We start from the raw sequence: 114927 nt of genomic DNA on the forward strand, positions 1-114927 counted from the left end.
ATATCATTGCGCCGTAGCCCATACCGAACTGACGATCGCCAAGGTCGCCAAACAACGCTTCCAGCCAATCGAAATTGAATCCTCTTATGCCGATGCTGAACCCTTGGGCAATCAACCAACCGAAACCGAGCGCGCCGGACAGGATCAGAATGCGGGCATAAAGTGGATCAGATTTGGTGCGTTTCAACACCAAAAGCGGCAGCGCCAGAGCGATCAAGAGCGGCGCCAGCCAGAGTTTTTCACCCTGCCCAATCAGAAACGCAGCGGGGGCATAATCCTCATTGAAAGGGTAGCCGTCCAAAAGCCACTCGAACGACCACAGGCCGCCGTCGACCATGTACCAGGGCAACAGGCAGAATCCGACCCACCCGGCGATGATCCAGAAGATCAGGACCGGATGGGTCGTTTTTGAGTTCTGGTCAGTCATTTATTGCGGCAGAGTCGAAACCTCTTCGTCCCATTTCTGCAATAGACGCTTCCGTTCGTCTGAGGAGCCATACTTTTTGAAATCGTAGTCAATCAGCTTGATCTGGCTCATGTCAGGCGCACTGTCCGAAGTTTCCGCGCCCTTGTTTGATGGCACCTGAAAGGCGTTGACTTGAAGAGCAAGGTTCTGAGCTTCGGGCGAGAGGGCCCAATCGTAGAACTTTTTCGCCTCATCCTCGTTGCGAGCTCCGTCTATGATTGACATTGAGCCAATTTCATACCCGGTGCCTTCGCATGGTGCGACAACTTTGATCGGGAACCCCGAAACGGCCTGTTTCACAGCATCATGCATGAAGACAATACCAATGGTATTCTCGCCACGACCGGCGGCCTTGATGGGTGCTGAACCAGACTTGGTGTACTGATTGATGTTCGAATGCAGGCCTTTCATGAACTCAAAGCCTTCATCCTCGCCGAAGATCTGCACCATTGAGGCCAGCGTCGTATAAGCCGTGCCGGACGAGTTCGGGTTCGCCATTTGAACATGGCCCTTGTACTCGGGCTTCAGCAAGTCTTTCCAGCAGGCGGGTTCGGGCAGGTTGTTTGCGGTGACAAGGTCGGCATTGTAGCCATACCCAAGCGCACCCGAGTAAATACCGATCGTCTTGTTGCCGGCGCTTTCCGCCTGAGATATCGCCCAATCATGAAGCTGGTCGCGCATTGGCGACATGTATTCCATCGTCAGGCCTTCTTCGGCGGCCTGCAAATGCGGGTCACCCGTGCCACCCCACCAAACGTCACCCTTCGGGTTCGAACTTTCGGCTCGGATTTGTGCAAAGGTTTCGCCTGAGGATTTCCGGGTCATATTGACGTCGATGCCAGTCGCATCTTCAAAGCTTCGCGCCATGAGCTGGCACCAATCTTCTTGCGCCGAACAATAGAGTGTCAGCTTATCGGCCTGTGCCGCCGACAGTGACGCAGCCAGAGCAATCACCGATCCAACCGCAGTGGATGTCAATTTCCTCATTTTTTCCTCCCTTTGAGCTTAGTACGTCCGGGTTTCCCGGTTCTTTCATGCCCTTCCTCATGCAGCATTTCGAAGTTTCTTTATAACAATTTTGACTTCTGGATCGTCCGTTAGATTATGCAGCAAATCTGACAGGTCTCTTTCTTGAACTAACTTTGCGGCCTTTGCCGGTGAGAACCAATGGCGCGTTCGTTCACCTTCTTCCTTCCAGCGTCGCTTCAACTTTTCGACGACCAGAGGATAAAGGGTAACGCGGCAGCGAACGCTGCTTCGCCCCTCGTATCGTTTATCATAGAAAAAATGACCGATTGGCCGTTGCGATATGGTACCGACTGCGCCTGCTTCTTCTTGAGCTTCTATTTCTGCGGCATGCCAAGGTTTTTTGCCGTCCATTGGCCATCCTTTTGGGATAACCCACCGACCGGTATCCCGCGAAGTGACCATAAGAACGCGCAACTTGCCAGTCTTATCCCAGCGCATCGGAAGCGCCGCAATCTGATCTGCCGTTTCGCTGTCGCCCATGCCACCCCTCAATGCCAAACGATCAAGAACCAAAAGGAAGCTGTCTGAATGGCAGGTTGGCCGGTTAACGCTTTGCCTTGGCTCGTATTCTGAATTTGATCAACCTGTGCATCTTCGCTTTGCGCTTCGAATTACTTGTGTTCGCTCGAATTCTCACAACTTTCTGAGGGTTATGCAACAAAAAATATTGCAATATGACCGAAAGCCCACAAAAGTAGGTTGCGAAGCCTAGTCGGGTCGTCGGATGTCCAAAACAAAAACGCGCGGCAAAATGTCTGAAAAGAACCAGAGCCGGGTAAAGAAGTCCGACCGGCGCCAACAGATATTGTTGGAGCTGAAGCTGCGCCCGCACGTTCGCATCACCGAACTGGCACAGCGGTTCAACGTCTCCAACGAAACGGTACGTAGAGATTTCGATGCTCTGTCGAACGACGGGTTGATAGCCCGGGCACACGGGGGGGCATCAGCCGCTGCGCAAGGGCACTATCCGGGTTTGGATGAACGAACAAACGCTCAGGTTGAGGAACGCGAACGGATAGGTGCCATTGCTGCAGAACTGATCCAGAGCGGTGAAACGGTCATGATTGATTCCGGCTCGACCACAATCGAAATGGCACGTGCACTGGCTTATATTGGTACGCCTTGCACGGTAATTACCAATTCCATTCCCGTAGCTATGACCCTTGGCCATGGGGCTGCACAAGTCCTGTTATGCCCAGGGGAATATTTGGCAACTGAGTCTGCAACTATCGGAACCGAGACGCTGGAATTTCTTTCCCGTTTCAACGTCGACAGGTGCATGATCGGTGCCTCTGGGTTGTCGACAGAAGGTCCTTCAGAAACAGTGCGGGGCTTTGCGGCAGTAAAAACGGTGATGCTGACGCGTGCCGAGAAACGGCACCTTCTGGTTGATTCCGGGAAATTCGGCCGGAAAGGCTTGTCTCAAGTAGGAGACCTTAACGACTTGGATTCCATAGTCACCGACAAAAAACCAACAGGAGAATTGCGTAACGCTATTGAGGGCGCCGAGGTCGACGTTCTTGTCGCCGGGTTGACATAAAATGATTGATTAACAGCGGACAAAAAGCACCGCACATGACTGGGAGGAAAACATGAAGATCGATATCAAACTATTGCTTGGGGCATCTGCAATCGCACTCATGTCGATGAGTGGAATAGCGTCGGCGCAGGATTGTCCACGCGGTGACTTGGACGAGCGTTTTTGTGATGCCGACGGGGATTTGATCGCGGATATCCCTACAGACCCTTCCGAGCAAATAGATCCAGACACCTTGATCTTTGCTTACACGCCGGTTGAAGACCCGGCCGTATACAAAACTGCGTGGTCAGACTTTCTCGACCATTTGAAAGCAGAAACGGGCAAGGAAGTTGTCTTTTTCCCAGTCCAGAACAACGCAGCCCAGATCGAGGCGATGCGCTCAGGGCGCCTGCATATTGCGGGATTCAACACCGGCTCCAACCCACTTGCGGTAAACTGCGCAGGGTTCCGTCCATTCACAATAATGGCTTCGAAGGACGGTAATTTTGGTTACGAGATGGAAATCATCACCTATCCGGGTTCGGGTATCGAAAAGGTTGAAGACATCAAGGGAAAGCAACTGGCTTTTACATCCCCTACATCGAACTCGGGATTCAAGGCGCCTTCCGCGATCCTGAAAAGCGACTTTGATCTTCTGCCCGAACGCGATTTTGAGCCTGTCTATTCGGGCAAGCATGACAACTCGATCCTAGGTGTTGCCAACAAAGACTACTTAGCGGCTTCAATTGCGAACTCGGTAAAATCGCGAATGATTTCGCGCGATGTGATCAACGAAGATGACGTCATCACGATCTACAAATCGCAGACTTTCCCAACAACTGGATTTGGCACTGTTTACAATCTGACACCCGAGTTGCAGGAGAAAATCCGCAATGCCTTCTTCAGCTTCGACTGGGAGGGCACGACACTTGAGGCTGAGTTTTCAAAGTCGAACGAAGGCCAATTTCTTGAAATGACCTACCAGGAATTCTGGGACGTCATTCGCAAGATTGATGCAGCAAATGGCGTTTCCTACGCCTGTCAGTGATACTCCAATAATCAGGCGGGCCTCAACGGGCCCGCTGTCCACCCTAATCTGGGGCAATTCATGCTGCGTCTTCAAAAGCTGACGAAAACATACAAGACCGGGGATCAGGCTTTGAAAGCTATTGATCTTGAGGTGCCTAAGGGACAGGTTCTTGCGTTGATTGGGCCCTCGGGCGCGGGCAAATCGACCATGATCCGTTGCATAAACCGCTTGGTTGAACCCACAAGCGGCGGCGTCCTTCTGGATGACGTGGACCTGACCAAGCTCGGCTCAGGTGCGCTGCGGAAAGCACGTCGTGAAATGGGTATGATCTTTCAGGAATATGCCCTGGTCGAACGCCTGACGGTAATGGAAAACGTGTTGTCCGGCAGGTTGGGTTACGTCGGGTTCTGGCGCAGCTTTCTGCGGCGGTATCCCCAGCCAGATGTAGATGAGGCCTTCCGATTGCTTGATCGGGTTGGCCTGTTACACATGGCGGATAAACGGGCAGATGAACTGTCGGGTGGTCAACGCCAAAGGGTTGGTATTTGCCGCGCCTTGATTCAAAACCCGAAACTGTTGCTGGTTGATGAGCCAACTGCGTCGCTGGACCCAAAGACCAGCCGTCAGATAATGCGGCTAATCACTGAGCTGTGTCAGGAGCGCGGATTGGCGGCGATCATCAATATCCATGACGTGGCACTCGCCCAAATGTTTGTTCCTCGCGTCGTCGGTCTCCGCTTTGGCGAAATTGTATATGATGGCCTTCCGACAGGCCTCACCCCCGAGAAGCTGACCGAAATTTATGGGGAGGAAGACTGGGAAGCGACAATCGAAAAAGTGGACGAAGATGAAGATGTCGAGGCTGCAGAATGAGCCATCAAGAATTGGACGACATGTTGGGAAAGGGCTGGCGTAAGCCTGCCTTTGTCAAAAACCCACTGCTCCGGTGGGCATTGTTTCTTGGGTTTTTCGCCTATCTGATAGCGGCTTTCATGACCATCGAAGTTGATTGGGGCCGCGTCTATGAAGGGTTGGACAGGGGTTGGGCGTTTGTGCTTGCATTTACCAGCCCGGACTTCGTTTCGCGGTGGTCAGACATTTGGAGCGGTCTGCTCGAGAGTATCATTATGACCGTGGCTGCGTCGGTCGTGGGTATCGTGATTTCGATCCCAATTGGTCTGGGGGCCGCACGCAATATTGCCCCCTTGCCAATCTACATGATTTGCCGGGGCATTGTCGCGATAAGTAGGGCGTTGCAAGAGATTATCGTGGCGATTTTGCTAGTGGCTATCTTCGGCTTTGGTCCGCTGGCAGGGTTTCTAACACTCTCTTTCGCGACCATTGGGTTTCTCTCAAAACTCTTGGCCGAAGATATCGAGGCGATGGACAAGGTTCAGGCCGAGGCGATCAAGGCCTCCGGCGCACGTTGGCCGCAATGGATCAATTATGGAGTTCAGCCTCAGGTGATGCCGCGACTTGTAGGGCTTTCTATGTACCGGATCGACATAAATTTCCGAGAAAGCGCAATTCTTGGTCTCGTGGGCGCTGGCGGTATTGGTGCGACACTGAACACTGCGTTTGATCGCTATGAATACGACACGGCTGCGGCCATTCTGACCCTTATCATCGGGATCGTCATGGCTCTTGAATACCTTTCGGGAGTTATCCGGGCGAGGGTTCAGTAATGCCGGTACTTGAACGCGACGATACGCAAATCTGGCGCCGGCGGACGACCGGTCAGAGTTTGGTTCGATGGTTCGGTTGGCTGTTGGGGGTAGCGATCTTCGTCTATTGCTGGCAGCTCATCTCGGAGTCGACGACGTGGTTTTTCGTTTGGGACGCACCCCGCATTGCCAACGATATCTGGACCCGTGCAACGCCTCCGAAATGGGACTACATCACTCAGCTGGGCCGCCCGATTTGGGACACCTTGAACATAGCTACACTGGGTACAATCATTGCCTTGTGCCTGGCTGTGCCGGTAGCCTTTCTTGCAGCCCGCAACACCACACCGTCGGCCCTGTTCATACGGCCCGTAGCGCTGCTGGTCATTGTCTCTACCCGCTCAATCAACTCGCTAATCTGGGCGCTGCTTTTGATTGCAATTATTGGACCTGGCGTCTTTGCCGGTGTTGTAGCAATCGCCATCCGTTCAATAGGGTTTTGCGCAAAGCTTCTTTATGAAGCCATAGAAGAAATCGATCGCACGCAGGTCGAGGCGATCACGGCAACCGGTGCGTCGCGCTGGCAGGTCATGGCATACGGGATCGTTCCGCAAATCCTACCAGCTTTCGCAGGCATTGCTGTCTTCCGTTGGGATATCAACATCCGCGAATCCACTGTCTTGGGGCTGGTTGGTGCCGGGGGGATAGGGTTGCAACTTTCAGCTTCGCTAAATGTTCTGGCTTGGCCCCAAGTTAGTCTGATCCTGATTGTAATTCTGGTCGCGGTTATGATAAGCGAATGGGTTTCGGCGAAAGTAAGAGGGGCCATCATTTGACTGGTTTCTCTGCGCAAGAGGCTTTTGAGGCCTACGAGGCTGTAAGACATCGCCTTCCGCAACCCAGATCTACTGAAGTGAGCTATCATCAGGCGGACACGCTGGAGGATATCGCTCACGAGTTTGACGTGTTCCTCCTCGATGCCTTCGGGGTTCTCAATATTGGTGATACGGCAATCCCAGGTACACCAGATCGGGTCAGGTCGCTGACAGCCGCCGGCAAACGTGTTCTGGTCGTATCGAATGCTGCAGGGTTTCCCCACACAACTCTTATCGAGAAATACTATGGGCTTGGCTACAACTTCGCGCCACAAGACGTGATCACCAGTCGGGCCACGTTGTTGTCTGAGCTAAATGGCCAAAATGAGTTACATTGGGGATTGATGGCAACTCCAAGTGCCGGCCTTCGCGATCTGGAGGAGTTGAATCTATCCTACCTGGAGGATGACCCGAAGCCCTACGAAACCGTCGACGGATTTTTGATGATTGGGTCAGCTGTTTGGAATGAAACGCGACAAGCCATGTTAGAGGCCGCTTTGCTGGAGCGTCCCCGCCCGGTATTGGTGGGTAATCCTGACATTGTCGCTCCGCGCGAGTACGGTTTCTCCAAAGAACCCGGTCTTTACGCGCACCGGCTAGCAGACCGGACAGGCGTCACCCCTCAGTTCTTTGGAAAACCTTTCGCCAACATCTATGATCTTGCATTCAGCCGCCTGGGGCACATCGACAAGTCCCGGGTTCTGATGGTTGGCGACAGCCTGCACACCGACATTCTAGGTGCACGAAATGCAGGCATAGCTTCCGCGCTCATCTCTGGATTCGGTTTCTTCGCAGGGCATGATGTTGAAGCAGCGATCATGAAGGCAGGGATAGTACCGAACTTTGTTTTAAACCGGCCTTGATATTAGGGCGTTCCGCTTGGATACGTCTTTCTGTTAACTCGAATGTCGGGTGAACCTGCGCTGCGAACATGCCGACCATGTGAACGAAGCGCCGCGTGTGAACGGCAGCTTTGGAGAACCCTCCGCAACAAATGAATTCTGAACTCATGTCCGGCTTGGGCCGCATTCCGAACTATGCAAAGCCCGCTTTCTGCGCATAGCCGTCGTCGGTTGATCGCGCCGCATCGTTCACTGAGGGCTCCATGCGGTCACAAGATGCCCTTATTTCGATGTCCGCTATGTAGCGGACCGCTGCCGTAAAAGATCTTTTCATCTAAAGAACTGTCACCAAATCTCGCCTTCTAAAGCTACCACTCTTCGGTCTCCAATCGGAACCTTTCCGCGAGAGTAGGATCAATTTCTGCGAGGAATTTCCGTGTCTAGCGCGCCCGGGTGCGCTCTATTTTGCATGTTGCAATTAAAACGCCGCCAATGGTGACTCTTGGTTCGTTGACGACACCATTTGCTTCCGCTATGCAATATGCATAGCTTGTATGAGGCCAATCGGCACCCTCACCTACCCTGAAAATATGGGGGTGCAGTGTGCTGAGATTGTCTGCTCTCCCAAGAGGAGAAGACAATGCCAATACACCCGGACCACCTCTACGCCGACCACGATGTTGCTGCGTTTTGCGGCGTGTCGGTTCATTCCGTCCGGCGCTGGCGCGCAAACCGCACAGGTCCGCTGTACGTCCGCATCGGAGAACGCAAAATCCGGTACCGCGGCGCAGACATTCTGCGTTGGGCGGACGGACTGCCAACCGGCGATGTAGTTGAACATCACGTGGCCTGATCGGAGATGAAGCAGCTACCTAAAGGTCCTGTTTGGGACGCCGCGAAGGTTGAGAAGAACTGGTGCGTAGCGGCCGTCACGACCACGAACAGTAAGGTGCCCGTGAATGCGCAGGTCGGATTGCCAGCGGATCGCGAGCGCGTGGCCATCCTCAACCAAGAGGCCGCCGCAAAGAAGGCCAATGGCCTAAACCGTCGTATCAACGAAATCAACGCCCGCATCGACAGGGTCAACGCCGGGCGGGAGGAGGCGGATCGCTTCGATCCCGTCGTTCGGTTCGGGATCGGCTACCTGCCACGCGAGGACAGCGCCATGGTCGTCATGGACTTCGACAAGGTCCGCGACCCGGAGACTGGCGAGATCACCGCAGACTGGCTCGGGCCGGTGCTGGAGGCGCCTGAAAGCTACAAAGAGGTCAGTTACCTCCGGCACCGGCCTTCACGTCCTCAGCGCCCGCGCAAAGGGTGACAATGGCACCCGGGAGCGGAACGGCGCAGGGCTCTATGGCAGCAATGCCCGCTTCATCCTGTTGACGTTCAACCACGTACCGGGAACGCCCACCTGCATCAACGGCGCGGCCGAGACCCGTAGGGTGGTCTCAAGCCGTGTAGAGGTGAAATCAAACGAGGCGCGACAGGGGTTGCGGATGGCTCTGCCCGAAGACCTGTACGATTTGACGGCGATCCCCGACATTCTGGCGATTTTGCCTAACCCGGCACTGGGACGGGATGAGTGGGTGAGAATGGCGCACGCCTGCTGGGCGGCGGCCGCCGAAGCTGATCCCGCGACCGCAATCAGCATCGAGCAGGCGTTCTACGAATGGTCAGCGCTGGGTCGAGCACATGGAGTTGGCCGCAAGGATGGATCGAGCCCTGCACGGCTCTGGAACAGCATTCACGATGTCCGGGAAATCGGGCCCGGAACCTTCTTCTACATCGCGCGCGAGTTGGGATGGTCGCCGCATCGTAACGCGGTGATCTGCAATCCGCGCGCCGAAATGGTCGCCCTGATGGATGCCGCCTTCGACGGCGACGTAGAGGCCCTGCAAAGGATCGCACGGTTCATCTGCAACGGCTACCGTTACGACACCGCCTTCGTGCTTATCAATGCCATGGCCCAGTTCGGCGGGATTGATGCCCGCGAAATGCTCCACTACGAAACCGACCGTGCCCATAAGATCGCGGCCGACACGTTCCGGGAGGTGCAATTTGGGCTTTGAGGATCGTAACGACAGAACAAAACAGGCAGATTTCAAGCGAACCGCGAAGAAAATTGTCACTTCAGCCAAGGGCGTTGCATCCGTCATACAGGACAAGGCTGCCGAGTACGGCTACACGGTCGTGCGCAAGAACGGGCATTGGGTGTTCGGGGCCAAGGGGCTGGAGGATGTAAGTATCGTCGTAGAGGATGAGCCGGTGCAGGTCGCGCCCGAGGACTGGAAAGTGGCCGCCTTGGTGACCGCCGCCGAAGGCGTAATCGATCTGTCCAACCTTTTCGTTACCAAACGCGACCTACTGCTCGGTAACATCATCGCCCGCCAGAAACTCTGCATCATGGGAGCGGTCTCCGGCATCGGCAAGAGCACGATCTGCATCGCGCTTGCCATGGCTACCGCAGCCGGTCGGAAGAGGTTCGGGATCGAGTTACATGAGGGCGCGCTCCACGTCGGATACATCAGCACCGAGGATGAGACCGAAGAGGTCAGGCGTCTCGTCGCGGCAACGTCGAAAGCCCACAATTGGCGCAAGGCTGACATCGAGGATCGGCTCAGCGTCTTCGGGTATGACAAGCTCCCCAACTGGTTCAAGCTTATCGGGGTGGACTCGAAAACGCGCCAACCCGAAATCGACGAAGACGCAATTTCGTGGATCAAGGAAGTCGTCCGCGCCAATCAGATGGACCTCCTCATGATAGATCCTCTCTTCGGCTTGTCAGGTGGTTTCGAACTCTCGCCTCAGATGATGAACATGATCGCCAACGCTCTGAAGTCCGTCGCGCAAGAACTAAACATGGCCATTTTGCTTGTGCACCACATGCGAAAGGGATCGAACTCCGCAGCACCCAATCCCGAGGATATCAGCGGCGGCCTGCCGCTCGTAAATGCATCCCGAGCAACCGTCACCCTCCGACGCCTGACGAACGACGAGGCTCAGAAGTGGCATGTGGAAGAGAAGGATCGGAAGGTGATCCGCGTTCTGGATACCGGAAAGGTCAGCCTCGGACCGGATGGCGGGCGGTTTTTCTTCCGGATCGAACCAGTGCAACTTACGGACCACAAGACCGGGGAATCCTTCGAGATACAGGCCGCAGCCGAATGGTGGCCGCCGCAGACCACTTCAGGCTTCCACATGTCGCTCTGGCCCGGCGTCGTCGAGAGGATCGATGCCGAGGAAATCGTACTGTTCGCGGAAACGACAAAGAAGAATACCACAGCACCGACACTCTCGCAGATCGTGCAGGAGGTCTGCAATGAGGCGTTCGCCGAAGACGGCGGGGTGAAACACGATGCCAAAAGCTTCGAGAAGGCCATCCGGGAGCGGGGTTTGGTCATCATGGAAAAGAAGCCAAACCCCAGAGCACAGAACAAGATCCGGAAGGTTCAAGCTGCCGTTGTTTCGGATGCTGGAAGAGAACAAATCAGCCTGTGAGAGGGAGCAGAAATTGGCGATACTACCATCGTCCTACCCCTATAGAAAAATGATGATGGTAGTTCGTCGATCAGCTCTACGGCCTATACAAGGGTGGAGGTGTGCCTTCAGCGCACACCACACCCCGCTCGCCCTCGGTTCCGTACCATCAGTTCCACCAATGTACGATCATTGATGGGCATGATGGTAAAGGGGCAGAAACCATCGAAGGAGAGCCAACTCACGCCGAGGCGCAGATTGAGCCTCTTTTGGCGAATACGCACATAAACTATCAAAAAGTCAGGCTTCATCTGCTTTAATGCACCTACAATGGGTGATTTTGACGAAGTAAAAGATAGGCAAGCCCCTAATATTTCTTGTGAAGCAGCGACGAGAGGAGAAGCATGGCGCTGGCGACCAATCCCCAGGTTCGGGCACGACAACTGGCCAATTTGCGCCCAGTCAGCCGCGATCCGGAACTGGCTCGTGAGATGGCCCGCAGGCACGGTTTCGGGAGCGGAAAGCACAAGCGATGCGGCGCCACTAAAATGGACGGCACCCCCTGCCGGGGCTGGGCCATGTACGGCACGTCGAGGTGCATCAAGCACGGGGCACGGAGACTGGCGGGAAAGCCAAGCCCCAACCGTGCAGCGCGCGCAGCCCGCGAGTGGCTTATTGGGAATCGACCACCGCCGGACCTAGTGCGAACGCCCGAATGGCTGGCCACCGATACGATGGGCGTTACGAACGGCCTTATCCGAAAGGCCGCCCTAGTGGCTGCTTGGGCCAAGGCTCAGGAGGGTGATTGGACGGCGTGGCGGAAACTAACGCGAGCGTATATCTAGCTTGGCAGCGGACCTGTAGCCGCGCTTAACAAGGCAAAGCGACACAGGTGGGAGCCCCTATCAGACGGCTCCAAGGTAACCGATCTTCGCGGATCATCTCAGCTTCAGCACAAAACGCCAATGTGCTCTTCCCAAATTCCCTGCGCTTCAACACGGCGGTCGAGGATTGAGGATTTGTCATATGTGCCCGCTAGACCGGGGCGTTTGTGTCCGATCATGCGTTCGGCAGTATCAAAGTCGATCCCAAGTTCAGTTAAGCCAGTGCGATATGTGCGCCGCAAACCGTGGATACTGAGGCGGTCGTCGCCGTATGCCATACGGATCGGGATAATCCGCTTAGACCAGCCAGACATAGCAGAATTTGGCTTGCGAGCGCTGGGAAAGATTAGTGTGTCGGTCTTGCCTGGTTTTGCCCCAGTCAGTTTGGCGAGATCTATCAGCAATGCCCTAGACAGGTGGGCGAGAGGAGCAGCGTGTGCATTGCCTGTCTTGGTTCGCCCTGCGGGCAGGTTCCACACTGAAATTTCTTTGTCGAGCTCTGCCCAGCGCATGTATGCGATTTCGTTGCGGCGTTGACCCGTCAAAAGGGCGAAACGCAGAAATGCTTGGAAGACCGGGTCGCGGGAGGCGCTGAGGGCTTTTAGGAAACGGTGAATTTGGTCCGGCTCATTCATGGTCCATTGATCATATGTCAGGCGTTGCGCACGCGTTGGACGGGGTCTGCGGTATCCTGCAAGGGGGGAGGCTAGGAGGTGTCCCTTATCCGCGGCGAAATTAAGGAAGCCGGTGGTGTTCTTGCGGAAGTACCCGGCAGCGCCGGGTCGACCGGAATGCTCGATGCGGTCGATGATCGTGGTCAGTTCGAGCCGTGTCAGATCACCGATGGGCCGGGTGCGGTGCGGGTGAAGGTTCGCACGCAGCGACTGCATCATGTCTTTGGTGCGGACAATCTGGCGTGTAACTAGGTCCTGTTCGTAAAGGTCCAGAAGCTCAGCCGTGAGGATCGCACCAATTTGTGGAACGCGCGGGTCGATTCCTTTGCGCAAATCAAGGGTGTGGGCGCGCGCTAAGTCGCGCGCTCGTCTGAGCGTGATCGCACGGCTGTCGCCAATCTTGATCTGGACACGCTTGGCTGCGCGACCGGTCCCAAGGCGCGAGCGTAAGATGTAAACCTTGGCTTCAGCCCCTACGCGCAATGCAAGGCCAGGGACGTCAGTGTCGTTAATCTCGTATCGTTGATTGCGGGGTGTTGCCGCGCGAACCTTAGCTTCGGTTAGGGTCTGGCGTCGGCTGCGTGGTTTTGGGGCGATCTGGACGATCTTGGGTGTAGAACGGGACATAAGCCAGCTTCCTTAATGGCGACCACATGGCGACCACAACACTAGACAATCATCGCAACATAGCGCAATTCTCTTTAGTAAAAATATATATAATATATATAGTTCTATATATTCAACGCGATCCAGCGTCACTAAGAGCACTCCCTTGGTAAGGGAGAGGTCGAGAGTTCAATTCTCTCCAGCAGCACCATCCAATCTCCACTGCTAAACGCAAGCGCTGCTTTGTTATGAATGTGGAATCTGGTTGTCGCGCTGGTTGCGCCACAAATGCCCGAAACCAGGGCTGTGCGGTTCACGCCCGAAAGCCCGTTTTAGAAATCACCCAGTTTGCGACGGTACCGTTGAATGCGTCAAATGCGCCGTTCCGACGCCGACAATGCACCAGCTAGTGAGCTTTTGATCTCAGACGGGATGTTCCGGCCTTGCTGTTTCATCTTTGCGGCGATCCAGCCCGCAGAATGTCCGCGGCATCCTATTTTGTTCGTGCGCGCAGCGGCCAGAGTTGTCGCCTTATCGCGAGCCAAGGCCATGGAAACCTCAACCTCGGACTCCGGCAGGGCCATTCGAACTGCGCTGAATACATCCATCGAGACCTGCAAAGTCTGACGCTCTAGGCGATGGGCGGCGTTGGTCAGCAGTCGCGTGCAATAAGCCGACAAGAAAAACCAACGGAACACCTGAAAAACCTGACCGTTGGACGCCGCCATATCCGGCGCGCGGTCTGCAACAGCGGTGAGTTCGGAAAAGGCAGCTTCGGCCAATTTGGCCGCATCGCAAATCTGACGCTCGCGACTGGCACGAGAAACCGCGCCGTTGGCGAAGCGGGAGTCAGATTTACCGATTTCCAAGTGCATTGATATCCTCCACCGTCAATTTGTGATGAAGATATAAAATCTGACGGCATCGCCGGCATGGGAATTGCGGTCAGAATTTCCCGATTTGTCGTCTTTTTTGGCCAACTTCAGAGTCTGTCTATACATTTCACCCTATAAGTTGGCCTGTTTTGAGCCATTTGGTCAACTGGTGAACACCGCAAACGTTAATGTTTTAAACAAAAAGCACACATATCTGACACGATCTTGTAATAGTTATGCCCACTTCGATATGTATGAATACTCAATCCTGCTGACCAGTTTACCAGTAAAGTTTTAACGAGGGGGTACGAAGCAGGATCAGGGGGTGAGCGCCTGTTCAGCCAGGCTCGCCTTAGGACAGAGACGCTCCCCCCGTCCTTATCACTTAGTCTATCTTGTTCTTTTGGGCATGTGGCGTCACACCAAAACTCGACCGGTAAACGCGCGAAAAATGTCCCGGATTTTCGAACCCGCAGGCCATTGCCACTTCGGTCACGGATGCTTCGGTCTGCAATAGCAGCTTCTGCGCGCGCTCCAGCCGAAGCTCCATAAAGTACTTCTTGGGCGACGTGTTGAGGTATTTGCCGAACAACCGTTCCAACTGGCGCGTTGAAATCCCCAGACCCCCGGCAATATCAGATGGGGAAACCGGTGCCTCAATGCAGTCCTGCATGATATGAATTGCCTTGGCGAGATGCGCGTTACGCATCCCGTTGCGCGATTGAAGAGACACACGCTGTTTAGCCGTAGCATTGCGCACGGCGTTGTAGACCATCTGGTCAGCAACCGCGATGGACAACTCTTGGCCGTGGTCCCGTTCAATCAGGTGCAACATAAGGTCGGCGGTCGCCGTGCCACCCGAGGCAGTGATGTGCTTTTCATCGGCGACAAAGACGCTGCGCACCAAGTTCACCTCGGGAAAGGCTTCCATAAAGGCATCGTGGTACTCCCAGTGAATGGCGGCCTGCATCCCATCCAGAAACCCTGCCTCGGCAAGCAACCACGCGCCCGAACACAAGGCGCCGATGGCGGTTCCCCGTGCCCGTTCGCGCCGCAGGGTTGCAAGCAAAGGGCGCGAGACATGGTTGCGCATATGAATACCCGACAGCACGAACAGCTGGTTTGTTTTTGGCAGCGCATCCAGTCCACCATGAACCAATGTCACCGACCCGTTGGAACAGACGGCCTGCTTGCTGTGTTCAGACACAAAAGACCACTCATACAGATTTTCACCACTGACGAGGTTGGCAATGCGCAGCGGCTCGACCGCGCAGGAAAAGGCGAGGTGTGAGAATTCCTCGATCAGGATGAAAGTGATGTGACGGGGTTGGCGCATAGACGTCCGATTCAGTTTGACGTGGTCGACGGCCTATGCTGCACGATTCTTTTCTGTATACAACTTGTATTTTATTGGAATACAGAGAATGAACGAAATGGCCGGCACGATTCGCGCAGCGACTGTTGGAGGAACGGATGAAAGACGACGCCAAGTCCCGTAAGGCAGAGTTGATGGAGCACCTGAAGGTGTCGATCCTGACGCTGCGCCTGCAACCAGGCACAGATCTGGACGAGGCGCATCTTTCCGACGCTTTCGGCTTGTCCCGGACACCGTTGCGCGAAGTGTTCCGGCAACTGGCGGGCGAAGGCTATCTGGACTTGCGCACCAACCGCAGTGCCCGGGTGTCCGAGATGTCTTATACCACCCTGCGTGACTTCTTTCTGGCGGCACCCATGGTCTATGGCGCAGTTTTGCGACTTGCCGCGCAGAACGCCACGCGGACGCAGATCAACGACCTGAAAGACGCGCAACAGGCGTTCAAGGCCGCTTTGCAATCCGGATCCGCCGAAGATCGGGCATTGGCCAATAACCGCTTTCATGATGTGACCGGAGAGATGTCAGACAATGTCTACTTGCGGCCATCATTCAACCGGTTGCTGATCGACCATGCCCGGATCGGGATGACCTTCTATAGACCCCAATCCGCGCACAAGACCGAAAACCTGTCCGAGGCAAGTCGCCAGCATGACGCCATCATCGCCGCCATCGAGGCGGGCGATGAGGCGGCTGCTGCGCAGCTGGCCGAGGACCACTGGAACCTGTCACGCGACCAAATCGAACTGTTCGTGATGCCTGCTGCGCTGGATATCCCGATGGGTATCCCGCCCCTTTCGAAACCTGCATGAGGACGGAATGAACCCGATTTTCAGATTTGAGGGGATCTATACCCCGGTGGTCACGCCCTATCACCAAGATGGCCGCGTGAACTGGGATGCCCTGTCCCACGTGATCGAATACCTGATCGAGAATGGTGTGCACGGGCTGATCTCGGGCGGGTCAACGGGTGAAAACTATGCCCAGACCGTCGAAGAACGGCTGGAACTGGCGTCGTTCACGCATAAGCAGTTGAAAGGCCGGTTGCCTCTGGTTGTCGGAACTGGAGCGATGCTGACGCCGGATTCCATCGCGCTGGCCTCGGGCGCGCGTGAGATTGGCGCAGACGCGATCCTGCTGGCCAGCCCACCCTATTCTGTGCCGACCGATCGGGAAAACGCCCTGAACGCGCTGGCTATCGACAAGGCCGCTGACTTGCCGGTGATGTTGTACAACTACCCGCACCGCACCGGTACAATGATGGGGGAAGAATTCCTTGACCGCGTGGGGCGCAGCCGAAACTTCTGCGGCATCAAGGAAAGCTCAGGGGATATCAACCGGGTGCATTTGTTGGCGCGGGATTACCCGCATATCCAGCTTGGCTGCGGCATGGATGATCAGGCGCTGGAATTCTTCGCCTGGGGCGCACCGTTCTGGGTCTGCGGTGGGTCGAACTTCCTGCCAGCCGAACATGTGGCACTATATCAAGCCTGCGTTGTCGAAGGGAACTTCGCAAAGGGCCGCCGCATCATGTCCGCCATGATGCCGTTGATGCGGGTGCTGGAACAGGGCGGCAAGTTCATCCAGACCATCAAGCATGGCGTCACCATGAACGGGATCAACGCAGGCTCGATGCGGCCCCCGCTTAAGGGGCTGAACAAGGATGACAAACGCGCTTTGGAACAGGTGACGCGCGTGCTGAAGAAAACAATCGCAGATATCGTGGCGGAGGGCTAAGGCATGGAATTGCTGACACAGGACGAATACAAATCCATCGCTGCGGGCCTGACCTTGCCCACCGGGGCCTTCATCGACGGCGCTTACCGCCCGGCTATCTCAGGCAAGACCTTTGCGACGGTGAACCCCGCTACAGGTGAGAATCTGGCCGATATTGCCGCTTGCGACGCGGCGGATGTGGATTTTGCCGTCGAAAAAGCGCGCGAGGCGTTTGACGATGGACGCTGGTCCAGAATGCACCCCTCGGATCGCAAGGACATACTGATCCGACTGGCCAAGTTGATGACTCGCAATGCCCGTGAATTGGCAGTGATGGAGAGTATCGACAGCGGCAAGACCATCTATGACTGCGAAACCGTGGATATCCCCGAAACGATACACTGCCTGAAATGGCATGCCGAGGCGATCGACAAGATCTATGATCAGGTCTCGCCCGCCAGCGACGACCACATCGCCATGGTGGTGCGCGAACCCATCGGAGTTGTGGGGTTGGTGCTGCCGTGGAACTTCCCGCTGCTGATGCTGGCGTGGAAGATCGGGCCAGCGCTGGCGGCGGGCTGTTCCGTCGTGGTGAAACCGGCGACCGAAACCACGCTGACCGCCCTGCGCCTCGCGGAACTGGCGATGGAGGCGGGCCTGCCGCGCGGCGTTTTGAACATCGTGCCCGGTGGCGGCGCTGATGTCGGTGAGCCGATTGGTCGACACATGGATATCGACATGGTCTCTTTCACCGGCTCGACCGTCACTGGCAAACGGTTCCTGACCTATTCGGCGGAAAGCAACGCCAAAGAGGTTGTGTTGGAGATGGGCGGCAAGAACCCGGCCATCGTGATGGATGATGCCGAGAACCTTGACCGCGTGGCGGCCCATGTCGTGAATGGCGCGTTCTGGAATATGGGTGAGAACTGTTCCGCCTCGTCCCGTCTGATCGTGCACAAGGACGTAAAGGCCGAGTTGCTGGAGCGGATCGCCCATCACGCGAAGCAGTGGAACATCGGTGATCCGCTGGACCCGGAAACCCGAATGGGTGCGTTGGTCAGCGAAGGCCACTACAACAAGGTCTGCGGCTACTTAGAACAAGCCGAAAACGTGGTGATTGGTGGCAATGCCAACAAGGGTTTTGTCGAAGCGACCGTGGTCGAAGTGCCCGGCAATCACAGCACTCTGGCGCGCGAAGAGATCTTTGGTCCCGTTCTGTCGGTGATCGAAGTGTCTGGCTTTGACGAGGCCATCAAGATTGCCAATGACACCGACTATGGCCTGTGTGCTTCGATCTTTACGGCTAACGCCAAGCGAGCCATCCGCGGCGCGCGGGCGATCCGCGCCGGAACCGTGACGGTGAACAGCTTTGGCGAGGGTGACATCACCACCCCCTTCGGCGGCTACAAACAATCCGGTTTTGGTGGCCGCGACAACTCGGTCCACGCCCACGACCAGTACACCCAGTTGAAAACCATCTGGATTGATCTGGCCGATGACGCGGACGAGGCGATCGATTGACGGCCTATACTGCAAAACGGCTGCCACGACAGACTGGGCCGGCGGGGTGGAACGCCATTCTGCCGCCCCAAACATCGCTCCCCCGACTTGAACAGAACATCTCAGCCGACGTCACAATTGTCGGTGGCGGGTTTGCCGGGCTGAGCGCTGCGCGCCGGCTGCATCAGGTTGACCCAGCGCTCAAGGTTGTTCTGCTAGAGGCCGGTCGTTTTGCCGAAGGTTCCGCTGGTCGCAATTCGGGCTTCATGATCGATCTGCCTCATGATCTGGCCTCGGACAATTACGCCGGAAACGGGCTGGAAGCGGACCGCGCAACCATAGCCCTAAACCGCCGCGCAATAAGATTTGCAACGAACGTGGCTGAAGAATGCGAGCTGCCGCAGGAAATGTTCGACCCATGTGGCAAGTTCAACGCCGCTGCCACACGAGCCGGGGACAGGCACAACCGCGAATTCGCCGCACATCTGGATCGGTTGGGAGAGCCCAGCACGCTTTTTGACCGCCAACAGATGCAAGAGATCACGGGCAGCCCGCACTACAGCTCGGGCCTTTATGCGCCTGGCACGGTGATGATTCAGCCCGCCGGTTACATTCGGGCTCTGTCCTCCCACTTATCGTCACAAGTTGATCTGTTCGAAAACTCTCCCGTTACCGCCTTGGAAAAACAAGGCGCGGGGTGGCTGGTAAAAACACCCGATGCGCAAGTTTCAACAGGTCGGATCATTCTGGCCAATAACGGCCATTTGGAAAGCTTCGGGTTCTACGAGCGCCGACTGATGCACATCTGCCTTTACGCGTCGATCACCGAGCGTTTGACGCCTGAACAGGTCACGACATTGGGCGGTCAATCCCGCTGGTCGGTCACTCCGGCTGATCCGATGGGCACCTCGGTCCGGCGGGTCTCGGGCAGCTATGGCGACCGGATCCTGATCCGGTCTTGTTCAACATTTCACCCGACAATCGAAACCAGCCCAATGCGCCTGCGTAATGCAGGGTGGGTGCACGACCGCAAGTTCCGCGAACGATTCCCGCATCTGCCCAATGTGCAAATGGAGCATCGTTGGGCTGGAATGCTTTGCCTTAGCCGAAACGGATCAGCGGCGTTCCGAGAGTTGGACACGGGCGTCTTCTCGGCCTGTTGTCAGAACGGTTTGGGAATTGCCCGAGGGACATTGCAGGGCATGGCGGTGGCGGAATTGGTCACGCAGGGCGGATCATACATTGCGGATCATTTCCTGACCCAGCCGATGCCGCCGCGCCTACCACCCGAGCCGTTCGCATCTTTGGGTGCAAACAGCTATCTGATTTGGAAAGAGTGGCGTTCCGGAAAGGAATGACCTGTCAGGGCAGGCTGAGCTTGGACATGCGACCCCCATCCACCGTATAAATCTGACCGGTGACAAAGCTGGCCTCTTCAGACGCAAGAAACGCCACCACTGCCGCGACCTCCTCTGGTCGGCCAGTCCGGGCGACGGGATGGATGCGGCCAATGTCGCGGCGAAATGCATCCGGGTCCGGCTGAGCGTCGATGAAACCCATGTTCAGTTCAGTGTCGATCCAGCCGGGCGCCACCGCGTTGCAGCGGACCCCCTCCGTCCCGTGATCCACGGCGACGGCACGGGTCAAGCCGTGCAACCCGGCCTTGGTCGCACAATAGGCCGCATGGCCCGGATTACAGCCCAATCCTTCGATCGAGCCGATGTTGACGATGTTCCCTTGCGTCTGCCGCAGATGGGGCAATGCCGCCTTGATCAGCAAAAAAGGGGCCGTCAGGTTGACTGTCAGGTTGCGCTGCCAATCCTCCAGGCTCATATCTTCGACAAGGGCTTCCTGCATCATGCCCGCGTTGTTGACGAGGATATCCAGACGCCCTGCCCGCTCAACGACTTGATTTACCACAGATTGCGGGCTGCTCGGATCACCAAAATTTGCCTCGATCCCTTCGAACCTGGGATCTTGCCCGCGTTGTGCGGTAAACACCTGCGCCCCGTCCTGACGCAGTCGATCAGCAATGGCCCGACCGATCCCGCTGCGTCCTCCGGTGACAAGGGCGATTTTGCCATTAAATCGGGTCATGATACCGGCTTGCCTCCATTCACTTCCAGTAACGCACCGCACACATACCGCGACGCATCCGAGGCCAAAAACAGGATCACGTCGGCAATATCTTCAGGTTCGGCAATTCTGCCCAGGGGAACAGTCTGCCCCAGTTCGGCCACCGCGGTATCCGGATCGAACCCGCGCTTGGCGAACCCGGACCGCAGCATAGGCGTGTTCACCTCGTTTGGGCAAACGGCGTTGATGCGGATGCCCTGATGGGCGTGGTCCATCCCCATGCATTGGGTCAGAGAGGCGATCGCTGCCTTGGTCATGCAGTAGACCGCATGGTTTGGGCCAGGACGCAGACCCCAACAGGATGCGGTGTTTACGATCGCCCCGCCTCCGTTCGCAGCCATTATCGGTATCGCAGCGCGGCAAATTCGAAAGGGGGCTTCGACGTTCACGCCCAGAGACAGAGACCAATCCTGATCCGAGGTTTCAGTGACGGCACCCCGCGTAATGACACCTGCGTTGTTAACAACAATGTCCAACCCGCCCAGCGCATCTGCCGCCCGTTTCGGCAGCGCATCGGCATAGACCGGGTCCAGCAGATCGCCGGGCAGATGGGCATCAGCCTCGATCCCGTCGGTCAGGCGGTCAGCAACGGCAACCTGCGCGCCGGCAGCACGTAGGCGGCGCACCAGAGAGGTTCCGATCCCCCCAGCAGCGCCCGTGACCAAAGCCGATTTTCCTGCAAACTCCATGATATGCTCCATCAGAAAGATGCGACGGGCGCGCCAAAGCGGGTTTCGTCGGGAACGACGCCCAACCCCGGCCCGGTTGGAACTTGGATATACCCACCCTCTATGCTGATTCCATTCTCGGCATCGTAATTTCCTTCGATGTATGGTGCAGCCAGCCAAACACCTTCCAGCAGATCGGGTCGGACCGTCGCGCCAATATGCACGCAGGCCGCGGCGATAATGTCCCCGCCCCAACTGTCGTCGCAGGTATGAGGCAGATTGCGCGCCTCGCAGAGGTCTCGAAACGCGCGCATTGGCTGCAGGCCACCAATCCGTGTGACTTTCATACCAAACCCATCCACCAGGCCAGTGCCGGCCGCTGAGATAACCGTGTTCAGATCGGTGGAGTTCTCGTCCATGTATATCGGATGGCCAATTTGTGGCCGTATCTTTTGCAGGTCCTCAATCGTGTTGCAGGGTTGTTCCATGACAAAAGGGATATCCGGGCATTCGCGACTGACGCGTAACGCATCACGGGTTGTCCAACCTCGGTTTCCGTCCACGGCCAAGCGCATTCCGGACCCGCCAATGACCTCCCACACTTTGCGGATGGTTTCGATGTCAACCTCAACCGGACGACCGCCAACCTTGATTTGCAGTCGCGGATAGCCTTCGGTCAATTTTCCTGCTGCCAGTGTGGCGATATCATCCGGCGCCCCAACACCAGTCGCGTAATACGACGGAACCTTGTCCACTTCGGCACCGCCGAGCAGTTCCGATACGCTGACCCCAAATTGCTTGCCCAGCAGGTCATGCGCTGCAATGTCGATGGCCGCTTTGGCATAGTTGTGGCCGTTTAGAAGACCATCCATCCGACGGTGCAGCCCCAGCAGCGAAACCTTGGCGCCCAGCAACCCATTTGCCATTTGGGCCAGAGCGGCACGCGCACCAGCAGCGTGTGCCTCGGCATACGTGGGGCCAACCGGGCAAGTCTCTCCCCATCCGACCAATCCGTTGTCGGTCACCAACTTGACCAGTGTGGCGTCCAACGCCCAGACCTCGGCATTGGCCATTGTATAGGGGCCGTTCTTGACCGGCAGATCGTGGCTATAGATGTGAATTTCGGTAATTTTCACTGCAGATATTCCATCGTGTCTTGAAAGGAAAAAACCCGCCCTGGTGTCGGGCGGGCAAGTCTCGGGGGCGATAATCCTAGTAACTCTGGTTCAGCTCGTCAGCCGCCGGGATCTCGCGCTCGCGCCGGGCGATGTAATCCAGCAGGGCTTCGTTTTTCGCCTCGTCCAGTTTGGGTTCCTCATATTCGGCCAGCAACGCGCGTGCGCGGTTCAGGGCGCGTTCCGTGATTTCGACACTACCTTCGGCCTGCCATTGTTCGATCGAGTTGTTGTCGAACAGTTCAGGCATGAAGAAGGCGCTCTGGAAATTGTCCTGCGTGTGCGGATGTCCCAGATAGTGCCCGCCGGGCCCGACATCGGGCACTGCTGCAAGAGCTTGATCAAAATCATCCCATCTCGGCCCCTCAGCCATGCGATAGGCCATCGCGCATTGTTCGGCGTCGACGATAAACTTGGCCACGGAACAGTGCATCCCGGCCTCATTCCATCCGGCTGAATGCCAGATGTAGTTAGCGCCCGCATGCATGACTGCCTGCAAGGTGGTGGCAGATTCATATCCGGCCTGGGCGTCAAAGGTTTTGGCACCACCCAGCGTGTTCGAAGTACGCCAAGGGACGTCATAATACCGGGCCATCTGGCCAATCATGAAATTCATTAGGTTAATTTCGGGTGTACCCGCCATCGGCGCACCGGATTTCATCGACACGGTCGACAGGTAGTGCCCATAGATCGCCGGCGCACCCTTGCGAATGACCTGTGTGTAGGCCAGCGCGCTAAGCGCCTCGGCATTCAGCTGCGCCACAGTGGCCGGAACAGATGCAGGCGTGTTGGCCCCCCCCAGAACGAAGGGTGAGCAGAGCACTGGTTGATTGCGACGGCAAAAGGCCCGCAATGCACCCAGCATGGTTTCGTCCCACACCAACGGCGAGTTGCCGTTGCAGTTACCGGTGGTCACCGGGTGATCTTCAAGAAATTCCTCGCCAAACAAGATCCCGCACATGTCCATGACGTCTTCGGCATTCTTGGGTGAAGTGGTCATGCCCATGAACGTCTTGTCCGAATGCTTCATCGACGAATAGGTGATGCGCAGGTGCCGTTGACTGATCGGATGGTCGTAGGGTTCCACGATGTGATGGGCCGAGGAATGCAGCGCGGGCATCATGTGACTGAGTTTGTGGAACATCGCCAGATCTTCCAACAACGGATTTCGGCGCACGTCGTCCAGATCGCGCAGAAATGGGGCGCCGGTCATAGGCACAAAGATCGAGTGCTTACCGCCCAGCCGCACATTCTTTTTCGGATCCCGCGCGTGATATGTGAAGTCGCTGGGTATGGTGGCGATCAACTCGCGCACCAACCCGCGGTCGAGGTAAACCAGTTCGCCATCGACTTTGGCACCGGCCTTCTTCCAATCTTCCAGCGCGATGGGGTCTCGGAACTGAACGCCAACGTTCTCAAGGATGTCCATCGAGGCACTGTCTATGCGTTCGACTTGAGCGCTATCCATCACTTCACACAAGGGGATGCCTCTGGTCAGGCCAGGCAGCATTTCAAAGTTCGGGGCAGTGCGCAGGGCGCGGCGGGCAGAGCGTCCGCCCGAGCGTGTCGCAGTACGAATGTTCACGGGGCAATCCTCCAATCTTGCTAATCAGACTGACGGATTCGGCGCCGGCGCACCTCACTGATTGCGATATCTGTTTGCAGGAAACGACATAGACACCCGGAACGAAAAACACCGCCCCAAATGGGGCGGCGTCTGTTTTGGCATTAAGACCTGCGCTTATTCTGCGGCCTGCGTGCTAGCATCGGTGTGCTTGTCGCGCCGACCATCACGATAGAGCGCCTTGGTCAGCGAAACCATCATCAGCCCCATGACAACAGTAAAGGGCAGAGCACCAATGATCATCGCATTGCGCAACGCGTCCATCGGGTTGTTTTCGCCAGCGGCCAAGATCAGCGCACCGATCACAGCTGTCAGGATAACACCCCAGATGATACGGTGCTTAACGCCGGTTTCTTGGCTGCCACCGGACATGATGGTGTTCATAACCAGAATGCCCGAGTCCGCAGAAGTCACCAGGAAGGTCATGATCAGGATCACGCACATGACGTTCAGCATGGACAGAAGCCCACCGTCGATCATGTAAGACAGCGTCACGAACAGCTTGTTGGTGTTCGACGCACCGATGATCGCGCCTTCTGCTGCACCAGCCAATTCCAGATCAATCGCGGTACCACCCAGAACAGTCATCCAGGCAAAGCAAACCAGCGCCGGCGCCAGTACGCAGCCCAGAATGAACTCACGCACAGACCGACCCTTGGAGATGCGCGCCAGGAACAGGCCCACGAACGGCGAGAACGCAATCCACCAAGCCCAGTAGAAGGTGGTCCAGCCCGACTGCCAGCCAAACTGACGGCCTTGCTCGCCTGCGGCGTAAACAGCCGCCAGCGTGTCGTCACTCAACTCCGCCGCAGCACCTTCAAGACCGCTCTTAAAGCCGTCAAAGCTGCCCCATGCGTTGGTTGCGCCACCCACCAGATCAGCAGCATGCGCCTGCGCTTCTGCAGGCAGAGCCGCTGCAAACGCTTCGGTCGACAACGGACCGTATGCACCAAAGCTCAGCGAGAGGAAGTGCAGAAGGTAGTCAAACAGTGCTGTGCCATAGGTTGTCATGGCGAATACGAACGAGCCGAAGATCACAAAGGTGCCCAGCAGGATGATCGACAGAACAAGGTTCAGGTTCGACAAGTATTTAACACCGCGACCAACACCCGAGACCGCCGAAATGATCGACAGACCCATGATGACAACCAGACCTGCGATCAGACCAACTTTGCTTGGCGTAGGTACTTCACCACCAAAATCCATGATCCATTCCATGCCGGTGATTGCATACAGACCGTCGATGAACTGGCTGACACCAAACCCGATCGTAACAGACACACCCAGGATCGTTGCAACAACACCCAGAACGTCAACGACGTGGCCGAGAAAACCGTTCATCAGACGACCGAAAAGCGGGGTAAGAGCCGCGCGAATGGTCAGAGGCATGTCACGAGTATAGGCGTAGTAGGCCAGCGACAGGCCGGTCACCACGTAAATTGCCCAGGCATGAAAGCCATAATGCAGGAAAGTATACCGATACGCGGATTGAACGGACTCTGGATCATTGCCTGCAACTGCACCGGCCACGACTTCGGGGTTCGATCCCCACAGGCCCAAAGGTTCAGCGGTGGCAAAAACCATCAGGCCGACACCCAGACCCGCTCCGAACATCATCGAGAACCAGGAGAAGTTCGAAAACTCGGGTTTTTCGCCCGCTGTTCCCATAACCCGCTTTCCGGTCGTTGGAAGGATGGCAACAATGACGAGGAAGATGACAAACAGGCCGACAATGACCACGTAGAAGCTGTTGAAGACTTCCAGCAACTTTCCGTTCCAGCTGCCAAGTGTGCTATTGGCATTGGCCGGAAAGACAAGTGCCCATAGCACAAGGGCAACCATGATGCCCTTACTGATTAGGGCGATTGGGACGCTGTAATTTTCATAGAATCCGGCATCGGCCGTTTCTATCTCTAGATCCGTAAAGGGTTCGGGTATCGACATGTTGCTCCTCCGTGGTGCTGTATCAATTGCGATACTGTCTCTGCACTTCACGCAATTCGCCCAATCGCCTCGAACGATGGGGAAGGTGCTGCAGCAGACGTATCGGCTCTTTCTTGTCTCGTTTCTGTGTTTCAGAAATGCGGCACCGCCGCATGGTCTTACGCCTTCTGAGTTGCATTGAATTCAACACACCGTGCAATCAGGCGATACTCGGTCTTACCAACTGGGAATGGGTTCGCGCCTCCTTCACGTCCCCTTTCGACCTTTCCCGTTTGTCAGTTCGGGACATCATTGTGTCGCAGTACCGTCTTGCGACGCCCGGAAAATTCTCTCGAAAAGCCCGAAAAACACAAAGTTTGTTGGTAGAACTGACTATAGTGGCGCTCCGTTCAAAATTCGGCCAGAACCGACGCATTGACGAAAAATGCGACATCCGCCTTTAACTTGAGCCAGAAAAACATCAAATCATCAAAAGCGCTATAGCTTTCACCTTCAAAAAAACTAAAACTGAGTTGATAAAAATTAAACTAACCCGAAAAACGATTCACCAGCTTCCATGTCCAGACGACACTACAACCTGCCGCCGCTGACAACCTTGTCAGCTTTTGAGGCCGCCGCCCGCCACCTGAGCTTTAAGAACGCCGCCGTTGAACTGTCCGTTACACCCGGTGCGGTCAGCCACCAGATCAAGGCGCTAGAAGGCGATCTGGACACACCGTTGTTTCAACGCAAGCATCGCGGCGTTGATCTGACCGAGGATGGCAAGGCGCTTTATGACGCGCTGTCCACGTCCTTCGGCCGCATTTCGAAAACGCTGAGCATGATCCGCGACCGATCGACAGCCGGAAAGGTGACCGTAGGATCGACAACCGCGGTTGCCGCGTTGTGGTTGTCTCCGGCTGTCATTCGGTTCTGGCGGGACATGCCCGAAGTCAATGTTGATCAACTGTCACAGGATCGCCCCTTTCGCGATCGGCCTGACGTCGACTTTTTCATTCGCTATGGGCGGGACAGCGATCCCAACCTGTCACACACTCCGCTGTTTCGCGACCAGCTAGTCCCGGTCGGAAGCCCAGAGATGGCAGAAAGGCTTGCGGATGCCGGTCTTGAGGATCTGACCTCTGAACGGCTGATCCATTTGGAGTCAGAAGACCGCACCTGGACCACCTGGCCCGAATGGTTCCAGCAGTTGGGATATAATGGCACAGTGCCCATTGAATCCCGCGTCAACAGCTATTCCGTCGCGCTGCAGCTTGCGCGCAAGGGTGCCGGGCTGGCGCTGGGTTGGCAGCGGCTGATCCAACCCATGCTGCAATCAGGCAAACTGGTGCCGATTGGCACGCATCAAGTGCCCGCGCCGAACCAGTTTTATTTGGTCGGGCGACCGGACGAAGAGCTCTCAGAAAGTGCCCGCGCCCTTAAGAACTGGATCGTTCAAGAGGTTCAGGAAGGTTCGGTTTAGGTGAAATCACTCTCTGATGAGCTTTTCTGATATTGAGACCAACAGGTTCAATCCGCCAATAGGGATTAATGGCATCCAGCAAAACCTCAGGAGAGCCCGATGAACAAGCATAGCGCGCTGTCTTCCGTTCTGGCCGATGTAAACGTCGCAAATGGCCTGCCGAACGAACATTACATCGATCCGACCGTTTTTGACGAAGAAAAGCGTTCTGTGCTGTATGCCAACTGGTCCGGGATCGGCTTCGGCAAGGATGTTCCGGAAGAAGGCGATGCAAAACCAGTCGATTTTCTGGGCATGCCGCTGCTGATTGTCCGGGACAAAGACGGCGAGGTTGGCGTTTTCCAAAACACCTGCCGCCACCGCGGGATGATTCTGGTAGACACGCCGCGCAAAATCGGCGGCGCAATCCGCTGCCCCTATCACAGCTGGTGCTACAGCCTGAAAGGTGAGCTGCGCGCAACCCCGCATGTGGGTGGTCCCGGCCAGAACAAGCACGAAGACGTCAATCGCGAAGACCTGGGTCTGATCCGCGTGCGGTCCTACGTCTGGCGGGATGTGATCTTTGTGAATGTTGACGGCACAGCACCGGAATTCGAAGAGGTACACGGCCCCCTGCTGGAACGTTGGAAGGAATTTGAGAAACCCGTCTTCCACGGCGGTGAAACGTCCTCATTCAAGCTTGAGGTCAAGACCAACTGGAAGCTTGCGGTCGAGAACTATTGCGAAAGCTATCACCTGCCATGGGTGCATCCCGGTCTGAACAGTTATTCGCGGCTGGAGGATCACTACAACATCGAAGAGCGCGATCAGTATTCGGGCCAAGGAACCCTGGTTTACCGCCAACTGACAGATCAGGACGGCGCAACCTTCCCGGATTTTGACGGGCTGAGCGACAAGTGGAACGAAGGCGCTGAGTATATTGCGGTTTATCCAAACGTTCTGCTGGGTGTGCAACGCGATCACGCATTTGCCATTGTGCTGGAGGCAGTCGATCAGGAAAACACCGTCGAACATATCGAGCTGTACTACGCCAAAAGCACTGATGACACTCCGCAGCATGATGGACTGCGTGCTTCGAACGCGCAGCTGTGGAAGACGGTATTCGAAGAGGATGTCTTTGTCGTCGAAGGCATGCAGAAAGGCCGACATGGTATGTTATTCGACGGCGGTCGGTTTTCGCCCGCCATGGACGGGCCGACGCATAACTTCCACCATTGGGTCGCGACGCAAGTCGAAAACGGCCGCGCAGGCTAACCTTATCGGATCGGCCAGCCAGTCAGAGGTTGGCCGGTCGACGACAAATAGGGACACCTATGGACAAACAGGAACTGGATCGACTTCTGCTGGACGCTCATGATCGCAACGATCCTGCCGACCTGATCCGGTACTATACGCTGGCCGCGGATGAGCGCGAAACGGCGCGGGACATCGACGCCGCCTGTTTCTACCTGACCCATGCCTTCATTTTCGCACTGGAATCCGGCGCGCCTGAAGCCGATGCGCTGAACCAGCGGCTGGTCGCGCATGGCCGCACGCATAAGCTGGAGTTCTGAGTTTAGCTTCAGATTAAATTCACTCAACCCAACTTGAAATTAATGTCCGTTGCCGGTGCCATTGCGATGATGACACATGGCGGCGGGACCAACTTTGATACGGCAGGCTCATGAAAACGAATGCACAGGCGGTGGTGATTGGCGGCGGGGTGATCGGGTGTTCGATCCTCTATCATTTGACCAAACTGGGATGGTCGGATGTGGTTCTGCTGGAACGGGATGAACTGACATCCGGGTCCACTTGGCACGCCGCGGCGAACATCCACGGGCTGCACGACAGCACCAATATCAGCCGCATTCAGCACTACACGATGAACCTGTACAAAGAACTTGAAGCCGAAACCGGCCAGAGCTGCGGCGTGTTCCAGCCTGGTTCGCTGTATCTGGCGCAGACCAAAGAACGCGAACATCAGCTGAAGTTGCAGGCCGCTAAGGCCAAGCTTTACGGCATGAACTTTTATAAGATCAGCATCGAAGAGGCCCAAAGACTGAACCCGCTGGTCAACTACGATGGCATCCGCTGCGTGATGTACGAACCTGACGGCGGCAATGTGGACCCTTCGGGTGTCACAAATGCCTATGCGGTGGGCGCCCGGCAGCGCGGGGCCGAGATTCATCGCTTCACCCCAGTCACCGCGACCGACCAGCAAGAAGATGGCACTTGGATTGTTCGGACTCCCAAAGGCGATATCCACACCCCTTGGGTCGTCAATGCCGCCGGTCTGTGGGGGCGCGAAGTCGCCAGATTGGCTGGCATCGAGCTGCCCCTGCAACCGACCGAGCATCAGTACTTCGTGACCGAAACCATGGCGGACGTAGCCGCGCACGGCACGCGCCTGCCTTCGGTCAGTGATCGCGACGGCGAATACTACCTGCGGCAGGAAGGTCAGGGCCTGCTGGTTGGCGCCTATGAAAAAGACATGAAATTCTGGGCCGAGGATGGCACGCCACTCGACTTCGCGCATGATCTCTTCCCCGACGATCTGGAACGGATCGAAGAGAATATGATGAACGCCATCGAACGTCTGCCCGCCGTGGGTGAAGCCGGAATCAAGCGGGTTATCAACGGGCCGATGATCTGGTCGCCCGACAGCAACGTGCTGATGGGACCAGTGCCCGAGGTCGACGGCTATTTCTGCTGCAATGGCATCATCCCCGGCTTTTCACAATCCGGCGGCATGGGCCTGATGGCGGCGCAATGGATCATCGAGGGTGAAACGCAGTACGATATGTTCGCCTGGGATATGGCTCGGTTCGATGACTGGGCGACGAAAGAGTTCACAATGGCCCGCGTTCAGGACCAGTACGCCCACCGGTTCGCCATTCACTTCCCCAACGAAGAGCGCAGCGCAGGTCGTCCGGCGCGTACGCGCCCTGTCTACGACACGCAGGCTCAAATGGGTGCGGTCTTCGGCCTGAATGCTGGTTGGGAACATCCGCTATGGTTCGCAGACACTCCGGGTGCCAAAGACACCAATGGTTTTACGCGTCAGAACTGGTGGGGACCGGTTGGCGAGGAATGCCGTATGCTGCGTGACCGCGCAGGGATCATCGACATCTCGAACTTTGCCAAATATGTCTGCAAAGGCCCCGGGGCCAAGGGTTGGCTCAACGCAGTTTTCGCCAACACGATGCCTAAAGCGGTAGGTCGGTCCTGCCTGACGCCGCTGATCTCGAAACGCGGAGGAATCGCTGGGGACTTCACCGTTACCCGCGTGGCCGAGGACGAATTCTGGATCATCGGTTCAGGCATGGCGGAGCGCTATCACAAGCGGTTCTTCAAGCAGGTTCCTCTGCCCAAGGGCACCACTTTCGAAAGCAAGACCCAAGCTGTGTGCGGGTTCAACGTCGCGGGCCCAAAATCGCGCGAGATTTTGCAACGACTCACTAATACCTCACTCGCCACCGAGGATTTTCCATTCATGCGGTCAGCGAAAATCGAACTGGCCGGGATTGAGGTGCTGGCCCTGCGGGTCTCGTTCACGGGTGACCTGGGGTGGGAGGTGCACTGCGCCACCGAAGATCAGGCCGGTCTGTATGACGCGCTGCTTCAAGCCGGTCAGGAATTCGGCGCGGGTCCAGTTGGCAGCCGGGCGTTGATGTCTTTGCGCGTCGAAAAGGGGTATGGATCGTGGAGCCGCGAATACAGCCCCGAATACTGGCCGCATGAGGTAGGTCTGGATCGGTTGTGCAAGTTCAGCAAAGACTTTCTGAACAAGAACGCAGCCGAGACCGTTATAGCCAACCCTGCCCGCGAACAGCTTGTCCTTTTGCAACTGGATGAGGCTGACACCAGCGCGTCGAACGCCGACGCGACTGGCGGTGAGCCAATCTTCAAAAATGGTCAGGGTATCGGCCGCGTGACCTCTGGCGCTTATGGTTATTCCGTCAGCATGTCTCTGGCGCTTGGCTTTGTAACCGATGCCAAAGCAGGGGATGAGGTCGAGGTGATGGTATTGGGACATCCGCACAAGGCGACCATTCTGTCCGAGCCGCCTTTTGATCCAAATGGTGAAATCCTACGCGGCTGAATAAACCGTGAACGGCTCCTGACCCTACGGGAAGCTGTTCTCACGCATTCCAACGCCTATAGTCTGACCCAAACAGATCGGTCGTTTTGGGAGGGACGGGCGCATGGAATATCAAACCGATATGCTAATCGTCGGCGCCGGGTTTTCCGGCCTTACGATGGCGATTGAGGCCCGCAAACGCGGCATCAAGGATATTGCGATCCTTGAAAAAGCGAATGAGATTGGCGGGACGTGGCGTGAGAACACCTATCCCGGTGTCGCATGTGATATCCCATCGCACCTCTATTCCATGGCAACGCATCTGAACCCGGACTGGAGCCGGGCTTATGCGGGCGGTGCTGAAATTCAGGCCTACTTGAAAAAGGTCTGCCTTGATGAGGGGATTTACGAGCTGTGCCATTTCGATCAACAGCTGAAATCTGCCCGCTGGGACGGCATGCGCTGGCAAGTGGAAACCGAAAGTGGGCAGCGCTGGTCGGCGCGGTTTCTGGTCTCGGCCATAGGGGCGCTGCATCTGCCCAGCATCCCCGATTTACCCGGTGCGGACAGTTTTCCCGGGCCTTGTTTTCACTCAGCCGAGTGGGATCACGACACGCCGCTTGAGGAAAAACGCGTCGCAGTTGTCGGAACCGGCGCTTCCGCTGTCCAGTTTGTTCCAGAGATTGCGAAAACTGCTGCACACGTTACAATCTTTCAACGCAGCGCGCCCTATGTCCTGCCCCGCCCGGATGGCCCAATCGCGCCCTGGTTACGCCGCCTTTATCGCAGCATCCCGGTGTTACCTTGGGCACGCCGGAAACTGGTTTACATGGTCTTCGAGTATCGCCATCGCGTGTTCCGCGGCGAAAAACGGATGGTAAATTTTGCCATGAAGATGTGGCGCAAATCGTTGGCAAGCGCGATCGCAGACCCGGGTCTGCGCAAACAGCTGACGCCGGACTATCGTATCGGCTGCAAACGCATCCTCAGCTCAAACGATTGGTACCCGACACTGGCGCGTGAAAACGTGACGTTGCTCCCGTACGGTGTGGCATCAATTGAGGGCGATCAGATCAATTCATCTGACGGAAGCCGTACAAAGGCCGACGTTCTGATCTGGGGCACCGGGTTTCATGTCACAGATGTGGTCGAGCGCCTCGACATAACTGGATCCGATGGACTGACATTGCGCCAGGCATGGTCGGACGGAATGAAAGCGCATCTGGGTACTGCCATCGCAGGTTTCCCCAATTTCTTCATCTTACTCGGCCCACATACCGGCCTCGGTCACAACTCGGTTGTGCTGATGATCGAAGCACAGGTTCGCCACATCGGCCGAGTGCTGGACCAGATGAACCGCGACGGACTACTAATCATAACACCCCGCCCGGACTACCAGGAAGCCTTCGAACAGGAAATGCGCGAACGGCACGAAGGCAGCGTATGGCAGGTGGGTGGCTGCGCCTCATGGTATCAGGATGCACAGGGCCGGAACACGACGCTTTGGCCCGGGACCGTTTCAGAGTATGAAAAGCGCATGGCGCAATCGGGGCTGGAACAATACCAACCTGCCCCTTCCTCAGGCGGAAAGTGATGAGATGACCACAATTCTAGTTATCGCCCTTCTGGTCGGCGGCTTCTTTGTCGGCATGAACCTGTGGACCCGGCGACTGACCCGGCAGGGGTTGCAGCGCGTCCCGCAACTTGGACAGATTGTCCCGGTGCGCGGCGGCAGCATTCATTACGTGGAAAAGGGCGACCCCACTAAACAGACAGTCATCATGATCCACGGGCTTGCGGGGCAGTTGCAGCATTTCACCTATTCTCTGATGGACCTGTTGGCGGATGACTATCACGTCATCGCAGTCGACCGCCCTGGCTGCGGATACTCAACCCGCGATAGCGCCGATCTTGGGCGCCTGCCCGAACAGGCCCGCATGATTCAAGAGTTTCTGGACACCAAAGGCATTTCCAACGCCGTTCTGGTCGGACACTCATTGGGCGGGGCCGTATCGCTGGCCATGGCGTTGGAACACCCGGAGAAAACCAAAGCGCTCGCTTTGCTCGCCCCGTTGACGCAAAAGCTGTCGAACACGCCGCAAGTTTTCAAACCGCTGGAAATACGTACCGAGTGGTTGCGCAACTTTATCGGCAACACGATCGCCGTCCCCATTTCGGCTAAGACCGCCCCGCATACATTGGGAGCCGTTTTCTATCCGGAACCCGCGCCAGATGACTTTCTGGACCGCGCCGGCGGTGCGCTGGGGTTGCGCCCTTCGGCCTTCATTACCGCGTCGCAGGATGTTGTAGGGGTGGATGAAAGTATCGGAGCCCAGGTAGACCGCTATACCGACTTGTCCGTACCCGGCGGCATTCTGTACGGCGCACAAGACACCATACTTTCACCCACCGCCAACGGTGCCCCCATGACCCGGTTCGGGCTGAGCGACGAAAAGATCGAAGGGTTGGGCCATATGATCCCGATCACCGCACCCGACGCCTGCGCGGCCTTCATTCGTAGAATTGCTGATACTGCTGGGGTCGCCGCACCACAGGCAACCAAAGCAGATTGATCGGGGCAAAAATAATCTCCGTAAGTCGGTGTTTCCCCCTTGACCCTTTCCGGCCCCTCGCTTAAATCGCCTCTCACTCATGGCGGAGTAGCTCAGTTGGTTAGAGCAGCGGAATCATAATCCGCGTGTCGGGGGTTCAAGTCCCTCCTCCGCTACCACTAAATCCTTGAAAATATGGTTATTGATGATGTCGTTGGTTCGCGCACATTCTCTAGACAGCCGTCCGTACCATATCTGTACCATTTAATCTCACATTCACAATTGTATCGTCAGAGCCGAAACCGATTACGTTCAGAATCTATTGCAATGTCGACGGCCGAGAATCATATCGGAGAACTGGCATGGTTCAAGCTGGCATCTAGGCTCCAGACTCATTGATTTACAGCCAGAATAGAACGGTAGCCGCGAGCGCGATGGCTGATAGGAAGACCTTCGGGCATCTGTCGTATCGGGTTGCAACGCGCCGCCAGTCTTTCAGGCGTCCGAACATGATCTCGATGCGGTTTCTGCGGCTGTAGCGGCGTTTATCGTAACGGACAGGCTTGTCGCGTGATTTTCGACCTGGGATGCAGGGCTTAATTCCCCTGTCACTAAGGGCTTCGCGAAACCAGTCTGCGTCATAGCCTCGATCTCCCAGTAGCCAGTCAGCTGATGGCAGATTGTTCACCAGAGCCTTTGCCCCGTGTAGTCGCTGACTTGGCCTGCGGAAATGAAGAAGCGGATGGGGCGTCCGAGGCTGTCGGTAACAGCGTGCAGTTTCGTATTCATGCCACCCTTGGTGCGCCCGATCAGCCTGCCGCGCCCCCTTTTTTCAACCGCAGGCTGGAGGCCGTGCGGTGCGCTTTGAGATATGTTGCGTCAATCATGATCGTCTTGTGATCCGTGCCTTCAGCAGCCAGTCCGTTCATGATCCGAGCGAACACGCCCATATCGCTCCATCGTTTCCAGCGATTGTACAGCGTCTTTGGTGGCCCATATTCACGAGGCGCATCAGACCACCGCAACCCACTGCGATTGATGAAAATAATCCCACTTAGAACACGCCGGTCGTCAACCCTCGGCTTGCCATGGCTCTTCGGAAAATAGGGCTGAAGGCGCTCCATCTGTTCGTCAGTCAGCCAGAATAGATTGCTCATGATACACCTCTGAAACTCAGGGGCTTGAATCATGCAACCGAGACAGCAGCAACAAATTTAATGGGTCCAGAACCTAGCCACCTATTCCATCAGTGTGAAATCGATTGGAATAGACTTGGCCTGTTCCTCTTCATCGCGATAAAAGATTGACATTTCGAGGTCGTATTCGCGGAGTTTTTCGAGTTCGACACCAGTAATCTTTAGTTGCAGTTTGTCAGCTGTTCGGGTCACCTCGACGATTGCTGCATCTATCTTGGGGTCATGGTTTTCGGGCGGTACCAACCGAGCACCAAACTCACGATCTCCAAAGGGGTCAGAGGGGTTAACCATGACCACACCAGTAAATCCACCATCTTGTAAAGGTTTGAGATTGAGAACTTGTGATTTGACCGACCATTCAAGACTGTCGGTTTCATCAACGGCTACGTCGCCCATTGAATCGCTTTGTTTTTCCTCTTGGCCCTCGGGTTCTTCCTTGTTGTCGGAAGTTTCGTCAGCCGCCTCTCGCGTGCGGGAACCAAAGTAGAAACCGATGATGGTGCTGGAAATTCCCAGCAATGCGACCAAAATGCGGTCAAAATACTCCATCGCCGTGCTTTTACCTTCGACCAGGAAGGTAACCTGCGTCTGTTGTTGGCCTGGCTCGCCTATCACCTCATAGCCGGTAACTTGCCCCACTATTCCAAGGGCCGAAATTGTCTTTTGCAATTCATCTGCCTGAACAAATGGAATTATTGCGATTCCCTCAGAGCTTTGGCTTGAAACGACCTGTGTCGAGTAAAAAATAAAAGCCATAAGGATTAGAAATACGAGGAATGTAAGGAGGCTGCGAATAGAATTGCGAGGCAATCCTAAAGATTGCTGTTTGTCGTGCATGTTGAATACGCGAAACAACACCGCTGCTGAAAACAATGACACGACCAGAAATGCAAAGCCACCAAAGATCACGAGAACCCAGCTAAGGTTGATTAGTGCGTTCAGGACGTGTTCCGGGGCGCCGAGAGTAGTAGCGATCCCTGGCGTCATGATGGCGACAAACGGCACTGCGAGTCCAATAAGGCTTAGCTTCGAAAGATTTCTCAATATCTCAAGTTTGTTTGGCGGCAGCAGCTCAGTTCCAGCTTCGTCCTTGACGCCTGTCATCTCAATCTCCAACAACTTCTTCGAAATACCGCATAGCGCGGCGTACGATTTCGTGGCCAATCAAAAATTGTTTGTCCTTTAAAAGACCAGCGTCGTTTGAATTGCTTCCAAATGCTGGTTCAGTGATGATGGCGGGCGGTGTACCCGACACAAGGCTAAGCCAGCCCCGCTCCTTGTTCGTTCTATTGCGAATCTTGATTCCGCGTGACAGGCCCGGCCGCTCAAGAAGGAGGCAGAGCCCACCCTGCACCCGTTCCGAAAGAGCCATGCTGCCAGCGGAACCGGAACTCAGTGTTTCCGTACCAGAAGCCGAAGGGGACGCGGCGTTGTAGTGCAATTCAACGGTTGCTGCACGCGACGCATTTGCTCCTACCCAGTCGTTTACTTGGCCATAAGCCCCCGACACTCCAATACCGTCTCGAAAAAATGCTCTCGCCTCAAGCGCGCTATGATCGAATTCGGATTGTGCAAACGCGAGCATGTCCGTCGCCATTGCTTTATGAAAATCATATTCCCTTGGAAGATTGATGCCTACTGCACCACCGGCTGCGTCGGTATGGCCTACCACAATTCCGAGTTTAAAAGTCATTCTAAGAACACTCAAGATTCAAAAAAATTGGCAATAGCGTAGCATATTCTGTCACAATCTCCAAACGTTGATGATGTGACCGATGAAGACCACTTCTAGCTAAAACATTTCTCGTTACAATTCATCTCAAAATGGAAATATTGATTTTTTTACAAAACATGGTAAGGTTGATCTTTAGATTCTAAGGCTTCTTTTGATTCACCACTTTGCATTAAAAAAGTGACGTGTGGTGTTTGGAATATTTTTTGCGGGGGCGTTGATTTGATTACATTCGGTGTTTTGCGTGCCTATGGAGCAAGTTTAACTTTCGTATTACTAGTTGGATGTGTCTCATACATTACGGGATACAATGAGAAATCCGTTGAGAGAATTACGGCGATTTCCAAAGAAGTCATTTCTTACTATCAAGCGCTCAGTTCCACACCTGCCTCCCAGCGCAAGCAAAAAATCTCATCCCTATCGTCCGACTACGACGAAATCACCGCAAACATGAGAGTCCATCTACTCTCGGAGCAGGCGCGGCCCAAAAACAGTGATAGCATTGAAGCAGCGCAAAACCTGCTAACATCATGGGAAAATTTCCATAGCCGAAACCGTACCGGCTCTGCTTCTGATCTCTCAGACGCATCTCTGACCGCACAGCGTCAAATTTTGGAGAGACATTTGAAATCAGCTTTAACTGCGGAAAATGCGAAGGCGATTGGGTTGTAGTTGTTTTTCTATCTTTCCAAATGGAGGGCTGAAATGAGTTTTGACTTTGACGAAAGTTTCCAAGATGCATTGGATGGCGCAGTGAAAATCGCCAAGAAAGGCGGAAAGTCTGCAAAGTCTTGGGTAAAAGAGAGTTTCAAAGCAAATGAGGAAACGCTTCGCACTATAGCAATAGGTGTGGCGAGTGGGGAAATTTCTCGGGAAACTGCTGAGTTTCTACTAACGGAAAACGAGAGGGCTCTTCGGTCAGAGGCCGCAGCGCTTTCTGCAATTGTTCAAGCCACCGTTCAAGCGGCTATAAATTCTTTCTTTGAATCTCTGTATTCAGCGTTTCGATCATCGCTAAATCTTTCATTGTAGTTTGAGGGAGAATTTTGATGAATAGTGGACAAGATCTTGTGAGTCTCGCGGAGTCACATCGTGGAGAAAGCTATATGCTGGGTGTGAAGGTTCCTAAAGACAATCAAAATTGGAGCGGCCCCTGGGATTGTGCTGAATTCGCTTCTTGGCTGGCTTTCCAGATGGCGGGTTTAGTTGTTGGGTGCACCGACAATTCGGATAATCCATCCTATGCAGACGCGTATTCCGGGGCCTGGGCAAGAGATGCTAAGTCAAGCCCGCGAAGAGTTAGCATCGGAAAAGCGAAATCCGTTCCGGGTGCTGTGTTGATTAGACGCCCAGCGAAGTCAGGAATTGGTCATGTGGCATTGTCGCGTGGTGACGGCTCTACTATTGAAGCGCACTCCAAAGCAAGAGGGGTGACTGTGGACAAGATCGACGGTCGTCGGTGGGATCTGGCTATGCTAGTTCCGCTTTTGGAGTATGAAATTGAAGATTCAGGATCAGTTTATTCTCCTCCTGCGTCATTGATCTTCAGACTGACCTATCCACCTATGCGTGGCGAAAAGGTGCGGCAGATTCAATCAGCTTTGAAAATGCAAGGTTACGACCCAGGCGATGTCGATGGTATTTTTGGACCGCACACAGAAGCCGCTGTAAGGGCGTTTCAAATTGCAAGCGGCTTAGTGGCAGATGGCGAGGTTGGCCAATTAACTATGGGCGCACTAGGACTATGACATTGATACCAGTGAACTGGGGCTCTGTTGCGTAAATCACCTGGCGGGATTCATATCATGAACCCAGTATGGTAGCTGGTGTCCATGAGCAGACCAATACCACAAACCTATAAGACCAAGAACTGGCCGGACTACAACGCAGCACTCAAGCAGCGTGGCTCCCTGACAATCTGGTTCGATCCCGAGATGAATTGGGCGGCGGAACCGTCCGGCAAACGAGGTCGACAGCAAACCTACAGCGATGCTGCGATCCAAGCCTGCCTGACGATGAATGTGTTGTTCGGGATGGCGCTGCGGCAGACGACCGGGTTCGTTGAAAGTTTGCTTCGGCTGATCGGTCTGGATTGGACGGTATTGGATTTCAGCACCTTGTGCCGGCGACAAAAGACGTTGGTTGTGAACATCCCATATCGCGGATCACAAGGCCCGCTGCATCTCCTGATCGACAGCACAGGTATCAAGGCCGAAGGTGAAGGCGAGTAGCATCGCGCAAGCACGGTGGCCCCAAACGCCGCCTGTGGCGCAAGATACACCTCGGGATCGATGAGCAAACGTTGGAAGTTCGGGCTATCGAGATCACCGGCAGCAGCATTGGTGACGCACCCATGCTGCCCGAACTGCTCAGGCAGATACCGCCTGACCAAGAGATCGGCTCAGTGACCGCGGACGGAGCCTATGATACCCGCAAGTGCCACGAAGCCATCGCGGATCGAGGGGCTACCGCTGTCATCCCACCGCGCAGAAACGCTAAGCTCTGGAAGCCCAGCAGCGCTGGTGCTGTGGCGCGCAACGAGGCACTCCGGGCTTCAAAATACTTGGGCCGCGCACTCTGGCGACGATGGGCCGGATACCACCGCCGGAGCCGCGTCGAAACAAAGATGCACTGTGTGAAACTGCTGGGCCAAAGCCTCATGGCACGGGACTTCGACCGCCAGGTCGCGGGACTCCATGTCCGCGTCGCCGTCCTCAACCGCTATACCGCACTTGGCATTCCAGTTACCGAGGTTGTAGGATAAGTCCGCCCAGGGAAAGGGGAACTGCGACCCTCAACCGATTTGCGCAACAGAGTCACGCCATGTACTCAAGTACGAATTCGTTCGAGGTACTATTCTTCCCAAGGAGCATTTGTCCTTGGTAGCGCCAAGGTTCCGCGCTAAGCTTTTATTCGTACTCTAAGTTATTTTCAGACATTAGTTGAGAGGCTGGGATATGAGCGAACTCTCTTTGAGCCCCAATGTATTCAGAGTGTCTCGTCGCGGAAACGCTTCTCTCGATAATGCGTTTTTTGCTGCCCTGGAAAACGAAATATCCGATGCTCTAGTTGGTGATGACCGCCCATTGATTGACCAAAGCGGATCGCACTACGTGTGTAACCGCGTAACGTCGGCGGACCAATCGGTAATCAGCGCGCTGACTGCCAATCTGCCGAAAGACGTGGTGGACGTTTTGCGAGACTTTGTGGTCGGTGACGATCTACGACCAGCCTTCTATGAGATTGATCTGATTAACTTTCTAATCAATTCCAGATCAAACCGGGTACTCTCCATAATCGGTCCAGTTGGGATTGGAAAATCCACGTTCATGCAGTTTGTCTTTGGCGAGTTAAGAGACAAATGCCCATCGCTTCAGAAGTTTATGCCGATCATCATTAATGGCTTGCACATCGGGGACGATGATCCGGTCTACTCAGAACTGTTTCAGAGATTGCATACGGACTGCTATGAGGCACTCAACAACAATCTGGACGAGAAGCCACCATCCGGAATCCTCGCCCAGATCGAGGCCTACTATGAGAGAGAGCAATACTCGGAACGTGGTATCCAACCAAGTTCAACCACCATTGTCGAGTACTTCGCGCTTCTAAGAGATATTCTGCCCGAATACGTGGAGCCGGTCGTCATTTTCGACAATCTCGATCAAATGGCGTCCTCAGCGGTTGCAAAGATTTCGCATCTCTCGCGAGGGATTTACCTAAAAACCCGCACAACCATGATCCTGTGCATGCGCCCGCCGACCTTTGCCACGCATATAGAAGTGGATGCAAACAAGGGTGCGTTCTACACTTTCCAGATTGCGCTGCCCTCGCCCAACATCCGTGAGGTCATTAACAACCGTTTGCGGCGGGTCATGCGGGGGCGCGGCCGTTCGTTCACGATACATGACCCGAATTCGGGTTTTCGGTTGCAAATTCCCAACACGATGCGCGCGTTGGAAAATCTGAATCGAAACGTTCTGACAGAGTGGAACCAAGACCTACTTATCCGAGGGATTGCCTGCAATAACGTGCGCAAGGCGCTCGCCGCCTTTTATCGCTTTCTGAGGTTCTCCGAACTGGACTACCGGTCGCTCTTTGATGTCGTAGTAACAGACAATAGAGAACAGGCGGTGGAAAGGCGGCAGCACGATTGGAACGAGCACTTTTTGAAAGGGTTGCTCACCGGTGGGAAACGGTACTTTGAGTCGCGAGTGAATTCGCCGATTTTCAACCTGTATTTCTTCGATTCCGTAGAGCATACGATAGACTACTGCGTGATTTACAGAGTCCTATCGGCATTTTATTTTTCTCGCGGGTTGACAGAACGCCGGCAAGTCCAGACTTGGCTTGCCAGTGTCGGATATGATCGTGCGCTGGTCGATCATGCCATCGGCACCATGTTGAAAGCCCGACTTCTGACCTCGCCAGAACATGAAACCGATGTGCGTTTCGTATCCCATCTATCAATAACTGAATCGGGCAAGTACTACTGCGAACAGCTTGTGAACGACCGGACGTATCTATACGAGCTAATTTTTGACATTCCACTCAGTCACATTGGATGGGAGCCGGAAACGACCCGCGAGTTTGAGTCGCGCGTGCGATCTATTGTGGAATATCTGGGCCGGGTGCTGCGGCAGGAAAAAGCTGAAATCGACCGGATCGAGCAATCACGGAACGTCGCACAAATCAGTGGGATTGTGCTGCACGCTGGTCTGCTGAGCAGGCACGTTGTCGAAGCAGCGAAGGAGACGGCAAGAATTGGCCTTTATGCAAAAAGTGAGCATGTCGAAGCGGTGGCCAGGAGTCTGGATGCTGAGTTGGACAAAATCGTAGGTCAAGTATTCGCGCTGGAGCAAAAGCTGCGCGATGTGTTGATTGACAAGTCATATATTTCCGGCGGCACCGTCGAGGAACAGGAGAAGTCTTGGCAGCTTGGCCAATTTGGTGAGTTCTCCGTTAGGTTCCCAGAAACGTTGGAGCCTGCGGGAGAGAATTATTTTCAGGCTAAGCTTGATCTTCAGTTTGATGAAGAGCCTGACGTTTTGATGGCGTGGATCAAACCTGAGGGCGGCATTGACGAAGTTGAACGAGTATGGCCGTTAGAGAAAGCCCCGGACCGGGACTTCTACTTGGGTGAAGTGGTGTTCGAGGACGTGACCTTCAAAAGGCCCTTCCCTGAAGCGTCCCTGACCGTTTTTGCCGACAGCCGTCCGTTGTTTACGAGGAAGATTTAGTCATGAAGCGAAAGATCGTTGCCTATTGTCGCGCGCAGTATGAAGAAGACACGCAAAAGCTTCGCATAGAGGTAAGCGGGGGCGTAAACCCCGCAGCTCAGTATCCGATCATGGACAGATCTGTGTCGTTCGAGGAAATGGAGGGAATAAGGAAGGAAATTGTCTCCTATTGGGAGTATGTCGATCAGAACATCCAGAAGGGTACCGTTGATGACGGAACCGACCGGGACCGGAAGATTTTTTTTGATGATCTGAAAACGAGAGGCGGAGTAATTTCGCGTAAGTTATTCTCGGATGAAGAGCGCAATGATCTTTGGATGCATGCTGCGCAATCGGACATGTTTCTAATCTGGACGAATCTGCACTGGATACCATGGGAAGCGCTTTACAATCCTGACTCAGGGGAGGGAGAGTTTCTGTCCGACAATTGTGTCATTTCGCGCATTCCGACCAAGACAAATGTCGACAATCTTGAAAAAGCGCCCGAACCTGAAGGACGCATTGTCTGCGTTGATCCTGTCTTGGACAGTGACTTTGAGCGTATTGAAAAAAAGAAAGTGTCGGAAATCTTCAAAGGCATGGGAGAAGAGGTTTATTTCACTGATTTGGTGAGCGATTTGACCAGCGCCGTCTCAAACAAAAGAATTATTAGCTGGATTTGTGAGCACGAAACGACAAAGGGTTTGCGTCTTTGTTCCGATGTGCATTTTTCGCTTGATGATTGCTTCAACCACCGGTTCCCGGCGGGTTCCTTGCTGTTTATCATTTCCTGTGCTGGCGGTCGCTCGGTAAATGGAGATGTGGGCATGAGCGCATCAATTGTTGAATCGAGCGACTGTACGGTCGTGTCGCCATCCTCTATCATCGCCGCCCGTGCTGGTGTGGATTTTGCTAAACGGCTGGTCAATCTGGTCCAGCGTGAAGAATGCGAATACTTGCACGAGCTTTGGGCAGTTCTAAAAAGGCCTTTTGCCGGTGAGATGCACAAACCGGATCAGATTACTGCGGAGCGCTGTTACGCTTTGTGGTTCAGCATCTTCGGAAACTGCGAAGTGAAGCTGGGGGCAGTCAAATGAGCAAGTTTGAAATCACGTTGGTCGAATCAGATTTCGAAGAAGTTGCGGAGGAAAGTGCGCCCGGCATTCTGATCCTAGGCGGAAAGAGCGATCCTGCCGATAAGCCACCCAGTGCAATCATTCAGGAAATAACGCCCAAGGTAATTTCGCGGAAACTTGAAAAACTGATTCCACCAGACTACCAGCTCACTCAAGTCCGTATGGATGTGCAATTAAAAGGCTCTGTCTTCGGCCAAGAGATATCAGGTACGGTTCAGGTCACTTTCTCTCCAAAAGGAGACTGATCAAGGAACTCGCGGTATCACTGTGTCTTTTGGGGGATTGATGGAAAAACTTGAATTTTATGGGCCTTGGCGGTGAACAACGGCTTTGTTGCACAAATGGCATGAGGGATTCACTGTTTGAATCCAGCATGATAGCTGGGGTGCATGAGTAGTTGGGCACGAACGAAGTATGAGACCAGGAACTGGTCATCCTACAACACCGCATTGAAGCAGCGCGGGTCGCTGTCCGTCTGGTTTGACCCGGATATGGACTGGAGGCCTCGGCCAAACGGCAAACGGGGTCGGCAGCAGCGTTTCAGCGATGCCGCGATCCAGACCTGTCTGACGATAAAGGTATTGTTTGGTTTGCCACTTCGACAAACGACCGGGTTCGTCGAAAGTTTGTTACGTCTGGCAGGACTGGATTGGGCGGTGCCGGACTTCAGCACTCTTTGCCGCCGCCAGAAGACACTGAACGTGAGCTTGCCATATCGTGGCGGCGGCGGACCATTGAACCTCCTTATCGACAGCACGGGCATCAAGGCGGAGGGCGAAGGCGAGTGGAATGCTCGCAAACATGGCGGCCCGAAACGCCGGATATGGCGTAAGATACATATTGGGGTCGACGAGGAAACGCTGGAAGTACGGGCGGTGGAAGTCACGACAAGTAATGTCGGCGATGCTCCCATGCTGCCCGAGTTACTGAACCAAATCCCACCAGATCAGGACATCAGCAACGTCACAGCTGATGGCGCCTATGACACCCGGAAGTGCCATGACGCAATTGCCGCCCGCGATGCCCATGCCGTCATACCACCTCGTAAGAACGCCAAACCTTGGAAGCCTACGAGCGCGGGAGCCACCGCTCAAAACGAAGCAGTGCGAGCGTCACAATACCTGGGCAAGGCGTTGTGGCGGCGGCTGACAGGATACCACCGCCGGAGCCGCGTTGAAAGTAAGATGCATTGTGTGAAACTGATGGGCTAGAGCCTCATGGCACGCGACTTTGACCGGCAGGTCGCAGAGATCCAAATCCGCATCGCCGTTCTCAACCGTTACACCGCTCTTGGCATACCTGTAACAGGGGCCGTAGCATAGGTCCGTATGGGGTAAGACGCCTTTCTCACTCCATTGTTTCCACCGGCTGTACAGCGTTTTACGCGGTCCGTATTCCTTGGGAGCGTCGCGCCAGCGCAACCCGTTGCGATTGATGAAGATAATCCCGCTCAGCACTCTCTTGTCATCGACCCGTGGCTTGCCGTGCGACTTCGGGAAGAAAGGGGAAAGATTGGCCATCTGCTCGTCGGTCAGCCAGTAAAGGTCGCTCATGTCACCACTCCATTTTAGAAGCCGTGAACCACGCAGCGCGTTGAAAATCAATGCGTCCTGACCCTAAGGCGATCTCTCCGGCACCGACCGCGATCCGGGACAGATCAGCAACGCACTATGCTGAAACCATGCGCAACCTGGTCGAAAGCCGCTTCAAAAAGCTGAAGAATGCTCTCAGTGCCACCATCCGGTACGATAAGACGGAGGAGAGCTCTCTCGGCGTTATCAACATCACGCAGATACGCCTCTGGTTGCACCATTTGTCAACGCGACCTAAATCGCCTAAGCGTTGCGTTGCGACCGCCTTGCGTCGAGTAATAGTTGAATTAGGCATGACCAATTGCATGGAGCTCAAATGGATCTCAAGGAAGCACGAAAGCTCATTAAACGCGAGCATATCGATGAAGCTATCCATTTAGTGCAGAAGAATAGCAGCGATGGCTTTGAATGGTTGTTCGAGCGCACCGGAAGGGAAGAGCCAGATCATAGATATATTGTGTTTGATGGAATTCGCTATCCGACGAAAGCCTTTGGATTTCTAGTTGCTCAAATAGCAGGAAACACGTCTAGAAAATCAAACGATATGAATGTAAATCAGGCGGCCGCTCCGCTTCGAAGACTAGGTGGTTTGGAAGTCCGACTGGAAAAAGCTTCAGAGGACACCGACGACGAGAAAAGACGTTTGGAAAGCTATCATAGCGCGCTGACCCGACCTGAACAAACTCAGTTCCGCGCCGCACTTCTCTGTGCATACAAAGCATGCGCGGTTAGCGGTACATCTGTGCAGCCCGCTTTGGAGGCGGCCCACGTAGTTGAGTTTGCCCGAAAGGGACGCAATACTCTCGCGAATGGCATCCTACTCCGCTCCGATCTACACAATCTATTCGACGCGGGGGAAATGGCTATCGAACCAAGCACAATGACAGCCCGTTTTTCCGAGCGAGCGCGTGCCGACTATGCGGATTTGCACAAAGAAAAAGTGGCGATTCCCGCCGGCGGGCCACCATCTTTGTTATTTTCAGAGAGGTGGAAAATGTTCCTGAAGACACATTAGGCTGAACACTGAATTACTTGGACGTCCTTCAGTCATGTTTACAAATGGCCGAGCCAGAGGCGGATCGATGTTATGTCGATGGAGCCCAGAAAACTTTCGGCGGTCTTGTCGTCGCGGGTGGCGACACGGCGAGCATTTCCTCTTACCGCCGTATGATAGTGGATGGTATTGAACTCGTGGTTCCCCATCACCGCATCAGCCTTGCTGCTGCCGACAAGGGATCTGACGGTGTCCAATACGCGGGCACTCTCGGGACCACGATCAACGAAGTCTCCGAGAAACATGATCCGCTGCTCCGGTGTTGGCCCCCGGCCACCCCGAAGGCATATGCTGCAACCCAAGATATGCGAGCAAACCATCCAGCTTGTCGGCATCACCATGAATGTCGGGAATAATATGATACATTTTTCCTCTTTGGGCGCTCCTGCTTTTCCTGGCAAGTGGCTGATGTGATCGCTCGATGCCGCCACCCCGCTACCAACGCTGGCACCATTTTCGAGCTGTATTAGGCCGATGGTTGAGGTTCGTGCTCGCGCTGCGCCCTATTGTGAGGACCCATCCTAATCCACCCAGTTGACACAACGATACCTTGGGAGGCCGCAGAATAGTCGTGCTGTACTGGGCTAGTGGCCAACAATCGAAGCGCCGTAGCTAACAGATTGACTGTTGACTATTACGTGCCCACGCCGTTGCAACTCCGTTACCAAAGTGTCCTGTTCAGCCTCATCCAGAGTCTTCATGAACAGGGCGTTGATCGTGCTTGCCAAGGTTTTGATTTTTCTTGGGCGCGAAGAACCGCGAGATCTCAGGCTGGCAACAATTGCATCGATTTTTTCGTCGGGTGATTTGGCGTTCGATATCCTGACAAAGGGGATTTCTGACAGGTCCTTGTGGCGGAGCGCGTAAATCCTGCGTTCACGCAAGTGAGCGATGAGCGGATCGAAGCCCTTGCCACGTGAGATGATATGGAATTAGGCGTTCTCGTCCCTGGCCGAGAGTTCACCAATGTAGAAGGCGATGTGGAAATCCAGCGCGTTAACGCCATTGCCCGAGATCTTCTGATAGGTGGCCTTTTCGCCCAGGTTTTGCAGCGCTCGCGCGAAGTCATAGGGAACATTTTTCTGGTTGGCGCCGACAAAGACGATCAATCTGAAGTCGTGACCATTGAGGGCTCCAAGGTTCACTGGCTGAAGATTCTCGAAATCGATCAAAATGTAGTTGTTTTTCAATTGGCGTTCTCCACTTGGCTTCTGGTAGAGCAGGATCTTTTCTCTACTTGCTGCATTCAGGTCCGAGTTTCGTTTTGACATGACGAAGGAATGGCAGGGCTGGTCAACTACCAGAAAAGCACAGTTTCATGGCAACAAGCGATGCACCAACCCCTGTCTGGCCATCGGCGTTGAACAATCTTCAACCAACTAGATACCCAGATTTCGAAATGCCGCCTCAACTTCAGGTTTGAGCTCCCAAGTAGCGTTTTGGTTGTCAAAGTTTGCGAGAATGCCGCTGTAGAAGCTTGCATCACGAATATTCGAAGCGTCCGCCGGCCACAAATCTGCTTCCCGCCGTTTACACATAGTACCAAAGTGCAAATGCCAGGTTTGTGCGTCCCAACCAAGAGCGCGGCTGAGCTCAGTTGATGTGGATCCGGGGCGGTCCATCAAAACACGGATTAGTCCAATTTCGGTTTCGCTAGGCGGTACGCAGGTGAACGCATGGATTACCCTTTCGGCCGGCTTCATTCCTGATAGTTTTTGATTCAAGGTTTCGCGCTCCTGCTCCTCCAGCTCATCCAACGCAGAGATCAGTTGCGTTGCCGCATTGCGTTGTTCATCGGCACCGTCAATCATGAGCTTCTCGGCATTTCGGCGCATGATTTGCCGCTGGGCAATACTTTTCTGGGGCAAACTATGGATGATCTTTTCTATGTCCATTTCGACCTCGTCTACTTTCTGTTCGAATTCCCGTGCCGCTGCCCAAGCCTTTTGTGAATAACAATGGCTGCGTAACTTCTCACGAGTTTCGAGAAGCGTAGCGCTAGCGCCGCTCCATTCCCCCCGTGAAATCGGCCCACGATTGAGTAGCGCCGTTCGAACGGCATCCCAAGGCACTGTACGCCGTATCAATGCGCTATGGCTCGCCATCGCGGCATTCGGATCTGCCAGTATGGATTTGACAAGAGCTTGCGCAGCAGTTCGCTCGATAGACGCAGACTGAACGACCAACCAAAACAGTGCCGGTGTACAAACTATCCGACGATATACGTTTTCAACGGCAACATTTACCTTGGGTGCTTTTACATAAGCTCCGGGCCCTTCGTAGTCTGCCAGCCAACCGATCCAATGTTCTTTCTGGTTGGCATACCACGCACGCCCGAATCCAGGTCCGACTTGCATTGCTTGCTCGACACGGCAAACCGCCACGTGCTCGGTAGGCAATAAACAAACCAAAATCGAAATCTCACGCATGGAAAGATCTTGGGACATGCCATCACCTAGCTAACTCAGCCCGTGTCTCACTTCGGAACTTGTTCATTTTGCGGCAGATTTTAGCCCAGCCCACGGCGGGGGGTGCTTTGACTTAAGGTAAGTTTACATGCAACTGTTTCGAGCGGACGCAGATTTCCATCGCGACCCGAGCAACCAACTTTCGAGAGCAAGGGAAATCAGAACACTCGCCCCGAATTGCCCGGATCAGAGATTTTGGCCACACACATTTGCTAACTCAAAAGAGATGGAGCTTACTTGGTGTGGCCATTCAAAATCCTAGTCCGAATTGACTTCAAACAAATACTCAGGGAAAGGATCTGGGCCATCTAAAGGATCAGATTCTGCCAAACGCTGATCGTAATACTCCTCTGCAACAGATTGCAGGCTTTGATCCTGTAGCAAATATCGAATTGTAGCGTTTGAACTGTTTTTTATGTCAGCCGCGCGCTCTGCATGCTGCGCGGTTCTTCTAAGAACCAGAGCCCCATGCCCATCGCCACGCTTGTAGATGCCTTCACTTTCCCCTTGAACAGCCACATCGAATGCGCCCAAGGGGTCGTTGGCCTCAAATTTCATTCGAAGTTGGTCATCGTAGATAGCTAACAATGCATCGTCGCGGTCTTTCTCAATATCAGCAATCCATGCCGTATGGAGTTCCCGCACGAGTTCCCGTTGTTCATGCCGGCTCATCACGGCGTCAAGATGTTCATGCAGAGTGTTTCTCCAACCGGTTATCCAATCGGGGTCAGAAAAATACCCGAAATATCGGCATGAATTCGCCGGTATTCCACGCTTTATATCCTCGACAAATTGCTCAACTTCATCGTGATAGACCGGCTTTGGTGCCAAGAGGCGGAAGAAGTTCAGCGAGTTCAGCCGAAGGGCGGTCCTATCAAAATGCCCCCAATGCGACTTGTTCATGAGTTCGTCGTAGGCAGAAAGTACAAGTGCATCCGTGTCCGCAGAAAACAGCGCCAATGCAGACAATTCTGCAATTTTGTCCAAGTCGGGTGTGAATTCTCCAGTTTTGGGATCGTATTTTTTAAGACGCCCTAACCGAGCCCGGACGCGTTCAAAAACCGGACTGCTATACGCATTGGGATCACATCTTTTTGCTGCCATGGATACGATAAAGAGCAACATCCTGTGGCGGAGTTCACGAAGCGTTCCATAGTCTCGCGACCATTTGATGGCCGATTGTTCATAAGTCTTGTTGTCTGGCAACAGCTTGTAAGCCCTGATACAGGTTTCAAATGCCTGATCCTCCAGACTCCTTGAAGCATCGGCTTCATCATAGGCCAATTCTTCGTAATGCCGTTCTGCTGCGCTAAGGACATCCGCATCTTCGCTCATAACCTTGTAGCGCGTCGCTTTTCGTGCGGCCTGCTTGGATTTCTCAAGTAGGAGCCGGCTCTTCTGAAACCAGCCACCTGGATGTTCGGAATGCACGTCCAAGACTTCCTGGATTAAAGGTTCAGCAATTTCCATCGCACCAGCCGCCAGGTAGTGCTCGGCCGCAAGACAAATGGCATCGGGGTTCCCTTCTTGGTACTCCTCGCTCCATCGAACCTTTTCGAGTGCCCGAACGATATGAAGTGGGGCCGCAGGTGCGCTTGTATTTGACGCCTGCCGGGTATGCGGCGATGACATCATTTGTTTCAGGCTCATCTCATGAAAAGCCTTACCGGATTGCAGCGCTTGCCTTAGTTTGGGGAACTGAGACTTGGCGTGTTGATACGCGTTGGCCAGAAATGTGATTTCTGCCTCCCGCGCTTTCAATTTCCCTTCAACTACCGACGTGTTTCCGGAGGCAACGTCTTTAACGCCCGTATTATTGAAGCCAAAGGCAATTTTAAGGATCGCGATGTTTTCAAAAACATTCATCGGTACACGGTTCGGAAAAAGGTCCTTGTTCTTGTCTACTGGACTTCTGACCGATTCAATGAATGACTTTCTTGTCGCGTCGTCCTCAGGCCAAAGACCGACATTTGTCAGCGATTGAATGACGCGGGCACGAATCGAGCTGGCAGTTGGATTGTCATTTTTCATGTTCATTTCTCATCACTGCTGCACTTACCGGCGTTCTGCACAGAAGGGGATGCATATTGAACCCTTTCCGAACAGGCCAGGCGAATATCTCGCCGAAAGTTCTGGTAAGATCGAAAGTCACTTGGAGTTGTCGACACGGTTACCCTCCGCCCATTGGGGGCAGTCAGTACACCATGCTTCTTTCCTCTTCTGTAACGCCATCCCAATCGCCGAAGATCTCTGGCGAGGGCGTTGATCATCTTGTCTTTGCTGTAGAGTGTCATCAGTTTGGGCTTCTTTTCGGGTGAACAAGCGGGCCTATTAAAGGCCCGCCCAGTACTGTCACGGTTTCATAGTCTTGATGGGTTTGCTGGATGCGCGCTGAGCGCGAGCAGCAAAACTCTTGGCTGGCACTGTCCCGTCGCGCGACTTGGCTGTTGCCGACTGAATTCTCGCGGCGGCTGCGCTCGTCATTTTGGCTTTTGCTGGGACTTGTTTCGAGGTTCTATTCATTGTGAGATCCAGAAGTTTGTTGTTGCGTTCCGGCGGGCCGACTTGGATGTCGGATTAGACCACCGGAATCCTTTCTGGTTGTGTGACTCTCACATCAAAGCATTTTTTGTCTTTTTCTTGAACGCTTCCGTACTGGGTTTTAGCGCGCCTGGATGGAGCACCGAATTTTCGCACATCTTGCGGCCGATGACCGTTAGCAGTCACTCCCACGGCCGAACTCGGTTCAAGACAAACACTCCTCCGCGCTCAAGAGCCACCTCGGCAGGCGACCGATCCCCAAGCATCCTGTTCGCGGTGAACATCAACAGATCAGCGAAATCAGCTGCGGTACAAGAATGTGAGATCCGACTCGCGCCTTCAAATAGACGGGCATCCGAATAGTCATTCCTGCTCAGATGCCCGAGGATTTTGCTGTAGATGACCTTCTGCTCTGGTGTCATTCTGATTGCTTTACCGTGAAGTGAGTTTGTTCGTCGGCTTGGCAGAGAAAATTGGCCTCCAAGAGAAATCAAGACAAGGCTGTTTCCTCCGGCGCGGGAATGCGCCAGAGGATCATTTCACAGTTCGAACTCTTTTCCATACGCTTTCAAGAACGCAATCAAGGACAGTTCCAGAGCCCGGACGACCGTAAGCTCCTTGGCCTCGCGCAGGTCATCCCAAGCCGCATAGAGCTCCGGGTTCACATCTGCTGTGAACGTTTTTGTCCTGAGCGCAGCCCTCCGCCGGCTGGGACTCATCTGTGCCAGCTTTAGCTGCGACGGCGACACCGGTGTTTTACGCTCAAACTGCATGTCCGGAGTTGCATCTTCCAGAATGCTACCTACAGCCGGAATTTTTGCTTCATTTGTCATTTGCGTCCCCTCATGCCGCTTCGTGATTTTTGGTGAACGCTGTCAGAAGCAATTCATTCGTCAAAGCCGATGCGTTGGCTTGTGCGGTCTTCGGAGATGACCCTTGAAACTCGCGGGGCAGATTGAGGTAGTCCCCTCCCAAGCTCATCATTGCCTGGAAAATTGGTCGTGCCGCCAGCTGTGTTTTCAGGATCGGCGCGCCAGCTTCCTCAAGAATTGTTTTGACGGCCCCAGTAATTCTGAACTCAACCGCGCCTGGCTCCGTTTGATTGAGCAGAACGCTTGCGGGAATATTGCGCCGGAGGACTTGGCTTTTCTGACGCACTTGCTTGAGAACCTGCACCGCACCCAGCGCGTCCATCCGGCATGCGCGGCAAGGAACAACCACGAAATCTGATACCAACACGGCGTCGATCAGGCTCGCATCGTTTGAACCCTCGACGTCAACCAGCACAAAGCTTGCCTTCAGCTCGGTTGCTCCCGCATTGGTCAAGGAGCCATTCTATCCGGCACCGGTGCTTTCTAGGGAAGATGCCATTTCGAGGCACGCCAGGGTCTTGGAAAACTGGGGAATACAAGCTTTGGCTTTCCATGGAAAAGCTTGGAAAGGCTGGGATCACCCACGTAACGAGACGGCGCCCCGTGCTTTGGTCGCCGGTGCCCAAGCTTTGTTCGGAACAGGTAGTACAAAGCGCTTCTTACCTTTGACCTGGTTGTCATCCCAAGATGCCAGTAGCCAATCGCGCCCGCTCCCATCTGGTTCAGGTTCCCTTAGCAAGTCATCTTTTGACAAAGACAGTGCCGCGCCCGACCTTTGACAAGTTAGAACCACCCACCAAAGACCACCTAGTGTGAGCGAGTCGACACCTTTGGCACGGATACTTCGACCAGGAAGAGGTTTGTCCAAATACTCCTCCGCCAAAACCAAGGTTCTCACAATATCCCTGATGTATGGGCTTCTCACCTTTGGCTTTACAATTGCTGGCGTCGACAGCAGGCGCCACCAAAGGTTTTGCCCTGAGAGGCCACTGGCTCCTGAATGATGTTTGGCGCACCAATTCAGCACTGATCTTGTATACGCAATAACCTTGTTGGACGTAGAAAGGCCATTGTTTTTTCTCACGACATCACGGACGGATTCGACATCACCTTGCTCCAATTCTGTTACCGGCATCCTGATAAACTTGCCCCACGCATCCAACGAAAAGATGTACTCCATGTCTTTCCTGGTCGTCGCAGCAATAGGCCTTTTGGCATGCGATGAGCTTTTTTCGTCAATAGCGACTTCGTAGCACTCAGCCAAAGTCCAGCTTTTCTTCGGTTCGACTAAACGCTCAAGAGCGTCCGAATGACTAAAGTTCTGGTGTCTAAACTTTACGTATTTGTCTACCTGCTCCGGCTGAGCTTTCATTACGGATCGAACGTCCGCTGCCAGTTGCCTTGCGTCCCGAATGCTTCTCAAAGACATATCCGAAGGATCTGGATAAAGCTGTCCGATTGTCTTTGTTTTTTGTTGGAACTTAACCAACCAGACGGCGCGCTTCCCTCGAACCCGCAGGTGCAATCCTCGTCCGCCAGCGTCTTTGAACGTATGGAGTTGGGTGGCGCCCTCCTCAGCCATTCTCACAGCATCCGCCACAATTCGCCTATCAATTTCGCATACTTCTGTCGGCATGTTGTTCGCCTCAAATTCTGTACCATTTCTGTACCATCCTCAAAAATGTTGACGTGGTCCCAGACGGTCGTTGGTTTCTGTGGTGAACATCACAGAAAAACGGAGTGCCGTTGTTAAAAACTCTTTAAAGAGCAGCATGATAGCTGCGCACACCCCATATTTCCAAGCACTTAACAGGCATACCTGAAAGCAGCAGAAAACAGGCATGAAGCGGAATCATAATCCGCGTGTCGGGGGTTCAAGTCCCTCCTCCGCTATCAAATCCCCCAAATAACCATCTGAATAAAAAAATATTTTTTTGATAGCCGATGCTAGCTAGCATCATTGTTCCATACTTTGTGCGGAAATTCCCTTCCAAACTCCGGAAAAAATTTGGCACTATGTGTAGCGCGGCGGCAGCTTTCAGACAATTTGGTGGGATTTTCCAGGCAAACTATAACTGACGTGTCCATAACGAAATAGCCGAGCGGTCGGTAGGCTTCCGAGGCGTCTCGCCAGCGCAACCCATTGCGTCTGACGAAGATAATCCCGCTCAACACCCGCTTGTCATATAACCGAGGCTTGCCGTGCGGCTTTGGGAAAAAGGCGGGAGCTTGGCCATCTGCTCGTCGGTCAGTCAATAAAGGTAGCTCATGTTACCGCTCAGTTTTCCGAACCGTGAATCATCCAGCGCAGCAAAAATCAATGCATCCTGACCCTAGGTGTAAATCATCGGATCCACCCCATCGGCATTCATAATCTCAGTCTCATACAATCAGACCCTGGCTTTTTCGAAAGCCGCCCAAGCGGTCTCAAAAGCATCAAAATCAAACTCCGGTTGGCGGGCTGCATCCAAGACGATGCGTTCTGTCACCAATAGTTTTTGGATTGCGGCTTCTAGCTGATCAACGACATCACCGGGTACGACCAACGCGCCATGACGGTCGGCGTGCACCAATTCGCCAGGATTAACCGTCAGGCCAAAAACGGAAACCGGTGTATCGATCTCGCGGACGTGGACGAAACCGTGGCTTGGCCCGACGGAACCTGCCACGACCGGGAACCCCTTGGGTAAGTCGCCCAGATCCCTCATGACGCCATTGGTTACGACTCCGGACATACCAAAACCCTTGTGGACGGATGTATTGATTTCACCCCAATAGGCTCCGATGCAATCCGGAAAATCCATATCCTCGATCACAGCGACGCACGGGTTGGGGGCTTCGGCCATGTATTTGTAATAAGCCATGCGCCGGGCCTTGATGACTTCAGGCGGCTCAGTCGGCGGATTGACCGCCGCGATCTTGGCCGTACGGGCATAGCCGACGATCGCGGGCTCTTCGGGCGCTGAACACAGCATGGTACCGCGCGTAAAATCGTCGAACCCGCGCTTGCCCTGTGCCACTTCGATGGCATTGCAGACCGTGGGGGTGTCGACCTTGCGAAGCAGGGACAAAAGGGATGGCGTCATGTGTCCTCCAACCAGCGGATCAAGGCCGCTGTGGTTTTTTGGGGTTGTTCCAATGTCGGCAGATGCCCGGCGCCTTCGATGATCTCCAGCGCGCTGTCTGGCAATAGATCGTGCATCAACTGGTGGCGTTCAATGGGGCACAGCCGATCTTCTTGCCCACACAGGACCAAAGCCTTTCCCGTGTAAGCTGTCAGCGTCGCGCTTTGGTCCGGGCGATCCATCAGCGCCTGCGATTGGCGCAAGAACACGTCAGGGCCCAAGTCGGTGGCCATTGCCATGCACAGATCCAGGATAGCCCCCCGGTTAGGCCCGTCGGACAGGTAACTGGGCTTCATCTCGTCCCGCATTACCGACCTCAGATTGCCGTCGCGAACGGCTGCAATCTGGGGCGCGCGGCGGGCTTTGACCTCTGGCTTTTCGGCCAGTGGATTTGTGTCGAGCAATGCCAGGCGCGAAACACGTTCCGGGGCCTGACGCAATACTTCCATTGCCACGATACCGCCCATCGACAAGCCAGCCAGCGCGAATTCAGCCGGCGCATTTTTCAGAATATCATCTGCCATGGCTTGCACGCTGTCGTGTCGCGACAAAGGGAATGTCATCACCGGCATCTTGCCTGACAGTGCGTCGATTTGCGGGCCGAAAAGGCGGGCGTCACACATCATGCCCGGCAAGAAAATCACGGGTATCATGCCGAGGCCAGCTTGGCCCCCTCAGATAGCGCGGCCAACTTGGCGTAGGCGATCTGAGGGTCAACCGCGCCGAAGCCCGCAAAGGTGCCAAAGCCGCAATCGCTGCCTGCTATCACCCGGTCCGCGCCGACGATTCCCGTAAAACGTTCGATCCGTTGGGCCACAAGCTCGGGATGCTCGACGAAATTGGTGGTGGTGTCGACCACCCCGGGGACCAGAACCTTGTCATCTGGTATCTCAGATTTTCGGTCACGGAACACGGTCCACTCGTGGGCGTGACGCGGGTTCGAGGTCTCAAAGAGGGCATAGCGCGATTTGGTCGCCATCAGGGTGTTGAACACCTTGTCCATCGCAATGTCGCAGCAATGCGGACCCTCATAGTTGCCCCAGCAGATATGCACCCGCACGCGATCCTGCGGGACGTTCTGAAGCGCGTGGTTCAGCGCCTCGACATGCATATCGGCAATTTTGACGAACGCGTCGTCCGAAAGGTCAGTGAACAGCATATGGCGCGATAAGGCCAGATCGGGACAATCCAGTTGCAGATCCAGACCAGCGGCCACGATGGTCTCGTATTCCTCTTTCATGGCATCGGCCAGCGCCGCCAGATATGCCTCACGCGTGGTGTAGAAATCGTTCTGCAAAAACAGCGAGATCACGCCCGGGGACGCGGCATTCATGAAACCGCGCTCGACCCCATGCTGCGCCATAGCCGCCTTGAGGTTGGCGATGTCCTTCTCTAACTCACCCTGCCCTTTTGATCGCACCTCGCCGGTGCACATTGGTCGGGCGTATTGCGGCGTGCCGCCGTCATTGGCCAGCCGCTGCAGAAAGCCGGGGAACATCTTCAAATCAGCAGGCGCATTTCGAGGGCTGTCACCGGAAAACCCGGTGTAGCGGTCCTTGACATAGGTCGCGTAAGAAATCTTCGAAGTCTCACCGTCGCTGACTATATCAACGCCGGCTTCGACCTGTTTGCGCACCGTTTCAGAGACTGCGGCGGTCATGCACGCGTCAAACGCGGCTGCTTCATAAGGTTCGCCGTTTTCCCTGACAAAGATAAGATCCACGACGTCCTGTGTTCGGGGCAAAGACCCAACATGTGTGGTTTTTACGGCCATAAAGACCTCCTTACAGTTTTCGTGCCATCAGCACAGTATGGCTTTGGGTTTCGGGGTCTTCGGCCAAAAAACCGGTCAATTGCAGCCCGTTCTCTTCAAGGCACGCTGCATAGCCGGCCGGGGACAACGAGGCGTGGTAGACAAGCTCTGATCCCACCGTACCGCTGACTTCCCCGGCGCGTGGACCTACGGTCAGCATCAGCATTCCACCGTTATGTAAATGGCGTGCCATGCGGGTGATGCAGCCCGTCTGCTCATCTGCCGTCAGGTGAAAAAAGCTGTTCCAGGCGATGATCCCATCGAATTGCTGATCCAGCTCAAAATCCCGCATGTCAGCTTTCCGCCAATCCCCGTCCGGCCAGCGTTCTTTGGCGATGTTCAGCATGGCTGCGGAAAAATCGACACCCGTGACGTCGAACCCTTCGGCCATAAACCAGCGCGCAATGGGATCGCCTGTGCCACAGCCCAGATCCAGTACGTGGTCACCCGGTTTGAGGCTGGCCGTGAAGCGCGCCAACCAGCGCGCCTCGAAAAGGGCTTTTGAGCGGCGCTTGTCATACTCTGTGGCTTGCCGTTCATATATGGCTTGGGTGTCGTTCGGGTCTGCGCTCATCCTGTCCAGGTCGCTCCTGCCGGTTCATCGGTTGCAGTGATCCGGTACAGGCCCGCCTGCCCGGTCATTGATGGCTGAACGCTATAGGATTCACCGGGCAAAACCAGAGCCGTGTCACCTGTCGAAATTGTGGTTTCGTGCTCGTCGATCGAGATATGCCAGTGACCGCTGGCTGGCATCAGAACCACAGGTTTATCCGCCGCAATCGGTTCGGTCACAGAGGACCCCCGGCCAAGGAAGTCTACCGCAAACCCCGGCTTATCCTTGATCAACCCGCTCTCACCAATCACCTGCGCAGGCTTATTGGCCGACAACGCCATCAGATCCCAATACCGTGCAACATATTTGCCGACGACATCCTCAACCGGAACCTCAGGGTAGCCCTTCAACTGCTCTTCGGTCAGCAAGGGCATTGGGTGCACATTATGAGGCAGCTCCTGACCTTTCTTGGTGTCGTACAGAACGCCATTGTCGCCCAGCATCAGACCATGCGCCTGCGCATCTTCGATGACCTGAGGAGCCCAAGTGACGCCTCCGCCCGCGTCGTCACCGCCCAGGATTGCCATGATCATACCGTAGTCCTGGCCAACGTTTTCGAAACCACGGAAGATGCCGGTCGGGATGTTGAAAATATCGCCCTCCTCGGCGATGAACTCACCAGCGGTGCCATAACGGCCCCAGAAAAAGCGCCAGCGTCCTTTGGCAACAAAGAAAACCTCGGCCGTTGTGTGGCTGTGCAATGAGTTCCGGCATTTCGGCGGCTGACCTGCGGCACCGATGTTGAAGCCGATCTTGTCGGTGATGTGCACATGCTGATCTGGCGATTCCGAGACGCCACCGCCGATGATCGTGAAATTCTCTTTCTGATCGCTGCCCGGCGTATGGGCATCGATAAATGCGGTTTTACAGGGTTGGAGCTCGCCGTAGCGGACAATGCGGGAAGTGATGGCTGATTTGGTCATGACGTATGATCCGATTTTTTGTTTTCTGGAATGCAAGCTCGTGTGCTCTGGCGGCACAGGCGCTCACTCCCCTGGAGGGCGCAGATTCAGTCGCCGCGCCCGCAGGCTTTGACGGAACATATGGAAACGTCGACGGGCTCCGGTTTCACGCAGACCACCTGCAAGGATACGATATACGACCGGACGGGCCACTCAGACCTCTCCGCTCTGCAACAGGATCTGCTTCCAGACCGAGGTTTCATCGAACAGAGTATATTCACGGCGCAACTGCGGTTGCCCCGCAATCAGTGCGCCAAACTCGGCATGGCTGATCCCGAGGACATAAACCTGTGCCCCTGACGGCGCCCCGAACATGCCCCAGCCGTCATGCTTGCCCCAAAGGCTCCAGCGAATTGCTGATCGCGGCGGCATATCCGGGTCGTCGCGCCCGATCTGGTGTTCAATCTTGAATTCAGCATTCGGGAAACTCGCCCGCAGCCCCATCCAGAACCGGTCGACGGCATCCCAGCCATGCCCCGTGACGCCGCCCACATACTCAGACTGCACCGCACGGTCATATTCAGCCGCGATTGTGCCCATATCGGCACTCATGATCCGGGTCAGGATATCAGCATATCGCTGCCCCCACGCATTATCATTTCCGCGACCCTTGTAGGGGCCGGGCTGGTCGATTTCGGGGGTCAGAGGCTTGGTGCAGCTGTCCTTACCGCCCTCGCGCGCAATCAGATCAGCGGCGTATTCCTTTGGGTCCCAGCCCATCTGCCGCACAATCGCGCCCTGATCGCGGATCAACCATTCGTCGTTGATCTGGTTGTCGATGGCGTGGCAGTCGGCCAGAATTCGATAGCATAGTTTTGTACCGGTAGGCTTGCCGTAAACCCCCTCGGCCAGATGCGTGGCAGTAGACAGGATGCGGTGAGAGCTGAGCATGCCCTCTTCCGGCGTGCCCGACCAGATCACATCTTCACCCATCAACTGCCGATTCGGAAACTCGGCCAGGGTCGCCATCGTGGCGCCGATCACATTCTGATTTCCCACAACCACCGAACCGGGTGAACGAACGACGATATCTTCGCTGTAATATTCGTGCAGGGTTGCGATGCCCCGGTCTTCCCAGATCTCTTTGGTAATTCCGATGATATAGTCGGGAAAATCCCGGAACTTGGGATCAAAGCCTTTCATGTTTTCATCCTTTGCGGGGTCCAGCCTTTGGGCAGCCGTGCCGAAGTACGCACGATCAACGGCCCATCAATCGCGACCTTGCGGGCTGCGGCAACTGCCGGGTTTTCAATATGGTCCAACAAGGCATCAACGGTTTCCGCCACCATCAGGTTGGCGCGCTGACGAATGGTGGTGAGATTATAGGCAAGCCATCCGGCCTGCGGAACATCATCGTATCCAACGACAGAAACATCTTCTGGTATACGCATTCCAAGTTCAAACCGAATGACGTCCATCACGGCAAGCGCCATATGGTCATTGGCGACGAACACCGCATCGGGTCGTTTTTGCGGTTCAACATCAAACATGCGGCGCGCGGCCAATCGCGCATTCTCGGTCAGGAACTCTCCTATTTCATAGGCGTACAGATCCTGACCTGCATCACCGAGAGCGGCGCGAAACCCGGCCTCGCGGTCTCGCTGGGTTGAGGCACCCTGCCAACCGGCAATGTAAGCGATGCGACCGTGGCCTGCGGCAATAAAGAATTCAGCGACCTTGCGGCCGCCGGAATAATTGTCAGAGGTCACCGAGGTGATCCCGTCGATATCCTGACTACGGTTGAACAGTACGACCGGCACACCCGCTTGTTGGCACCGTGTTGCGATATCGGACGACATCGCGACCGAGGCCAGGATCACGCCATCAACTTGATAATCAAGAATTTCCTCCATAACGTCGTCAATGTTTCCGGCGGTTCTGGAGGCCATGAAGATCAGGACATGATACCCCTGCTCCTGCAACTCGTTCGACAACTTCTCAAGCGCTTCGGGATAGAAATAGTTGTCCAGATAGGCGACGACCAAACCAATGATGCGGCTTTTGCCCGACACCATCGCGCGCGCCAACACATTGGGGCGATAGCCAAGTTCGGTCGCGGCTTTGCGCACTTTCTCTTCCGTCTTCTTGCTGACCGAGGCACCGGGCGTGAAGACGCGGCTGACGGCGGATTGGCTGACACCGGCAAGCTGGGCGACCTGGAGTGATGTTACTTTCTCGGCCATCAATCTGCTGTCCAACCTCCGTCAATCAACATCGAGGTGCCTGTAACCAGCGCTGAGGCATCCGAGGCGAGGTAGCGTACCGCACCCATGATATCCTCGACCTCGCCCACGCGACCCAACTTGATCTTGTCCATGATCCACGCGGCGCGTTCTGGGTTGTCAAAGGTGGATTGGGTCAGAGGCGTTCGAATGAACGTCGGGCAGACCGTGTTGATCCGGATGCCCTGCTTGCCCCACTCGATGGCCATTGATTTTACCATCCCCTCAAGCCCGTGCTTGGTCGCACAATAGAGCGCCCGTTCGACCCCTCCAACATGCCCCATTTGGCTGGAGATGTGGATGATCGAACCTGGCCTGTCTGCCTCGATCAAGGCACGAGCGGCATAGGCCGACAGGAAGTAAGCCGAACGCAGATTGACGCCCGTGACAACATCGAAATCCTCAGGCGTCGTCTCAATAGCAGCACTGTGCCGTGCAACCCCGGCCGAATTCACCACGACATCAAAGCTGCGCGTTTCAAAAAGCTGCTTTAGCGCATCCAGATCGCCCTGATCCAGAACCAGCGCCTCGGCCGACCATCCCTCTGCCTGCAGAGCAGCGACAGTTGCATTCAACCGATCTTCGCCTCTGGCCGCACAGACGACATGCGCGCCCGCCTCGGCCAGCGCTACGGCACAGCCCTGCCCGATGCCTGAAGAGGCACCTGTCACCAGGGCGGTCTTTCCAGTCAGGGAAAACGAGGGGGTGCGCGGCAGTTCAGTCATCAGCTCATTCCATCCGGTATATCAATGCGCCCCATGTTTCGGGCCTTGTTGAATTCCCGCAGACGGGCAAAGACGTCAACGCCTAGCTGGCGATAAGCATCCAAAAGATCGACCAGCACCCAGTTTTCACGAATGCGCCCGTTTTCCAGCCGCCAAAAATCGAGGCTGCGCATGGTGATCTTCTTGCCCGAGGGCGCGATGCCCAACCATCCATCATGGGTGACAGTCTGGATCATATTGGGCCAGCCGGTCACGGCCGCATATTCGCCATCGCCGAAGAAGTGGTAGGTGATGTCGTCCACGAACTGCCCACGATCCGGCATTCCGCTCAGGAACGGGATCTGGTGCCAATTGCGAAAGCCCGCATAGCCACGCCCGGTGCCAATGCCCGACGGCCCGTACCAGTTCATGCGCGGATGCCAGAACCGTTCCATCTCCATCACCTCGGGGCCACCCTGTTTGGGATGCTTTTTGAGATGTTCCAACATATCGATGATGTGCTGACAGGTCTCTTTGCCCTTTGCCTCATCATACGGACCGGGAACGAACCCGTCCTGCGTGGCCGGGCCCGGCACATGCCATTCGCGTCCAAGGCTGGGTGCCATCGGCCAGGCATTTGCCTGCATCATCACCTCGGGGATATCCCAAAGGGCTTGTATTTCCGTGATTTTGCCATTTTCGAAACGGTAAAATTCGTGGAACCGCATAGTAATCTGATTACCAGTCGGTGGGATGTCCAGCCATGGGCCGGTGAATGTGCCCGTGTAGTAGCCGCCGCACCCTACCCAGTCCGAACCATGTTCATCCGGGCCGGCCATGACAATGTAGTCGCGGCGTTCCAGATCGGGCCAGGCCGTCAACAGGTCTTTATAGGCGCGGTCATAGAAAGCGTCGCTGCCAATGCTGTCGCCAAAGGGATGGCATAGGTGGAAAACGGCGTCCGAGGCCGTTACCTCGGCCAGTGCCGCGCGAACACCGGCCTCGGAAAAATCATACATCGCGGCCCTGAGCGGAGCGATCAGGGCCTTATGCTGTGTATGCTTGTCACTCATTCAGCAGCATCCCGATACGGCGCGGGTTCGCCATAGGGCACATTGATGCCACCATAGCGACGCACGCGGACGTTGCACTGTTCTGCGTGGCCTACAAAACCTTCCAACATGCACAGACGCGAGCCGTATTCGCCGATTAGTGTCGCCGCCTCGTTGGTCAGAACTTTCTGATAACTGTGCGTTTTCAGGTACTTCCCGACCCAAAGCCCACCGGTGTAGCGCCCGGCCTTCTTCGTTGGCAGGGTGTGGTTCGTACCAATCACCTTGTCCCCGTTTGACACGTTGGTGCGCGGACCAAGGAACAACGCGCCGTAGCAGGTCATATTCTCAAGGAACCAGTCGTCACGATCCGTCATCACCTGCACATGTTCCGAGGCGATATCATCGGCAACCTGCAGCATCTCGTCATACGTGTCGCAGACAATCACCTCGCCATATTCCTCCCAGGACACTTTCGCGGTGTCTGCAGTCGGCAGGATGCCCAAAAGGCGGTCCACCTCGGAGAGCGTCTCATTGGCAAGCTTTTCAGAGTTTGTCAGCAACACGCAGGGGCTGTTGTATCCGTGTTCGGCCTGTCCCAGCAGATCGGTTGCGCATAGCTCGGCATCTGCCGCGGTCTCGTCCGCGATCACCATGGTTTCGGTGGGACCTGCAAACAGATCAATGCCGACGCGCCCGAACAACTGGCGCTTGGCTTCGGCAACAAAGGCGTTGCCGGGACCAACCAGCATGTGAACGGGATCAATCGTCTCGGTGCCCAAAGCCATCGCACCAATGGCCTGTATGCCACCCATAACGTAGATCTCATGAGCGCCACCCAAATGCATCGCCGCAATCACTGCTGGGTTCGGCTTGCCTTTGAACGGAGGCGTACAGGCGATGATACGAGGGACACCCGCAACCGAAGCCGTGGCCACGGACATGTGGGCCGAAGCCACCATTGGAAACTTGCCACCGGGGACGTAGCATCCGACCGATTGCACAGGAATATTCTTATGGCCAAGGATCACGCCCGGCAGGGTTTCGACCTCAATGTCCAGCATTGAATCCCGCTGAGCTTGCGCAAAGTTGCGCACCTGTTCCTGTGCGAATTTTATGTCGGCCAGTTCCCTATCGGTCAGTTGACCGATCAAGTCATCGATTTCCTTCTGGCTCAGGCGGAACGAGGCTGGCGAGTAGTTGTCGAACTTCTCACTCAACTCACGCACCGCAGCATCACCGCGGGTTTCAATGTCTTTCAGCGTCGCCTCAACCACGGCGCGGGTCTTGGCATCATCTTCAGCCCGGTCCGCATCGGATTTGCCGCGTTTAAGATACTCGATTGCCATGTTTCCAATCCTCAGTTTTCGGGCCGGGGTGGACATTTCTCACCCCGGTCAAATGCTTCCCAGCCTTCGCCGTTGAACAGGTCGACGCCCAGTTGCGCCGCGACATGTGCGAAATCGACATTCACCCAGTTGTCGACGATCTTGCCGTCAACGACTTTCCAGAAATCCATATAGCGGATCTCGACCCGCTTGCCGGTGGGGGCGATGCCCAGAAACTCACCCGTATGGGTTGCTTCCTGACGACCAAAGGCTGCCGCCCATTCGCCCATGTAAAGACGGGCCTCATCGATGCAGGTCTTGTCCGAAAACGCCGCCTGAAACGGGCGCTGCCAGTTTTCCTGAAACTCTTTCAGGCCGGTTTTGGTGCCGCAGCCTTGATTACCCATCCAGCGGAAGCCTTGGGTGAAGAATTCTCCGATGTCATCAATGCGGTGATCGTTCAGACCATCCACCATGGTTTCGATCACGCGGCGCGTGTCTTCGGTTTTGCTCATGTCCGTGTCGCGGGTCAGGACCGCTTGTTCGGGACGGGAACCTTTCATGTCTATGTCCTTTCAGGTTGCCAGAGTGAGAGTTTGGGGATCGCAGCCCCAATACTCAGAAAGTCCCTCGGCATCCTGTTCAGCGCCGGGTGGCGCGACATGGCGTTATGGCGTGCATGGTTGCTCATCAGCCTTTGACCGCGCCGGCTGTCAGACCGCTGACGATCTGGCGCTGGAAGATCAGCACAAGGAAGATCAGCGGCGCAGTGATCGACACGGCCGCGGCAACCGCGACCACTTGGTCGGTTGTAGTCGTCTCGCGGTTGAACATGCCGACAATGGCGGGAACCATGGTCTGGTTCTGCGCGTCCAGCAGCAACGCGGTGACAAGAAAGTCGTTATAGGCCAGCAGGAAACTGAACAGGCCTGTGGTGATCACCCCCGGCCACATCACCGGCATGATGACACGACGGAAGGCTTGGAAATGGCTGCACCCATCGACACGGGCGGCCTCATCCAGTTCAGCCGGGATATTCTGGAAGAACGAACGCAGCATCCAGATCGTGAATGGCTGATTGATTGCAACCAGAACAGCAATCACCGCAAATGGCTTGCCGTAAAGTGTCGGTGCATTTTCACCCAGGATCGGGGCCAGCCATTCAGCTGAGTTGATGAACACCGGCAGATAACCGGCAACCAGTACCGAATGCGGCAGGGCCCGGAACACCAAGGCGACAATCAGGATCCAGAACGCCAGGGTCGAACCCGAGCGCGCCAGACCATAGCCCGCCAGCGTGCCTACGGTCAGCGAGACAGTCACCACGCCTGTTGTCACAATCAGCGAATTCTTGAAGTTGTTCGAAAAGCCCCGGTCAATCCAAACGGTCTTGTAGTGTTCGGTGGTCAGGCCAAGCACGTCCCGACCCAAGGGTCCGAACCAAGGGTTCAGCACGTTTAGAACGGCGGGCAGGACGACAAAGAACGCAAGCAGAAAGCCAACAAGAACAACAAGGACACCAATCACCCAGCCAAACCATTCTTGCTCGGGTTTCGTGTAAGACTTCACCATCGACGGGAGTGTTTTTGTGGCGATCACAATCGTCGCCCAAATCACCGCGATGCCCAAAATGATGTCCAGCAGCGAAAGACCTTTGCCAACGCCCAGAGTGGCAGGACCGAAGATCACGTTCAACGCGTTGCTGTCGAAGGCATCCACTGGCGACTTAAAGCTCATCACCACGATCCAGAAGATCGGGAAGGCCGCGATCAGGCACCACAGCGCCAGAAAGATGTTCGAGGTTAGCCGCAGGCTGAGCGGTTGGCGAAGCGCGCGCGAGGACATGTCAGTGGCCTCCTTTATGATCGCGCCATGTGCGGCGCAGCGGAAGGATAAGCAGGATGACAACACCAATCATGGTCAGCATTGAGTTGGCTGAGGCCCGGCTGATCGACCGGTTGCCCGCCTGATCCGGCGTCAGGTAGTCAAACGTCAGCCACTGCAGTGAGATAACGTAGCCTTGGCTTGAGAAACCGACGATCTCTTCAAATACACGGTAGCTGTCCATCAGGTGGATCATCGATACAAAGATGATCAGCGGCATCAGATGCGGGATGACGATATATTTCAACCGTTGCCAGCGGGTTGCCCCGTCAATAACCGCGCTTTCCAAACTGTCTTGATTAACCGTTTGGAGACCGGCGTAAAAGATGATGGCCGCAAAGGGCGCCACGTGCCAGACGCGGTAGATCATCATCAGGACTTCAATCGTCCAAGCCTGGGCAAACAGGGCTATGTCACGGTTCAGCCACCATTCCATCATCGCAGTCAGGATACCGTCGCCGCGAAACAGCCAATTGATTGACAGAACTCCGATCACCGGAGTGATGATAAAAGGTAGCAGAGAGACGAATATCACCGGGCCACGGATAGAACGCGCGGCATTGTTTATCAGAATGGCAATCCCAAGCCCGCAACCGACCACCAACGGCAGAGTGATCAAAGTAAACGTCAGAGTGAACCGCAGGGCCTTCCAGAAATTGATCGTCGACAGCACATGCCAGCTGCCATCACTTATGGCGCGCCATGCACGGTCAGGTTCCAGAACATTGCGATAGCTTTGCAACCCCACGTACTGGGTTTGCGTGATTATCTCACCATGCTCATCCAGCTTTGGCTGCGACACCTTTTCAGTCACACAGGTCTGGGTCAGGAAACCGGGGGTACAGGTTTCTTTTTCAACCGTCTCATAGATCGGCTGAGTGACATAGAAACTCTGCTTAAACACGCTGACCAGCGGGAACGCGATGAAGAGAAGCATCATAAAGACAGAGGGACCGACAAAAGCAGCAAATGTCCGGAAGTTCATGGCTCTGCCTTTCTAATGGTTCTCGGGGGAAAGGGATGGGAGGGCCGGAGCCCTCCCAAGGGAGGATCAGTTGCTGATCAGACCCGCTTCTTTCGCGGCAGTGACGTAGTCTGCCTCGATATCGGCCAGAGTCGTCTGCGCGTCTTTGGCACCGGTCAGGTAGTCGGCCAGTCCGTTACCCAACGAGGTGTGCATGATGCCCATAGGACCGGAAGCCGGGTAAGCCTTGGCACCGCCTTCAGCGGACGCTGCAGCACCTGCAGCCAAAGGCCCTGCCGAATAGGCCGTGCTCAGCCATACGGCGACATCGTTGTTCGCACTGACCGTATCGGTGTCCATGCCCTCAAGTGCGACGCGGAAGGCAGCATCCGCTTCTTCGTCGCTCATGTTCGAAGCCAGAACAATACCGTCCCACCAGATTGTGGTCGCCGGAACCGCCGATCCCATTGGAGCCGCGGCCATGGTCACCTTGCCAACGACCTGGCTTTCGGCCTCATCGTTCATCGCAGCGGCACGGCTGGCCCACAGGTTCGCCATTGCAATCTTGCCCTGCTGGAACTGCTGTTGCACATAGGTCGAGTCAGAGACCAGGTATTCCGGGTCCATATACTCGGTCATGGCCTTCAATGTCTCAAGCGCTGCTACGCCTTGCTCGTTATTGATGGCAGGCATGTTGCCGTCACCAAAGAACGAACCGCCCTCGCCCAAATACATGTTGACGAACTCCTGACCAAGGTTCCAACCGGTCTTGAACGTCCCACCAATGGGATAGTCCATGACGCCGGCTTCCTTGATCTTGGCAGCTGCGGAAAGAACATCGCCATAAGTCTTGGGCTCTTCGATGCCCAGTTCAGCCAGAACATCGTCGCGATACATCAGGTGCTGAGCGTTCACCATCATCGCGATCGCCATGGTTTGTCCGTCCACCTTGATCAACTGGTTGGGCAGCAAATCCTGTCCGTACTTCTCGACCAGATCGTCCAGCGGACGGATCGTACCGGCGTTGAGCAAAGGCACCAGAGTTGCATTCGAAACACCGCCGATCTGATAAAGCGCTGGATCGGCCGCAAATGCCTCAGGTTGCTTTTCGCGGAATTCCTGGTCCAGCGAAGCGCTGAAGTTGCCGCATTCCGCCATTGCATCGGTGACCGCTTTCCAGGCTTCAAACCCGGCGGACAGCGACTTCAGTGGCACGTCGTTTTCGAAGGCGCATTCCGCCCATGCGCCGGTGGCGGCGATGGACATGGCACCTGCCATAAGGATCGTCTTGAGTTTCATGCGTTTCTCCCTGTCAGGATCGGTCCGTCGTCGACGTCCGGACCGGTGTTAAGCCCGTTTGGGCTGTTTGTGGGGGTGGTCCCCAATCCGAGCACCGCTTTCAGCTTCAAAGAGGTGACAGATTTCTTTCGGCACCGAGAACGAGACAGCCTCGCCAATCTCGGCGCGGTAGGCTTTATCGGCTTTGACCGATACCAGAGCACCGCCGACCCGGACCGAGATCATGGTCGCGTCGCCCAGCAATTCCAGCGTGTAGATCGGCGCTGTGATCTGGCCCTGCCCTTCGGCAAGGCTGGCATCCTCGGCGCGGAAGCCCAGCGTCATAGGACCGTCTGGGGCATCCACTGGGATTTCGACGTGTTCGGCACGGAACATTCCACCTGATACGTTGCCATCCATTAAATTCATCGCGGGTGAACCAATGAAGCTGGCCACAAACGTGTTCGCCGGCATGTCGTAGATTTCCGTGGGGCTACCCACTTGCTGAACCACGCCTTGTTTCATCACCACAACGCGGTCGGCCAAGGTCATGGCCTCAATCTGGTCATGGGTTACATAGATGGTGGTGACGGCCAGCTCATGACTTAGATTTTTGATCTGCGCCCGGGTGGAAACCCGCAGTTTAGCATCCAAATTTGAAAGAGGCTCGTCCATCAGGAACACGTTGGGTTCGCGCACAATGGCACGGGCGAGTGCCACACGCTGCCTTTGACCACCTGACAATTCGGCAGGCTTACGATGCAGAAAATCGTCCAGCTCAACCATCGCGCTGGCGCGGCGCACTTTCTCGTCATGGGTCGACGGGTCGATGCCGCGCACTTTCAGCGGAAAGCGGATGTTTTCATATACGTTCATGTTCGGGTAAAGCGCATAGCTCTGGAACACCATCGCAACGTCGCGGTCCTTCGGCTCCAGATCGTTGATTACATTGCCGTCGACCAGGATTTCGCCCTCGGTCACGTCCTCAAGACCTGCGATCATCCGCATCGTCGTTGTCTTGCCGCAGCCCGAGGGGCCGAGCAATACCAGAAACTCGCGATCAGCAATGGTCAGGTCGAAATTGTGAACCCCAACGAATGAGCCCCATCGCTTGCCGACGTTCCGCAATTGAATTTCCGCCATGGTGCCCCCTGCAAGGAATCATTTTGCATACGTTTGCAAAACTGTAATTCGCATACGTCAATTCAGGCAAGACTTTTTTGCATACGTATGCAAAACTGACGCAAATACCCGACTCAACCCGGCTTCGTGCCTCTCGTAAAACTTTGATCACAATGGCAAATACCGTGACCTTTCAGACAGAAAAAAAACTCGTCTCTGCGTTTCACACCGCGTTGGATTCCGCGACAGAACAAGAAATCCCGAAGGTAATGAGCCAATACTGCGCCCCGGATCTGAAGTGGCGCGGCTTTCACCCATTCAACGAAATCAATGGCGCCGAACAGGTTGCCGGGCAGTTCTGGCAACCACTAAAGAGCAGCCTGACCCGCCAGCAGAACCGTGTAGATATCCTGTTTGCGGGGCAAAACTCGCTGCGGGACGAGGCCGACGCCTGGGTCGTGTCCATGGGGCATTTGATGGGGCTGTTCGGCCGTCCGTGGCTGGGCATTCGCCCAACTGGCAAGCTGGCATTCCTGCGCTATTGCGCGTTCTACAAGGTCGCCGGTGACAGGATTGTCGAAACAGCGATGTATTTCGACATACCGCACCTGATGGTGCAAGCCGGGCAGAATCCGTTCCCTCCGCAAACCGCGGCGCATTTGGTGCAACCCGGACCAAGACCCCATGACGGCCTGCTGCTGAACGCACAACCTGCTGAAGAAGGTGAAAAGACCCTGGCGATCATCAATGCGATGATCTCGGATCTCGGCCAATGGGACAGTGGATTGTCGCTTGAGGATGAATTGGCCCAAACCTGGCACCAAGACATGATCTGGTGGGGACCCGAAGGGATCGGCGCGACCTACACGATAGAACGCTATGCCAAACAACACTCTGGACCGTTCCGGGCCGCCTTCTCGGACCGATCTAAAACCAATCATGTCTGCCGCATGGCCGAGGGGCATTATGGCGGGTTCTTTGGCTGGCCCAATTTCACGGCCACTCCGTCCGGCGGGTTCATGGGAATGCCCGCCACCGGGAAACCCGGCGAATTCAGGGTGATCGATGTTTATCGCCGCGCGGGTGACAAACTGGCGGAAAACTGGGTCTTCATCGACTTGCTGCACTTCTGGAATGGGCAAGGCGTCGACATTCTGGCCCGAACGACAGAGGTCGAAACGCCATGAGGATAGATGCGCATCACCACCTGTGGGACCTGTCTGCCGTGACCTACCCCTGGCTCATGGAAAAGGGCGTCGCTCGTTTCTTTGGCGACCCCTCCCCCATCCAACGAAACTATTTGCTGCCGGAATTTCGCGCAGACGCCGAAGCCGAGGGTTTCGGCGCTTCGGTACATATTCAGGTGGGCGCGGCTGACCCCTGGGCCGAAGCGCAATGGGTGCAATCAGTGGCCGACCAGTTCCCGGACTGGCCCTTGGTGCAAGTGGCGTTCTGCGATCTGACCGCTGATGATCTGGACAAACAACTCGACCGCCTTCAAACCCTGCCGTCTGTACGCGGCGTTCGTCAGATCATCGGCCGCGCTCCGGGCGAAGATGCCTCAACTGGAACGAACTCGCTGCTAAAAAACCCAGAGTTTTTGGCTGGGCTGAAGCAACTGGGCCGCCGCGGTCTTTCCTTTGACCTTCAACTACTGCCTGAACTTATGGGTCAAGCTGCAGATGTCCTTGCGCAAGCTCCGGAAACCCAGACGGCGTTGTGCCACGCAGGTTCACCGTATGACCGGACTCCGCCAGGTTTGCGAAAGTGGGCTGACGAATTGACCGCATTGTCAAGCCTTCCGCAGGTCTATTGCAAACTCTCCGGCCTTGGAATGTTCGATCACAACTGGAGCGCAGAAAGTGTCGCGCCTATCGTTTCAAATTGCTTGTCTCAATTTGGCAGCGATCGCTGCATGTTCGGATCGAATTTCCCAGTTGATAGCCTAACATCAACTTTCAAAGATCTTGTTTCCTGTCACCAACAGAACATCTCAAAATCGGACCATGACGACGTGTTTCATATCACCGCAAAACGCTTTTATCGTTTTGAAGAATGAAAAAACGCATAAACCGAAGTTTTTGGCACCACTTTCTGATGGCTTCTTTGCAAATGCGGCGGATGTCTACTGTCCGCCGTAAGTTCTGAATGCAACGAACAACTTTCGGCTGCCCTTCCAAATGGGTTTTAGCATGTTGCAAAGTACACAATATATGACGCGAGTTGAGTGTACGTAGAATTCGAGAACGAGTGCTGTTGGCCCGCCGCAATGCAACAGTTTTGCCTATCACGTACAAATCTCTTGACGGTAGGCTACTGGCGCGGCTTGCCGCGCTCAGTGCCATTAGGTTGCGACGAGAGATACTTCGTTGTCCGGCGAGTAAGTGTCCCAGATGTTCCAGTGTCCGGTCGTTGGTGTCGGGTTGTTGATTATTGGAACATCGAGCACGGTGGGCTTGCACCGTCCACAAACCAATATACCGCAGGTAAATCTGACCGTTCCGTTTAACCCTCGAGGGTATTGGGGCTTATATATTATAAGGTCTATTGTGTGAGGTTCTCATCCAAATCGGGCGTCCGAACCAGTCCTCGCAAAATTCTGTTACTCTTCGCGGGCAATGATCATTGGTTCCCTTGCCACTAATCTTCCCGCAACAGCTCAACTATTTCATCAAGTTCCGCGCGTCGCCTCGATGAATGCGGAAGGGTTATCATCAGCGACCGGCCTGTTTCGCAGGCCTGCGCCGATACACGCACCAAATGCCCGGCCTTCAGCGCAGGCTCGATCAAGCATCCATGCGCCATCAAGGCACCGGCCCCGGACTTGGCCTCTTCGACTGCAAGACCGTAAAGCGAATATTTCGGCCCTTTGGTAGGATCGCTGATAATTGTCCCCGTCTCCTCGGACCACCGCCGCCAATCGTCCTGCCATGTCTGATCGTGCAGCAGCGGGGTGGTTTCAAAGTCGAAACGCTCGACCAGTTCTGGCGCGCAAACCGGGAAAATGACATCCTTCGCGACTACAATTTGATCAGCCGCCCCATCAGGATCGGCAATGAAGACCGAAAGATCAAACAGATCACGCGATAGGCGAGGCGGTGTTTCCATGGCCGTTACCGAGAACTTCATGTCCGGCCAAGTGTTTCGGATGCGCCCCAAACGCGCCGGCAGCCAAAGTTGCGCGACCGAAGGCAGGGCGGCGATGTGGATCTCAACGCTCGGGCTCAGGTTCCGCAGGTTCTGCGTTGCGGCGGCAAGCTGATCGAAGGCCAGGGTGAAATCACTGGCCAAGTGGCGCCCAGGCGCGGTCAGCTCAACCCCTTGCGCGTTTCGCCGGAACAGCGTCACGTCCGCCCAAGCCTCAATCGTTTTGATGTGTTGCGAAATCGCACCGGGAGTGACGCTCAGCTCTTCGGCAGCAGCTACGAAACTGCCCAGCCTTGCTGCAGCTTCAAAAGCGCGGAGTGCGTTGAGAGGTGGCCCTTTCGGGCGTCTTGGTAGAACAGCCATTGTCTTAGACTCAGTTTTTCTACGCCAAGAAATAGCAATTCTGATTTGCGATGTCGCCCCATTTGTTCAATCTGGTGACAAGCAGGAGGTCACAGACATGACAATCACACACCGAAACTGGGTCCCGGATCAGTGCGAAACCCGTGTTCAGCAAATCGCCGCCAAGGCGTCTCAGGCCGCGTCTGATGAGCTGATCAAACGGATCGGCGATCTTGCGACGCGGAACCGCGAGATCCACGAGCAAGAGTGTTTCAACCTTAACCCGGCAACAAATGTGATGAATCCAAGGGCCGAGGCCCTGTTGTCATCCGGCATCGGGTCCCGACCATCGCTGGGCTATCCCGGCGACAAGTACGAGATGGGGCTGGAAGCTATTGAAGAGATTGAAGTGATTGCCGCCGAGCTTTGCGCCGAGATCTTTGAAGCCAAATTCGCCGAAATCAGGGTGCCGTCAGGCGCGATTGCCAACCTCTATGGGTTTATGGCGACCTGCAAGCCGGGCGATACAATCATTGCACCGCCAGCCTCGATTGGTGGGCACGTGACTCATCACCTTGGGGGGTGTGCTGGGTTGTTTGGTCTGCGCACGATTGAGGCGCCAACGGATGGTGACGGCTATACGGTCGATCTGGATCAGCTACGCGCGTTGGCGCTGAAAGAACGGCCCAAGCTGATCACTATCGGGGGCAGCCTCAATCTGTTCGAACATCCCGTAAAAGAGGTCCGGCAGATCGCTGACGAGATCGGGGCCAAGGTCATGTTCGACGCCGCCCATCAATGCGGGATCATCGCAGGCAAAGCGTGGTGCAATCCTTTGGCCGAGGGCGCGCATTTCATGACGATGAGCACTTACAAAAGCCTGGGCGGCCCCGCCGGAGGTTTGATCGTCTCAAATGACGCGGAGATTGCGCAAAGGCTCGACGCGATTGCCTTTCCGGGCATGACGGCAAACTTCGACGCGGCCAAGTCTGCAGCATTGGCCGTAACAATGCTGGACTGGCGCGACTTCGGCAAACAATACGCGGCCGAAATGATCTCGATGGCGCAAGCGCTCGCAGAACGATTGGACACTCGTGGCGTTCCCGTCTTTGCGGGTCGGGAAGGATTTACCAACTCGCACCAGTTTGCTGTGTTGGCAGACTCTTTTGGCGGCGGGCAAGCGGCGTCCAAAACGCTGCGCCGCGCTGGGTTTCTTGCTTGCGGAATTGGGCTGCCTGCACCCGAAGTGAAAGGGGACATGAACGGCCTTCGGTTCGGGACGCCTGAACTGGTCAGATGGGGGATGACGTCTCAGGACGCTGATCGGTTGGCGGCATTGATCACCTCTGGATTGGCAGGAGCGGATATCGCTGCCGAGGTTGCAGAGTGGCGGCAGAGTTTTTCGGAACTGCATTTCGTACACTGACGGCACGATGGGTGCTGTCCATGGCGCTTTCGTCGCGCCCGTGTGATTACGCCCTTCGCATCGTATATGGACGCGGGCCGACCGTATGGCCCGCGTTTTGGTATTTCACATTGCCAGATCCGGTTGGTTCCGAGTTATCTCATACGTTCTGGTTTGACCGGATCGGGTCACCTGCAAGATCAACTTCTGGGCATTTTCGAACCGTTCGAAATACGCAAACCGGATATTAGCCAGCGCTGTAATATCCTGGCACTGAATAAGGTAGTCGGCCAGAAAGTCGCTATGTTGATCTTGATCAGCAGACTCGTTGGTATTGTCCTGCCCCAATCCTTCACCCGTAAGTGTGACATTGGCCGACGCGGTAACGCATCCGGCCTCTTCCGGCAGCACAAACAAGCCCAAAGGTTTGGACAGGTCTGATACCGCAACCGCCACCTGCGCGCGATCGTCATCGGTTTCGGCCGGGCCTTCAAAACCGATAATGTCTGCAGAAGGCACATTGAGGGATAAAGAAAATGCCTGATCAGAAAAGGCGATATTCACATATCCCGTACCATGTTTATGGGCAGGGCCTTGCACTTGCGATAGAACAATCGCCGGTGTCAGCATCAAAGCAATGGCTGCACATTTCATAAACAAAGTACCACCCAACAAGGAATCACACAGTCCATTCTAATGTGATTAAAACCCCGTGCAATCGCGGCTTCGGCTCACCTACCCCGCTAATTATGGGGAAAGGGTGCGACATATATTTCCGACAATAAGACTCAGGTTGACTTACCTTACTAATTCACTCAGTTTTTGGCGCGTGCGCGTCGCTGAAGCGGCGCTAGTGAGTTTTTTCTGACAGGAAAGTGTCACCTCCATGACCAAATTTTTTGCCGCCACCAGCGTATTGACCCTTGGGATCGCGACAGCAGCATTTGCCGAAACCCCCGCGAAGATCGACGTTCTGACCACCTACGCGAACATCGCCGAAGCCAAATATGACGACAGCCTGATCACGGCAAAGTCGCTGCAGGCCGCAGTAAACGCGCTGATCGCTGATCCGTCAGACGCCACACTAAACGCAGCACGCGCTGCATGGATTGCTGCACGTGTTCCGTACCAGCAGACCGAGGTTTACCGTTTTGGCAACGCGATCGTCGACGACTGGGAAGGCAAGGTAAACGCATGGCCGCTGGACGAAGGGCTAATCGACTATGTGGACGCAGCCTATGGTGGTCCAACTGACGAGAACGAATTCGCCGCACTGAACGTCATCGCCAACCCGACGTTCGAGCTGTCAGGCAAAACCATCGACGCCAGCGAAATCACCCCGGAACTGCTGGGCGAGCCCCTGCACGAAGCCGACGGAATCGAAGCGAATGTTGCCACAGGCTACCACGCGATCGAGTTCCTGTTGTGGGGCCAGGATCTGAACGGCCATGGCGCGGGCGCAGGCGACCGTCCGTACACCGATTACGTTCAGGGTGACGACTGCACAAACAGCAATTGCGACCGCCGTGCACAATACCTGAGCGCTGCGACTGACCTGCTGGTCAGCGATCTGGAATGGATGGCGGCGCAATGGGCCGAAGGTGGCGAAGCACGCGCAGTCCTGACTGCCGACGAAATCGCAGGCGTCAGCGCCATTCTGACCGGCATGGGTTCACTGTCTTATGGTGAGCAGGCCGGTGAACGCATGCGCCTTGGCCTGATGCTGAACGACCCCGAGGAAGAACATGATTGCTTCTCGGACAACACACATAACAGCCATTACTACGATGGTCTCGGCGTTCAGAACGTCTATCTGGGCAGCTACACCCGCATCGACGGCACTCCGGTTTCAGGCGCATCGCTGTCGGATCTGGTGATCGCCAGCGACCCATCTCTGGACGCGGAGATGAAGGTGAAACTGGCCAACACCATGCAGGCTCTGGGACGTCTGAAATCAACCGCGGAAGCCGGATTTGCCTATGACCAGATGCTGGAACGCGGCAACGAAGGCGGCGAAGTGCTGATCATGGGCGGCGTTAACGGCCTGGTCGATCAGACAAAGACGATCGAGCGCATTGTGACCACGTTGGAACTTGACCAGATCGTGTTCGAAGGTTCGGACAGCCTGGACAACCCAGACGCGGTCTTCCAGTAAAATACAAGGTTCGCGCCAAACGGAGGCGGCAGTTTCACACCGCCTCCAAATCTTGTGAGGTACCTTTGATCTGTTGCCTCTGGACGTTTCTAAATTAACTTACTAATACAGTAAGAAATACAACTCAGAGCCCTGATTGCTATGATCGTATGCCACTGCACAAACATCTCGGATCACGATATCCGCGCAGCTATCGACTGGATGCGCACGTCTGATCCTTACGCGGTCATTACAACTGGTAAAATCTACCATGCCCTTGGAAAATCAGCAGATTGTGGCGGGTGCATGCCGCTTTTTCTAGACTCGATGCGCTCCAGCGATAAGTTGGAGGTCCCGATGCAGCTTCGCGCACTTCGCAGCGAGGTAACACAGGACAATGCAGATGAAGGGCGACCCCAAGGTCATAGAATATCTCAACAAATCTCTGCGGCATGAACTGACGGCGGTCAGCCAGTATTGGCTGCATTACCGCCTGCAAGAGGATTGGGGCCTCGGTCACATGGCCAAGAAAAGCCGCGAAGAATCCATCGAAGAAATGGAGCACGCGGACAAACTGATCGAGCGAATTATTTTCCTGGGCGGTCACCCGAATTTGCAACAACTTGACCCGTTGCGCATCGGCCAGACCCCAAAAGAGACGTTGGAATGTGATCTGGCCGCAGAGGTCGACGCCCGGGCCTTGTACAAGGAAGCGCGCGAATACTGTCAGAGCGCTGGCGACTACGTCACTATGTCTCTGTTTGAAGGATTGCTGGCGGATGAGGAAGGCCATATCGATTTCCTCGAAACGCAGCTGGACCTGTACGAAAGGATTGGCGAAGCCAATTATGTGCGACTCAACGCATCGAAAATGGACGAAGGCGAGTAAGCTTGCCCTTTTGCCGGTGGCCGCGCTTGCGGCTACCCAATCCCTGTCGGCAGAGCTGCGGGATCTTCACCTCAACTACCTTCCCAGAACTGAAGACGAACAAGCAAGGATTGCGCGGGTTACCGCCGCGCCTGTCGAATTCAGCGCGCCTCAGCGCTTTGAAGAGCTGCCAGGTGGGGCCGCAACTGTCCGCGCGCGCATCGACGCAGATGCGTTCTCGCAGCCCTCAGGCAACCTGAGTTTCGAGCAGGAGCTGGACTTCAAAGTCGGCAACGGCCTGTTCAAGAAGATCTGGGTGTCTTCCCCGTCTTCCACGTTGGCCTCAGATGGGTTGGGGCCGCTATATAACGCACGATCCTGTCAACGCTGTCACATCAAAGACGGGCGTGGGCATACTCCCAACGGCCCCGATGACAACGCAATTTCGATGTTCCTGCGCGTGTCTATCCCTGGAACTCCCGAGGACGGATACGCAGAGATCGAAGACTACTTCGCCACCCGTCCCGAACCGAATTACGGCAGGCAAATGCAGGATCTGGCCCTTCCCGGCCACCCGGCAGAGTACCGGCTTGATATCACTTACGAAGACGTTCCCGTCACTTTGTCGGATGGGGAAACCGTCACTTTGCGGCGTCCTACCTACAAAGCTGCCGATCTGGGTTATGGCCCTTTGCACCCTGACGCGATGATCAGCCCCCGCGTGGCTCCGCAAATGATCGGCCTAGGCTTGCTCGAGGCGATCCCGGTAGAAGACCTGCTGGCGAATGCGGACCCGGAAGATGAGGATGGCGACGGAATATCCGGCCGGCCTAACATCGTATGGGCAATTGAATATGGCGCGCCGATGATGGGCCGGTTTGGTCATAAGGCGGGCATGCCCACGATCATGGAGCAATCCGCTGCAGCCTTTGCCGGTGATATCGGTATTTCCAGCCCCCTCTACCCGGCAGCGCACGGCGATTGCACCACTTCGCAGGTCGATTGCGTGAACGCGCCGCATGGTGATGGCGACGACCGGACCTTTGAAATTGATCAGGTTGGCATGGATCTGGTCGCCTTCTATAGCCGCAATCTGGGTGTACCGGCCCGTCGGAATATGGACGATCCTCAGGTGTTGCGCGGAAAGCAGGTGTTCCACGACACCGGGTGTGCATCGTGCCACACGCCCTCATTCGTGACGCATCGTATGGAAGACCGTCCAGAGCATAGCTTTCAGCTGATCTGGCCCTATTCGGACCTGCTGCTGCACGATATGGGCGAAGCGCTTGCCGATAACCGGCCCGAGGCCCGCGCCACGGGTCGTGAATGGCGCACACCGCCACTTTGGGGGATCGGACTGACCCAACAGGTATCGGGCCATACGCAGTTTCTGCATGATGGGCGGGCGCAATCGTTGCTCGAGGCGATCCTGTGGCACGGCGGTGAGGCGCAGACAGCGCGTGACACGGTCGTCGGGATGCCTAAGCCTGACCGCGATGCCCTTATCCGTTTTTTGGAAAGCCTTTGACCCATGCGCGCCTTAGCACTTGCTCTTTCCCTGACATTGCCTCTGGGCGCCAACGCACAAGATCGCGGGCCGATCCTGTCCGACGCCATCGAGGCTCATATCCTACCCGGCTATTCCGCCCTGTCAGAATCCACCAACGCTTTGGCCGATGCTGCGCAGGCGGATTGTGACCCGAACTCGACCCAGCTTCGCAATGCATACAACGACGCGTTTGACGATTGGATTTCGGTTAGTCATCTGCGCTTTGGCCCATCCGAAGTCGAGGACCGCGCCTTTGCATTAGCGTTTTGGCCCGATACCAAGGGATTCACCCCTAAAGCACTGTCCAGCCTGATTTCTGCTGAGGATACAGCCATTCAATCCCCGGATGCCTTTGCGGAAACCTCCGTGGCCGGCCGCGGTTTTTTCGCGCTGGAACTGATGCTCTACGATCCGCGCTTCACCGATCTGGGCAGAGCCGAGTATCGCTGCGCGCTGATGCAGGCCATAACCGCAGACATCAACTGCAATGCCGGGGCAATTGATGCAGATTGGGCGGACTACGCACGCGCATTGGCAAACCCGGGTGAGAACAGTCCGTACCGGTCTGAAGACGAAGCCATGCAAGAGCTTTACAAGGCCCTGACGACCGGTCTGGAATTCACCGCCGAAACCCGCCTTGGTCGCCCATTGGGAAGTTTCGACCGTCCCCGCCCCAAACGCGCCGAGGCGCGGCGTTCCGAACGTTCGTTGCGCCATGTGGAGTTGTCATTGATCGCTTTGCGTGACCTGGCCGCGCGTCTGTCGGCAGATCACCCGGAAATCGCCGCCGATCTGGATGACGCATTCGCCGCCGCCATCGATCGGGCGCAGTCGCTGGACGATCCGGCATTTGCCGGGGTGGCAACCCCACAGGGAAGATTCCGCGTTGAGGCGCTACAACAATCCATCAACGATATCCGCGCCATTGCCTCGACCGAGCTTAGCCCCACGCTGGGCATCAATGCCGGGTTCAACTCATTGGACGGGGATTGAACCGTGACGAGCCGACGAAGTTTTCTTGCTGGGTTGGCTGCTGCCAGCCTTGCGCCCTTGCGTGGATGGTCAGCTGTCGGCGCACCGGATTATCTGGCCGCCGCACTGTTCCCGGATGGGACTTTTCGGCTGGCCGGGTTGGATACGGGCGGCGACATCCTGTTTTCTCTGCCGTTGCCCGCGCGCGGGCACGCGGCGGCGGCGCATCCCCACCACGCGCAGGCGGTGGCCTTTGCACGCCGTCCGGGAACATTTGCAATCATCATCGACTGCGCGACCGGCACACAGACCGCTGTGTTAGAAGCCCCGAAAGGCCGCCATTTCTATGGGCATGGCGTGTTCTCAACCGATGGAACGCGGCTGTTCACCACCGAAAACGATTTTGAGACCGGTCAGGGTGTGATTGGTGTCTGGAACATGGATGACTACACACGAATTGGGGAGTTCGCTTCGGGCGGTGTCGGTCCCCATGATATGCGTCTGATGCCAGATGGTCGCACATTGGTTGTGGCAAATGGCGGGATCGAAACCCATCCAGAAACAGGAAGAACCAAACTCAACCTGCCTGTGATGCAACCGCGCCTGACCTATCTGGATCAAAATGGCGGGGTTCTTGAGCAGGTGGAACTGCCACAAAAGCTGCACAAAAACTCGATCCGCCATCTGGCGGTGCGACCTGACGGTTTGATCGGTTTCGCGATGCAATGGCAGGGCGACTCATCGCAACACCCTCCCCTCTTGGGTTTGCATCGCCGTGGCGAAAAACCCCTACTACTCAGCGCGCCCGACGCTGACCAAAGTACGTTGCAGGGATATGCGGGCAGCATCGCCTTTTCCGGTGCAGGCGAAACAGTCGCTATCACCTGTCCCCGCGGCAATGCCCTGCACCGTTTTCGGGTCACGGATGGACAGCTTGATGGCGTCTTCCTGCACGAGGATGTTTGCGGCCTTGGCACCGCATCAAACGGGTTTGTGTTCACAACCGGGACTGGTGTGATCGGGCAATTGTCCACAAACAAAGCCCAAATATCCAACCGGTCTGAATGCCAATGGGACAATCATCTGATCCCAATTCGTGCTACCGCATAAATTCGGAAAACTCCGCCCCATAGATTACACTTGGAAGAATCATATAGCTGCCGTATTGGCGGGCGCGAAACTGGCACCCCGGCTTACAAGGACTGACTTGATTGAAACACACGCCCGACGCACCGCATTCCATCTACGGAGTTGAGAAATGGGGCAAAGATCTCATTGAGGTGACGGAGCAGGGCGAAATCGGTCTGCGCAATCCCATGGCACCCGAGGCTAAAGCAATCAGCCTACCGGGTATTCTCAGTGATCTGGATGAACGCGGCATCAAAGCGCCGATGATCCTGCGCGTCAGTTCCTATCTGGAACACGAGATTGTCCACATTAACGAGAGCTTTTGCGATGCGATTGCGCGCACCGGTTACAAGGGCAGCTATCGCGGCGTGTTCCCGATCAAGGTGAACCAGCAGGCGCAAGTGGTCGACCGGATCGTCGAGTTCGGCAAGAAATACAACTACGGGCTCGAGGCCGGATCCAAACCCGAACTGGTGGTGGCGCTGGCGCACCGTCTAGCCCCCGAGGCGTTGATTGTCTGCAATGGCGTCAAGGATGCCGAATTCATTCAGTTGGCCATCCTCAGCCGCAAGATTGGATTCAACACGGTCATTGTGTTGGAAAGCCCGAAAGAGGCTGACACGGTGATCGAAGTCTACAACGAGCTGGGCATCGAACCCCTGATCGGCGTGCGGGTCAAACTGACCAACCAGATCAGCGGCAAGTGGGAAGAAAGCTCGGGTGATCGATCAGCCTTTGGCATGAATACCGATCAGTTGGTCGCCACGGTGGACAAGCTGAAGGCGGCGGGCCTGCTGCATTGCCTGAAGCTACAGCACTCACACCTTGGCTCGCAGGTGCAGGACGTCAATGATGTGCGCCGCGCAGTGGGCGAGGCCTGCCGGTATTACACTGAACTGACACGCGAAGGCGTGCCGCTAACCCATCTGGACCTCGGCGGCGGTATGGGCGTGGACTATACGGGTGAGAAGAAGGCTGCCGAGAACTCGATCAACTACACGGTCGAGGAATACTGTGCCAACGTGGTCGAAACTGTGGCCTATGCCATGGACGAGGCCGAGGTGGATCACCCTACACTGGTCACCGAAAGCGGCCGCGCCGTGGTGGCAACATCGTCGATGCTGGTGTTCAACGTGCTGGAAAGCACGCTTTACGATGCGCCCAACGGCCCAGAGGTCGAAGCGGACGATCACCATCTGGTCTCAGATCTTGCGGCGATCAACGGCTATCTCAGCAGCGACCGACTGCAGGAATGCTGGAACGACGCGAATTTCTACCGCAACGAACTGCGCGCGCTGTTCCGCCGCGGCTATGTGGACCTGCGCCAGATGGCCCGCGCCGAACGGATCTACCTGTCGCTGATGGCCCGTCTCAAGGCGCTGGCCGCAAGCGACGATCTGGACACGGATGTGGATGATCAGCTTGAGAAAGTGGCCGATATCTACCACTGCAACTTCTCACTGTTCCAGTCGCTGCCTGATGTCTGGGCGATCGACCAGCTACACCCAATTGTGCCCCTGCAGGGCCTGAACCAAACGCCTGATCGTCGCGCGGTACTGTCCGACATCACTTGCGACAGCGATGGCAAGATTGATCGGTTCATACTGGCCGACGGTGTCTCGCCCAGCCTGCCTGTGCACTCCCTGCCCGAAGATCGGGAATACCTTATGGGTGTTTTCTTTGTCGGTGCCTATCAGGAAACGCTGGGCGATTTGCACAACCTGTTCGGCGACACGAACGTCGTTACCATCGACCTGCGCGCGGACGGCGGCTTTGACCTACTGCACGAGCAAGAGGGCGACACGATCAGCCAGGTTCTGTCGTATGTCGAGTTCGACCCCAACGATTGTGTCGCCGCGTTCCGCAAAATGGTGGACGAGGCGATCTCGACCGGTACTCTGATGGCCAAGGACCGCAAAACCCTGATGAGCGCCTATCGCGACTCCATCAACGGCTACACCTATTACGAATAACTCCAGAGAGGAGATGACCCCCATGGGAACTTTGAGTGGCAAAACACTGGTTGTCGGCGCAGGCGGCGTATCGCACGCGGCTGTGCACAAGATGGCAATGAATTCGGATATCTTCACCGAAATCACTCTGGCCAGCCGCACGAGATCAAAATGCGATGCCATCGCGAAGGCAGTGAAAGATCGCGTGGGCGTTGACATCGCCACCGCCGAACTTGATGCCTACAAGGTCGAAGACACGGTCAAGCTGATCAAGGAAACCGGGGCCGAACTGCTGGTGAACCTCGCCCTGCCCTATCAGGATCTGGTGCTGATGGATGCGTGTCTTGAGGCGGGCATTCATTATCTCGACACTGCGAACTATGAACCCGAAGATGTGGCCAAGTTCGAATACCACTGGCAATGGGCTTATCAGGACCGGTTCAAAGAGGCAGGCCTGACCGCCATCCTCGGCTCGGGCTTCGATCCGGGTGTAACCAGCGTGTTCGCCAAATGGCTGAAGAAACACAAGCTGGACACCATTCGCCAGATCGACGTTCTGGATGCCAATGGCGGTTCGAACGATCAGGAATTCGCCACCAACTTCAACCCGGAAATCAACCTGCGCGAAGTGCTGGCCGAAGTGCGCCACTGGGAAAACGGCGCATGGCATACCAGCCCGGCGATGACCACAAAGGTCGAATACGATTTCCCCGCCATCGGCCAAAAAAACATGTACCAGATGTATCACGAGGAATTGGAGTCGCTTACAACCCACTTCCCCGAGATTGAGCGTGCCCGCTTCTGGATGACATTCGGCGACGCCTACATCACCCATGCCAAGGTGCTGGAAAATGTCGGCATGACTCGCATCGACCCGGTGATGCATGACGGCAAGGAAATCATCCCGATCCAGTTCCTGAAAACCCTGCTGCCCGACCCCGGCGATCTGGGTGCCGAAACCAAGGGCAAAGCCTGCATCGGCGATATCGCCACGGGTCAGGCCAAGGACGGCTCAGGCGAGAAGACCTACTACATCTACAACATCTGCGATCACGAGGAATGCTATGCAGAAGTTGGCAGCCAGGCCGTCAGCTACACCACCGGCGTCCCCGCCATGATCGGTGCGGCGCAGGTGCTGAAAGGCAACTGGTCCGAGCCCGGCGTGTGGAACATGGAACAGCTCGACCCGGATGACTTCATGGACATGCTGAACGAGCACGGCCTGCCGTGGCAGGTCCACGAACTCGACGGTCCGGTCGAGTTCTAATTTTATCGTTTCCAAAATACTCCGGGGGTCCGGGGGCAGAGCCCCCGACCTCTCCACAATTGGGAGTTGCCGGACATGTCCGACATGATGACCACACAGGCCGGAGACGCCGGAGCCTTTCGCAGCTTTGACCTGAGCCGCGTGCCAAGCCCATGCTTCGTGGTTGATGAAAAAGCCGTCGAGCGGAACCTGACCATTCTCGCCGATATTGGAACCCGATCCGGCGCACATGTGCTGAGCGCGCTCAAGGCATTCTCGATGTTCTCGCTCGCCCCACTTGTCCGCCAACATCTAGGCGGCACATGCGCGTCCGGCATTTTCGAAGCACGGTTGGGTCGCGAAGAATATGGTGGCGAGGTCGCGACCTTCTGCGCCGGGTACAAGGACGCGGACGTCGATGAAATTCTGTCGTTATCCGATCACATCATATTCAACTCACCAGCGCAAAAAGAACGGTTTCTTGCCAAAGCTCGGAACGCTGGCGTTCAGGTCGGTCTGCGCATCAACCCGGAGCATTCCGAAGGCGAGATCCCAAAATATGACCCCTGTGCGCCCTGCTCTCGCCTTGGCACCCCAATCAGTCAGTTGACGACCGACGAACTGACCGGGGTTGATGGCCTGCACATGCACACGCTCTGCGAACAAGGGTTCGCGCCATTGCAACGCACTTGGGAAGCCGTCCTGCCAAGACTCAAGCCCTTCCTCGGCCAACTCAAATGGCTGAACTTTGGAGGCGGCCATCATATCACGCGCGACGACTATGACCGCGACGGGCTGGTGGCGTTCATCAGGGACATCCGCGAGACATACGGCATCGAAGTCTATCTCGAACCCGGTGAGGCGGTCGCGCTGGACGCAGGTATCTTGGTCGGCGAAATCCTCGACCTGCCAACCAATAACATGAACCTTGCAATCACCGATATCTCGGCCACCTGCCACATGCCTGACGTGATCGAAGCCCCCTATCGTCCCGCCCTGATGGATGAGGCCGAAGCAGGCCATACTTACCGTCTGGGCGGCCCCTCCTGTCTGGCCGGTGACGTGATCGGGGATTATACGTGGGATCAGCCACTGGAATTCGGCCAACGCTTTGCCTTCCTGGATCAGGCCCACTATTCGATGGTCAAGACCAACACATTCAATGGCGTACCGCTGCCCACCATTGCCCTGTGGAATAGCGAAACGGACGAGCTGAAGATCATCAAGCAGTTCGGCTATGACGACTTTAAGGACAGACTCTCATGAGCATTTTCCTCGACAGTGAACTGACCGCGTTTGAGCGCACCGAAGATGCCCGTTTTCGCGTGATCCCGGTGCCGCTGGAGCGCACGGTCTCTTACGGCTCGGGCACGGCCAAAGGCCCTGATGCCATCATCGAGGCCAGCAATGAGCTGGAACGCATTACCGGACATGCCGAGCCATGCGTCGAGGGGATTTTCACAGAAGAACCAGTGGATTGCGACGCCGCCCTGTCCGAGATCATGGAGCGCCTTGCCCAGCGCACCGAAGCCGCTGTTCGTGCTGGCAGGGTTCCAGTGACTTTGGGCGGAGAGCATTCCCTCAGTTACGGCGCCGTCATGGGCGTGACCCGCGCGCTAGGTCAACCCATCGGCATAGTTCAGATCGACGCCCATGCCGACCTGCGCAACGCCTATCAGGGGGAAAAACACTCCCATGCTTCGGTCATGCACCTGCTGGCCGAAGAAGGCGTTCGATTGGCTCAGTTCGGTGTCCGTGCCTTTTCGACTGAAGAGGCACAGAGCCGCCTGAAAAACCACATCTTCCACGTGGATGCAGAAGATCTGGTCACAGGCAATATCCACGCTGTCGACCTGCCAGAGGATTTTCCCGAGCTGGTCTATGTCAGTTTCGATGTCGACGGGCTGGACCCTGCGATCATGCCCGCCACAGGAACTCCGGTGCCCGGTGGCCTTGGATATTATCAGGCGCTACGGCTGGTAGAACACACCCTGAAAGGCCGCAAATGCGTAGGCTTCGACGTGGTGGAACTGGCCCCGAACGGCAATGCCGCCTGGGACTTCACCGCTGCGCAGATCGTTTATCGCCTGATGGCTGCCTGTTAACCCTCGGACGTTTCGTTCAGTTCCATATGGCCTTCGCCCTTGTTCAGGACGCGGCGCAGCATGGGTTCAAAGAACTCAAGCGGTTTGGTCGGATACTCGGGATCAAACGCCTTCTGATCGTATTCATGGCAGAAGTAACGGCAGTCCTCCCAATAGGGGCTGTCGCGGTACTTGTCGCGGGCGTTACGATCGCCTCCCAGGTGGTGATTGTAGTAATAGCCTTGGAATACGCAGTGGTGTTTTAATATCCAGTGGGTTTTCTCGCTGACATAAGGTTTCATCATCGCTGCCGACAGCTCACCGTGGTTATACGGTGACAGAATATCTCCGGTGTCATGGATCAGTGCCGCGACCACCAGTTCTTCATCTGCACCATCCTCATAGGCACGCGTCGCGGCCTGAAGGCTGTGCTGGTAACGATTGACCGGGTATGGCGTCCACGCCTCGTCCAGGGAACGGATCGCGTCCAGGATTCGGTCTGGAAGGGCGGCGTTGAACGCCTCTTCATACTCCATGACGGCGTCCCAATCGGCTTTGGTCGCCTCCTCAAAACTGGTCCAGGTGGGTTTGTGGCTTTTGTCCAGCATGATATTTCCTCTGGCTGATCTGCTATGGCCAGCATATCCGAAGACAGCAGCTGAAAAAAATGAATTGATTTTATCACTTCGATCAAAAAATACTTTCAGCATGCAAATCAAAGCCCTTGAGACATTTCTGTGCGTTGCAGACACCGGTGGCTTCCATGCCGCTGCACGACACCTCAACATCACACAGACAGCGGTCAGCGCCCGTATCAAACTGATCGAAGAGGAAACCGGAAAGCCCTTGTTCACTCGGGGCGCAGGCGGCACCAACCTGACAGAATTCGGACGGCAGTTTCGACCCTATGCCGAGCAGATGTTGTCATTGTGGTCCTTTGCCTCTCGTGACCTACCGGGGCAGACACCGCACCGGATTGCCCTGCGCCTTGGTGCACAGCTCAGCGTTTGGGATCCATTGCTGGTCGATCTGGCCGTTCGTTACGAACAGCGCCATGGCCAGCTGTTGCTAACCCTGAACTACGATCATGACCTCAACATGGTCGAGGCCGTGGCGACGCATGTATTGGATGCGGCACTGACCCACGAAAAACCATCTGATCGGCGCGTTCTATATCACGAACTGGCGCCTGAACGTTTGTTGTTGGTCGAAACCCCCGACGCCGGCAAAGACCCGGTTTTCGTCAATCTCGAATTGGGCGAAGTCTATCAGGACCACGTGCGGTCAGCAGCGCGCAAAGCGGCAGGTCAGACACTTTTTTTGGGCAATTGCATGATGGGTCTGCGCTATGTTTTACGGCGCGGCGGTACGGGTTACTTTCCCGAATATGTAATTCGAGATCAGTTGAGCGACGGCACTTTGGTATCGGTTACCGAAGCGATGGATCTGATGTTGCCGCTTTACTTGGTGACCAGACGGGATAGCGAGGCGTTTGACTACGTGGTGGCCTGCCTGACTGAACTGCGCGCGGCGAATTAAGCCTGCGACAAGGTTCCATTCGCCCCCCGCGATCGGGTGCGCAGCAATGGTCGCCCGGCGATCAACAGGAACACGCACGAAATAAGGACGCCGATAATCGCTGGCAGGTATAGCAATATCCACAGGTTCGGATCATCGATCACAACCGGCGCCACAAAGCCCCGGACACCCTCCAACAGGACCAAAATCGTGAAAGCTCCGAATATCTGTGGCCACAGCCCAAAGCGCGAAAAACTGCCCAGCATCAGCGTTGAAAAACCAGCCATCGCCACCGCGATACAAATGGCGATCCATGAAAAACGCTGATGCAGCTCTTCGATCAGTTCCCCTTCCGAGAACTGCTCGGTCGCAAGAATACTTTCCCGGCCCTGCAACAACTCGAGCGTTGGGATCGCCTCAAGACTGCGCATGGCGTTGGTGTCTGAATTTGTGAGTTCCGAGATGTCATAAGAGGCATCCGCAAAAAGTGTCGAAGACAGCGTCCTGCCTTCTGGATTCAGGCGCAATGCGATCCCGTCCACCATCACCAGATGAATGCCAGTGCCATTGTTGACCAGATAAGCCGTCTTGCTGGAATAGCTTACCGGGTCCTCTTCATTCCGACGATCCGACACGAAAACCTCGGACAGCGTGCCATCCAAATCAATTTTCCCAATGTAGACCGTAACGCCTTGCGCGGGGTGCAGAAATTCACCCTCATTTAAAAGCTGGGCAGTGACGTCTCCGGCAACCTCGGCCTGGCGCTGCTCTAGCTGCTCCACCGATGCAGGGCGCAGAAAGACACTGATCGCGGCCATCATCAGACCGGTCAGGATGCCGAATACGAACACTGGGCGCGCCAATCTCCAAGGGCTGGTCCCTGTGGCCAGCATCACCGTCATCTCGCTTTCGCGGCTCAGGCGGTTGGTGGCATAGACAGCGGCGGCAAAAACCGCCATTGGCATCACGGTGCGGATAAGGGTCGGCAACGTCAGTGCGGTGAATTCCAGAAACACCATCGCGGGTTGGCCGCCGCTGATCACCCGGTCAAATAGGCTGACGGAACGGGTAATCCAGAACACACCCACCAGAACCAGGGTAAAAAAGCCGAACAGAATCAGCAGCTGCCGCAGGAAGTAACCATCAAAACGCGACATGAACCCTCTTCCGCCTGTCTGTTGTGGGCAGGACCATAGGCCATTCCAAAGGCGCAGGAAACCGGATTGATCGAATTGCGCGGCACCTGGCTAAACCAATGTTAACCCCATCTAAACCCCAGGTTCAACACAGCCGCCAATCTGAGTGGAATGAACAACCGAACACGCGATGGAGGAGAATATGATGGCCCACGCAGACTTCATCACCGAAATGGGCGTCTTTTGAAGCCTCGTACATTCGCATGCGGCGTAAAGCCGGTTGGTTGTAGAAAATGGATCGGTCAGATTCAGCCGCCTTTAGACCCCCCCGGGTCTCAAAATTCCCGTATGCAACACCGGCAAAGTTTTCAACGCCACATATTTGCCATATTTCCTTTCAGTTGATACGGTCGCAAAAAAGGCGAATGCCGGTGGCCAAGATAGAGCAGCAGTCAAAATATTCTAAGAGCGTCGCAGCGCTCACCGTGCCAGAGTCCCTAAAGGGCAAACGCGGAGGGCTGTTCTATTTGCTTTGCGAAATGGAGCGAGCTCGGCTTATGAGACTGTACGGACCGAACTTCGAAGACATCATCACAAAGTCGCCCTCGGACCAGGGCTCAAACAACGGTCGATTGGTCAGTATGCTCTCGGTCGACGAGTTCATATTTTTCTAGCAATCAATGCCTGGCAGTTGCGTTGTTCGAAAAGTTAAGAATCGCGTCTTGTGACCGGGTCCCTGCAGCCTCAGATTACACCCCAAATAATTGCAGGATACCTAGCTTGGGTTTCGTTCTTTACGATGAAACGGCCGCAGATCAATGAGGAAATGGCAGGGGCAGCAGGGTTCGAACCCGCGACCTACGGTTTTGGAGACCGTCGCTCTACCAACTGAGCTATACCCCTAAGGTGCGCTTCAAATATGCCAGCCGCGCAGCGGACTCAAGAGGCTTTTTTAGATTCCGCGCGACTAATGCATCCGACAAACAAGTTGCGTGCAGCGTTTAGTTCTATAAGACACGGTTTGGTCAGTACGAGGGACCCAATCCGTGAGTATCCGCAAAAAGATCGCCGACAGCGAAGCCGTTTTGAACTGGGCCGCGCGCCGCATCGCAAGTTATATCCGGATGGTCAATCGCAACACCAAATGGAAGCGCATCGGATACGAAGAACTGGACCAACTGGCCGAACAAGGTGAGCCGGTGATCGTGGTGCTGTGGCACCAAAGGCTGGCGCAGTCGCCGTATTTCTTCCCGCTGGACAAAGGGCGCATCTGTTCAATCACTTCGTCTGCGCGGGCCGGCAGCATGGTAGGTCGGGTACAGAAACTATTCGGCATGGACACCATCGCCATGGCCAGCAAACACAAGAGCAACGTCGCCGTTTCGCGAGAAGTGATCGGCAAGATAAAACAAGGGGTTTCCATCGGCATCGCAGCTGACGGGCCACGTGGACCCGAGCGTGTGCTTTCCACGGTGCCATTGGTTTGGGCGCGCACGTCTGGCAAACGAATCTTCGGGATCACCTTTTCTGCACAATATGGCAGCGAAGCGGGTACATGGGATCGTCTGCTGATGCCCCGCCCCTGGCGGAACACGGGAGTCTTTCTATGCCGCGAGTGGACTGAGACCGTGCCGCGCAAAGCATCCGAAGAGCAAATCGAAGAGCTGCGCCAAAGCCTTGAGCAGCATATGAACGATATCACTGCCGAGGCCGACCGCATGGTCGGGCGCGAACCGTGGTCGCAAGAGGCCTAACCGCCCCTTAACCGCTGCATCAGGTAAACTTCGCTGCCTTCAGGGATTGGCTCGGTCAACCCTGTGGCGATAACGCGGCCATCAATTGCGATAGACACCCCGGCATCAATAGGACCTTGAAGCTGTGGATGGGCCAGCACCAATGCGCGTAACAGTTCTCCGGTCGTCTTGGCTTCAACCTCGACGACCTGCTGGCCCCCGGTCAATGACCGGAGGCCGGACCAGAGATGAACCTCAACCATCGTCCTTGAGCGCGGCCAGAATGCGCGGCGGCGACATCGGTAGTTGACGCATGCGCACGCCAGCCGCATGGGACACGGCGTTGGCAATGGCGGCCAGAGGCGGCACGATGCCGGTCTCGCCGACGCCCCGCACACCGAAAGGATGACCGGGGTTGGGCACTTCGACAATCACCGTGTCGATCATCGGCAGGTCACTGGCGACGGGGATGCGATAGTCGAGGAAGATCGAGTTCTGCAGGCGACCGTCATCGCCGTAGATATACTCTTCGTTCAGCGCCCAGCCGATGCCTTGCGCGGCACCGCCCTGATACTGCCCTTCCACATAGGTCGGGTGGATCGCCTTCCCGGCATCCTGGATGACCGTGTAGCGGGTGATCGAGGTCTTGCCGGTTTCCGGATCAACCTCGGCATCAACGATATGAGTGCCAAACGACACGCCTGCGCCTTCCGGGGTCGCCTCAAAGTGGCCTGAGATCGGACCGCCGGTCGAACCCATATGCGCCGTGATATCGGCCAACGGCCGCGGATCGAAATCACCGGCATTGGGGCCCGAGGGCACCGCACAGCCGTTTTCCCATTTGACTGCGTCCGTCGGAATTCCCCAGCTGGCCGCCGCACGTTCGCACAGTTTTTCGACTGCGTGTTTGGCTGCTTTGATGGTCGCCAGACCGGAGGCGTACGTCACGCGAGAGCCGTGGCTGACGTCGTTGTACCCAAGCGTCGCTGTATCGGCGATGGTCACCCGGATGTTTTCGTAGGGAATGCCCAGCACCTCAGCCGCCATCAGCGCCATTGAAGCGCGCGAGCCGCCGATGTCCGGCGTACCGACCATCAACTGGGCCGAACCGTCCTCGGACAGAGATAGCGAGACCGAAGTTTCACCACCGTGGTTAAACCAGAACCCGCAAGAGATGCCGCGCCCCTGCCCTGGCTTCAGCGGGGCTGAGTAATGCGGATGCGCCTTTGCGGCTTCCAGCGTCTCAACCAGACCGATGCGCTCATAGCGCGGGCCATAGCTGGCTTTGGTGCCCTCGTGTGCCGCGTTTTTCAGGCGCACATCAACCGGGTCGAGGCCCAGCTTCTTACACAGCTCGTCAATCACCGACTCAACCGCAAAAGCCCCCATCGGCGCACCGGGTGCACGATAGGCAGCCTGTTTCGGCCGGTTGGCCATCACGTCATAGCCAATCTGCTTGACATTGGTCAGGTTGTAGGGCGCAAAGGCGCACATGGCGGTCATATCGCCGGGCGCGCCCGGAAATGCACCGCCTTGTAGGCGGAACACGCCCTGCGCGGCCGAGATGGTACCGTCCTTCTTCATGCCGATCTTGATGTCCATCGACGCCGACGACGTGGGACCAGTTGCCCGGAACACTTCGGACCGGTTCATCACAACCTTGACCGGGCGGTTGGCCTTGCGGCTCAGCGCCAGGGCAACGGGTTCGATAAAGACGGTCGTCTTACCGCCGAAGCCACCACCAATCTCGGATGCCGTGACGCGCAGTTGCGAGGTTTCGATACCCAGCAGCGCTGCACAGGTTTTCTGCGCGATCCAGTGGCCTTGGGTCGTGCACCACAGCTCACCCTTGCCATCGTTACCCAACATACCCAAACAGGCATGCGGTTCGATGTAACCCTGATGGGTCGCCTCAGTGACAAAGCTGTCTTCGATGACCAGATCGGCCTCAGCAAAACCGGCTTCGACATCACCGTGCCCACTTTCATGGTAGCGAACGACGTTCGGGTGCATGCCTTCCGGAACCGAATAGTCTGCGGCACCTTCGCGAATGACAGGCGCATCAGAGGCCATCGCCTTGTCCACATCGGTGACGTGGGGCAACACCTCGTATTCGACCTCGATCAGCTTGAGCGCATCGCGCGCTGCCAGTGCCGAAGTGGCCGCAATGGCTGCTACAGCGTGGCCGTCATACAGAGCCTTTTCGCCTGCCATGACGTTTTCCAGAACATTCCAGAATTCGCCCTCCAGTCCCGGTTTGAACGGGACGTCTGCAAAATCCGCGCGGGTCACGACGGCTTTAACGTCCTTATGCGCCTCGGCCTTCGAGGTGTCGATTTTCACGATCCGCGCATGGGCATGGGGCGAGCGTAGGATTGCGCCGTGCATCATACCAGGTGCCGACATATCGGCCCCGAACTTGGCGCGGCCCGTGACCTTGTCCAACCCATCAGGGCGGTTCGGGCGGGTGCCAACAAAAGTGAATTCAGATTTGCGATCGTCGAGTGCCATTACGAAGCCTCCCGCAGTTCTTCTGCCGTTTCCATGACGGCGCGAATGATTTTGTCATAACCGGTGCAGCGGCAAAGGTTGCCCGCCAGCCAGTACCGGGTTTCTTCTTCGGTCGGGTTGGGGTTCTTTTCCAACAGAGACTTGGCCGCGACCAGAATACCCGGAGTGCAGATACCGCACTGCAGCGCTGCATGTTCGATGAACTTCTGCTGCAGCGGGTGCAGATCGTCACCATCCGCGATGCCTTCGACGGTCTCGATAGTCTTACCATCTGCTTCAACCCCCAGCATCAGGCATGAGCAGACCAGCCGGCCATCAACTGAGACCGAGCACGCACCGCAGTCACCGGTCCCGCAGCCCTCTTTCGCGCCGGTCAGGTTCAGTTTGTCGCGCAAACAGTCCAGCAGGGTCTCCCGCGGATCGCACAGGTATTCGACAGTGTCGCCATTTACAGTGGTAGATACGTGGAACTTGCTCATGCTTGTTCTCCCTTCGCACGGGCATAGGCGATTTTCGCGGCGCGCTTGGCAAGAACGCCAGCGACCTCGGTGCGGAACGCGATGGTGCCGCGCTTGTCGTCAATCGGGTTGCATGCAGCGGATGCCGCAGCAGCCAGCGCATCAAGCGCGGCATCGTTCAACGTACTGCCGATGATGGCCTTCGCGCAGTCTTCAACCAGTAGAACGGTCGGGGCGACAGCACCCAGCGACACGCGGGCTTCGGTAACAGTGTCGCCGTCCAAACGCAGGTTCACCCCTACGCCGACAACAGCAATATCCATCTCGGTGCGTGGTATGAACCGCAGATAGGCGTCGCCGCCATCCTCACCCCGTGCGGGAATGTGCACGGCCGAGACCAGCTCACCCTTGGCCAGCGATGTCTTGCCAGGGCCGGTCGGGATATCTTCGACAGCAACTTCGCGATCGCCACCCGGGCCTGTCACGGTAACGGTAACTCCGGCGGCGACCATGGCAGGCACGGAATCCGCCGCAGGAGAGCCATTACACAGGTTCCCGGTCAGCGTTGCGCGCCCCTGCACTTGGGTTGATCCGATCAGGTCCATCGCCTCGACCACACCGGGCCAATCCCGGCCCAGTTCGGGGTGCTCGCTCATTTCTGCACCGGTGGCAGCGACTCCCAGCGTCCAGCTGCCATCGGCATTGCTGTTGATGTCGCTCACGCCATCAATCTTTTTGATGTCGATCAGCGTGTCGGGTGTCACCAGTTCCGAGCGCAGCTGCACCAGTACATCGGTGCCTCCTGCAAGAAATCGGGTAATGCCCGTCGCATTCGCGGCCAGAGCCGACGCCTCGGCAAAGCTGGCGGGGCTGTGATAATCCATGAAAATACCTCGCACCTGTTGATCAGGATTCACTGGGGTTCGCAGGGGACGTTAGTGCAGCTACCCCACGGCGTCCATGGCTGGAACGACCAATTTTTGTGTTTATCGAAGTCGTTTTCAGACCTCAGATCAGAGGTCGAGTTCGATCACACCGTCAGGTTCAGCCGCACGGCTTTGACACAAGATGATCGCGCCCTCGCGCTGTTTGTTGGACAGAACGAAATCACGGTGCTCAATATCGCCGGAAACCACGCCGCATTTGCAGACGCCACATATACCGTCGGCGCATTTAACATCCACGTGAATGCCCGCCTCGTTCAATACCTGAGCGGCATCTTTGCCTTCCGGGACGGTCAGTTCCCTGCCCGACTTTGCCAGCTTCAACGTGAAGGGATGGTTTTCATATTCCGGCTGTTCCGGAACTGAGAAATACTCCAGGTGCCGCGCCTCTTCGGGAAATCCCTGCCTGTCGGCCGCTTGTATGACACCGTCCATGTAGCGATCCGGTCCGCAGGTATAGACGTGCCACCCTTCCTGATACCCCGACAAGACGGCATCCAGATCGGCGCGTGTTCCTTCATCTGAGAAATGAAAATGCACATGGTCGGCCCAGGGCATCGCCGCCAGATCGTCCAGGTACCCAGCCCCAGCGCGGGTGCTGGCGGAATAGTGTAACGCGAACGGCTTGCCCAAGCTGTGCAACCGATGAGCAAATGCAATCATCGGGGTGATGCCGATCCCGCCGCCCATCAAAAAAGTCTTTGTTGCGCTCTCATCCAGTTCGAAATGGTTGATCGGTTTCGAGATGAAGACCTTGCGCCCCTCACTGAAGATTCGATGCAACAGGGCCGAACCACCACGACCTTCATCCTCGCGCAGAACGCCGATCTGATAGACTGACCCGTCCGATGGGTCCCCCGACATAGAATACTGACGCAGAAACTCAGGCGCGACCAGCACATCCAGATGCGCCCCGGCAGTCCAATCCGGTAAAGGCGCACCATTCAGGGCCGAGAATTCATACTTAGTCACATCCGCCGTCATCTTGTCGACCTTGGTCAGCGCAACCCGCATCACCGGCGCATCGCCCGCGATCGAGTAACGATGCACGATCGATGTATCCCCTGCTGCCTTGCGGTTTTTGTATTCTTCGGCTGACACCATCGCCTGATAGGCCGCAATCCCGGCCTCGCGGTCCATCGCAAAGGGATATGGCCACGGATGGGGGGCCAGATAGGCAGGGTAGACGGCTAATGTCTGATCGTCGTACTTCAGGTCCAGATCCGTTTGCAGGTCACGCCGGTTCAGCGGATGTTTCGTCGGACGATAGGCTCCGTCCGTTTGCAATTCGATATCCCACCACCATTTCTTGGTGTCGTTCAATCCGCCATTACCCACGGCATCGTCCAGTTTCGCCAATGCCGGCGCGGCTTTCGGGATGTTTATCGCGGCCCAGCGGAACGGGCGTTCCTTGAAGATACCCTCAAGGTTCCACGGGCACGTCTTCATGCAACGCCCGCACATCGCTCCGCCGGGGGTGGTCACGCGATAGGTCGCACATTTCTGACTGTCGGATTTCCAGATCTCATAGCCGTTGAACATGAGTTTTGGCCCTGCGGTGATTGCCCCTGAAGGGCATTCGCGCGCGCATTTGTTGCAGCTTTCGCAGAAAGTCTGCAGGCCAAAATCAATCGGTTTGTCGTGCTCTATCGGCATGTCGGTCGTCACCGCGCCAGACTTGAGCCGGGGCCCGAGATAGGGGTTCAGGATGACCTCACCAATCCGGCTGACCTCGCCCAATCCGGACAGAAGCAAAAGCGGCGGCTGAAGCACCTCGCCATCCATGACCGTATGCGCCTTGGCTTTGTAACCCAGGTTGCGGATCTGCTGCGCGATTACACCGCCCAACAGCGAAAACCGCAGATAGGCGCGCATCGACTGGGCAACTGCGATCCAGTCGTCGCCACTGGACCCCTCCATGGTTTCATAGCCTTGATCGATGATCACGCTGATGGCTTGATCATGGGGCGGGTTGATCTCTTCTCCGGTCGCGTCGTGAGAGTACCACGCCCATTCCGGGCAACGGCTGAGGCCCACGGCATCGCCTCCAATGAAATAGGTCGCGGCCTTGATATTCGCGGCATTTCGGGCGGCATCGGTCGGGCGCGAGCCATCTGCGCTGTCGCCATCCTGCAATAGCACAAATGCGCCCAATGAGCGGCGCTGGGCGAAACTGGGGGCGGCCTTGCGCACATAGTGCCCCCCCCTGGCTGCATCCTGCAGCGGTTTGCCCATATCCCCGAATTGTGCGCGGGCAAACATGTCGGCGCGTTTGGGAACGCGGGCCACGTTTTCTTCGTCGATGTAGGTCGTTGGGTCTTCGACGCGCTTAAGTTTCTCGAACGGATGCGCCCCGTCCACGTAGCGTCGTTTGGCGTAAGCATCCCTGTTCAGCGCGTTCTTGGCGAACCCCGTTCCCAGCCACCACGCCGGACCTTGTGTACGAAACCAGGGTTGCTGCGCCATGGGTTGCAGCGGTTGATCATGCGCAATCTCCATCTCTGTCGTAACAGCTGCCAGACCAAACCGCTTGCCCAGCCACGGCACGACAACATCGCCATCCTCGACCGAGGCCAACCCAGCCGCCACCGCCAGTTTTCCTAGATCAACTTCAGAGGACATCGCGGTATGTGCCCGCGCATCGAACCCCAACAACCGGATATAGTTGGCAATCACCACCGCATTTTCGGTCGCCAGCAAACAGGAACGGTGGTCCTGCGCGTCCATGATCCAATCTGAACCAGGCTCGTCCGAGTCTGGATCACGGTTGTGTTCATAGACAAAGACGATGGCGTGGCGGTGGGTGTCCATCGGCTTGGGCGCGGCCTCCATGCTTTCCTTCAGGTCGGCCATGATGACGTCGATGCCCGACGCCAGCGTTTTAGTCTGCCGGGTCTTCAGCGCATGGGCCAGACGATCAATGTCGGGGTTATGACGCGGCTGGGGCAGCATCGCCTCGGCAGGCAAAGGCCCGCACCCCATCATCGACGCGTCATTGAAATAGCCAAAAGCCTTAAAGTGATGGGCGCGCGTGGTCGGATCGGCCGGGATTTCAGAGGGCACAGCATTCGCGAATCCATCACGAATAGCGTCCATCATCGCCTGAAACTCACCCATGGCGTTGATGATGCTTTCAGGCTGTTCCGGCCGGTGAAAACTGAGTTCAGGCATCGGCGGCACGGCAGACAGGTCCGGCACAACGCTCTGACGTGCCAACCGCTCCAACGGATAAGGCCCCATGTGGACCGGCCGGTTCTTGTCCGAGAAAAAGCGGATCCCCATCGTGCGCCTCCTGATGTCTAGGTCTCACCTAATGCGGCGTGGACAGTAAATCCATTCATGAATAATCATAAGCGGTATGAGCAAAATAGATTTCATGGATCTGGATGGAAAAGTCCTGAGGGTCTTTCTGACCATTCTCGAAGAAAACTCGGTGTCCAAGGCCGCAGATCGGCTTGGCGTGACACAATCGGCCATCAGCCACACCCTGTCCAAACTTCGGGTGGTTCTGGGCGATCCGTTATTCATCAGATCAGGGCAGGGTCTGACCCCTACTGAGCGCGCCTTGTCCCTGAAAGATCCTGTTCAGCAGGTTCTGGACAATATGCGGGCGCTGACCGAGGATCGCCCGTTCGACCCGCTGTCCGAAGAGATGGTCTTTCACATCGCCACAAACGACATGCCGAGGGAATTGATTTTCCCGCAATTGCTGCAAAAGGTTCGGACCGAAGGCGTGCGGCTGGGGTTGGGGTTTATCCCATCAGGTGTTCCAGACCCTGAGCTGCTGCGCAGCGATCGGTGTCAATTGATGCTGACGCCTTTGCCGCCGGATGGACCGGACATCTTTCAAAAACGCATCCTCAGCAGCCCGCTGATGATCTATTACGATGGCGCGCGACGATCTCCTCCGGACAGTTGGGAAACCTATTGTGAAACCGAACATGTCGAAGTTCGTTTTGCGGATGGCCGCAGCTCGCGCGCTGTTATGCGGGGTGTCGATCAAAACCAGATCAGGCCACCGACGGTTACCCTGCCGCATTTCAATGCCATTACCTCATTTGTGAAAGGCGGCGACCTGATTTCAACTGATACGGCGTTGATGAAACACGGGCCGCTACATGCGTTGGATTGTGCACCTCTGCCCTTCGCGTGCGACCCTGTCTCTATCTACATGGTCTGGCACCAAAGATCTTCCAACGACCCGGCACATCGCTGGTTGCGTGACAGGATCGAAGCCATCGCAGCGACGCTTCAGGATTGAGACAGCAACCAGTCTTTCATCACTGCGACCAGCGCGGGTTGGCGTGGCTGTTTGGGTGTTACGATGTAAAAGCCCAAGTCCTCGACCAGCTCGTCCGGGATCGGGCGCACCAACTGACCGGCGGCCAACTGGGCAGAAACAAGCGGTTCGTTAGCAAGCGCAACACCCTGGCCCGACACGGCTGCGTCGATGGCAAGGCTGGTCTGGCTGAAACTCATCATCTTCGGCTTGCCCGTGATCCCTGCACGCTGCAGAAACAATGGCCACAGCCCATGGGTGTCGTTCAGCAGAGTGTGCTTTGTCAGGTGAGCAGGATGCGCAATTCTGGCCGCCATCTCAGGACCGCAAACCGGAATGAAAGTTGTGGAAAACAGAGGCACTGCGACCACCCCGGATCCAAACGGCGCACGCCCTTGCCGAACAGCAATGTCGACACCGTCCCCCTGGAAATCCGCCAGCCGTTCCCGCGCGTCGACCTGCACGGCAATATCAGGGTGGTGCCGCGTAAAGTCCGGGAGTCGTGGAACCAGCCATTTCGAGGCAAAGCTGGGCGTGACAGATATAGTAATTTGTCTGTCCCCAGAAAGATCCTCGACGGCCTCTTCGATCAGACGGAAGGCCCGGCGCAAGGGCGCATGGAGTCTGCGCCCAGCCTCGGTCAGCGCAAGGCCACGCGGCAGGCGGTCAAAGAGCGTCACAGCCAATCGTGCCTCAAGCCCGCGTACCTGCTGGGCGACGGCACCTTGAGTGACGCCCAGGTCCTCGGCAGCCAAGCGAAAGTTCAGATGCCGCGCCGAAGCTTCGAAAGCCCGCAAGGCGTTCAGAGGGGGAAGAGCCACCATCGTAGCACCCTGTAGTTTTTCTACATCATAAGGCCAGCAGAACTGATTGGTCAATCAGATCGCCAAAGCGCATCTTCATGCCATCAATGAATGGAGAAATCACATGACCAAAGTGGCGCTGATAACAGCGGGCGGCAGCGGAATGGGCGCAGATTCAGCCCGACGTCTGGCCGCAGATGGATTTAAGGTCGGCATCCTGTCGTCTTCGGGCAAGGGTGAGGCACTGGCGCACGAATTGGGTGGTGTTGGCGTGACCGGGTCAAACCAGTCGACGGATGATCTGCAAAAACTGGTCGATACCGCGATGTCCCATTGGGGGCGCATCGACGTGCTGGTCAACTCGGCCGGTCACGGACCGCGCGCGCCAGTGCTGGAGCTGACGGACGAGGATTGGCACACCGGTATGGACGTCTATTTCCTAAACGCCGTCAAACCAACCCGGCTGGTGACGCCGATCATGCAGAAACAAGGTGGCGGGTCGATCATCAACATCTCTACTTTTGCGGCGTTCGAGCCCGACCCTGTCTTCCCAACCTCGGGCGTGTTCCGCGCAGGTTTGGCCGCTTTCACCAAGCTGTTCTCGGATCATTACGCGGCCGACAACATCCGGATGAACAACGTCCTGCCAGGGTTCATCGACAGCCTGCCAGAGAAAGAGGAGTTCCGCGCACGCATCCCGATGGGCCGCTATGGACGCAGCTATGACGAGATCGCCTCGGTCGTGGCAATGCTTGCGTCAGAAGGCGGCGGCTATATCACCGGTCAGAACATCCGGGTGGATGGCGGCATCACCCGTGCGGTCTGAGGTCAGAACCGCGCTTTGACAAAATGGGTCAGCGCCGCGCCGGTTTCAAAATAGGCGCGGCGTAGCCCTTTCCACTTTTCCTGATACTCGGGGACTGCGGGCACCGGCAAAATACTTGGGTCGTCCTGCAACAGACTTTGGGCAATAAGGCGGCCAAAGACGGTGCCTGGTCCGATCCCACGCCCCGAAAATCCATGAACGGACAGAGCGTTGGGACCGATCTGCGTAATCTTCGGGATGTGGTCCGACGTCATAGCGATGCGGCCATGCCACCCTTCGACCAATGGCTGATCGGCCAGTTGCGGATACAGCTGTGCCAGTTTGCGCTTGATCCAGCTCTTGTGAATCCCGCCGCCTGCCTGATCCAGATCACCCATGGCACCGATGATAAACCGCCCCTCTTGATCCATTCGGAACGAGGTCATGATCAGGTCTGTGTCCCAGCACCCCTCATCCCCCGGCAAAACGCTAGCGCGCAGATTGTCGGACAATGGGGCCGTGGCATATTGGAAATAATAGACCGGCACATAGGCGGGGGCCGATGCGGTCAGATCACAGTGATAGGCATTGGTCGCCTGAATGACCCATTTGGCGCGCACTGTGCGCCGAGCAGTCTTCACCTCCCAGATTCCATCCATCTGCTGCATGGACAGAACCGGATCTTGCGTGGAAACTGACGCGCCAGCCTCGACCCCGGCACGGGCCAATCCACGCACATATGCCAATGGCTGGATGGTTCCGGCGCGCGGATCGAATAGGGCGCCACCAAAGGCCGCGCTGCCGGTGCGCTGCGCTGTCAGTTCTGCAGACAGCAACTCAACCGGTGCGCCAGCAGCGCTGAGTTGCGCATGGCGCGCCTGCAGATCCCGAAGACCCGCAGCCGAATGCGCACAGTGCAAAGTTCCGTTGCGCACAGGTTCGCAGTCTATCCCAAGTTGGTCGATCAGGCTGAACACCTCTGATGGAGCAGCAGCCAGAAGGTCAACCAGCCGATCCCCAACCATGTCACCCAGATGCGCGCGAATCTCAACGGGCGGCAACCAAAGTCCCGCATTCGCCAGCCCGACATTGCGGCCCGATCCGCCGTGACCGATGTCATGCGCCTCAAGCAGACAGACCGAGGCACCAGCCTTGGCTGCAGTCAGGGCCGCAGAACAGCCGGTGTACCCACCACCGATCACCGCCAGATCAACAGTGATATCACCGGTCGAAACACCGGGTTCGACATGTTCACGGCATGTGTTCAGCCAAAGGGACTGGTTGTGGTCGCTCACTTCGCGCTCCTTGAAATTGCGCGGATCATCAGGGCAGCGTCAGCCGGTTGCAAGCGCTCTTTGATCCTCGCGCCCCATGGCGATCAGGAAGGGTTGCGCATCCTGTTTCGCTTGAAAATCAGCCTTGTTACCCATGCCACGCCAGTTCGCCAGAACAAGGGATTGCGCCACTGCGCCACCTAAGGTTGCGCCGGGGCCGGTAACAATGAACATATCGGGCGCGAACTCTTGCGCGGCGGTCTGGATCGCACGGGTAAAGTCATAGGGTTCGGTCACTTGGTGACCCAGGGTATAATCCCAAAGCGCCAGCGTATCCGTGGCACCCGGCCACCAGATCTTTCCACGGCCGTCGATTAGGGGGCGTTCAGGCTGTCCGAACAAATTCGCGCCCAAGCGCGCACGCCCTTCGGCAGCGACCGGTGCCTGCAAGGATGTGTGAAACGCGGCATGGTTTGGCAGGCGCATCGGGAAACGGTCCTGCACCGTGGGTTGCGACGCCTCGAACGCCTTCAGCCCCATTTCATTGCCTGCCAGAACCAGCATTCCGCCCAGATCAATGGACAAAGCAAGGTCGTGACCGTCCATCGCATTGATGCGTTTCACATCCGCCAGCAGCTCTGCCTTGCGAACAGCGTCGTTCGCCCAACCGTCGTCGGCAAAGGGATAAACCAGTTGGCCACCGATCAGGTGATCCTGCATCAGTGTTCCCATCGTGTTCACTAAGCGAAACCCGCGGTCAGGCGACAACGCCCCGGCAGCGGCCAGCGCAATATACCACCCCATCGAGTTCCCGGTGACCGCGACCACCTCGATATCATCGGCCAGCGATTGCGCGTCCGCCAGCGAAGCTGCGTAGATGAGCGGTGAGGCAATATCGCCTTTTGAATACTTGGAAACTGTGAACCGCGCCGCGCCATCCAATGCGGTAACGGCCTCTTGCCCTGCTTCCGCACGTATCGCGTCGAAGCCCCGAAACATCGCATTCTGCTGCGCGTGATGGCGATGCAGATAGCCAAGCTCGGGCTTGTTGTATGTACCCCGACCAGGGCAGATGACGACTGCTGTGCGGGTCATGAGCGGCCCCCCGTCAGTTTTAGCGCAGCGGCGACAATCCCCTCTTTCGACGGCAGCGGAGCAGCATAAGCGGGGCCAGTGGCGATAAAACAATCTTCGGCCACGACGCGCGCGCTAGGGGTAGAGGGACTGTTTTCGGTGAAAAAGGTCATCAGCGCCTCGGACTGGCTGCCGGTCCGGCGACACTCGTCGACGATAAGGACGTGTTTGCAACCCTTTGTGGCCTGACGCAGAGCCTCAATCGGGAGAGGTGCCAGCCAGCGCATGTCGATGATACGGGTTTTCACGCCTGCGGCCTCCAACTCGGGCCGAGCCTGTTTCGACAGATAATGCCCGTTGCCATAAGTGACGATGGCCAGATCTTTACCCTCGCCATGCACGCCAACCTTACCCAGCGCGATACTCTGGCCAGGCGACGGATACGTCGTCATCCAGCCTGCGTCCTGTGCATCGTGCAGATCGCGCATCGGATAGAGGGCAATCGGTTCCAGAAAGACCACCACCCGCTGTTCTTCGCGCGCCAAACGAACGCATTCGCGCAGCATCTTAGCCGCATCTGCGCCTGTCGACGGGCAGGCAATGATCACGCCCGGAATGTCGCGCAGGACAGCCAGCGAGTTGTCATTGTGGAAATGGCCGCCGAACCCTTTCTGATACCCAAGCCCCGCGATGCGTAGAACCATCGGGTTGGTGTACTGCCCGTTCGAGAAAAAGGGCAGGGTCGCGGCCTCGCCCCTGATCTGGTCCTCGGCATTGTGCAGATAGGCCAGAAACTGGATTTCGGGGATCGGAATGAACCCGTTATGCCCCATGCCGATGGCCAGTCCCAGAATGGACTGCTCATCCAACAGCGTGTCGATCACCCGGTCCGGGCCAAAGCGTTGCTGCAGTTTCTGGGTCACGCCATAGACGCCGCCCTTGCGGCCGACATCTTCGCCCATGCAGACGATCTCGCCGTGCTCCAGCATCAGATCGGTCAGCGCCCAGTTGATCAGACGGCTCATGGATTGCGGATCATCCATTGCCCGCATGTCGCCGCCAAAGGCCTTGGCACGCGCTTCGGTACTGGGACCGTAAGTGGGCTTACAGATCCGTTTTGGCGGGATCAGGCTGGCCATGACCTCGGACGCCGTAGTCAGGTGCGGACGGGTTGCGGCCTCCGCCGCGATGCGGTCCGTGCGGGCGCAGGTATCTTCGTAGATTTTCAACGCCTGTTCCGGCGCCAACGCCCCGGCCTGTTCCAGCAAGCGCACCGAGTGCAGCAGGGGATCGTTGGCCTCGTCCGCCTCCACTTCGGATTTTGGTAGGTATGTAGTCGGCACATCTGCGCCTGCGTGTCCGTAAAGGCGGACGGTTTTCAGGTGCAGGAAGGCTGGTTTGCGGCGGGAGCGGACATACTCGGCGGCTTCCTTGGACACTGCGTAGGTCTCGTAGATATCCAGACCGTTGGCCTGAAAGTACTTGATCCCGGGGCGATGCTCCATCGACGCCTGTATCCAACCCTTGGGCGTTTTGACCGAGATTCCGATCCCGTTATCCTCACACACAAACAACAGCGGCAAAGGCGTCGACTGCACGCTGGTCCAGCCTGCGGTGTTGATCGCGCCCTGCGCTGTAGAATGATTGGCCGAGGCATCTCCGAAGGAACACATCGCAATCCCGTCCAAGGGCAGGTCACGGTGTTCAGGATCGTGTCTCCGCGCGGCACCTAGCGAATACGCAGCGCCCACCGCCTTGGGCAAGTGGCTAGCGATAGTCGAGGTCTGCGGTGGGATCGTCAACGCTTTGGACCCCAGTACCTTATGCCTCCCGCCCGAGGTCGGATCCTCTTTCGAACAGGCAAAACTCAGCAGCATGTCCCACGCGATCTGCTGGCCCGACACCTGCTCAGCCCGCGCGATCTGGAACGCCGCGTCCCGGTAGTGAAGAAAGGCGATATCGGTCGGGCGCAAGGCATGCGCCACGGCGGCCATCCCTTCGTGGCCGGATGATCCGATGGTGTAAAACCCCTGCCCCGCCTTCTGCATGGCCCGGCTGGTCCTGTCCAACGCTCGGCTAAGGACCTGTGACCGGAAAAGCGACACCGCATCGGTATTGCTCAGACCCTGCCGCGGCTTTGCTCCGTCGGGAAAGTCGCGATTGGCGACCCGGGTCAGGAAATTCTCGTGAACGATCTGGGCGCGGTCCATTGGGTGTCTTCCGGTCTTATTGGTTACAACTTGTCGGTAGCGTCCGCGATACGGCGCATACCTTCTTGCAGGCTTTCAGTGGCATAGGCAAAAGAAAGCCGCAAATGCCCCGGCATCCCAAACGCACGCCCTGGCACCAGCGCCACACCCGCCTCATCCAGCAGAAAGCGACAGAATTCATGGTCTGTGGCCATTTTCGCATGAGTTTTGGGAAAGACGTAAAACGCGCCATCCGGCACGGCACATTCCAGACCAGCGGCGTTTAGCCCTTCGGCGACGAGATCGCGGCGCGCTCGCATTGCCCGACGGCGTTCTGCCAGCAAGCCTTGCGGCCCGGTGATGGCCTCCAATGCTGCAGCCTGGGCAATCGAACACGCCCCCGACGTGATTTGCCCCTGCACAGCCACCATCGCCTTGATCAACTCAGCAGGGCCAATTCCCCACCCGATGCGCCAGCCTGTCATGGAATAGGCCTTGGACACGCCGTTTACGATCAACGTTCGTTCCGCTAATTCGGGAACGGCCTGCACAAAGGGCGTGAAAGGCACAAAAGACAGGTGTTGATAAATCTCGTCAGAAATCACCCAGACTTGAGGATAGTTTTGCAATACCGCGCCCAGCGCCTGCAATTCCGCCTTGGAATAGACCGCGCCAGTTGGATTGGACGGGGAATTCAGCAGCAGCCAACGCGAGCGCGGGGTGATCGCGGCTTCCAACTGATCCGGCGTCAGTTTGAATTTCTGCGTCGCCGGACAGCTGACGACTACGGGGACACCGCCAGCCAAACTGACCATATCCGCATAGCTTGTCCAGAATGGCGCAGCCATAATCACTTCATCGCCGGGGTTCAGAGTTGCCATCATTGCGCAGGACAAAACCTGCTTGGCACCCGTCGAAACGACTACGTTCTCGGGATGCGCGCCAGCCTCAGTCGCGATCGCTGATCGCAAAGTGGGCGTTCCTGCCGTTGCGGGGTATCGCGTCTGCCCGTCAATAGCTGCGCGGTGGGCCGCCTCAACAACATGCGACGGCGTTGGGAAATCAGGCTCGCCAGTGCTGAGCGCAATCACGTCGACACCCTGCGCCCGAAGGCGCGCGGCCTGTTCGGAAATGCGAACGATCTCTGACAGCTCAATACCGTCCAGCCGGTCGGCGGGCTGAAACTCTTGAATACTGGTCGTTAGGGTCATTGATCCACATCCACATTGGATTCCACGCCTCTGTATCGGGCTGGTGCACGGCAATTGCCAGTGATATTCCGTGTGAAAGGTATGAGGATTTGTAATATGATTGCGCCCCGTCGGTTTCTACCCTCGATCCCCTCACTTCTGGCACTGGAGGCGGTTGATCGCCTCGGCAGTGCCTCGGCTGCAGCCGAGGAGCTGTCATTGACCCAAAGCGCGATCAGCCGACAGTTGAAGTCCATGGAGGACCAACTGGGCGTTGCGCTCATTCAGCGAAACCAGATGCGATTGCACCTGACCCCCGCCGCGAAAGATTATGTTCAGGTGGCGCGCACAGCGCTAAACCAAATTGCGCAAGCGTCACTGAAACTGAAGGCCAACCCAACAGGCGGGTCGCTGAACCTGTCCATCCTGCCCGCCTTTGGAATGCACTGGCTGGCGCCGCGCCTGCAGGATTTTGCCCGTCGCCACCCGGAAGTAACCCTAAACCTGAGCACATGCCTCAAGCCGTTTGATTTCGAGACCGAACATTTTGATGCCGCCATCCACTTTGGCCAAAAGAACTGGCCGGGCGTCAACTACCTGCCGATCATGCGTGAAGATGTGGTTCCGGTCTGCGCGCAGGACCTGTTGCCCGATCAGGAGCAGGACTTGGGCTGGCTAATGACGGCTCCCCTGCTACATCTAGAGACTCGACCGGACGCTTGGGAGCGATGGTTTGCGGCACAAGGGCGTGACGTATCAGGGATGCGGGGAATGCTGTTCGATCAGTTCTCGACCATGGTGCAGGCCACGATCCACGGGCTGGGAGCGGCGCTATTGCCCAGCTATCTGATCGAAGACGAACTGAAAACCGAAAGGTTGGTTCCCGCATGGAACGGACCCCGCATCAGCCTTGGGCAATTCTTTTTGGTCTGGCCACAGTCACGACCGGAATCCGAACCGCTACGGTCGTTTCGGATATGGCTGCAAGGTCAGGTTGGCCAATTCTGATCCCAAACTGCGCAGCCTCCGGCTTTGCGTCCTGCGGACGGCAGAGGGGCCGGGCAGGTGCGGGCTGCGCCCGCACCTGCCCGGCCCAACGGGAGGAGACGTTTTCCAAAAACGTTGACGACAGGCGGGAGCCCTTTGGGTGCGTTACTTATCCAGTGAGCGGGCGATCAATTCTTTCATGATCTCGTTGGTGCCGCCATAGATCATCTGCACCCGCGCATCCGCATAAAGCCGGGCGATCGGGTATTCCATCATGAACCCGTAACCACCGAACAACTGAAGGCATTCGTGCATGATCTCGTTCTGCACTTCCGAACCCCAGTATTTCACCATCGAGGCCGTCGCCGCATCCAACGTGCCCGCCTCAAGTTGTGCGATGCAGTCATTGACGAAACTGCGCAGAACCTCGGCCTTGGTTTTGCACTCGGCCAGTTTGAACCGCGTGTTCTGAAAATCCATAACGCGCTGTCCAAAGGCCTTGCGTTCCTGCGTATAACGCACGGTCTCGGCAATCGCGAAGTCGATCGCACCCAGCGCCATGATACCGATGGTCAGGCGTTCCCACGGCAATTGCTTCATCATCTGATAGAAGCCCTGACCTTCCTCGGGTCCGATCAGGTTGGTCATGGGAACCTTGACGTCTTCAAAAAACAGCTCGGCCGTATCGTTGGCCTTCATCCCCAATTTCTTGAGGTTACGGCCGCGACGAAACCCTTCTGCGCCTTCGGTTTCTACGGCGATCAGCGATACGCCCTTGGATCCCTGCGATTTATCCGTCTTTGCGGCCACCAGGATCAAATCGGCGGATTGGCCGTTGGTGATAAAGATCTTGGATCCGTTCAGGCGATAGGAATTTCCATCCATGTCTGCGGTGGTGCGAACGGACTGAACGTCCGAGCCTGTTCCGGGCTCAGTCATGGCCAAAGCGCCGACCATCTCACCGGATGCCAGACGGGGCAGCCATTTGTGTTTTTGATCCTCGCTGCCGTATGCGTTCAGGTAATGGATAACGATAGACTGAATCCCAAATCCCCAGCCTGCATCGCCGCGTGCGGATTGGCCGTACAACGTGACCGCGTCAAATCCGATCCCGCCGCCTACGCCACCATATTCCTCGGCAATAGCGCCGGCCATCAGCCCCATTTCCCCTGCCTTGTTCCAGAACTCGCGATCGACCATGCCGTTTTGGTTCCAGCGTTCGATATTGGGCACAAGTTCGTCGTCCATGAACCGGTTTGCCATTTCGGCAAACATCTGATGTTCGTCAGTGACCCAGTTGGCGGTTGACTTGAATAGCGACATGTAGGCTTCTCCCAATTCGAATTTCGATCAGGGTAGCGTTGGGCACCGCGCAAACCAACCCATCCACCGGATTGCTACGCAACGTCTTTTTCGTACAAGACCTTACGTTCACAGGTTTAAACCCGGTCAAGCCAGGGCATTATCCAGCAGAACCTGTGCCGCTGCCTTTGCATCTCGCGCAGGATCGCAGCTTTTTACCAGAACGGCCGTTACGATTGCGCCCTCTTGCAAGAGCAGCAGCTGGCATCCCAATGCATCGGGATTACGTGCGCCTGCCTTGCGGGCCAAATCGGTGAGAAACTCGAGCATCAGATGCTTGTGTTCGGCTGCCTGCGCATGGATTGGGTGATCTTGTTCCTGATACTCTGCGCCCGCTTTGATGAACATGCATCCGCGAAAGCTGTCCTCCTGGAACCATTCGCCCAGCGCATCGAAACTGGCGATCAACCGTTCGGCAGGCGTATCGGCAAGTGCATCAATCCGTGACATGAACCATTCGCGAAAATTATCGTTTCGCAGCCGCAGCGCCGCCAGGATCAGCTCTTCCTTGGTACGGAAATGTTTGTACATCGACGTTTTCGACACGCCCGTCTCTACCACTAACTTGTCCATGCCGGTGGCGTGAAATCCGTCACGATAAAAGACCTGCAATGCCTTGCGGACCAGCTCGTCACGTTTGTTCGGGCGCATCTGTCAGCTCCTGTATGTACTGATCGGTACATAATACACTGCAGCGATGGCTGCAACAGACACAACCTAACCTGCTGTTTTCACTTACTCTCCTTAGGAGACGAAAAATGTTAGTTCAAATAAATCCAACTCAACACTTGAAAAAGGTTACCGATCTGTACACATTCACGGCACAGTGTACCGATCAGTAAATTTAGGAGCGAACATATGAGACCCCGCACCAGACCTCTCTCGCACCAGTACATCCCCCTTCTTTTGACCATCGCCTTGATGGCGGCTTCTCTGACCTGAAAGACCCGCGCATGAACCGTCCTCCGCTGCCCCCGTTCACCCTGGAAACCGCAACGCAAAAAGTGCGATTGGCAGAAAACGCCTGGAACAGCCGTGATGCGGATGTCGTGACCCCGGCCTATACCGAAGACAGCCAGTGGAGAAATCGGGCAGAATTCCTAAGCGGCCATGCAGACATCCATGCCTTTCTGACACGCAAGTGGCACAAGGAACTGGACTATCGGTTGACCAAAGAGTTGTGGGCCTATTCCGGTGACCGCATTGCGGTTCGTTATGCTTATGAATGGCGTGACGACAGCGGCCAGTGGTTCCGGTCTTATGGCAACGAAAACTGGCAATTTGCCGAAGATGGTCGAATGGCCGAACGGCACGCGTCGCTGAACGACCTGCCGATTGCGGAAACCGAACGTCTGTTTTTCTGGCCGCAAGGCCCCCGTCCCGACGATCACCCCAGCCTGTCCGATCTGGGACTTTGAAAGGAATACTCATGCCCCGCGCCTTTTCCGAACTGACCTTCACACCTGCCGTCCGAGCCCATCAGGAACGGATGGGATCTGCCAAGACCTATGCCAAATTCATCGAAAGTGGCCCGCAGCAAGGTCATGAAATCGGCGAGCCTGAAAAGGCCTTTATCGAAGCGCGGGATGGGTTCTATCAATCCACCGTGTCCGAAACGGGTTGGCCATATGTGCAATACCGTGGCGGACCGACCGGGTTTCTCAAAGTTCTGGGACCGCAGACAATCGGTTATGCCGACTTTTCGGGCAACAAACAGTATATCTCGCGTGGTAACCTGGATGGTAATGACCGGATTGCAATGATCCTGATGGATTACGCCAATCGGCGGCGACTGAAAATTCTTGGCCGGGTCGCGTTCACCGAGGGCGAAGATGCCTCAACCAGCCTTTATCCTGACGGTGCCGATGCCCCGGCTGAACGCGCCGTCATCATCCGGGTCGAAGCGCTGGACTGGAACTGCCCGCGCCACATCACGCCCCGCTTTACCGAGGCGGAGCTTCGTCCACATCTGAACTCGCTAGGGCAGCAATTGGCGCAACTTCAGGCCGAAAACGACAGGTTGAAGCAAGAGCTGGCAAAACGGCCCTGACCCAACAGCGCCTGATGAACCTCTCGAACCAGGACTTTACCCATGTCGCGATTTTCATTGAATATGGCCGGTTTCATTCTTGTAGGCATCGCGCTGACCACGGCCGCAGTGTCGCTTGCGTTCTTCGCCTCCCCCGAGGCCGTCAGATCGCCGCCGCCGGATACCTACAACTCTCTCTTGCTAGAAATGTTTGCGAACAGGTGACGCCGACACGCGGGTTGCAAAAAGAAAATCCGCGATACCCCTTGACCTTCCCGTGACTGGAACCCCCATTTGGAGGGCAGATCAGACATCGGGACGAGTCACATGGCTACACCGCAAACAACACAATTCAAAATCTCGGGCATGTCCTGCGCCTCCTGCGTGGGGCGTGTAGAAGCCGCGTTACAATCGGTGCCAGAAGTGACCGATGCCTCGGTCAACTTCGCGACCGAAACGGCGCAGGTCACACATACCGGGCCGATCAACGCACTGACTGACGCCCTGAGCAACGCCGGGTATCCGGCGGCCAGCAAGCAGACGACCCTGAAAATTGGCGGGATGACCTGCGCCTCGTGCGTGGCAAAGATCGAAAAAGCGCTGACTGCTGATCCTGCGGTCGTCGACGCACAAGTTAACCTTGCGACCGAAACCGCCGTGGTCACGTTTATCGATGGTGCCACCGATCCGCAAAAGCTGGCCAGTTTGTCTGAGGCAGTCGGATACCCTGCGCGCGTGGCAGACAGCATGACGGCTGACCAAACAGACCACACGAAATCCGACGAAGCGCATGCGCTGACCCGCGCGACGATCTTCGCAGCGGTATTGACTCTGCCTGTATTCATTCTGGAAATGGGCGGGCATATGATCCCAGCCTTCCATCATTGGGTCCAGGTCACGATCGGCACGCAAACCAGCCACCTCATCCAGTTCGCACTGACCTCAGCCATACTGTTTGGCCCGGGGCGCGCGTTCTATACCAAAGGGATCCCGTCACTGATGCGCGGATCGCCCGATATGAATGCACTGGTCGCTTTGGGAACGGGGGCCGCCTATTTGTTTTCCGTCACCGCAACCTTCGCCCCGCAGATCCTGCCGCAGGGTAGCGCCAATGTGTATTTCGAGGCCGCCTCGGTCATCGTGGTTCTCATACTGCTGGGCCGGGTCATGGAAGCGCGCGCCAAAGGCCGGACCGGGGCCGCAATCCGCAAGCTGGTCGGGTTGCAGCCCAAAACGGCACGGGTCGAACAGGACGGGAACTTCATAGACAGGCCCATCGCTGACATAACAGTAGGCGATACCCTGCAGATCCGCCCGGGCGAACGGGTTCCCGTGGATGCCGAGGTTCTGGACGGCACCTCTTATGTGGATGAAAGCATGATCACCGGCGAACCGGTGCCGGTGGGCAAGTCGCCATCGGATCAGGTCGTTGGCGGTACGGTGAATGGCACCGGAGCGCTGCGGGTGCGCGCGACGCGCGTTGGTGCCGACACGGTGCTGGCGCAGGTCATCCACATGGTCGAACAGGCGCAGGGGGCGAAGCTACCGATCCAAGGGCTGGTCGACCGTATTACTGCGCGATTTGTGCCCATTGTGATGGCCGTGGCGCTGCTGACGATCGCCATTTGGTTGTTCGTCGGCCCGGAACCGGCTTTGCCTTTGGCGCTGGTCGCCGGCGTCTCGGTTCTGATTATCGCCTGCCCCTGCGCCATGGGCCTTGCGACACCAACCTCAATCATGGTCGGCACCGGCCGCGCGGCAGAATTGGGCGTGCTGTTCCGCAAAGGCGATGCGTTGCAGCAGTTGCAGCAAGCCAAGGTGGTCGCGCTGGACAAGACCGGGACACTCACGCTGGGCCGGCCGGAACTGGAGAGCGTTACGACCGCAAACGGCTTTGACCGCGACAGTGTTCTGCGTTTGGCGGCCGCCGTAGAGGCACGGTCAGAGCATCCCGTTGCCACTGCCATCACTCGTGCCGGACCATCTGAATTGCCTGAGGTATCCGAATTTGACTCGCTCACAGGGCTGGGTGTTCGGGCTGTGGTCGAGGGGCATAAGCTGCTGATCGGTTCGGCCAGATTGATGGAGCAGAACGACATAACCGTTAGAGACCTGATGGCCGAGGCCAACCAGCGCGCCGAAGAAGGCGCAACCCCTTTGTTTGTAGCCATCGACGGTCAGGCCGCTGCAATGCTTGCGGTCGCGGACCCGATCAAGCCCGGCACTGTGCAGGCGCTTGGGCGGTTGCACGAAATGGGGCTAACTTTGGCGATGGTGACAGGCGACAACGCCCGGACGGCGCAGGCGCTGGCGGACAAGCTGGGCATTGATCATGTCACAGCCGAAGTGCTGCCCGATGGTAAGCTTGCCGCGATCAATGCGCTGCGCGACACGTTTGGTGCACTGGCCTTTGTCGGGGATGGCATCAACGATGCCCCGGCACTGGCTTCGGCGGATATCGGCATCGCCATCGGAACCGGCACAGACGTAGCGATTGAAACTGCGGATGTCGTGCTGATGTCGGGTGATCTGCGCGGTGTCGCAAACGCGGTCGAGATCAGCCGCAGAACCATGCGCAACATCAAGCAGAACCTAGGCTGGGCGTTTGGTTACAACATCCTGCTTATCCCGGTTGCTGCGGGAGTTCTTTACCCGTTTGGCGGCCACCTTCTGTCCCCGGCCCTTGCCGCAGGGGCCATGGCATTGTCCAGCGTCTTTGTCGTCTCGAATGCGCTGCGCCTGCGACGCGTCCGCGCCAGCCTGCCTGACGCCCCGCAAGACCATTCAACACAAACGGTGACCTCATGAATATCGGCGATGTTTCAAACCAGACAGGTCTGCCCGCAAAAACAATTCGGTACTATGAAGATATCGGCTTGGTGAAACCGCTACGCGATGACAACGGATACCGCAGATTTCGCAGTCAGGACGTGCACAAACTGACTTTTTTGGGCCGCGCCCGCGCCTTGGGTTTCACGATCGAGGATTGCCGCACATTGATGGCGCTTTATGAGGATGAAACCCGTGCCAGTGCCGATGTCAAAAAAGTCGCGCGCGCGCATATGGTCCAGATCGAAGCAAAGATCGCGGATCTGGAAGCCATGCGGGACACTCTCAGCCATCTGATCGACGCTTGCGCAGGCGACGATCGGCCCGATTGCCCGATCCTGCAGGATTTGGGCGGCAAATCGTGACGCGGGGTTGCCCTTTGGACTCAGCTTTGCTTTGTCTCTGCTGAACAATCCGGCCCGCCGAAAAAGACGGACACCGGACAGCAGAGAGGATCTCCAAATGGCAAAAGTCGCGTTTCTGGGTCTAGGTGTCATGGGCTATCCCATGGCCGGTCACTTGCAGGCCGCCGGGCATGAAGTCACCGTGTATAATCGCACCGCCGCCAAGGCAGAGGCCTGGGTCGCCCAACATGGTGGCGCAATGGCGGCCACACCGCGCGAGGCCGCTCAGGGTGCGGAATTTGTCATGGCCTGCGTTGGTAATGACGACGACCTGCGGATGGTCTGTACAGGTGAAGACGGCGCGTTCAGCGGCATGTCCGACGGCGCGATCTTTATCGATCACACCACTGTTTCCGCCATGGTGACGCGCGAGCTGTACCAAGCTGGACAAACGCAAGGTATTGCTTTTGTGGACGCTCCGATCTCGGGCGGTCAGGCAGGGGCAGAAAATGCGGTTCTGTCGATTATGTGCGGTGGGGATCAGGCGGCGTATGACGCGGCTGAACCGATTATGCAGGTCTATTCCAAGATATGCCGTCGTATCGGCGACAGCGGTGCAGGTCAGATGACCAAGATGTGCAACCAGATCGCTATTGCCGGTCTGGTGCAGGGCCTCAGCGAAGCGCTGCACTTTGCCGAGAAGGCGGGCCTTGATGGCCGCGCAGTCGTTGAAGTTATCAGTCAGGGCGCGGCAGGCAGTTGGCAGATGGCAAACCGATATGAGACAATGCTGGATGACCATTTCGAACATGGGTTTGCGGTGGACTGGATGCGTAAGGATCTTGGCATCTGTCTGGATACGGCCAATGAAACGGGGGCTTCACTGCCTGTGACCGCTCTGGTCGATCAGTTTTACAAGGACGTTCAGAAACTGGGCGGCGGACGCTGGGACACATCCTCGCTGATCAAACGCCTGCGCGCGCTGGATTAAAGGACCGTCGCACTGATGACCGAGTTGACCGAATTCTGGGCCCACGCCCTGCGCATCCATTGGGGGCTTGAGGCCAAACTGAACCGGCTGGACGGCGAATATGACCTCAACTTTCTGGTCAGGGCCACCAATGGTCAGGACTACGTACTGAAAGTCATGCGCGCGGGTTGCGAGGCAGAGTTCATTGACCTGCAGATCAAGGCGCTGAAACACATCGCTGCCGAGGCACCGGGACTGCCCTTTCCCAGTGTTTTTCCGGATATCAACGGTACGCTGCTCCCGGAAATCTCTGATCAGGATGGGCAGCCGCGACTGGTTTGGTTGCTCGAATGCCTGCCTGGCCAATGCTATGCCAAGGCAGCGCCGAAATCCGAGGAACTGATCCTGAAACTGGGCCGCGTTCTAGGCGCAACCGACCGGGCACTGGAACAGTTTACTCACGACGGGTTACACCGCGCGGATTTCAAATGGGACCTGACACAGGCGGGCTGGATTTCGGACAAGTTGGATGCCATTGCCGACCCTGCGCGGCAGGCAATGTTGTCAGAGATTTGCGTTGAATTCGATGCGATCTCGGGCTCTCTGGCGGGCCTGCCGAAGCAAGCGATCCA

The 114927-nt window shown here is 56.3% G+C and carries 103 protein-coding genes, 3 tRNA genes and 8 pseudogenes (2 of these 114 running past the window's edge); 58 read left to right on the forward strand and 56 right to left on the reverse strand.

All coding sequences use genetic code 11. The annotated features are described in order from the left end of the window. The 3 genes in view from AC2FGC_RS06750 to AC2FGC_RS06760 are tightly spaced (at most 57 nt apart) and all read right to left on the reverse strand, a layout consistent with a single transcriptional unit that may run on beyond the window. Positions 1 to 427, reverse strand: partial view of an ABC transporter permease gene (locus tag AC2FGC_RS06750; RefSeq protein WP_496781767.1) — the start only. Its footprint begins 1790 nt before the window's first position; only the first 427 of its 2217 coding nucleotides appear in the window; it begins with the start codon at positions 425 to 427; the stop codon falls past the left edge of the window. Further along, positions 428 to 1453 (reverse strand): ABC transporter substrate-binding protein, encoded by a 1026-nt coding sequence (locus AC2FGC_RS06755; protein ID WP_496781769.1) that lies wholly within the window; start codon positions 1451 to 1453, stop codon positions 428 to 430. 57 nt (positions 1454 to 1510) lie between these two features. Then, a complete protein-coding gene (locus AC2FGC_RS06760; RefSeq protein WP_496741248.1) occupies positions 1511 to 1975 on the reverse strand; it encodes an NUDIX hydrolase in 465 nt (154 codons plus the stop codon). A 244-nt stretch (positions 1976 to 2219) separates the two neighbouring features. Between AC2FGC_RS06760 and AC2FGC_RS06765 the strand changes: the two genes are divergently transcribed. From AC2FGC_RS06765 to AC2FGC_RS06815, 11 genes are all read left to right on the forward strand, one after another. Further along, the gene (locus tag AC2FGC_RS06765) at positions 2220 to 3035 is read left to right on the forward strand and encodes a DeoR/GlpR family DNA-binding transcription regulator (protein WP_496781771.1); all 816 of its coding nucleotides are present in this window, start codon (positions 2220 to 2222) and stop codon (positions 3033 to 3035) included. Positions 3036 to 3087: 52 nt separating this feature from the next. Continuing rightward, on the forward strand, positions 3088 to 4062 hold the full coding sequence (gene phnD / locus AC2FGC_RS06770; protein ID WP_496781773.1) for a phosphate/phosphite/phosphonate ABC transporter substrate-binding protein: 975 nt from the start codon (positions 3088 to 3090) through the stop codon (positions 4060 to 4062). Positions 4063 to 4122: 60 nt separating this feature from the next. After that, entirely contained in the window at positions 4123 to 4917 is a 795-nt protein-coding gene (phnC, locus tag AC2FGC_RS06775) for a phosphonate ABC transporter ATP-binding protein (protein WP_170560047.1), read from the forward strand. After that, positions 4914 to 5729 (forward strand): phosphonate ABC transporter, permease protein PhnE, encoded by an 816-nt coding sequence (gene phnE, locus AC2FGC_RS06780; protein WP_496741242.1) that lies wholly within the window; start codon positions 4914 to 4916, stop codon positions 5727 to 5729. Before phnC ends, phnE (AC2FGC_RS06780) begins: the two co-directional genes overlap by 4 nt. After that, positions 5729 to 6544: a phosphonate ABC transporter, permease protein PhnE gene (gene phnE / locus AC2FGC_RS06785; protein WP_496741240.1), complete on the forward strand. Its 816-nt coding sequence runs from the start codon at positions 5729 to 5731 to the stop codon at positions 6542 to 6544. The genes phnE (AC2FGC_RS06780) and phnE (AC2FGC_RS06785) overlap by 1 nt, the downstream gene beginning before the upstream one ends. Then, entirely contained in the window at positions 6508 to 7446 is a 939-nt protein-coding gene (locus AC2FGC_RS06790; RefSeq protein WP_496781775.1) for an HAD-IIA family hydrolase, read from the forward strand. Before phnE (AC2FGC_RS06785) ends, AC2FGC_RS06790 begins: the two co-directional genes overlap by 37 nt. A 619-nt stretch (positions 7447 to 8065) precedes the next feature. Beyond that, positions 8066 to 8278, forward strand: coding sequence for a helix-turn-helix transcriptional regulator (locus tag AC2FGC_RS06795; RefSeq protein ID WP_496781777.1), 213 nt, complete (start codon positions 8066 to 8068; stop codon positions 8276 to 8278). A gap of 6 nt (positions 8279 to 8284) precedes the next feature. Continuing rightward, a complete protein-coding gene (locus AC2FGC_RS06800; protein ID WP_496781779.1) occupies positions 8285 to 8746 on the forward strand; it encodes a hypothetical protein in 462 nt (153 codons plus the stop codon). A 178-nt stretch (positions 8747 to 8924) separates the two neighbouring features. Next, on the forward strand, positions 8925 to 9497 hold the full coding sequence (locus AC2FGC_RS06805) for a PriCT-2 domain-containing protein (protein ID WP_496781781.1): 573 nt from the start codon (positions 8925 to 8927) through the stop codon (positions 9495 to 9497). Further along, positions 9487 to 10926: an AAA family ATPase gene (locus AC2FGC_RS06810; protein ID WP_496781783.1), complete on the forward strand. Its 1440-nt coding sequence runs from the start codon at positions 9487 to 9489 to the stop codon at positions 10924 to 10926. Before AC2FGC_RS06805 ends, AC2FGC_RS06810 begins: the two co-directional genes overlap by 11 nt. A 383-nt stretch (positions 10927 to 11309) precedes the next feature. Continuing rightward, on the forward strand, positions 11310 to 11750 hold the full coding sequence (locus tag AC2FGC_RS06815) for a hypothetical protein (RefSeq protein ID WP_496781785.1): 441 nt from the start codon (positions 11310 to 11312) through the stop codon (positions 11748 to 11750). 104 nt (positions 11751 to 11854) lie between these two features. On the opposite strand, the gene AC2FGC_RS06820 is transcribed toward AC2FGC_RS06815, so the two are convergent. From AC2FGC_RS06820 to AC2FGC_RS06830, 3 genes are all read right to left on the reverse strand, one after another. Beyond that, positions 11855 to 13090, reverse strand: coding sequence for a tyrosine-type recombinase/integrase (locus tag AC2FGC_RS06820; RefSeq protein ID WP_496781787.1), 1236 nt, complete (start codon positions 13088 to 13090; stop codon positions 11855 to 11857). Positions 13091 to 13440: 350 nt separating this feature from the next. Beyond that, on the reverse strand, positions 13441 to 13944 hold the full coding sequence (locus AC2FGC_RS06825; RefSeq protein ID WP_496725482.1) for a hypothetical protein: 504 nt from the start codon (positions 13942 to 13944) through the stop codon (positions 13441 to 13443). A gap of 385 nt (positions 13945 to 14329) precedes the next feature. Further along, positions 14330 to 15280 carry a GlxA family transcriptional regulator gene (locus AC2FGC_RS06830; protein ID WP_496725481.1) on the reverse strand — a complete coding sequence of 317 codons (951 nt, stop codon included), beginning with the start codon at positions 15278 to 15280 and terminating at the stop codon, positions 14330 to 14332. A gap of 137 nt (positions 15281 to 15417) precedes the next feature. Here AC2FGC_RS06830 and AC2FGC_RS06835 point away from each other — a divergent pair, with 137 nt between their 5' ends. The 4 genes from AC2FGC_RS06835 to AC2FGC_RS06850 are packed head-to-tail and all read left to right on the forward strand — an operon-like array spanning position 15418 to position 19890. Next, positions 15418 to 16128: a GntR family transcriptional regulator gene (locus AC2FGC_RS06835; RefSeq protein ID WP_496781789.1), complete on the forward strand. Its 711-nt coding sequence runs from the start codon at positions 15418 to 15420 to the stop codon at positions 16126 to 16128. 7 nt (positions 16129 to 16135) lie between these two features. After that, positions 16136 to 17053 carry a dihydrodipicolinate synthase family protein gene (locus tag AC2FGC_RS06840; RefSeq protein ID WP_496725479.1) on the forward strand — a complete coding sequence of 306 codons (918 nt, stop codon included), beginning with the start codon at positions 16136 to 16138 and terminating at the stop codon, positions 17051 to 17053. A 3-nt stretch (positions 17054 to 17056) separates the two neighbouring features. Next, positions 17057 to 18553 carry an aldehyde dehydrogenase gene (locus AC2FGC_RS06845; protein WP_496725478.1) on the forward strand — a complete coding sequence of 499 codons (1497 nt, stop codon included), beginning with the start codon at positions 17057 to 17059 and terminating at the stop codon, positions 18551 to 18553. After that, complete coding sequence (locus tag AC2FGC_RS06850) at positions 18550 to 19890, forward strand: NAD(P)/FAD-dependent oxidoreductase (protein WP_496725477.1); 1341 nt, start codon at positions 18550 to 18552, stop codon at positions 19888 to 19890. Before AC2FGC_RS06845 ends, AC2FGC_RS06850 begins: the two co-directional genes overlap by 4 nt. Positions 19891 to 19894: 4 nt before the next feature. On the opposite strand, the gene AC2FGC_RS06855 is transcribed toward AC2FGC_RS06850, so the two are convergent. The 5 genes from AC2FGC_RS06855 to AC2FGC_RS06875 form a co-directional block, all read right to left on the reverse strand. Then, entirely contained in the window at positions 19895 to 20629 is a 735-nt protein-coding gene (locus AC2FGC_RS06855; RefSeq protein WP_496725476.1) for an SDR family NAD(P)-dependent oxidoreductase, read from the reverse strand. Beyond that, positions 20626 to 21357 carry an SDR family NAD(P)-dependent oxidoreductase gene (locus AC2FGC_RS06860; protein WP_496725475.1) on the reverse strand — a complete coding sequence of 244 codons (732 nt, stop codon included), beginning with the start codon at positions 21355 to 21357 and terminating at the stop codon, positions 20626 to 20628. Before AC2FGC_RS06860 ends, AC2FGC_RS06855 begins: the two co-directional genes overlap by 4 nt. 11 nt (positions 21358 to 21368) lie before the next feature. Continuing rightward, a complete protein-coding gene (locus AC2FGC_RS06865; RefSeq protein WP_496781791.1) occupies positions 21369 to 22472 on the reverse strand; it encodes a mandelate racemase/muconate lactonizing enzyme family protein in 1104 nt (367 codons plus the stop codon). A gap of 76 nt (positions 22473 to 22548) precedes the next feature. Beyond that, a complete protein-coding gene (locus tag AC2FGC_RS06870) occupies positions 22549 to 24096 on the reverse strand; it encodes a trimethylamine methyltransferase family protein (protein ID WP_496725473.1) in 1548 nt (515 codons plus the stop codon). Positions 24097 to 24252: 156 nt separating this feature from the next. Beyond that, positions 24253 to 26079 (reverse strand): BCCT family transporter, encoded by a 1827-nt coding sequence (locus AC2FGC_RS06875; protein WP_496781793.1) that lies wholly within the window; start codon positions 26077 to 26079, stop codon positions 24253 to 24255. Between the two features lie 556 nt (positions 26080 to 26635). Between AC2FGC_RS06875 and AC2FGC_RS06880 the strand changes: the two genes are divergently transcribed. From AC2FGC_RS06880 to AC2FGC_RS06910, 7 genes are all read left to right on the forward strand, one after another. Then, positions 26636 to 27541 (forward strand): LysR substrate-binding domain-containing protein, encoded by a 906-nt coding sequence (locus AC2FGC_RS06880; RefSeq protein WP_496725471.1) that lies wholly within the window; start codon positions 26636 to 26638, stop codon positions 27539 to 27541. A gap of 99 nt (positions 27542 to 27640) precedes the next feature. Continuing rightward, positions 27641 to 28795, forward strand: a complete 1155-nt coding sequence (locus AC2FGC_RS06885) for an aromatic ring-hydroxylating oxygenase subunit alpha (RefSeq protein ID WP_496725470.1) — start codon at positions 27641 to 27643, stop codon at positions 28793 to 28795. A gap of 59 nt (positions 28796 to 28854) precedes the next feature. After that, the gene (locus AC2FGC_RS06890; RefSeq protein ID WP_496725469.1) at positions 28855 to 29094 is read left to right on the forward strand and encodes a hypothetical protein; all 240 of its coding nucleotides are present in this window, start codon (positions 28855 to 28857) and stop codon (positions 29092 to 29094) included. A gap of 110 nt (positions 29095 to 29204) precedes the next feature. After that, the gene (locus tag AC2FGC_RS06895; RefSeq protein WP_496725468.1) at positions 29205 to 31625 is read left to right on the forward strand and encodes a GcvT family protein; all 2421 of its coding nucleotides are present in this window, start codon (positions 29205 to 29207) and stop codon (positions 31623 to 31625) included. Between the two features lie 103 nt (positions 31626 to 31728). Continuing rightward, positions 31729 to 33198 carry a flavin-containing monooxygenase gene (locus AC2FGC_RS06900; protein WP_496725467.1) on the forward strand — a complete coding sequence of 490 codons (1470 nt, stop codon included), beginning with the start codon at positions 31729 to 31731 and terminating at the stop codon, positions 33196 to 33198. A 4-nt stretch (positions 33199 to 33202) separates the two neighbouring features. After that, on the forward strand, positions 33203 to 34177 hold the full coding sequence (locus tag AC2FGC_RS06905) for an alpha/beta fold hydrolase (protein ID WP_496725466.1): 975 nt from the start codon (positions 33203 to 33205) through the stop codon (positions 34175 to 34177). A gap of 81 nt (positions 34178 to 34258) precedes the next feature. Continuing rightward, positions 34259 to 34335: transfer RNA gene (locus AC2FGC_RS06910), tRNA-Met, on the forward strand. Between the two features lie 221 nt (positions 34336 to 34556). Here AC2FGC_RS06910 and AC2FGC_RS06915 read toward each other — a convergent pair. The 3 genes and pseudogenes from AC2FGC_RS06915 to AC2FGC_RS06925 all read right to left on the reverse strand — a co-directional run bounded on the left by AC2FGC_RS06915 (position 34557) and on the right by AC2FGC_RS06925 (position 37045). Next, a pseudogene (locus AC2FGC_RS06915) lies at positions 34557 to 35313 on the reverse strand (IS5 family transposase). An 81-nt stretch (positions 35314 to 35394) separates the two neighbouring features. Next, positions 35395 to 36456, reverse strand: a complete 1062-nt coding sequence (locus tag AC2FGC_RS06920) for a hypothetical protein (protein WP_496725465.1) — start codon at positions 36454 to 36456, stop codon at positions 35395 to 35397. Between the two features lies 1 nt (position 36457). After that, a complete protein-coding gene (locus AC2FGC_RS06925; protein WP_496781795.1) occupies positions 36458 to 37045 on the reverse strand; it encodes an N-acetylmuramoyl-L-alanine amidase in 588 nt (195 codons plus the stop codon). Between the two features lie 261 nt (positions 37046 to 37306). Between AC2FGC_RS06925 and AC2FGC_RS06930 the strand changes: the two genes are divergently transcribed. From AC2FGC_RS06930 to AC2FGC_RS06965, 8 genes and pseudogenes are all read left to right on the forward strand, one after another. Next, on the forward strand, positions 37307 to 37756 hold the full coding sequence (locus AC2FGC_RS06930; RefSeq protein WP_496781797.1) for a hypothetical protein: 450 nt from the start codon (positions 37307 to 37309) through the stop codon (positions 37754 to 37756). 33 nt (positions 37757 to 37789) lie between these two features. Beyond that, positions 37790 to 38116 (forward strand): hypothetical protein, encoded by a 327-nt coding sequence (locus AC2FGC_RS06935; RefSeq protein ID WP_496725462.1) that lies wholly within the window; start codon positions 37790 to 37792, stop codon positions 38114 to 38116. A gap of 74 nt (positions 38117 to 38190) precedes the next feature. Further along, positions 38191 to 38832: a C40 family peptidase gene (locus tag AC2FGC_RS06940; RefSeq protein WP_496725461.1), complete on the forward strand. Its 642-nt coding sequence runs from the start codon at positions 38191 to 38193 to the stop codon at positions 38830 to 38832. A gap of 84 nt (positions 38833 to 38916) precedes the next feature. Then, positions 38917 to 39848: pseudogene (locus AC2FGC_RS06945) on the forward strand (IS5 family transposase). A 193-nt stretch (positions 39849 to 40041) separates the two neighbouring features. After that, positions 40042 to 42324 (forward strand): hypothetical protein, encoded by a 2283-nt coding sequence (locus AC2FGC_RS06950; RefSeq protein ID WP_496781798.1) that lies wholly within the window; start codon positions 40042 to 40044, stop codon positions 42322 to 42324. 2 nt (positions 42325 to 42326) lie between these two features. Then, complete coding sequence (locus tag AC2FGC_RS06955; protein WP_496725459.1) at positions 42327 to 43400, forward strand: hypothetical protein; 1074 nt, start codon at positions 42327 to 42329, stop codon at positions 43398 to 43400. Further along, positions 43397 to 43684, forward strand: a complete 288-nt coding sequence (locus tag AC2FGC_RS06960; protein WP_496725458.1) for a hypothetical protein — start codon at positions 43397 to 43399, stop codon at positions 43682 to 43684. Before AC2FGC_RS06955 ends, AC2FGC_RS06960 begins: the two co-directional genes overlap by 4 nt. Before the next feature lie 144 nt (positions 43685 to 43828). After that, a pseudogene (locus AC2FGC_RS06965) lies at positions 43829 to 44761 on the forward strand (IS5 family transposase). Between the two features lie 15 nt (positions 44762 to 44776). Here AC2FGC_RS06965 and AC2FGC_RS06970 read toward each other — a convergent pair. After that, a pseudogene (locus AC2FGC_RS06970) lies at positions 44777 to 44992 on the reverse strand (transposase); the annotation flags it as partial. A gap of 128 nt (positions 44993 to 45120) precedes the next feature. Between AC2FGC_RS06970 and AC2FGC_RS06975 the strand changes: the two are divergent. Continuing rightward, positions 45121 to 45261 (forward strand): annotated as a pseudogene (locus AC2FGC_RS06975) (IS5/IS1182 family transposase); the annotation flags it as partial. A gap of 86 nt (positions 45262 to 45347) precedes the next feature. Beyond that, positions 45348 to 46046, forward strand: a complete 699-nt coding sequence (locus tag AC2FGC_RS06980) for an HNH endonuclease (RefSeq protein ID WP_496725457.1) — start codon at positions 45348 to 45350, stop codon at positions 46044 to 46046. Between the two features lie 38 nt (positions 46047 to 46084). Here the strand turns inward: AC2FGC_RS06980 and AC2FGC_RS06985 are convergent. The 8 genes and pseudogenes from AC2FGC_RS06985 to AC2FGC_RS07020 all read right to left on the reverse strand — a co-directional run. After that, positions 46085 to 46183, reverse strand: a pseudogene (locus tag AC2FGC_RS06985) (IS5/IS1182 family transposase); the annotation flags it as partial. Between the two features lie 27 nt (positions 46184 to 46210). Then, a pseudogene (locus tag AC2FGC_RS06990) lies at positions 46211 to 46426 on the reverse strand (metallophosphoesterase); the annotation flags it as partial. Between the two features lie 591 nt (positions 46427 to 47017). Then, the gene (locus tag AC2FGC_RS06995) at positions 47018 to 47275 is read right to left on the reverse strand and encodes a PIN domain-containing protein (protein ID WP_496781800.1); all 258 of its coding nucleotides are present in this window, start codon (positions 47273 to 47275) and stop codon (positions 47018 to 47020) included. Between the two features lie 189 nt (positions 47276 to 47464). Continuing rightward, a complete protein-coding gene (locus AC2FGC_RS07000) occupies positions 47465 to 48532 on the reverse strand; it encodes a hypothetical protein (protein WP_496725454.1) in 1068 nt (355 codons plus the stop codon). A 279-nt stretch (positions 48533 to 48811) separates the two neighbouring features. Further along, on the reverse strand, positions 48812 to 50584 hold the full coding sequence (locus AC2FGC_RS07005; protein ID WP_496725453.1) for a hypothetical protein: 1773 nt from the start codon (positions 50582 to 50584) through the stop codon (positions 48812 to 48814). Between the two features lie 1049 nt (positions 50585 to 51633). Then, a complete protein-coding gene (locus AC2FGC_RS07010; protein WP_496725452.1) occupies positions 51634 to 51927 on the reverse strand; it encodes a hypothetical protein in 294 nt (97 codons plus the stop codon). A gap of 10 nt (positions 51928 to 51937) precedes the next feature. Then, the gene (locus AC2FGC_RS07015) at positions 51938 to 52420 is read right to left on the reverse strand and encodes a P-loop NTPase family protein (RefSeq protein ID WP_496781802.1); all 483 of its coding nucleotides are present in this window, start codon (positions 52418 to 52420) and stop codon (positions 51938 to 51940) included. Positions 52421 to 52543: 123 nt separating this feature from the next. Beyond that, on the reverse strand, positions 52544 to 53602 hold the full coding sequence (locus tag AC2FGC_RS07020; protein ID WP_496781804.1) for a hypothetical protein: 1059 nt from the start codon (positions 53600 to 53602) through the stop codon (positions 52544 to 52546). Between the two features lie 191 nt (positions 53603 to 53793). Here AC2FGC_RS07020 and AC2FGC_RS07025 point away from each other — a divergent pair. Next, a tRNA-Leu gene (locus tag AC2FGC_RS07025) sits at positions 53794 to 53859 on the forward strand. Between the two features lie 210 nt (positions 53860 to 54069). Here the strand turns inward: AC2FGC_RS07025 and AC2FGC_RS07030 are convergent. From AC2FGC_RS07030 to AC2FGC_RS07105, 16 genes and pseudogenes are all read right to left on the reverse strand, one after another. Next, a pseudogene (locus tag AC2FGC_RS07030) lies at positions 54070 to 54203 on the reverse strand (IS5/IS1182 family transposase); the annotation flags it as partial. A gap of 153 nt (positions 54204 to 54356) precedes the next feature. Further along, positions 54357 to 55052: an RraA family protein gene (locus AC2FGC_RS07035; RefSeq protein WP_496725449.1), complete on the reverse strand. Its 696-nt coding sequence runs from the start codon at positions 55050 to 55052 to the stop codon at positions 54357 to 54359. Then, positions 55049 to 55744: an alpha/beta fold hydrolase gene (locus AC2FGC_RS07040; protein WP_496725448.1), complete on the reverse strand. Its 696-nt coding sequence runs from the start codon at positions 55742 to 55744 to the stop codon at positions 55049 to 55051. The genes AC2FGC_RS07035 and AC2FGC_RS07040 overlap by 4 nt, the downstream gene beginning before the upstream one ends. Then, positions 55741 to 56865: a cobalamin-independent methionine synthase II family protein gene (locus tag AC2FGC_RS07045; protein WP_496781806.1), complete on the reverse strand. Its 1125-nt coding sequence runs from the start codon at positions 56863 to 56865 to the stop codon at positions 55741 to 55743. Before AC2FGC_RS07045 ends, AC2FGC_RS07040 begins: the two co-directional genes overlap by 4 nt. Before the next feature lie 10 nt (positions 56866 to 56875). After that, positions 56876 to 57478 carry a class I SAM-dependent DNA methyltransferase gene (locus tag AC2FGC_RS07050; RefSeq protein ID WP_496725445.1) on the reverse strand — a complete coding sequence of 201 codons (603 nt, stop codon included), beginning with the start codon at positions 57476 to 57478 and terminating at the stop codon, positions 56876 to 56878. Beyond that, the gene (locus AC2FGC_RS07055) at positions 57475 to 58440 is read right to left on the reverse strand and encodes a cupin domain-containing protein (RefSeq protein WP_109312354.1); all 966 of its coding nucleotides are present in this window, start codon (positions 58438 to 58440) and stop codon (positions 57475 to 57477) included. The genes AC2FGC_RS07050 and AC2FGC_RS07055 overlap by 4 nt, the downstream gene beginning before the upstream one ends. Positions 58441 to 58632: 192 nt before the next feature. Next, positions 58633 to 59622: a nuclear transport factor 2 family protein gene (locus AC2FGC_RS07060; RefSeq protein ID WP_496725443.1), complete on the reverse strand. Its 990-nt coding sequence runs from the start codon at positions 59620 to 59622 to the stop codon at positions 58633 to 58635. Next, the gene (locus AC2FGC_RS07065; protein WP_496725441.1) at positions 59619 to 60662 is read right to left on the reverse strand and encodes a LacI family DNA-binding transcriptional regulator; all 1044 of its coding nucleotides are present in this window, start codon (positions 60660 to 60662) and stop codon (positions 59619 to 59621) included. The genes AC2FGC_RS07060 and AC2FGC_RS07065 overlap by 4 nt, the downstream gene beginning before the upstream one ends. Then, the gene (locus tag AC2FGC_RS07070) at positions 60662 to 61426 is read right to left on the reverse strand and encodes an SDR family NAD(P)-dependent oxidoreductase (RefSeq protein ID WP_109312352.1); all 765 of its coding nucleotides are present in this window, start codon (positions 61424 to 61426) and stop codon (positions 60662 to 60664) included. Before AC2FGC_RS07070 ends, AC2FGC_RS07065 begins: the two co-directional genes overlap by 1 nt. Continuing rightward, a complete protein-coding gene (locus AC2FGC_RS07075; RefSeq protein ID WP_496725439.1) occupies positions 61426 to 62478 on the reverse strand; it encodes an ester cyclase in 1053 nt (350 codons plus the stop codon). The genes AC2FGC_RS07070 and AC2FGC_RS07075 overlap by 1 nt, the downstream gene beginning before the upstream one ends. Then, positions 62475 to 63806 carry a histidinol dehydrogenase gene (hisD, locus tag AC2FGC_RS07080; protein WP_496725437.1) on the reverse strand — a complete coding sequence of 444 codons (1332 nt, stop codon included), beginning with the start codon at positions 63804 to 63806 and terminating at the stop codon, positions 62475 to 62477. The genes AC2FGC_RS07075 and hisD overlap by 4 nt, the downstream gene beginning before the upstream one ends. 11 nt (positions 63807 to 63817) lie before the next feature. After that, positions 63818 to 64348, reverse strand: a complete 531-nt coding sequence (locus tag AC2FGC_RS07085) for an ester cyclase (protein WP_108859141.1) — start codon at positions 64346 to 64348, stop codon at positions 63818 to 63820. A gap of 127 nt (positions 64349 to 64475) precedes the next feature. Continuing rightward, positions 64476 to 65630, reverse strand: coding sequence for a carbohydrate ABC transporter permease (locus tag AC2FGC_RS07090; protein ID WP_496725435.1), 1155 nt, complete (start codon positions 65628 to 65630; stop codon positions 64476 to 64478). 1 nt (position 65631) lies between these two features. Next, on the reverse strand, positions 65632 to 66654 hold the full coding sequence (locus AC2FGC_RS07095) for a carbohydrate ABC transporter permease (RefSeq protein WP_496725433.1): 1023 nt from the start codon (positions 66652 to 66654) through the stop codon (positions 65632 to 65634). Positions 66655 to 66720: 66 nt separating this feature from the next. Then, positions 66721 to 67932 carry an ABC transporter substrate-binding protein gene (locus AC2FGC_RS07100; protein WP_108859138.1) on the reverse strand — a complete coding sequence of 404 codons (1212 nt, stop codon included), beginning with the start codon at positions 67930 to 67932 and terminating at the stop codon, positions 66721 to 66723. Between the two features lie 48 nt (positions 67933 to 67980). After that, entirely contained in the window at positions 67981 to 69054 is a 1074-nt protein-coding gene (locus AC2FGC_RS07105; protein ID WP_496725431.1) for an ABC transporter ATP-binding protein, read from the reverse strand. A 152-nt stretch (positions 69055 to 69206) separates the two neighbouring features. On the opposite strand from AC2FGC_RS07105, the gene AC2FGC_RS07110 reads away from it, so the two are divergent. Together AC2FGC_RS07110 and AC2FGC_RS07115 are read left to right on the forward strand one after the other, a co-directional pair. After that, the gene (locus tag AC2FGC_RS07110) at positions 69207 to 70220 is read left to right on the forward strand and encodes a nuclear transport factor 2 family protein (RefSeq protein ID WP_496781808.1); all 1014 of its coding nucleotides are present in this window, start codon (positions 69207 to 69209) and stop codon (positions 70218 to 70220) included. Further along, positions 70217 to 71092: an amidohydrolase family protein gene (locus tag AC2FGC_RS07115; RefSeq protein WP_496781810.1), complete on the forward strand. Its 876-nt coding sequence runs from the start codon at positions 70217 to 70219 to the stop codon at positions 71090 to 71092. The genes AC2FGC_RS07110 and AC2FGC_RS07115 overlap by 4 nt, the downstream gene beginning before the upstream one ends. A gap of 581 nt (positions 71093 to 71673) precedes the next feature. Here AC2FGC_RS07115 and AC2FGC_RS07120 read toward each other — a convergent pair. Further along, complete coding sequence (locus AC2FGC_RS07120) at positions 71674 to 72543, reverse strand: LysR family transcriptional regulator (protein ID WP_496725425.1); 870 nt, start codon at positions 72541 to 72543, stop codon at positions 71674 to 71676. 97 nt (positions 72544 to 72640) lie between these two features. On the opposite strand from AC2FGC_RS07120, the gene glyA reads away from it, so the two are divergent. Beyond that, the gene (gene glyA / locus AC2FGC_RS07125; RefSeq protein WP_496781812.1) at positions 72641 to 73948 is read left to right on the forward strand and encodes a serine hydroxymethyltransferase; all 1308 of its coding nucleotides are present in this window, start codon (positions 72641 to 72643) and stop codon (positions 73946 to 73948) included. A 105-nt stretch (positions 73949 to 74053) separates the two neighbouring features. On the opposite strand, the gene AC2FGC_RS07130 is transcribed toward glyA, so the two are convergent. Further along, the gene (locus tag AC2FGC_RS07130) at positions 74054 to 74581 is read right to left on the reverse strand and encodes a ZrgA family zinc uptake protein (RefSeq protein WP_496725421.1); all 528 of its coding nucleotides are present in this window, start codon (positions 74579 to 74581) and stop codon (positions 74054 to 74056) included. 232 nt (positions 74582 to 74813) lie between these two features. Between AC2FGC_RS07130 and AC2FGC_RS07135 the strand changes: the two genes are divergently transcribed. The 10 genes from AC2FGC_RS07135 (at position 74814) to speB (ending at position 85881) form a co-directional block, all read left to right on the forward strand. Further along, on the forward strand, positions 74814 to 76082 hold the full coding sequence (locus AC2FGC_RS07135) for an imelysin family protein (RefSeq protein ID WP_496725412.1): 1269 nt from the start codon (positions 74814 to 74816) through the stop codon (positions 76080 to 76082). Positions 76083 to 76223: 141 nt separating this feature from the next. Beyond that, a complete protein-coding gene (locus AC2FGC_RS07140; RefSeq protein ID WP_496725410.1) occupies positions 76224 to 76517 on the forward strand; it encodes a (2Fe-2S)-binding protein in 294 nt (97 codons plus the stop codon). Beyond that, on the forward strand, positions 76465 to 76950 hold the full coding sequence (gene bfr / locus AC2FGC_RS07145; protein WP_496725408.1) for a bacterioferritin: 486 nt from the start codon (positions 76465 to 76467) through the stop codon (positions 76948 to 76950). The genes AC2FGC_RS07140 and bfr overlap by 53 nt, the downstream gene beginning before the upstream one ends. After that, positions 76910 to 78457 carry a di-heme oxidoreductase family protein gene (locus tag AC2FGC_RS07150; RefSeq protein ID WP_496725406.1) on the forward strand — a complete coding sequence of 516 codons (1548 nt, stop codon included), beginning with the start codon at positions 76910 to 76912 and terminating at the stop codon, positions 78455 to 78457. Before bfr ends, AC2FGC_RS07150 begins: the two co-directional genes overlap by 41 nt. A gap of 3 nt (positions 78458 to 78460) precedes the next feature. After that, positions 78461 to 79471, forward strand: a complete 1011-nt coding sequence (locus AC2FGC_RS07155) for an imelysin family protein (protein ID WP_496781815.1) — start codon at positions 78461 to 78463, stop codon at positions 79469 to 79471. 3 nt (positions 79472 to 79474) lie between these two features. Continuing rightward, positions 79475 to 80560 (forward strand): DUF1513 domain-containing protein, encoded by a 1086-nt coding sequence (locus AC2FGC_RS07160; RefSeq protein WP_496725403.1) that lies wholly within the window; start codon positions 79475 to 79477, stop codon positions 80558 to 80560. Positions 80561 to 80661: 101 nt separating this feature from the next. Next, positions 80662 to 82551 (forward strand): biosynthetic arginine decarboxylase, encoded by a 1890-nt coding sequence (speA, locus tag AC2FGC_RS07165; protein WP_496725401.1) that lies wholly within the window; start codon positions 80662 to 80664, stop codon positions 82549 to 82551. Positions 82552 to 82573: 22 nt separating this feature from the next. Then, the gene (locus AC2FGC_RS07170; RefSeq protein WP_496725399.1) at positions 82574 to 83797 is read left to right on the forward strand and encodes a saccharopine dehydrogenase family protein; all 1224 of its coding nucleotides are present in this window, start codon (positions 82574 to 82576) and stop codon (positions 83795 to 83797) included. Between the two features lie 75 nt (positions 83798 to 83872). Then, the gene (gene nspC, locus AC2FGC_RS07175; protein WP_496725397.1) at positions 83873 to 85042 is read left to right on the forward strand and encodes a carboxynorspermidine decarboxylase; all 1170 of its coding nucleotides are present in this window, start codon (positions 83873 to 83875) and stop codon (positions 85040 to 85042) included. After that, the gene (gene speB, locus AC2FGC_RS07180; RefSeq protein WP_496725395.1) at positions 85039 to 85881 is read left to right on the forward strand and encodes an agmatinase; all 843 of its coding nucleotides are present in this window, start codon (positions 85039 to 85041) and stop codon (positions 85879 to 85881) included. Before nspC ends, speB begins: the two co-directional genes overlap by 4 nt. Here the strand turns inward: speB and AC2FGC_RS07185 are convergent. Next, on the reverse strand, positions 85878 to 86468 hold the full coding sequence (locus AC2FGC_RS07185) for an HD domain-containing protein (RefSeq protein ID WP_058278402.1): 591 nt from the start codon (positions 86466 to 86468) through the stop codon (positions 85878 to 85880). The two genes, speB and AC2FGC_RS07185, sit on opposite strands and share 4 nt — an antisense overlap. 100 nt (positions 86469 to 86568) lie before the next feature. Here AC2FGC_RS07185 and AC2FGC_RS07190 point away from each other — a divergent pair, with 100 nt between their 5' ends. Beyond that, complete coding sequence (locus tag AC2FGC_RS07190; RefSeq protein WP_496725393.1) at positions 86569 to 87399, forward strand: LysR family transcriptional regulator; 831 nt, start codon at positions 86569 to 86571, stop codon at positions 87397 to 87399. On the opposite strand, the gene lptF is transcribed toward AC2FGC_RS07190, so the two are convergent. After that, a complete protein-coding gene (gene lptF / locus AC2FGC_RS07195) occupies positions 87396 to 88535 on the reverse strand; it encodes an LPS export ABC transporter permease LptF (RefSeq protein ID WP_496725391.1) in 1140 nt (379 codons plus the stop codon). The two genes, AC2FGC_RS07190 and lptF, sit on opposite strands and share 4 nt — an antisense overlap. 806 nt (positions 88536 to 89341) lie before the next feature. Then, a tRNA-Trp gene (locus AC2FGC_RS07200) sits at positions 89342 to 89417 on the reverse strand. 143 nt (positions 89418 to 89560) lie between these two features. Between AC2FGC_RS07200 and AC2FGC_RS07205 the strand changes: the two genes are divergently transcribed. Next, a complete protein-coding gene (locus AC2FGC_RS07205; protein ID WP_496781817.1) occupies positions 89561 to 90268 on the forward strand; it encodes a lysophospholipid acyltransferase family protein in 708 nt (235 codons plus the stop codon). Here the strand turns inward: AC2FGC_RS07205 and AC2FGC_RS07210 are convergent. The 5 genes from AC2FGC_RS07210 to AC2FGC_RS07230 all read right to left on the reverse strand — a co-directional run bounded on the left by AC2FGC_RS07210 (position 90265) and on the right by AC2FGC_RS07230 (position 97442). Next, positions 90265 to 90510, reverse strand: a complete 246-nt coding sequence (locus tag AC2FGC_RS07210) for a MoaD/ThiS family protein (protein WP_496725387.1) — start codon at positions 90508 to 90510, stop codon at positions 90265 to 90267. The genes AC2FGC_RS07205 and AC2FGC_RS07210 overlap by 4 nt on opposite strands. Then, complete coding sequence (locus AC2FGC_RS07215) at positions 90503 to 92758, reverse strand: xanthine dehydrogenase family protein molybdopterin-binding subunit (RefSeq protein ID WP_496781820.1); 2256 nt, start codon at positions 92756 to 92758, stop codon at positions 90503 to 90505. Before AC2FGC_RS07215 ends, AC2FGC_RS07210 begins: the two co-directional genes overlap by 8 nt. Continuing rightward, complete coding sequence (locus AC2FGC_RS07220) at positions 92758 to 93237, reverse strand: (2Fe-2S)-binding protein (RefSeq protein ID WP_496725385.1); 480 nt, start codon at positions 93235 to 93237, stop codon at positions 92758 to 92760. The genes AC2FGC_RS07215 and AC2FGC_RS07220 overlap by 1 nt, the downstream gene beginning before the upstream one ends. After that, complete coding sequence (locus AC2FGC_RS07225; RefSeq protein WP_496725383.1) at positions 93234 to 94100, reverse strand: FAD binding domain-containing protein; 867 nt, start codon at positions 94098 to 94100, stop codon at positions 93234 to 93236. The genes AC2FGC_RS07220 and AC2FGC_RS07225 overlap by 4 nt, the downstream gene beginning before the upstream one ends. 129 nt (positions 94101 to 94229) lie before the next feature. After that, positions 94230 to 97442, reverse strand: a complete 3213-nt coding sequence (locus AC2FGC_RS07230; protein WP_496781822.1) for a reductive dehalogenase — start codon at positions 97440 to 97442, stop codon at positions 94230 to 94232. A gap of 76 nt (positions 97443 to 97518) precedes the next feature. Between AC2FGC_RS07230 and AC2FGC_RS07235 the strand changes: the two genes are divergently transcribed. Continuing rightward, positions 97519 to 98421 (forward strand): LysR family transcriptional regulator, encoded by a 903-nt coding sequence (locus tag AC2FGC_RS07235; protein WP_496781104.1) that lies wholly within the window; start codon positions 97519 to 97521, stop codon positions 98419 to 98421. Here AC2FGC_RS07235 and AC2FGC_RS07240 read toward each other — a convergent pair. Next, positions 98412 to 99263, reverse strand: a complete 852-nt coding sequence (locus AC2FGC_RS07240) for a LysR substrate-binding domain-containing protein (protein ID WP_496725377.1) — start codon at positions 99261 to 99263, stop codon at positions 98412 to 98414. The genes AC2FGC_RS07235 and AC2FGC_RS07240 overlap by 10 nt on opposite strands. A 103-nt stretch (positions 99264 to 99366) precedes the next feature. Between AC2FGC_RS07240 and AC2FGC_RS07245 the strand changes: the two genes are divergently transcribed. Then, positions 99367 to 100068, forward strand: a complete 702-nt coding sequence (locus tag AC2FGC_RS07245; RefSeq protein WP_496725375.1) for an SDR family oxidoreductase — start codon at positions 99367 to 99369, stop codon at positions 100066 to 100068. Between the two features lie 2 nt (positions 100069 to 100070). Here the strand turns inward: AC2FGC_RS07245 and AC2FGC_RS07250 are convergent, their stop codons facing one another. The 4 genes from AC2FGC_RS07250 to AC2FGC_RS07265 are packed head-to-tail and all read right to left on the reverse strand — an operon-like array spanning position 100071 to position 105795. Next, positions 100071 to 101342: an NAD(P)/FAD-dependent oxidoreductase gene (locus AC2FGC_RS07250; protein WP_496725373.1), complete on the reverse strand. Its 1272-nt coding sequence runs from the start codon at positions 101340 to 101342 to the stop codon at positions 100071 to 100073. A gap of 39 nt (positions 101343 to 101381) precedes the next feature. Next, positions 101382 to 102416, reverse strand: coding sequence for an ACP S-malonyltransferase (locus AC2FGC_RS07255; RefSeq protein WP_496725371.1), 1035 nt, complete (start codon positions 102414 to 102416; stop codon positions 101382 to 101384). After that, on the reverse strand, positions 102413 to 104605 hold the full coding sequence (locus tag AC2FGC_RS07260) for a dehydrogenase E1 component subunit alpha/beta (RefSeq protein ID WP_496725369.1): 2193 nt from the start codon (positions 104603 to 104605) through the stop codon (positions 102413 to 102415). Before AC2FGC_RS07260 ends, AC2FGC_RS07255 begins: the two co-directional genes overlap by 4 nt. Before the next feature lie 23 nt (positions 104606 to 104628). After that, positions 104629 to 105795 (reverse strand): pyridoxal phosphate-dependent aminotransferase, encoded by a 1167-nt coding sequence (locus AC2FGC_RS07265; protein WP_472722965.1) that lies wholly within the window; start codon positions 105793 to 105795, stop codon positions 104629 to 104631. A 96-nt stretch (positions 105796 to 105891) separates the two neighbouring features. Here AC2FGC_RS07265 and AC2FGC_RS07270 point away from each other — a divergent pair, with 96 nt between their 5' ends. Further along, a complete protein-coding gene (locus AC2FGC_RS07270) occupies positions 105892 to 106782 on the forward strand; it encodes a LysR substrate-binding domain-containing protein (RefSeq protein ID WP_496725367.1) in 891 nt (296 codons plus the stop codon). Positions 106783 to 106926: 144 nt separating this feature from the next. Here the strand turns inward: AC2FGC_RS07270 and AC2FGC_RS07275 are convergent, their stop codons facing one another. Then, a complete protein-coding gene (locus AC2FGC_RS07275; RefSeq protein ID WP_496725365.1) occupies positions 106927 to 108084 on the reverse strand; it encodes an acyl-CoA dehydrogenase family protein in 1158 nt (385 codons plus the stop codon). A 126-nt stretch (positions 108085 to 108210) separates the two neighbouring features. Continuing rightward, positions 108211 to 108774, reverse strand: a complete 564-nt coding sequence (locus AC2FGC_RS07280) for a TetR/AcrR family transcriptional regulator (protein ID WP_496725363.1) — start codon at positions 108772 to 108774, stop codon at positions 108211 to 108213. Between the two features lie 302 nt (positions 108775 to 109076). Here AC2FGC_RS07280 and AC2FGC_RS07285 point away from each other — a divergent pair, with 302 nt between their 5' ends. The 7 genes from AC2FGC_RS07285 to AC2FGC_RS07315 all read left to right on the forward strand — a co-directional run. Beyond that, on the forward strand, positions 109077 to 109541 hold the full coding sequence (locus tag AC2FGC_RS07285) for a nuclear transport factor 2 family protein (protein ID WP_496725361.1): 465 nt from the start codon (positions 109077 to 109079) through the stop codon (positions 109539 to 109541). Between the two features lie 11 nt (positions 109542 to 109552). Continuing rightward, on the forward strand, positions 109553 to 110173 hold the full coding sequence (locus AC2FGC_RS07290) for a pyridoxamine 5'-phosphate oxidase family protein (RefSeq protein ID WP_496725359.1): 621 nt from the start codon (positions 109553 to 109555) through the stop codon (positions 110171 to 110173). Positions 110174 to 110215: 42 nt separating this feature from the next. After that, entirely contained in the window at positions 110216 to 110377 is a 162-nt protein-coding gene (locus AC2FGC_RS07295; RefSeq protein ID WP_496725357.1) for a hypothetical protein, read from the forward strand. 102 nt (positions 110378 to 110479) lie between these two features. Further along, a complete protein-coding gene (locus tag AC2FGC_RS07300) occupies positions 110480 to 112960 on the forward strand; it encodes a heavy metal translocating P-type ATPase (RefSeq protein ID WP_496725355.1) in 2481 nt (826 codons plus the stop codon). Continuing rightward, positions 112957 to 113346, forward strand: a complete 390-nt coding sequence (gene cueR, locus AC2FGC_RS07305; protein ID WP_496725353.1) for a Cu(I)-responsive transcriptional regulator — start codon at positions 112957 to 112959, stop codon at positions 113344 to 113346. The genes AC2FGC_RS07300 and cueR overlap by 4 nt, the downstream gene beginning before the upstream one ends. Further along, positions 113300 to 114316 (forward strand): NAD(P)-dependent oxidoreductase, encoded by a 1017-nt coding sequence (locus AC2FGC_RS07310; protein WP_496725573.1) that lies wholly within the window; start codon positions 113300 to 113302, stop codon positions 114314 to 114316. Before cueR ends, AC2FGC_RS07310 begins: the two co-directional genes overlap by 47 nt. A 15-nt stretch (positions 114317 to 114331) precedes the next feature. Beyond that, positions 114332 to 114927, forward strand: partial view of an aminotransferase class III-fold pyridoxal phosphate-dependent enzyme gene (locus AC2FGC_RS07315; protein WP_496781825.1) — the beginning only. The gene runs 2470 nt beyond the window's last position; only the first 596 of its 3066 coding nucleotides appear in the window; the start codon lies at positions 114332 to 114334; its stop codon lies beyond the right edge, outside the window.

The organism is Ruegeria sp. CDSC054, from assembly GCF_059610645.1.

Coding starts and splice junctions, on each gene's coding strand:
- AC2FGC_RS06755 (WP_496781769.1), bottom strand. CDS start 1,453: ATGAGGAAATTGACATCCACTGCGGTTGGATCGGTGATTGCTCTGGCT.
- AC2FGC_RS06760 (WP_496741248.1), bottom strand. CDS start 1,975: ATGGGCGACAGCGAAACGGCAGATCAGATTGCGGCGCTTCCGATGCGC.
- AC2FGC_RS06765 (WP_496781771.1), top strand. CDS start 2,220: ATGTCCAAAACAAAAACGCGCGGCAAAATGTCTGAAAAGAACCAGAGC.
- phnD (WP_496781773.1), top strand. CDS start 3,088: ATGAAGATCGATATCAAACTATTGCTTGGGGCATCTGCAATCGCACTC.
- phnC (WP_170560047.1), top strand. CDS start 4,123: ATGCTGCGTCTTCAAAAGCTGACGAAAACATACAAGACCGGGGATCAG.
- phnE (WP_496741242.1), top strand. CDS start 4,914: ATGAGCCATCAAGAATTGGACGACATGTTGGGAAAGGGCTGGCGTAAG.
- phnE (WP_496741240.1), top strand. CDS start 5,729: ATGCCGGTACTTGAACGCGACGATACGCAAATCTGGCGCCGGCGGACG.
- AC2FGC_RS06790 (WP_496781775.1), top strand. CDS start 6,508: ATGGGTTTCGGCGAAAGTAAGAGGGGCCATCATTTGACTGGTTTCTCT.
- AC2FGC_RS06795 (WP_496781777.1), top strand. CDS start 8,066: ATGCCAATACACCCGGACCACCTCTACGCCGACCACGATGTTGCTGCG.
- AC2FGC_RS06800 (WP_496781779.1), top strand. CDS start 8,285: ATGAAGCAGCTACCTAAAGGTCCTGTTTGGGACGCCGCGAAGGTTGAG.
- AC2FGC_RS06805 (WP_496781781.1), top strand. CDS start 8,925: ATGGCTCTGCCCGAAGACCTGTACGATTTGACGGCGATCCCCGACATT.
- AC2FGC_RS06815 (WP_496781785.1), top strand. CDS start 11,310: ATGGCGCTGGCGACCAATCCCCAGGTTCGGGCACGACAACTGGCCAAT.
- AC2FGC_RS06820 (WP_496781787.1), bottom strand. CDS start 13,090: ATGTCCCGTTCTACACCCAAGATCGTCCAGATCGCCCCAAAACCACGC.
- AC2FGC_RS06825 (WP_496725482.1), bottom strand. CDS start 13,944: ATGCACTTGGAAATCGGTAAATCTGACTCCCGCTTCGCCAACGGCGCG.
- AC2FGC_RS06830 (WP_496725481.1), bottom strand. CDS start 15,280: ATGCGCCAACCCCGTCACATCACTTTCATCCTGATCGAGGAATTCTCA.
- AC2FGC_RS06835 (WP_496781789.1), top strand. CDS start 15,418: ATGAAAGACGACGCCAAGTCCCGTAAGGCAGAGTTGATGGAGCACCTG.
- AC2FGC_RS06840 (WP_496725479.1), top strand. CDS start 16,136: ATGAACCCGATTTTCAGATTTGAGGGGATCTATACCCCGGTGGTCACG.
- AC2FGC_RS06845 (WP_496725478.1), top strand. CDS start 17,057: ATGGAATTGCTGACACAGGACGAATACAAATCCATCGCTGCGGGCCTG.
- AC2FGC_RS06855 (WP_496725476.1), bottom strand. CDS start 20,629: ATGACCCGATTTAATGGCAAAATCGCCCTTGTCACCGGAGGACGCAGC.
- AC2FGC_RS06860 (WP_496725475.1), bottom strand. CDS start 21,357: ATGGAGTTTGCAGGAAAATCGGCTTTGGTCACGGGCGCTGCTGGGGGG.
- AC2FGC_RS06875 (WP_496781793.1), bottom strand. CDS start 26,079: ATGTCGATACCCGAACCCTTTACGGATCTAGAGATAGAAACGGCCGAT.
- AC2FGC_RS06880 (WP_496725471.1), top strand. CDS start 26,636: ATGTCCAGACGACACTACAACCTGCCGCCGCTGACAACCTTGTCAGCT.
- AC2FGC_RS06885 (WP_496725470.1), top strand. CDS start 27,641: ATGAACAAGCATAGCGCGCTGTCTTCCGTTCTGGCCGATGTAAACGTC.
- AC2FGC_RS06890 (WP_496725469.1), top strand. CDS start 28,855: ATGGACAAACAGGAACTGGATCGACTTCTGCTGGACGCTCATGATCGC.
- AC2FGC_RS06895 (WP_496725468.1), top strand. CDS start 29,205: ATGAAAACGAATGCACAGGCGGTGGTGATTGGCGGCGGGGTGATCGGG.
- AC2FGC_RS06900 (WP_496725467.1), top strand. CDS start 31,729: ATGGAATATCAAACCGATATGCTAATCGTCGGCGCCGGGTTTTCCGGC.
- AC2FGC_RS06905 (WP_496725466.1), top strand. CDS start 33,203: ATGACCACAATTCTAGTTATCGCCCTTCTGGTCGGCGGCTTCTTTGTC.
- AC2FGC_RS06920 (WP_496725465.1), bottom strand. CDS start 36,456: ATGACAGGCGTCAAGGACGAAGCTGGAACTGAGCTGCTGCCGCCAAAC.
- AC2FGC_RS06925 (WP_496781795.1), bottom strand. CDS start 37,045: ATGACTTTTAAACTCGGAATTGTGGTAGGCCATACCGACGCAGCCGGT.
- AC2FGC_RS06935 (WP_496725462.1), top strand. CDS start 37,790: ATGAGTTTTGACTTTGACGAAAGTTTCCAAGATGCATTGGATGGCGCA.
- AC2FGC_RS06940 (WP_496725461.1), top strand. CDS start 38,191: ATGCTGGGTGTGAAGGTTCCTAAAGACAATCAAAATTGGAGCGGCCCC.
- AC2FGC_RS06950 (WP_496781798.1), top strand. CDS start 40,042: ATGAGCGAACTCTCTTTGAGCCCCAATGTATTCAGAGTGTCTCGTCGC.
- AC2FGC_RS06955 (WP_496725459.1), top strand. CDS start 42,327: ATGAAGCGAAAGATCGTTGCCTATTGTCGCGCGCAGTATGAAGAAGAC.
- AC2FGC_RS06960 (WP_496725458.1), top strand. CDS start 43,397: ATGAGCAAGTTTGAAATCACGTTGGTCGAATCAGATTTCGAAGAAGTT.
- AC2FGC_RS06980 (WP_496725457.1), top strand. CDS start 45,348: ATGGATCTCAAGGAAGCACGAAAGCTCATTAAACGCGAGCATATCGAT.
- AC2FGC_RS07000 (WP_496725454.1), bottom strand. CDS start 48,532: ATGTCCCAAGATCTTTCCATGCGTGAGATTTCGATTTTGGTTTGTTTA.
- AC2FGC_RS07005 (WP_496725453.1), bottom strand. CDS start 50,584: ATGAAAAATGACAATCCAACTGCCAGCTCGATTCGTGCCCGCGTCATT.
- AC2FGC_RS07010 (WP_496725452.1), bottom strand. CDS start 51,927: ATGACAAATGAAGCAAAAATTCCGGCTGTAGGTAGCATTCTGGAAGAT.
- AC2FGC_RS07020 (WP_496781804.1), bottom strand. CDS start 53,602: ATGCCGACAGAAGTATGCGAAATTGATAGGCGAATTGTGGCGGATGCT.
- AC2FGC_RS07035 (WP_496725449.1), bottom strand. CDS start 55,052: ATGACGCCATCCCTTTTGTCCCTGCTTCGCAAGGTCGACACCCCCACG.
- AC2FGC_RS07040 (WP_496725448.1), bottom strand. CDS start 55,744: ATGATACCCGTGATTTTCTTGCCGGGCATGATGTGTGACGCCCGCCTT.
- AC2FGC_RS07045 (WP_496781806.1), bottom strand. CDS start 56,865: ATGGCCGTAAAAACCACACATGTTGGGTCTTTGCCCCGAACACAGGAC.
- AC2FGC_RS07050 (WP_496725445.1), bottom strand. CDS start 57,478: ATGAGCGCAGACCCGAACGACACCCAAGCCATATATGAACGGCAAGCC.
- AC2FGC_RS07055 (WP_109312354.1), bottom strand. CDS start 58,440: ATGACCAAATCAGCCATCACTTCCCGCATTGTCCGCTACGGCGAGCTC.
- AC2FGC_RS07060 (WP_496725443.1), bottom strand. CDS start 59,622: ATGAAAGGCTTTGATCCCAAGTTCCGGGATTTTCCCGACTATATCATC.
- AC2FGC_RS07065 (WP_496725441.1), bottom strand. CDS start 60,662: ATGGCCGAGAAAGTAACATCACTCCAGGTCGCCCAGCTTGCCGGTGTC.
- AC2FGC_RS07070 (WP_109312352.1), bottom strand. CDS start 61,426: ATGACTGAACTGCCGCGCACCCCCTCGTTTTCCCTGACTGGAAAGACC.
- AC2FGC_RS07075 (WP_496725439.1), bottom strand. CDS start 62,478: ATGAGTGACAAGCATACACAGCATAAGGCCCTGATCGCTCCGCTCAGG.
- hisD (WP_496725437.1), bottom strand. CDS start 63,806: ATGGCAATCGAGTATCTTAAACGCGGCAAATCCGATGCGGACCGGGCT.
- AC2FGC_RS07085 (WP_108859141.1), bottom strand. CDS start 64,348: ATGAAAGGTTCCCGTCCCGAACAAGCGGTCCTGACCCGCGACACGGAC.
- AC2FGC_RS07090 (WP_496725435.1), bottom strand. CDS start 65,630: ATGTCCTCGCGCGCGCTTCGCCAACCGCTCAGCCTGCGGCTAACCTCG.
- AC2FGC_RS07095 (WP_496725433.1), bottom strand. CDS start 66,654: ATGAACTTCCGGACATTTGCTGCTTTTGTCGGTCCCTCTGTCTTTATG.
- AC2FGC_RS07100 (WP_108859138.1), bottom strand. CDS start 67,932: ATGAAACTCAAGACGATCCTTATGGCAGGTGCCATGTCCATCGCCGCC.
- AC2FGC_RS07105 (WP_496725431.1), bottom strand. CDS start 69,054: ATGGCGGAAATTCAATTGCGGAACGTCGGCAAGCGATGGGGCTCATTC.
- AC2FGC_RS07110 (WP_496781808.1), top strand. CDS start 69,207: ATGGCAAATACCGTGACCTTTCAGACAGAAAAAAAACTCGTCTCTGCG.
- AC2FGC_RS07115 (WP_496781810.1), top strand. CDS start 70,217: ATGAGGATAGATGCGCATCACCACCTGTGGGACCTGTCTGCCGTGACC.
- AC2FGC_RS07120 (WP_496725425.1), bottom strand. CDS start 72,543: ATGGCTGTTCTACCAAGACGCCCGAAAGGGCCACCTCTCAACGCACTC.
- glyA (WP_496781812.1), top strand. CDS start 72,641: ATGACAATCACACACCGAAACTGGGTCCCGGATCAGTGCGAAACCCGT.
- AC2FGC_RS07130 (WP_496725421.1), bottom strand. CDS start 74,581: ATGAAATGTGCAGCCATTGCTTTGATGCTGACACCGGCGATTGTTCTA.
- AC2FGC_RS07135 (WP_496725412.1), top strand. CDS start 74,814: ATGACCAAATTTTTTGCCGCCACCAGCGTATTGACCCTTGGGATCGCG.
- AC2FGC_RS07140 (WP_496725410.1), top strand. CDS start 76,224: ATGATCGTATGCCACTGCACAAACATCTCGGATCACGATATCCGCGCA.
- bfr (WP_496725408.1), top strand. CDS start 76,465: ATGAAGGGCGACCCCAAGGTCATAGAATATCTCAACAAATCTCTGCGG.
- AC2FGC_RS07150 (WP_496725406.1), top strand. CDS start 76,910: ATGTGCGACTCAACGCATCGAAAATGGACGAAGGCGAGTAAGCTTGCC.
- AC2FGC_RS07155 (WP_496781815.1), top strand. CDS start 78,461: ATGCGCGCCTTAGCACTTGCTCTTTCCCTGACATTGCCTCTGGGCGCC.
- AC2FGC_RS07170 (WP_496725399.1), top strand. CDS start 82,574: ATGGGAACTTTGAGTGGCAAAACACTGGTTGTCGGCGCAGGCGGCGTA.
- nspC (WP_496725397.1), top strand. CDS start 83,873: ATGTCCGACATGATGACCACACAGGCCGGAGACGCCGGAGCCTTTCGC.
- speB (WP_496725395.1), top strand. CDS start 85,039: ATGAGCATTTTCCTCGACAGTGAACTGACCGCGTTTGAGCGCACCGAA.
- AC2FGC_RS07185 (WP_058278402.1), bottom strand. CDS start 86,468: ATGCTGGACAAAAGCCACAAACCCACCTGGACCAGTTTTGAGGAGGCG.
- AC2FGC_RS07190 (WP_496725393.1), top strand. CDS start 86,569: ATGCAAATCAAAGCCCTTGAGACATTTCTGTGCGTTGCAGACACCGGT.
- lptF (WP_496725391.1), bottom strand. CDS start 88,535: ATGTCGCGTTTTGATGGTTACTTCCTGCGGCAGCTGCTGATTCTGTTC.
- AC2FGC_RS07210 (WP_496725387.1), bottom strand. CDS start 90,510: ATGGTTGAGGTTCATCTCTGGTCCGGCCTCCGGTCATTGACCGGGGGC.
- AC2FGC_RS07215 (WP_496781820.1), bottom strand. CDS start 92,758: ATGGCACTCGACGATCGCAAATCTGAATTCACTTTTGTTGGCACCCGC.
- AC2FGC_RS07220 (WP_496725385.1), bottom strand. CDS start 93,237: ATGAGCAAGTTCCACGTATCTACCACTGTAAATGGCGACACTGTCGAA.
- AC2FGC_RS07225 (WP_496725383.1), bottom strand. CDS start 94,100: ATGGATTATCACAGCCCCGCCAGCTTTGCCGAGGCGTCGGCTCTGGCC.
- AC2FGC_RS07230 (WP_496781822.1), bottom strand. CDS start 97,442: ATGGGGATCCGCTTTTTCTCGGACAAGAACCGGCCGGTCCACATGGGG.
- AC2FGC_RS07235 (WP_496781104.1), top strand. CDS start 97,519: ATGAGCAAAATAGATTTCATGGATCTGGATGGAAAAGTCCTGAGGGTC.
- AC2FGC_RS07240 (WP_496725377.1), bottom strand. CDS start 99,263: ATGGTGGCTCTTCCCCCTCTGAACGCCTTGCGGGCTTTCGAAGCTTCG.
- AC2FGC_RS07245 (WP_496725375.1), top strand. CDS start 99,367: ATGACCAAAGTGGCGCTGATAACAGCGGGCGGCAGCGGAATGGGCGCA.
- AC2FGC_RS07255 (WP_496725371.1), bottom strand. CDS start 102,416: ATGACCCGCACAGCAGTCGTCATCTGCCCTGGTCGGGGTACATACAAC.
- AC2FGC_RS07260 (WP_496725369.1), bottom strand. CDS start 104,605: ATGGACCGCGCCCAGATCGTTCACGAGAATTTCCTGACCCGGGTCGCC.
- AC2FGC_RS07265 (WP_472722965.1), bottom strand. CDS start 105,795: ATGACCCTAACGACCAGTATTCAAGAGTTTCAGCCCGCCGACCGGCTG.
- AC2FGC_RS07270 (WP_496725367.1), top strand. CDS start 105,892: ATGATTGCGCCCCGTCGGTTTCTACCCTCGATCCCCTCACTTCTGGCA.
- AC2FGC_RS07275 (WP_496725365.1), bottom strand. CDS start 108,084: ATGTCGCTATTCAAGTCAACCGCCAACTGGGTCACTGACGAACATCAG.
- AC2FGC_RS07280 (WP_496725363.1), bottom strand. CDS start 108,774: ATGCGCCCGAACAAACGTGACGAGCTGGTCCGCAAGGCATTGCAGGTC.
- AC2FGC_RS07285 (WP_496725361.1), top strand. CDS start 109,077: ATGAACCGTCCTCCGCTGCCCCCGTTCACCCTGGAAACCGCAACGCAA.
- AC2FGC_RS07290 (WP_496725359.1), top strand. CDS start 109,553: ATGCCCCGCGCCTTTTCCGAACTGACCTTCACACCTGCCGTCCGAGCC.
- AC2FGC_RS07295 (WP_496725357.1), top strand. CDS start 110,216: ATGTCGCGATTTTCATTGAATATGGCCGGTTTCATTCTTGTAGGCATC.
- AC2FGC_RS07300 (WP_496725355.1), top strand. CDS start 110,480: ATGGCTACACCGCAAACAACACAATTCAAAATCTCGGGCATGTCCTGC.
- cueR (WP_496725353.1), top strand. CDS start 112,957: ATGAATATCGGCGATGTTTCAAACCAGACAGGTCTGCCCGCAAAAACA.